93 protein-coding genes, 1 tRNA gene and 5 pseudogenes (2 of these 99 running past the window's edge) are annotated in these 115343 nt (G+C 42.2%); 55 read left to right on the top strand and 44 right to left on the bottom strand.

Annotation, left to right across the window (positions count from 1 at the left end; all coding sequences use genetic code 11):
• Positions 1–143, top strand: partial view of an LPS export ABC transporter permease LptF gene (gene lptF, locus P3L37_RS17575; RefSeq protein ID WP_110731596.1) — the final stretch only. Its footprint begins 955 nt before the window's first position; the window shows 143 of its 1098 coding nt (coding positions 956–1098); its start codon lies beyond the left edge, outside the window; it ends in the stop codon at positions 141–143.
• Entirely contained in the window at positions 143–1219 is a 1077-nt protein-coding gene (gene lptG / locus P3L37_RS17570; RefSeq protein ID WP_004907535.1) for an LPS export ABC transporter permease LptG, read from the top strand. The genes lptF and lptG overlap by 1 nt, the downstream gene beginning before the upstream one ends.
• A gap of 60 nt (positions 1220–1279) precedes the next feature.
• On the opposite strand, the gene P3L37_RS17565 is transcribed toward lptG, so the two are convergent.
• The 3 genes from P3L37_RS17565 to ampH all read right to left on the bottom strand — a co-directional run bounded on the left by P3L37_RS17565 (position 1280) and on the right by ampH (position 3771).
• Positions 1280–1777: a hypothetical protein gene (locus P3L37_RS17565; protein WP_109912102.1), complete on the bottom strand. Its 498-nt coding sequence runs from the start codon at positions 1775–1777 to the stop codon at positions 1280–1282.
• Between the two features lie 124 nt (positions 1778–1901).
• Positions 1902–2345: a hypothetical protein gene (locus tag P3L37_RS17560; protein ID WP_109912101.1), complete on the bottom strand. Its 444-nt coding sequence runs from the start codon at positions 2343–2345 to the stop codon at positions 1902–1904.
• A gap of 202 nt (positions 2346–2547) precedes the next feature.
• Positions 2548–3771: a D-alanyl-D-alanine-carboxypeptidase/endopeptidase AmpH gene (gene ampH, locus P3L37_RS17555; RefSeq protein WP_109912100.1), complete on the bottom strand. Its 1224-nt coding sequence runs from the start codon at positions 3769–3771 to the stop codon at positions 2548–2550.
• A 413-nt stretch (positions 3772–4184) separates the two neighbouring features.
• Between ampH and P3L37_RS17550 the strand changes: the two genes are divergently transcribed.
• From P3L37_RS17550 to P3L37_RS17535, 4 genes and pseudogenes are all read left to right on the top strand, one after another.
• Positions 4185–4269 (top strand) — tRNA-Leu (locus P3L37_RS17550).
• Positions 4270–4585: 316 nt separating this feature from the next.
• Positions 4586–5851 (top strand): tyrosine-type recombinase/integrase, encoded by a 1266-nt coding sequence (locus P3L37_RS17545; RefSeq protein ID WP_272667483.1) that lies wholly within the window; start codon positions 4586–4588, stop codon positions 5849–5851.
• Between the two features lie 81 nt (positions 5852–5932).
• Positions 5933–6180: pseudogene (locus tag P3L37_RS17540) on the top strand (tyrosine-type recombinase/integrase); the annotation flags it as partial.
• 119 nt (positions 6181–6299) lie between these two features.
• Positions 6300–6584, top strand: coding sequence for a hypothetical protein (locus tag P3L37_RS17535; protein ID WP_272676003.1), 285 nt, complete (start codon positions 6300–6302; stop codon positions 6582–6584).
• 102 nt (positions 6585–6686) lie between these two features.
• On the opposite strand, the gene P3L37_RS17530 is transcribed toward P3L37_RS17535, so the two are convergent.
• Both P3L37_RS17530 and P3L37_RS17525 read right to left on the bottom strand, forming a co-directional pair.
• Complete coding sequence (locus P3L37_RS17530; RefSeq protein ID WP_230084878.1) at positions 6687–7076, bottom strand: DUF2130 domain-containing protein; 390 nt, start codon at positions 7074–7076, stop codon at positions 6687–6689.
• Positions 7077–7106: 30 nt separating this feature from the next.
• Positions 7107–7803: pseudogene (locus P3L37_RS17525) on the bottom strand (IS1 family transposase).
• Between the two features lie 66 nt (positions 7804–7869).
• Between P3L37_RS17525 and P3L37_RS17520 the strand changes: the two are divergent.
• A pseudogene (locus P3L37_RS17520) lies at positions 7870–8259 on the top strand (IS630 family transposase); the annotation flags it as partial.
• A gap of 45 nt (positions 8260–8304) precedes the next feature.
• Positions 8305–8895, top strand: coding sequence for a helicase-related protein (locus P3L37_RS17515; RefSeq protein ID WP_272667485.1), 591 nt, complete (start codon positions 8305–8307; stop codon positions 8893–8895).
• A gap of 345 nt (positions 8896–9240) precedes the next feature.
• On the opposite strand, the gene P3L37_RS17505 is transcribed toward P3L37_RS17515, so the two are convergent.
• From P3L37_RS17505 to P3L37_RS17480, 6 genes are all read right to left on the bottom strand, one after another.
• A complete protein-coding gene (locus P3L37_RS17505) occupies positions 9241–11358 on the bottom strand; it encodes an ATP-dependent helicase (RefSeq protein ID WP_108478851.1) in 2118 nt (705 codons plus the stop codon).
• Positions 11355–17696 (bottom strand): DEAD/DEAH box helicase, encoded by a 6342-nt coding sequence (locus P3L37_RS17500; protein ID WP_272667486.1) that lies wholly within the window; start codon positions 17694–17696, stop codon positions 11355–11357. The genes P3L37_RS17505 and P3L37_RS17500 overlap by 4 nt, the downstream gene beginning before the upstream one ends.
• Positions 17696–22627, bottom strand: a complete 4932-nt coding sequence (locus P3L37_RS17495; RefSeq protein WP_272667487.1) for a hypothetical protein — start codon at positions 22625–22627, stop codon at positions 17696–17698. The genes P3L37_RS17500 and P3L37_RS17495 overlap by 1 nt, the downstream gene beginning before the upstream one ends.
• A gap of 2 nt (positions 22628–22629) precedes the next feature.
• The gene (locus P3L37_RS17490) at positions 22630–25488 is read right to left on the bottom strand and encodes a DEAD/DEAH box helicase (RefSeq protein ID WP_272667488.1); all 2859 of its coding nucleotides are present in this window, start codon (positions 25486–25488) and stop codon (positions 22630–22632) included.
• Positions 25489–25711: 223 nt separating this feature from the next.
• On the bottom strand, positions 25712–32038 hold the full coding sequence (locus P3L37_RS17485) for a DEAD/DEAH box helicase (RefSeq protein WP_272667489.1): 6327 nt from the start codon (positions 32036–32038) through the stop codon (positions 25712–25714).
• Positions 32038–35397, bottom strand: coding sequence for an STY4851/ECs_5259 family protein (locus P3L37_RS17480; RefSeq protein ID WP_272667490.1), 3360 nt, complete (start codon positions 35395–35397; stop codon positions 32038–32040). Before P3L37_RS17480 ends, P3L37_RS17485 begins: the two co-directional genes overlap by 1 nt.
• A 213-nt stretch (positions 35398–35610) precedes the next feature.
• Here P3L37_RS17480 and zorA2 point away from each other — a divergent pair, with 213 nt between their 5' ends.
• Genes zorA2 through zorE form a run of 3 tightly spaced genes read left to right on the top strand, consistent with a single transcriptional unit; the run spans position 35611 to position 39072 of the window.
• On the top strand, positions 35611–37263 hold the full coding sequence (gene zorA2, locus P3L37_RS17475; protein ID WP_121875047.1) for a type II Zorya anti-phage system protein ZorA2: 1653 nt from the start codon (positions 35611–35613) through the stop codon (positions 37261–37263).
• A 6-nt stretch (positions 37264–37269) separates the two neighbouring features.
• A complete protein-coding gene (gene zorB2, locus P3L37_RS17470) occupies positions 37270–37977 on the top strand; it encodes a type II Zorya anti-phage system protein ZorB2 (protein ID WP_108478858.1) in 708 nt (235 codons plus the stop codon).
• A 3-nt stretch (positions 37978–37980) separates the two neighbouring features.
• Positions 37981–39072, top strand: coding sequence for a type II Zorya anti-phage system protein ZorE (zorE, locus tag P3L37_RS17465; RefSeq protein WP_108478859.1), 1092 nt, complete (start codon positions 37981–37983; stop codon positions 39070–39072).
• Positions 39073–39160: 88 nt separating this feature from the next.
• On the opposite strand, the pseudogene P3L37_RS17460 reads toward zorE, so the two are convergent.
• Positions 39161–39319, bottom strand: a pseudogene (locus tag P3L37_RS17460) (integrase); the annotation flags it as partial.
• Positions 39320–39386: 67 nt separating this feature from the next.
• On the opposite strand from P3L37_RS17460, the gene P3L37_RS21440 reads away from it, so the two are divergent.
• Together P3L37_RS21440 and P3L37_RS21435 are read left to right on the top strand one after the other, a co-directional pair.
• Positions 39387–39617, top strand: a complete 231-nt coding sequence (locus P3L37_RS21440) for a transposase (protein WP_410479532.1) — start codon at positions 39387–39389, stop codon at positions 39615–39617.
• Between the two features lie 159 nt (positions 39618–39776).
• Positions 39777–40118 (top strand): hypothetical protein, encoded by a 342-nt coding sequence (locus P3L37_RS21435; RefSeq protein WP_410479531.1) that lies wholly within the window; start codon positions 39777–39779, stop codon positions 40116–40118.
• Between the two features lie 168 nt (positions 40119–40286).
• On the opposite strand, the gene P3L37_RS21430 is transcribed toward P3L37_RS21435, so the two are convergent.
• From P3L37_RS21430 to P3L37_RS17445, 3 genes are all read right to left on the bottom strand, one after another.
• On the bottom strand, positions 40287–40688 hold the full coding sequence (locus tag P3L37_RS21430) for a putative zinc ribbon protein (RefSeq protein ID WP_410479551.1): 402 nt from the start codon (positions 40686–40688) through the stop codon (positions 40287–40289).
• A 275-nt stretch (positions 40689–40963) separates the two neighbouring features.
• Positions 40964–41200 carry a helix-turn-helix transcriptional regulator gene (locus P3L37_RS17450; protein ID WP_272667491.1) on the bottom strand — a complete coding sequence of 79 codons (237 nt, stop codon included), beginning with the start codon at positions 41198–41200 and terminating at the stop codon, positions 40964–40966.
• 113 nt (positions 41201–41313) lie between these two features.
• Positions 41314–42354 (bottom strand): inovirus-type Gp2 protein, encoded by a 1041-nt coding sequence (locus tag P3L37_RS17445; RefSeq protein ID WP_272667492.1) that lies wholly within the window; start codon positions 42352–42354, stop codon positions 41314–41316.
• A gap of 754 nt (positions 42355–43108) precedes the next feature.
• Between P3L37_RS17445 and P3L37_RS17440 the strand changes: the two genes are divergently transcribed.
• From P3L37_RS17440 to P3L37_RS17405, 8 genes are all read left to right on the top strand, one after another.
• Complete coding sequence (locus P3L37_RS17440) at positions 43109–44077, top strand: hypothetical protein (protein WP_272667493.1); 969 nt, start codon at positions 43109–43111, stop codon at positions 44075–44077.
• Between the two features lie 267 nt (positions 44078–44344).
• Entirely contained in the window at positions 44345–45073 is a 729-nt protein-coding gene (locus P3L37_RS17435) for a DUF3944 domain-containing protein (RefSeq protein ID WP_181488648.1), read from the top strand.
• Positions 45074–45129: 56 nt separating this feature from the next.
• The gene (locus tag P3L37_RS17430) at positions 45130–45804 is read left to right on the top strand and encodes a helix-turn-helix transcriptional regulator (RefSeq protein WP_210799349.1); all 675 of its coding nucleotides are present in this window, start codon (positions 45130–45132) and stop codon (positions 45802–45804) included.
• A gap of 14 nt (positions 45805–45818) precedes the next feature.
• Positions 45819–46265, top strand: coding sequence for a hypothetical protein (locus tag P3L37_RS17425; RefSeq protein ID WP_272667494.1), 447 nt, complete (start codon positions 45819–45821; stop codon positions 46263–46265).
• A gap of 59 nt (positions 46266–46324) precedes the next feature.
• Positions 46325–46543, top strand: a complete 219-nt coding sequence (locus tag P3L37_RS17420) for a hypothetical protein (protein ID WP_004905193.1) — start codon at positions 46325–46327, stop codon at positions 46541–46543.
• A gap of 89 nt (positions 46544–46632) precedes the next feature.
• Entirely contained in the window at positions 46633–47049 is a 417-nt protein-coding gene (locus P3L37_RS17415; protein WP_272565402.1) for an antirestriction protein, read from the top strand.
• 240 nt (positions 47050–47289) lie between these two features.
• Entirely contained in the window at positions 47290–47724 is a 435-nt protein-coding gene (locus P3L37_RS17410; RefSeq protein WP_272667496.1) for an antirestriction protein, read from the top strand.
• Positions 47725–47825: 101 nt separating this feature from the next.
• Positions 47826–48650 (top strand): DUF932 domain-containing protein, encoded by an 825-nt coding sequence (locus P3L37_RS17405; RefSeq protein ID WP_272667497.1) that lies wholly within the window; start codon positions 47826–47828, stop codon positions 48648–48650.
• A gap of 131 nt (positions 48651–48781) precedes the next feature.
• Here P3L37_RS17405 and P3L37_RS17400 read toward each other — a convergent pair whose 3' ends face one another.
• Both P3L37_RS17400 and P3L37_RS21425 read right to left on the bottom strand, forming a co-directional pair.
• Positions 48782–49936 (bottom strand): hypothetical protein, encoded by a 1155-nt coding sequence (locus tag P3L37_RS17400; RefSeq protein ID WP_272667498.1) that lies wholly within the window; start codon positions 49934–49936, stop codon positions 48782–48784.
• A gap of 807 nt (positions 49937–50743) precedes the next feature.
• Positions 50744–50953, bottom strand: a pseudogene (locus tag P3L37_RS21425) (hemagglutinin repeat-containing protein); the annotation flags it as partial.
• Positions 50954–51190: 237 nt separating this feature from the next.
• Here P3L37_RS21425 and P3L37_RS17395 point away from each other — a divergent pair.
• Positions 51191–52081, top strand: a complete 891-nt coding sequence (locus P3L37_RS17395) for a LysR family transcriptional regulator (protein ID WP_004907568.1) — start codon at positions 51191–51193, stop codon at positions 52079–52081.
• Positions 52082–52095: 14 nt separating this feature from the next.
• Positions 52096–52980 carry a dihydrodipicolinate synthase family protein gene (locus P3L37_RS17390; protein WP_109912794.1) on the top strand — a complete coding sequence of 295 codons (885 nt, stop codon included), beginning with the start codon at positions 52096–52098 and terminating at the stop codon, positions 52978–52980.
• A gap of 63 nt (positions 52981–53043) precedes the next feature.
• Here the strand turns inward: P3L37_RS17390 and P3L37_RS17385 are convergent, their stop codons facing one another.
• Both P3L37_RS17385 and purB read right to left on the bottom strand, forming a co-directional pair.
• Positions 53044–54423, bottom strand: a complete 1380-nt coding sequence (locus P3L37_RS17385) for an MmgE/PrpD family protein (protein WP_004907570.1) — start codon at positions 54421–54423, stop codon at positions 53044–53046.
• A gap of 77 nt (positions 54424–54500) precedes the next feature.
• On the bottom strand, positions 54501–55868 hold the full coding sequence (gene purB / locus P3L37_RS17380) for an adenylosuccinate lyase (protein ID WP_109912793.1): 1368 nt from the start codon (positions 55866–55868) through the stop codon (positions 54501–54503).
• 392 nt (positions 55869–56260) lie between these two features.
• On the opposite strand from purB, the gene metC reads away from it, so the two are divergent.
• Both metC and dcuC read left to right on the top strand, forming a co-directional pair.
• Positions 56261–57436 (top strand): cystathionine beta-lyase, encoded by a 1176-nt coding sequence (metC, locus tag P3L37_RS17375; RefSeq protein ID WP_272667499.1) that lies wholly within the window; start codon positions 56261–56263, stop codon positions 57434–57436.
• Positions 57437–57470: 34 nt separating this feature from the next.
• Entirely contained in the window at positions 57471–58841 is a 1371-nt protein-coding gene (gene dcuC / locus P3L37_RS17370; protein ID WP_004907576.1) for a C4-dicarboxylate transporter DcuC, read from the top strand.
• Between the two features lie 316 nt (positions 58842–59157).
• Here the strand turns inward: dcuC and P3L37_RS17365 are convergent, their stop codons facing one another.
• From P3L37_RS17365 to P3L37_RS17305, 13 genes are all read right to left on the bottom strand, one after another.
• Positions 59158–60024, bottom strand: coding sequence for a hypothetical protein (locus tag P3L37_RS17365; RefSeq protein WP_004907580.1), 867 nt, complete (start codon positions 60022–60024; stop codon positions 59158–59160).
• A gap of 6 nt (positions 60025–60030) precedes the next feature.
• A complete protein-coding gene (locus P3L37_RS17360) occupies positions 60031–60561 on the bottom strand; it encodes a fimbrial protein (protein ID WP_109912792.1) in 531 nt (176 codons plus the stop codon).
• Positions 60562–60579: 18 nt separating this feature from the next.
• A complete protein-coding gene (locus P3L37_RS17355) occupies positions 60580–61092 on the bottom strand; it encodes a fimbrial protein (RefSeq protein ID WP_110731614.1) in 513 nt (170 codons plus the stop codon).
• A 2-nt stretch (positions 61093–61094) separates the two neighbouring features.
• Positions 61095–61592 (bottom strand): fimbrial protein, encoded by a 498-nt coding sequence (locus tag P3L37_RS17350; RefSeq protein WP_004907589.1) that lies wholly within the window; start codon positions 61590–61592, stop codon positions 61095–61097.
• 10 nt (positions 61593–61602) lie between these two features.
• Positions 61603–62139, bottom strand: a complete 537-nt coding sequence (locus P3L37_RS17345) for a fimbrial protein (RefSeq protein ID WP_238562563.1) — start codon at positions 62137–62139, stop codon at positions 61603–61605.
• Positions 62140–62149: 10 nt separating this feature from the next.
• A complete protein-coding gene (locus P3L37_RS17340) occupies positions 62150–62758 on the bottom strand; it encodes a fimbrial protein (protein WP_109912791.1) in 609 nt (202 codons plus the stop codon).
• A 39-nt stretch (positions 62759–62797) separates the two neighbouring features.
• The gene (locus tag P3L37_RS17335; RefSeq protein ID WP_228367295.1) at positions 62798–63574 is read right to left on the bottom strand and encodes a fimbria/pilus periplasmic chaperone; all 777 of its coding nucleotides are present in this window, start codon (positions 63572–63574) and stop codon (positions 62798–62800) included.
• A gap of 69 nt (positions 63575–63643) precedes the next feature.
• Positions 63644–66313 (bottom strand): outer membrane usher protein, encoded by a 2670-nt coding sequence (locus tag P3L37_RS17330; RefSeq protein WP_004907604.1) that lies wholly within the window; start codon positions 66311–66313, stop codon positions 63644–63646.
• Between the two features lie 92 nt (positions 66314–66405).
• Complete coding sequence (locus P3L37_RS17325; protein WP_004907606.1) at positions 66406–66942, bottom strand: fimbrial protein; 537 nt, start codon at positions 66940–66942, stop codon at positions 66406–66408.
• A gap of 67 nt (positions 66943–67009) precedes the next feature.
• Positions 67010–67546 (bottom strand): fimbrial protein, encoded by a 537-nt coding sequence (locus P3L37_RS17320; protein WP_004907609.1) that lies wholly within the window; start codon positions 67544–67546, stop codon positions 67010–67012.
• Between the two features lie 163 nt (positions 67547–67709).
• Positions 67710–67940, bottom strand: coding sequence for a helix-turn-helix domain-containing protein (locus P3L37_RS17315; protein WP_109912789.1), 231 nt, complete (start codon positions 67938–67940; stop codon positions 67710–67712).
• A 10-nt stretch (positions 67941–67950) separates the two neighbouring features.
• Positions 67951–68265, bottom strand: a complete 315-nt coding sequence (locus P3L37_RS17310) for a helix-turn-helix domain-containing protein (RefSeq protein ID WP_004907614.1) — start codon at positions 68263–68265, stop codon at positions 67951–67953.
• 400 nt (positions 68266–68665) lie between these two features.
• Positions 68666–69214 carry a tyrosine-type DNA invertase gene (locus tag P3L37_RS17305; RefSeq protein ID WP_004907617.1) on the bottom strand — a complete coding sequence of 183 codons (549 nt, stop codon included), beginning with the start codon at positions 69212–69214 and terminating at the stop codon, positions 68666–68668.
• Positions 69215–69644: 430 nt separating this feature from the next.
• Between P3L37_RS17305 and P3L37_RS17300 the strand changes: the two genes are divergently transcribed.
• The 29 genes from P3L37_RS17300 (at position 69645) to P3L37_RS17160 (ending at position 101046) form a co-directional block, all read left to right on the top strand.
• Positions 69645–70316: a heavy metal response regulator transcription factor gene (locus P3L37_RS17300; RefSeq protein ID WP_109912788.1), complete on the top strand. Its 672-nt coding sequence runs from the start codon at positions 69645–69647 to the stop codon at positions 70314–70316.
• A complete protein-coding gene (locus P3L37_RS17295) occupies positions 70313–71677 on the top strand; it encodes a heavy metal sensor histidine kinase (protein ID WP_004907623.1) in 1365 nt (454 codons plus the stop codon). The genes P3L37_RS17300 and P3L37_RS17295 overlap by 4 nt, the downstream gene beginning before the upstream one ends.
• Before the next feature lie 85 nt (positions 71678–71762).
• A complete protein-coding gene (msrP, locus tag P3L37_RS17290; RefSeq protein WP_181937062.1) occupies positions 71763–72773 on the top strand; it encodes a protein-methionine-sulfoxide reductase catalytic subunit MsrP in 1011 nt (336 codons plus the stop codon).
• Positions 72773–73384 carry a sulfite oxidase heme-binding subunit YedZ gene (locus P3L37_RS17285; RefSeq protein ID WP_109912787.1) on the top strand — a complete coding sequence of 204 codons (612 nt, stop codon included), beginning with the start codon at positions 72773–72775 and terminating at the stop codon, positions 73382–73384. Before msrP ends, P3L37_RS17285 begins: the two co-directional genes overlap by 1 nt.
• Before the next feature lie 866 nt (positions 73385–74250).
• Positions 74251–74571 (top strand): helix-turn-helix domain-containing protein, encoded by a 321-nt coding sequence (locus P3L37_RS17280; protein WP_004907630.1) that lies wholly within the window; start codon positions 74251–74253, stop codon positions 74569–74571.
• A 197-nt stretch (positions 74572–74768) separates the two neighbouring features.
• Positions 74769–75311 (top strand): fimbrial protein, encoded by a 543-nt coding sequence (locus P3L37_RS17275; protein ID WP_109912786.1) that lies wholly within the window; start codon positions 74769–74771, stop codon positions 75309–75311.
• Between the two features lie 83 nt (positions 75312–75394).
• Positions 75395–75934: a fimbrial protein gene (locus P3L37_RS17270; RefSeq protein WP_004907638.1), complete on the top strand. Its 540-nt coding sequence runs from the start codon at positions 75395–75397 to the stop codon at positions 75932–75934.
• Positions 75935–76008: 74 nt separating this feature from the next.
• Entirely contained in the window at positions 76009–78486 is a 2478-nt protein-coding gene (locus P3L37_RS17265) for a fimbria/pilus outer membrane usher protein (RefSeq protein WP_110731616.1), read from the top strand.
• A 41-nt stretch (positions 78487–78527) separates the two neighbouring features.
• Entirely contained in the window at positions 78528–79280 is a 753-nt protein-coding gene (locus P3L37_RS17260) for a molecular chaperone (protein ID WP_109912784.1), read from the top strand.
• A 10-nt stretch (positions 79281–79290) separates the two neighbouring features.
• Positions 79291–79905, top strand: a complete 615-nt coding sequence (locus P3L37_RS17255) for a fimbrial protein (protein WP_110731617.1) — start codon at positions 79291–79293, stop codon at positions 79903–79905.
• A 2-nt stretch (positions 79906–79907) separates the two neighbouring features.
• Positions 79908–81029 (top strand): fimbrial protein, encoded by a 1122-nt coding sequence (locus P3L37_RS17250; RefSeq protein ID WP_004907648.1) that lies wholly within the window; start codon positions 79908–79910, stop codon positions 81027–81029.
• Positions 81030–81037: 8 nt separating this feature from the next.
• Positions 81038–81601: a fimbrial protein gene (locus P3L37_RS17245; protein WP_004907651.1), complete on the top strand. Its 564-nt coding sequence runs from the start codon at positions 81038–81040 to the stop codon at positions 81599–81601.
• Between the two features lie 10 nt (positions 81602–81611).
• Entirely contained in the window at positions 81612–83282 is a 1671-nt protein-coding gene (locus P3L37_RS17240; protein WP_110731618.1) for an O-antigen ligase family protein, read from the top strand.
• A gap of 110 nt (positions 83283–83392) precedes the next feature.
• Positions 83393–83590 carry a DUF4762 family protein gene (locus P3L37_RS17235; RefSeq protein WP_004907658.1) on the top strand — a complete coding sequence of 66 codons (198 nt, stop codon included), beginning with the start codon at positions 83393–83395 and terminating at the stop codon, positions 83588–83590.
• Between the two features lie 79 nt (positions 83591–83669).
• Positions 83670–84356 carry a thiol:disulfide interchange protein DsbA/DsbL gene (locus tag P3L37_RS17230; RefSeq protein ID WP_227024193.1) on the top strand — a complete coding sequence of 229 codons (687 nt, stop codon included), beginning with the start codon at positions 83670–83672 and terminating at the stop codon, positions 84354–84356.
• Positions 84353–85309, top strand: a complete 957-nt coding sequence (locus P3L37_RS17225; RefSeq protein ID WP_110731620.1) for an ABC transporter — start codon at positions 84353–84355, stop codon at positions 85307–85309. Before P3L37_RS17230 ends, P3L37_RS17225 begins: the two co-directional genes overlap by 4 nt.
• 6 nt (positions 85310–85315) lie before the next feature.
• Positions 85316–87520 (top strand): peptidase domain-containing ABC transporter, encoded by a 2205-nt coding sequence (locus P3L37_RS17220; protein ID WP_109912779.1) that lies wholly within the window; start codon positions 85316–85318, stop codon positions 87518–87520.
• Positions 87517–88698, top strand: coding sequence for an efflux RND transporter periplasmic adaptor subunit (locus P3L37_RS17215; RefSeq protein WP_004907670.1), 1182 nt, complete (start codon positions 87517–87519; stop codon positions 88696–88698). Before P3L37_RS17220 ends, P3L37_RS17215 begins: the two co-directional genes overlap by 4 nt.
• Entirely contained in the window at positions 88698–90671 is a 1974-nt protein-coding gene (locus P3L37_RS17210) for an ABC transporter permease (protein WP_109912778.1), read from the top strand. Before P3L37_RS17215 ends, P3L37_RS17210 begins: the two co-directional genes overlap by 1 nt.
• A gap of 2 nt (positions 90672–90673) precedes the next feature.
• Entirely contained in the window at positions 90674–92086 is a 1413-nt protein-coding gene (locus tag P3L37_RS17205) for an efflux transporter outer membrane subunit (protein WP_110732264.1), read from the top strand.
• A complete protein-coding gene (locus tag P3L37_RS17200; protein WP_109912777.1) occupies positions 92083–93336 on the top strand; it encodes a beta-ketoacyl-[acyl-carrier-protein] synthase family protein in 1254 nt (417 codons plus the stop codon). The genes P3L37_RS17205 and P3L37_RS17200 overlap by 4 nt, the downstream gene beginning before the upstream one ends.
• Complete coding sequence (locus P3L37_RS17195) at positions 93333–94142, top strand: MaoC family dehydratase (protein WP_109912776.1); 810 nt, start codon at positions 93333–93335, stop codon at positions 94140–94142. Before P3L37_RS17200 ends, P3L37_RS17195 begins: the two co-directional genes overlap by 4 nt.
• A gap of 19 nt (positions 94143–94161) precedes the next feature.
• Positions 94162–94413 carry an acyl carrier protein gene (locus P3L37_RS17190; protein ID WP_004907686.1) on the top strand — a complete coding sequence of 84 codons (252 nt, stop codon included), beginning with the start codon at positions 94162–94164 and terminating at the stop codon, positions 94411–94413.
• Between the two features lies 1 nt (position 94414).
• Complete coding sequence (locus tag P3L37_RS17185) at positions 94415–95155, top strand: SDR family NAD(P)-dependent oxidoreductase (protein WP_004907691.1); 741 nt, start codon at positions 94415–94417, stop codon at positions 95153–95155.
• Between the two features lie 408 nt (positions 95156–95563).
• Entirely contained in the window at positions 95564–98008 is a 2445-nt protein-coding gene (locus P3L37_RS17180) for a DMSO/selenate family reductase complex A subunit (RefSeq protein ID WP_109912774.1), read from the top strand.
• Positions 98009–98019: 11 nt separating this feature from the next.
• A complete protein-coding gene (locus P3L37_RS17175) occupies positions 98020–98637 on the top strand; it encodes a DMSO/selenate family reductase complex B subunit (protein WP_004907698.1) in 618 nt (205 codons plus the stop codon).
• 1 nt (position 98638) lies between these two features.
• Positions 98639–99490: a DmsC/YnfH family molybdoenzyme membrane anchor subunit gene (locus tag P3L37_RS17170; RefSeq protein WP_110731621.1), complete on the top strand. Its 852-nt coding sequence runs from the start codon at positions 98639–98641 to the stop codon at positions 99488–99490.
• 61 nt (positions 99491–99551) lie between these two features.
• A complete protein-coding gene (dmsD, locus tag P3L37_RS17165; protein ID WP_109912771.1) occupies positions 99552–100190 on the top strand; it encodes a Tat proofreading chaperone DmsD in 639 nt (212 codons plus the stop codon).
• A 109-nt stretch (positions 100191–100299) separates the two neighbouring features.
• Positions 100300–101046, top strand: a complete 747-nt coding sequence (locus P3L37_RS17160; protein ID WP_004907708.1) for a GntR family transcriptional regulator — start codon at positions 100300–100302, stop codon at positions 101044–101046.
• Between the two features lie 32 nt (positions 101047–101078).
• On the opposite strand, the gene P3L37_RS17155 is transcribed toward P3L37_RS17160, so the two are convergent.
• The 4 genes from P3L37_RS17155 to P3L37_RS17140 all read right to left on the bottom strand — a co-directional run bounded on the left by P3L37_RS17155 (position 101079) and on the right by P3L37_RS17140 (position 106141).
• On the bottom strand, positions 101079–102062 hold the full coding sequence (locus P3L37_RS17155; protein WP_109912770.1) for a PfkB family carbohydrate kinase: 984 nt from the start codon (positions 102060–102062) through the stop codon (positions 101079–101081).
• Positions 102049–103068 (bottom strand): ADP-ribosylglycohydrolase family protein, encoded by a 1020-nt coding sequence (locus P3L37_RS17150; RefSeq protein ID WP_004907711.1) that lies wholly within the window; start codon positions 103066–103068, stop codon positions 102049–102051. The genes P3L37_RS17155 and P3L37_RS17150 overlap by 14 nt, the downstream gene beginning before the upstream one ends.
• A gap of 85 nt (positions 103069–103153) precedes the next feature.
• The gene (locus P3L37_RS17145; RefSeq protein WP_004907714.1) at positions 103154–104425 is read right to left on the bottom strand and encodes a nucleoside permease; all 1272 of its coding nucleotides are present in this window, start codon (positions 104423–104425) and stop codon (positions 103154–103156) included.
• 309 nt (positions 104426–104734) lie between these two features.
• Positions 104735–106141, bottom strand: coding sequence for a cytochrome-c peroxidase (locus tag P3L37_RS17140; protein ID WP_109912769.1), 1407 nt, complete (start codon positions 106139–106141; stop codon positions 104735–104737).
• A gap of 580 nt (positions 106142–106721) precedes the next feature.
• On the opposite strand from P3L37_RS17140, the gene P3L37_RS17135 reads away from it, so the two are divergent.
• Positions 106722–108464 (top strand): lysophospholipid acyltransferase family protein, encoded by a 1743-nt coding sequence (locus tag P3L37_RS17135; RefSeq protein WP_272667417.1) that lies wholly within the window; start codon positions 106722–106724, stop codon positions 108462–108464.
• 133 nt (positions 108465–108597) lie between these two features.
• Here the strand turns inward: P3L37_RS17135 and P3L37_RS17130 are convergent, their stop codons facing one another.
• The 8 genes from P3L37_RS17130 to P3L37_RS17095 form a co-directional block, all read right to left on the bottom strand.
• A complete protein-coding gene (locus P3L37_RS17130) occupies positions 108598–109443 on the bottom strand; it encodes a hypothetical protein (protein ID WP_109912767.1) in 846 nt (281 codons plus the stop codon).
• Positions 109444–109481: 38 nt separating this feature from the next.
• Positions 109482–109946, bottom strand: coding sequence for a fimbrial protein (locus P3L37_RS17125; RefSeq protein WP_227024194.1), 465 nt, complete (start codon positions 109944–109946; stop codon positions 109482–109484).
• Positions 109947–110023: 77 nt separating this feature from the next.
• Positions 110024–110539 (bottom strand): fimbrial protein, encoded by a 516-nt coding sequence (locus P3L37_RS17120; protein WP_110731623.1) that lies wholly within the window; start codon positions 110537–110539, stop codon positions 110024–110026.
• On the bottom strand, positions 110539–111021 hold the full coding sequence (locus tag P3L37_RS17115; RefSeq protein WP_227024195.1) for a fimbrial protein: 483 nt from the start codon (positions 111019–111021) through the stop codon (positions 110539–110541). Before P3L37_RS17115 ends, P3L37_RS17120 begins: the two co-directional genes overlap by 1 nt.
• Before the next feature lie 13 nt (positions 111022–111034).
• Complete coding sequence (locus P3L37_RS17110) at positions 111035–111550, bottom strand: fimbrial protein (RefSeq protein ID WP_227024196.1); 516 nt, start codon at positions 111548–111550, stop codon at positions 111035–111037.
• A 9-nt stretch (positions 111551–111559) separates the two neighbouring features.
• The gene (locus P3L37_RS17105) at positions 111560–112162 is read right to left on the bottom strand and encodes a fimbrial protein (protein ID WP_110731624.1); all 603 of its coding nucleotides are present in this window, start codon (positions 112160–112162) and stop codon (positions 111560–111562) included.
• Positions 112163–112192: 30 nt separating this feature from the next.
• Positions 112193–112981, bottom strand: a complete 789-nt coding sequence (locus P3L37_RS17100; RefSeq protein ID WP_110731625.1) for a fimbria/pilus periplasmic chaperone — start codon at positions 112979–112981, stop codon at positions 112193–112195.
• Between the two features lie 105 nt (positions 112982–113086).
• On the bottom strand, positions 113087–115343 hold the 3' portion of the coding sequence (locus P3L37_RS17095) for an outer membrane usher protein (protein ID WP_162598846.1). 266 nt of this gene lie beyond the right edge of the window; 2257 of the gene's 2523 nt are visible here — the last part of the coding sequence; the start codon falls outside the window, past its right edge; it ends in the stop codon at positions 113087–113089.

Below are 115343 nucleotides of genomic sequence, written 5' to 3'. Positions count from 1 at the left end.
GTGCTGATAAGGGCGACCTTGACCCAAGGTATACCATGTGGGCGGTGAATGTGGGGTATTTGGTATTAGCGATAGTCCTAAATGCGTGGAATACCGTCCCAATGCGCCGTATACGTCTTAAATTGAGTAAAGGGGTTGCCTGATGTTTGGTGTTTTAGATAGGTATATCGGTCGAACCATCTTAAATTCGATTTTAGTGACGTTATTTTTGCTCGTTTCCCTAGCTGGGATCATTAAATTTGTTGAGCAGCTTCGCAAAGTGGGCGATGGCGACTATACGGCATTGAGTGCAGGTGTATTCACCTTATTAACTGTTCCAAAAGATATTGATATTTTCTTTCCAATGGCGGCGTTGTTAGGTGCGCTCATGGGGTTAGGGGCACTGGCCTCACGTAGTGAGCTAGTCGTTATGCAAGCTTCTGGTTTTACTCGCTTGCAAATCGCATTATCGGTGATGAAAACGGCGGTTCCATTGGTCATTGTCGCCATGTTTATCGGTGAGTGGATCGCACCAGCGGGAGAGCAGTGGGCAAGAAATTATCGCGCAGAAAAAATCGTGGGTAATTCATTAGTTGTGACAGATGAAGGTATGTGGGCAAAAGATGCCAACGATTTTATCCATATTCAGCGGATTAATAATGCGACATCGATTCAAGATGTGTCGGTGTATCGTTTTGATGACCAACGTAAATTGAAGTCAGTGATGTTTGCTGCGAATGGCGAGTATGACTCGACAAATCAGCTTTGGGTATTATCTCAAGTGGACGAGTCAATTCTAAGTAGTGAGAAAAAAATTACAGGTTCACAGCGATTAACGGTTGATTGGAAAACCAATCTCACCCCAGAAAAACTAGGAATAGTTTCACTGAATGCTGACTCGCTTTCCATCCGTGGCCTATATCAATATGTCTCGTACTTAAAAGAAAGTGGCCAAGTTGCCGCGGTTTATGAGCTCAGTATGTGGAAAAAAATACTGGCGCCATTATCCGCAGCCGTCATGATGTTAATGGCAGTTTCATTTATTTTTGGGCCGCTGCGTACCGTTCCGATGGGTGTTCGTGTTATTTCAGGTATTGTGGGTGGGTTCTTGTTTTACGTACTCAACCAAGGGTTTGGTAACTGGAGCCTAGTTTATTCGGTACCACCCATTGTTGCAGCAATTTTGCCGAGCTTACTATTTTTAATTGTTAGTATCGTACTATTAGTAAAACGAAAATAACGTTTTATAGGTCATTAAAGGCTGTGTATCTTTGGGTATCACAGCCTTTTTCTTTTCTCGTCATTTACTGAGTAATAAATTCCCTAATTTGCTGATAATTCTTAATAGTTTGTTTTGAGGACGGAATAAAGCTTGTTGTTGTCTATTATCTGCAGATGTACTGATATATTCGCCTTTGATCCCAACAACATTAAATCGACTTTTATTAGCTAACTGTTGAGCATAAGAAAAAATACCGCCATTCGCCGTATATGATTGTCGAACAAGATAAGCTTTTTTCCATTCTTGCTTTGTGAATGCAGTTTGTGCTTCTTTTCGTGCTTCTCTGACAAGTTTTTTATATTCAGGTGTTTGTTCTAATTTCTTTTGATTGTTTTTTAAGGGATGAGAATTGAGTGATTCAAGACCGATTTCTACTGATGTCGGTTTTTGCGGGGCAGGGAATATGTTTTGGTGGTTATAGATTCTTCTAAGTTGGAGAGCTAACTCAGAAACTTTGCCCTGCTTAATGGTACAGGGCCGTGTTATATGATGTAAAAAAAATGGAGAAATACGCATTTTAATTCCTATTCACAAAGTAGAAGAGGGATTAAGATTAGCCTTGAATTAGCTTATAGCATTGCATAAAACGATAATAAACTTAAGAAATAGCTTGAATAATAGCGGATTAGTACTGTTATTATTAACCAGCTATTGCATAACCTAATGCACTGATAAAGGCTACTATCCTTGTTTGCGGTTGAAATAACTTTTTTCTGGCACCTGGGATATTACTTTGGTCATCAATAGCTAAAATATTTTGGCGACTCCGGTTTGCTAATTGCTGAGCAAGTGAAAAAATTCCACCTTTCATACTATTTTGTCGTTTAAATTTAAAAGCAGCTTGGCACTTTTCCCGATATATTCGTCTTTCTTCTTGTCGGCAAGCTTTGATAGCTTGTAATTCTGTGCCTTCGAAATACTTGTAGGGATATTGAATAGCAATAGACCTATTTTCTACATACTCTGGTTTTTTAGTACAATGGTCTTTAATACTATTTAAAACTTCTATCAATTCAAATTGGCTAATTTTGGGGTATTGTGTAGCCTGACAACTTGATGTTATCGCGTGGTTTTTTGTTCTCATTTTAGCTCCGCATGTGTTAATGGAAGACTAAAAGATTATCGGTAATCTGAATGAATTGATTTTAAAAATGGATAGTAAAATTATCAAAAACAGCCTGAATTTATCAGGCTGTTGTCGCAATTAATGAGATAACACGGGTAAATCCACGTTTTAGGGTCGGGGTGTAACTCGCCATTGTTTGTAACACTTCGGCGGTACTCCTTCAATGTTTCCCATACGCATGGTTAGTAGATAATGAGGCGACTAGTTCATTAACACCAATCGTTAATTTACTGAATTTACTGTTATCTTTGCGGGTCATTACCACAAATACCCCAATATTTTGCTGTGGGATCATCGCCATATAGGTGTTAAACCCGCCACCGCCACCTGTTTTTTGGTAAATACCAGGAATGCCATTTTTCGGTTTCATATACACCCACCCAAGGCCTAATCCATCAGCATGGCCTGCAACATCCATCCCTTTAATTTCTAAAAGTTTTTCACGGGGAAAATAGATGCCTTGTTCACGGGCTGCGGTGACTTTTCTTAGGTTACTGTCTGTCGATAAAAATTGCTGCATCCATTTTTGCATATCTGCAGGGGTGGAATACACACCACCACTTCCTGCTGCTGCAAGAGTGTTATGGCAAGGGCTGGGTTTCGTTCCTTCCATTAACCGCGTGCATTGTGCATTATTGGGGGTGTAAGTGGTATTCGTCATTTTGGCGGGAGAAGTAACATAGTGGTTAAATAGCTGAGGGTAAGAGACTCCTGAAGCTTTAACCATCGCATCTGCCAATAAGTCATACGCTAAGTTGGAATAAGAAGCTTCTGTTCCCGGTGTTGCATCTAACTTACCTGTTTTTAGCCAGGTCCAGCGGTTATCTTGAGTTGGCCAAATAAAAACAGGACGTCCCCATTTCCCACCGGGTTGTTCGCGAGGTAAGCCACTGGTATGGCTTGCTAAGTGATATAAGCGAATAGGTTGCCCGCTGGCATTATCAGGAACAGTAACGCCATGGTAAGCGTATTGTTGTAATGGGTCCGTAATTAGTAGTTTCTTATCTTGTTCAAGCTTAATTAATATTTCGCTTGTCATTAATTTTGTAATTGATGCAATGCGAATTAATGAGTTTGGACCAGGTTTTTTACCATTACCCGGTGCGGTTTCACCATAATAACGCGATAACGCCTGATTATTATCGATAACAATGATAGCCATGCCCCGTGCATTGCTTTCATTAAAAATGCGATTAGCGTATAAATCGACAATCTTAGCGACGCGCTCGTAAGTCCTTCTATCTCCCTCAAAAACTTGCCAGTCAGAGGATTCAATATCATTACTTTGCAAAAACTTTGGTGCTTTTTCTGTCTTACTTGAACATGCCATTAACACTAAGGATAATGCAGATACAGACAGAACTTTTAGAAATGATTTCTTCATGTTGGAAGCCAGCCGATATGATTGTTTGCAAATGGCCTTTCAGCCATATTATTTTTTCTTCGCGAAAATCTTCATTACCACACCAATTAAGATGCCAATAAAGATACCTGTTGCTATCCACCCAACAAAACCCATGATTAAACCTTAAATATTGACATTAGATTGCAGATAAACTAACAAAAATAATGACCTGCCGCCAGTCACAGAGCCTCGTGATAAGAAAAATAATTTGGGAGAAGTTAACATACTCATTAATAGATATATAAACAAAAGAAGCTTTCCTTGTGATTTTATAAGATCTAAGGAATATGCTTTTTTTTTAATCGAACAAACCGTATCTTCACGAATAAGTGTTGCCAGTAGGCACAAGGCAAGTATAATGGCAGCGTTTTCCAAGAAACACATCACTTCGTGCCGGAGTGGCGGAATTGGTAGACGCAGTTGATTCAAAATCAACCGCCTTCGGGTGTGCCGGTTCGAGTCCGGCCTTCGGCACCATAAGAACATCAAGAGACGTCAACTGACGTCTTTTTTTGTATCTAAAATCCAGTATTTGCAAGGCTTCCCCCGCGTTTTCAGTCAATGTATGTCAACTTAACTCAACCCACATCAACCTCCGAGTGAGTATATAACTGAGTATATCTTCGCTTCGATAATGTTTGTATACTCATTATATCTCGAATTACCAATGCTAAAGCAATGCAGGCGCAGTCTTTGGCGTAGATACTTAGTTGTTTATGTAACTCGAAATCATCGACTGTAATCTGAGATATCTCGTTTATATACTCACTCTGGGGTGAAGAGGATAAAGAATATGGCATTAACCGATACAAAAGTTCGTGCAGCTAAACCTGAAGATAAAGCTTATACACTGACAGACAGTGATGGCTTGTTTCTTTATATTCACCCCAATGGTTCTAAATATTGGCGTTTCCGTTTTCGCTTTGGCGGTAAACAACACTTGATGGCTTTTGGTGTATACCCTGAAATTTCTTTAGCGGATGCAAGAGAAAGAAGGGATGCTGCCAGAAAGCAAGTCGCTTTAGGTATCGATCCTCGCGAGCTCAAGAAAGAATTAAAGGAAGAACAGCAAAAGGAATTTAACACCTTTGAGAAGGTAGCTCGTGATTGGCACGCGACCAATAAAAAGTGGTCAGAAGGGCATAGCCATCGAGTCCTTAAAAGCCTTGAGGACAATATCTTTGCTGCTATTGGTAAACGCAATATTGCCGAACTAAACACTCGTGATTTCCTTGAACCGATTAAAGCCGTAGAGATGTCTGGACGTCTTGAGGTTGCAGCACGTTTACAACAACGTGTGACAGCCATAATGCGTTATGCCGTACAAAGCGGTTTAATCGACTATAACCCAGCGCAAGACATGGCGGGTGCAGTTGCGACAGGTAAACGAGTCCACAGAGCCGCTTTAGAGCTTAAACGTCTACCCGAGTTCTTACAACGTATCGATGATTATAAGGGAAGACCTTTAACTAAACTTGCTGTCAAACTTACCTTGTTAGTTTTTATTCGTTCCAGTGAATTGCGCTTTGCTCGCTGGGATGAAATCGATTTTGATAATGCCATGTGGACGATCCCTGCTGAACGCGAAGCGATAGAAGGGGTTAAGCACTCTCATCGTGGATCAAAAATGCGTACTCCTCACTTAGTCCCTTTAAGCCGACAAGCCATTGAGATCTTAAAACAGATCTATCAATTCAGTGGCAACCACGAACTGATCTTTATCGGCGATCACAATCCTAGAAAACCAATGAGTGAAAACACGGTTAACAACGCGTTACGTGTGATGGGCTATGACACTAAGACGGAAGTCTGTGGACATGGTTTCAGAACGATGGCTTGTAGCTCGTTGATTGAGTCAGGGCTATGGTCGAAGGATGCAGTAGAAAGGCAAATGAGCCACCAAGAACGCAATTCAGTAAGAGCTGCTTATATTCATAAGGCTGAGCATATTGAGGAAAGACGACTGATGGTGCAATGGTGGGCTGATTATCTGGATGCGAATAGGGAAAGGGATATTTCGCCGTTTAGTTTTGCTAAATTAGGCAATGAGATAGTGTGAGGCTTGCAGATACAGTTTTGCATACCTTGCTATATACTCATCAAAAGCTGGTTAGTCAAGAAAGCGATTTAATTGCTTAGGTATGAAGGAAGGCTAACAGGACACGGTCTCCGCCACGAGATGAGGATTATCGTGAGAAAGGTTTTAACAGCGCTTGGATTGAAACACAGCTGGCGCATAGCAATAAAAATGCGATACGTGGAACCTATAACCATGCGCAATATCTTGAAGGTAGACGAGAAATGATGCAGTGGTATGCCGACTATATCGATTCATTGAGAAATGGTGGAAATATTCTTCATGGGAATTTTCATCGTCAAAACGCATGATAACTAACCACGATTTATCGTAATACATCTCATTCAATAAAGAAGCTTTATCACTGAAAGCCTCTGTCCTCACGGACTGGGGCTTTTTTGCTTTTTAATCAAAATAAAAGGAAATCATGATGGAAAATTACATTTGTTGCCCTGTATGTGACTCAACCCGTATTCGTGAACGTCATATAGGGAAAAAGACAGGAGCTGTTGCTGGTGGCGTATCAGGCGCACTAGCTGGAGCGTCTATCGGCTCTGCTGTTCCTGTTGTAGGGACGATTGCTGGTGCGACGATTGGTGCGCTGTTTGGACGTTTAATAGCTGGAGCTACTGCTGGGGCTGTGAGTGGTTCAGCTTTAGATGGCGTCGTATTTGACCGTTATGAATGTATCGAGTGTGAATATACATTTGATTAATGGATTAAAACGGGTACCTTTGGGTACCCGATTGATGAGTCTTTTATTTTTTATTAGATTTTACATGAGACATTATCATTACCAGTGCAGAATGAATGGCAGTTATTCTGATGGCGACTGATGTTTGAGTTCAGCAAATTTTGTTGCCATTGTTGGATTGCCTCGAGTTAATTTTTTCACTGTGAGATCTTCTGCTTTATCGTTAGCCAGTCGTAAATTATTAGCTGATTTATGTAGTGCATCTTTTGTTTTTTCTAGATCTTTGATGGCTTCATCAATACGTTTTACTGCTTCTTCAAATCCATCCGAAGCCAAGCGCCAATTACGACCAAAAGCACTTTTAAAATCATCAAGTTGAGTTTCAAAATTAGTGATATCGATATTTTGTGCTCTTACCAGCGCTAACTCTGATTTGTACTGAAGGGAACTCATCGATGCGTTACGCAACAGAGTAATTATAGGGATGAAAAACTGCGGCCGTACGACATACATTTTTGGGTCATGTATTCAATATGTAGATCATCATAATAGGTAGTGTTCGCGTTCAATAAATGTGCCGATGATCTTGTCGTGCATTTCTGCTGACTTTGAGTAGCCTAATGTTTTACGATTAAGTCGCTTTAAACGGTTTCTTAAGTTTAAGTTCTCTCGTTCAATTCGTTGTGTATAAAACTTATTGGCTACGTATTTTTCCTTCGGCAATATCTCATAAGCGTTAAACTTATCGGTGCACCAAAAGGCCACATTAAATCTAGAGAGTAATGCCAGTAACTTGTGAAGCGTTTTCTTATTTCGACGACCAAATGTATGGCAATAATTCGTTTTAGGCGAGGCTCCCAAGCATACCAGAGCCAGCGTTGTTGCTTCTTGCTAGCAACAAAAGACCACTGTTCATCCACTTCATAAAGCAGTTCAATGTGCAGATTATCAAGAGGTAAAGAGGTTACCTGCCTCGGCGAGAGTTTTTTAAAGTACGAACAACAGCATTAATGCTGATATGAAGGGCTCTAGCGGTATCACGAATACCGGCATTATTCATCGTGAGATCGATAATTTTATCTTTAGTCCCAGGTAGGCAGGCGCGATATTCATAATCGAGTTGAAAGCTTCGACAGCAATCTTGGCAACGATAGCGTTGATGGCCAGTGCTTCCTAATCCATGTTTTTTTACTGAGGGAGTTTGTTGACAAAATGGGCACCTTACATCGACTTTAGCCATGAGTATTCTCCGGTAAATTACCCTATATTATAGGTTACTCACCGGATTGGATACATGACCGGCGCGACCATCGTGAGTGATGATGAATATATTAATAGTGAAAGTATTGTTCGTTTTTTCAGCAAATTAAGAGAGAGTTATCCATTATCCCATAAGCTTCATCTTATTTTAGATGGCGCGGGATATCACTGAAGTGATCTCGTCAAAAATGCAGCGCTGACCCTTAATATAAAGCTTCATTATCTCCCACCTTATAGTCCAAATCTCAATCCAATAGAGAGGCTATGGAAGGTAATGAATGAGCAGTCGAGAAACAACGTTTATTTCAACAATAAACGAGACTTTAAGGCTGCGATCGACCGATTTTTTACTGTGACGCTTCCAGAGATCGCAGGTAGTTTGGCGTCTCGAATTAATGATAATTTTCAGGTACTCAAACCTGCATCTTCAAGTTGATTCAGTATATATACACGTTGTCGCTTTGCTTTACGCTACGGTCAGTTGAGAGACGACACGGATCAAGCAGTCACACATGCTGAATCGGTAAAAGATGCGTTTAACTCTCCCTTCCACCCCTTTGTATTGGCTTCCACCTCAATCGGGCAAGAGGGGCTCGATTTTCACACCTGGTGTCATGCGGTGATGCACTGGAATCTACCGTCAAACCCGGTCGATCTAGAACAGCGTGAAGGACGAGTACACCGTTATAAGGGCCATGCGGTAAGGAAGAATATTGCCGAGTATTATGGTTTGAGTGCACTTCATTCACTGGCAGAAAGTGCAGATCCCTGGGCACAGCTCTTCGCACTTGCAGCAAGTCAACGCAAAGCTGGACAGTCAGATCTGATTCCCTACTGGATTTTTGAGGAAGGAACCTCTCGCGTCGAGCGCCGGGTTCCCATACTGCCATACAGCAAAGAGAGCATTAAGTTTAAGCGGCTCAAACGAGAACTTGCACTCTACCGTATAGTCTTCGGTCAGCCGCGCCAGGAAGATTTGCTGTTCGGCCTGAAACACAGTGGCGATGAGTCTTTAACGGATATGGCACAGTGCCTTATCTCTCTTGAGCCACCAAAGTGTGATGCACCTTAGTGTGAGAAGTTATCCCTTACCTTATTCGAATTGCTTATACCATGGAAGTTAACCTGTCAGGCACAGTAAGCTTACTATTGAAGCATATGACAGCTTCTGCGCATCGACAGCCTACCCACACAGGGATGATTCTTGCCTGAGCGCCGTATGAATCTCAGAAGTTTTAAGACCGCGATATGAACGTATGTGGGCGATGACCGCAACGCTGGGTCAGAGTTGGCGCCAGCGATATGATTCGCCCACTGAACGGACAGAAAATACATAAACCCTAAGATCCATATTTCTAGCTTCAATATCGTACTAAGAGCCAGAAAAATTCGCCCTCCAGGCCCATACAGAAAAATATTACTTAACGGTTAATAATGTACTTGGTACACCGAATGAAGAAACAAACAATCCTTTTACCGCACGAGTTGCTGCAACATGGAGCAGCGCACGTTCATTAAATAGTGCATCACGTTGTTCAACAGGATCGTCAGATGCTATGGCTTTTACTTCCGGTACAACGCCATCGTTGATACCGGCAAGGAACACATACTGGAACTCTAGCCCTTTAATGCGGTGCATTGTTGCAATGCGAACACCGGCCCGTTGATCACTGTCGCCACTATCGTTCCCTAAATTAAAAGTTTCAATTCCCGCTTCATTCAGAGCTGACACATAGCGCTCATTCGTATGCCGCGTGCGGGAAGTAATGCAGATATCCTGGGAACGGACATCATTGGCTAACAACACCTGAATTTGCTTGATAATCGTCTCAGCCTCTTCCTTAAAATCTGAAGCATGAGTAATCATGGGTTTTTCACCATGAAGCAATGATAAATAATCGTTGCAGGAATCAGTTTCACCATCCAGGTTGTCAACCTTAACGCCGGTTAACAACCCGACAGCAAACTGTCGCGTCTCTTCTGTAGTCCGGTAGTTAATTTTCAGTTTTTTACTACGGCGCCCACGAACGTTAATCCCACACTGACCTAGAACGACTTTATTGCGGTAAATACGCTGATGTCCATCACCCACGATAAAGAGATCGTTAGGAGACTCTGGAACTAGGCTACGAATAAGGGTAAAGGCCGGTGCGCCTATATCCTGAGCTTCATCGACTACGATACTGCTATAAGGCAATTGCACCTGCTTTTCTTTAAACAGAATGATAGCCTCATGCATGGCATCACCCATCTCTCGCAGTTTGGCTCGCGCCATTTGTGCCCGGAACTCTTCGAACACAGGCCAGATTTTCGCACGCTGAATACGGGATAACGCCGTGCCACGACCAATACGACTCACCTTCAGATATTCTTCACGGCTGTAAACCGCATTCGGCTGAACAACACGTTGCCACTCTTCAGAATAAAAGTTATCAGGTAATCCCAATTCAGCAGGGACTTGCTGCAAGGCATAGTTCCAGCATTTACGTCGCCCTTCATCGCTGTCATACACCACACGGAAATCATATCCATGGCGTTTAAGCTGCTCGCTCATCCAGGCATCAATGTTAACAACTTCAATACGTGCCATCTCTTCACGGCTACACAAACGCTGGAGGTTGGCGCGAATATCCGCCGCCAGGTTACGGGTGAAGGTCGTGAACAGAACTTTTTTTCCGGGTTTATCGACCAGGCGTTGGGACAACCAACGTGCACGATGCATCGCAACAACTGTTTTGCCCGTGCCTGCACCACCTAATACACGTACCGGACCATTTGCCGGAGACTCTACCAGTTTTCGCTGGCTCGGATGGAGGAAGACTCTCCATTTTTCCAGTGGCGCGTTGAGCATTTGCAGTAGCTCTTGTTCATTCTCAACGACATGGAAGCGACGTTTACTTCGTTCCATCGCCTCAATAAAGTCGTTGGTATCAACAGGCTCATCACGGTGCTCGTTAAACTCCTCCAGCACTTCCCGGTAATCCAGACCTTCTGCCAGCCAGTGTAGGGGTTCCCAGGCTTCCGCAGGCATCACACTTTCCAGCTGATTCAGCCCTGCGGCATCTACAAGTGCCATCACCTGCTCAATAAACACAGGAGGAACACCCAGCGCGAGGATCTGCTCTGCCGTATAAGCAGCAAAGAGTTTAGGTTTATCAACAACAGTCGGCTCGGGTGTAGGTTTGATATAGCTGGTGTCAATCACCTGAATCGCACCGGTTACCGGGTGAATCGCACATTCGTGTCGCCGCGCCCAGTCGTAGGCTTCGTCGTGCTTATCCACCCACATCAGCATATACAGAGTACCCTGCTCAGGTTTCAGGACGATCCCCCGGTAGGTTTGGTCAATACGCACGGAATGCACATTATTGCTGCGTGCATCGTGGATCTTTTCGTAGTTCAGCCCATTACTCGTCGGATCCTGGCGGAACTTGGAGATGAATTCCTGGACCTTTTTTTGCTGCGCTTTAGGAATCCGCGCAAAAGCCCCCAGAAAACCATCAGAAAGTGCCACCTTTGGCGTTGGAATCGTCATTTGTTACCTCCGGACAGATGCTGCAATGTATTTTCGTCAATTGGCCCGAGTGCAACGTGCCAACCCTTACTTTCGAATAAAGCAGTAAAGTCCTGATTATCTATAATCAAGGCTTGCTTTTGTAACGGCCAGGCGAGATCGGCTTCTGCAATAATTTCGCCATCGTCATCCTGCAATTCATATCCTACTGTCGGTGCAGGTAGCGATAATGACTGAAGCAAAGCGATTTCTTCTGTACTCAACAAACCGAACTCAATTATCTCCGCCCAGCTCTCATCAGACTGAATCTCTGCTACCACCGACGTCTCAATTTTGGCTGCTCCAGACTCTTGCGGTGAGTTAACCGCTTTACGACTGGTAAACGTCATATCTGGCAAGAACTGCAGTAAATTCACCATCCGCCAGAAACCATTAAATCCGGCTTCATAGCCATCATCCTGAGAATAACGATCGTCAAAGCAAATATGCAGCCTCAACCAATTTCGCATTTGTTCAATGCTTGTCGTTGATTTAATGGCTTGTTGCGGTACAACAGCTGCCAGCTCAATGAACAGTTGTGATGAGCTACAGCTATCCAGTAAACCGCCAAATACAAATGGTTCATCAGGCAAAAGTGCATTCAACCGATAAGCGGGAGCGTTCTCCTGCATTTCATAGGCGTACTTTTGTTTGACTCCGGTATCCTGCGACTTTTTAGGATCCAGCCACACCCAGGCATAAGCTGCAGCCATTTTCTGCCATAGCAGAGTTTTATTAACGGGATCAGTGAGATAATCGAGTAACAGTGCGAAACTGTTTCTCTCCCTGAATGAACCTTCAAGCCTCGCAAAGTTTGTATCATGGAACGGGTTATAAAACTTAGGCTGTTTCATATCCGGGTTATGCCCAAGCCCCATGACATCCTGAACATGTTTCAGTCCTTGTTCTTGAAGGTCTGCCCAGGTCACTGTCCATACCCAAAATTTCCCGCTGTCTTTAATCGCCTGCCGTTTTTGGACATCATCCGATACGCTATCTTTATGAAAAGCAAAACCATCCAGGAAAATTGCTACCGGTTTTATCTTTTCTGACTGCATCAGAGGATAGAGCACATAATCTGGTCGGCTAAGGATGCCAACCCCTTCTTTAACCCCTAAATCAACCTGTGCTTTGAGATGCCAGCTCATCGCCGGTTCTGTACGGGTATTAATAATCCAGCCTGCGTTCTGATGGGCATAACTCCGGCTCACGAGAAGATTTTTGTTATCCTGCAGGCAGTGAATGAACCTTTTTTCCAGTTCACTCCCCATCATGGCATCAAGCGAAATGTTTTTGATGGAATCAATAACGCGTATAGAAGCACTGGCCTTCAGGATTTTTGCCAGTAAGAGACGCGCCTGATCTCTTGATACATACTTCATACGCCCGCGGTCACGGTATGCGTAAACACAGCGATAGCAGCCGTCTTTATGCGTATCATGGTTGCAGCTGCATTCCACTAGCGCCTTGTAGGCTAGCTCAAGTAATTTCAGCAGGTTGTCAGGTGTACGCATCAATTCTTTGAGTGAGCCGGTCCCCCCTGGTACGGTGTCGTAAATCACCAGATACTGACGCCAGGATTCGCCCTCATTTTCCGGCTCGCGATATACCACGCCTTTCAGGTGATCCACGTTACCTTTGAAGTAATGTTTGAGCCCAAGCTGAATGGCTGCCCCCAGGGAGGCTTCTACCACGCGATCGTTACTGTAGCTGGTTACCGGCAGCAGGATACGCAACGCCTCAGATTCCAGTTGGCGATAAAGGTAGAGATAATCTTCAAACTTCGCTTTTTCGGGTTCAGCGCGATATTTACAGCTCAGGTCATGACGTGGTTCATGATCTCGAGGGCGCTGCACCATGCCGCAGCCGAGGCAAACTTTAAACCCGGTGCGTTTCTTTGCCTCTCCTGCGATCATCAGCTCATTGGCATCATCCGCCATTTTGCCAAAGTTGATATCTCGCAGAGTCACTTTGCTCAAAAACTCAAAGCCAAACGGGATATCTCCTTCATCAATAGCATAAGCGGCCGATACATCCTCTTTTTCGAAGCTGACCAGTAGCTGTCGCTGGAAGAATGCCGGTTCGCGACTATCGCTCTCATCACTGATCTGGCTGTCACGGGCGCTTGAGCGGGCATAAACCTGGCGAAGCTTCAGTAACGTCGTTTTTTGCCCGGCATCAGCCCAACCCGGTGTGCCGCATTTTGGGCAGTATTTATGCTGATCGCCGGTCTGATCGATATTCTCGCTGTAATTACAGTGGCTACAAATACGCCAGTTTTCAGGCTCAGACACTTTAAGGTCAATCTGTTCGATTTCAACTTTATGCCCGCCCGCATAGAAGTTATTCAACGGGGCAAGCTCAGCCAGGGCCGTTGAAGCCGGACGTTCGTATTCGTAGGTCGTGTTCTGATACTCACGCGTTTCCCCACCGTCCTTGCGCCGCCACAGCACAGAACGCAGCGTAATACCGGCCTCCGGGAAGGCATAGTTGGGAAGTAATCCTTCATCGGTGAGGAAATTAAGCGTCTGCTTGTTATTGATCTGGTTCACCAGCGTCATCAGCGCCTGACGTTCCGAAGTCAACTCGCGCATATCGCTGTCAAAGTTTTGATCGTGCGGGTCGCTATCCAGCTTGTCGATACTACGCTTGAGCTTATCAATCCGGGAACGCAACGATTTGCGATCTTCCACCAGCAGTTTTAATGCCTCTTCAATACGTTGCACCAGGGAACGTTGTCCTGGTGCCCCTTGCAAATATGACAGGAGCTGTAGACGTGTGTCTTCTGTAAGGTCAGGGAAGATGGACGAGAACTGCGCAGCAATATCCACATGATTCTGTTCGACGTAACGCAGGAAGTTATAAGGGAACCCAGATTTGTGTCCAAACTCCAGCCCGTCCAGCATCTGTTTCACGTTTTTGTTGATAGCAGATGCCGGGACGCCGGTTTTCACCCAGTTGTCCATGCAGAATGCAGCCAGCTGACGCTCCAAAATAGCCGTTGCGTTCAGGAACACACCTGGAGCCTGTACCTGCCCTTGCATCATTTCCAGAGGTTCTTCAAAGAAGAACTGATCGTGCGGGTTCCCCTCAGCCACTGTAATGTTAAGCGCATTGCCGTCTTTACGCCCGGCACGACCAATACGCTGTAAGTAATTAGCCTGCGCGGGTGGAACAGAACAGAGTAATACCGTAGAAAGGTCACCCACATCGATACCCATCTCCAGCGTCGGTGTTGCCGAGAGCAGGTTGATATTCCATGGCTGATTACCGCGGTAGAACGATTTTTCTGTAGCCTCACGATCTTCACGGCTTAGTAATCCGGTATGCTCTGCCCCCTGGACACGCGCGATGTCCATATTATCCCAGTGCCAGGTCACTGTATTTTCAGCTTCCTGATAGTGCCCCTCACAGCGCAGAGAAAGGCATGGCGCGTTTCGCCAGTGCCAGCCCTGATCGGCCGGAGCCCGAACAACCTCACGACAGCAAGTGCAGTTTAGCTGAACAACATCACGACTCACCACCAGCGCCGAAGGTACTAGCCCCCAAGCTTCTTTGCCTTTTGTGTCAAAGTCTTTTACCAACCCGGTCATTTTCAGTGTCGCAAACAGACGTCGTAAAACCGTCTCGGCCAGGCTGCTGATAAACAGATTATTGCCGTTGCTGAGCGTGCGGTTGATCCAATGCTGATACCAGCTGGGGTTGGATTTCGCACCAATCAGTCGATGGAAGCCATTTATTTTTTCAAACGAGGCATAGGCCGGTTTACGCGTTTTCGGACCAATAGACGGCATATAGCGCGAAGTTCGCTCCTTCTGCGTCATCATAAAGGTCTTACCCTCGCGCCGATAACTTTCGAACGCCGGATGCAGAACAGCTCCCGCCTGCCGCTGATGCCAAAGAACGCCAATCACCAGGTGTGCCACCTGCTCAACGCTGACCCCAACCATTTCATCACCCAGCTCCTCGACAAGCTGTTGGTGAAGCGCCGTTATCGCTGAATTGAAACGTGCAATATCAATTCCTGCGGCTGCGTAACCAGTGGCCTCCAGCGTACGTCCAATTCGTGCGCGTAGGGTAAATTCGCTGTATACCTCCCAGTCGAGACGAAGAGAAACCAGCTCCGGTAAATTGGAACTCTCTGCCAGCTGGCCTTCGTTCTTCAGCGTCTGGTAATCGTTCATCCACTGCATGTTAGGCGCGATGAAGCTCGCGGCAAAATGAGCATCATCCGGTGAACGTTCACGCGCTTGCTGGCAGACGCGCGCCGCAAAGGCATCCAACGGTAACGTTTCTTTTTCACCCAACACGCTGGCGATTTGTCCGCGTACCATCAACGGCCAAGTTCGGGCGGTAAAGAAACTGGCGCGGTGTGCGGCATCCTGTACCGAGTCAGAAAACGTAATCAGTTTTTTATGTTCGTTGAACTGGCTGCCATAAAGCTGATGGATCATCACCGCCGACAGGCTGGCTGCCTGCGACCCAAGAATCGAAATACCCTGTTTGCTGTTGCAGTACGGGCATTCGTTGGCAAATTCCAGCTCATCCTTACGCTCTTTGAGCATATCCGGGATAAGTACTTGTAGCAGACCAGTATGGCCACAATGCCCGCACTGCACGTTAGATTGCTTATTGAGCTTTAAACAGGAAGGGCACAGCTTCTGGTGAACACCGCTGACAGGTTCATCGTTGTTATCCGGGAAGGCTAGTACAATAGAACGGCCTTTTTCGAAGAACTGACGATAAATACCGTCCAGATCAGTTTCGAGTTGAACGCTCTGACCATGGCGCAGGCTCGCCCACCCGGTAGCATGGCAGTCACGACAGTGAATAACTGGAAGATAATGTTCGCGATCTTCCACCGCGACATCATCAGCAAAAACAAGCTCAGGTGTTTTTGACACGCTGGCGACCAGGCGGCGCATCTCGCGCAACCACAGCTGAGAACGTAGTTGCACAAAAGGCAGAACGGGACGTGCTTTATTCGCCTGCAGGCGCTTTTCCCGATCTTCCTGTTTTTCTGGAACCTCCAGGCGTGCCTGGGCAATTAGTGCCAGAATGCTTTGCAGCACGCGGGTTGCATGCCCAGCACTTTCCGCCAGCATCACCTGGAGATTTTCCAGGCACTGCTGTTCCGACAAAATTCCGCCCTGCAAATCCTCCAGCAGTACGTGCAGGATGCTGTGGCGACGTAACAATGAGCCCAATTCAATACGCTTTTCACGTCCGCGATCGCTGTCCAGATCGGCAGGTAATTGCAGTGAACTATCCGGGAACCACAGCGGAATTTGTCCGTTCAGATAGTCTACCGGGCTGGCGTACGCTTGCGGATCCAGCACAGCGCAGGCCTCCTGGCCCGGATACTGACTGTACTCAATGGTATAACCCTGCAGATACTCTGCCGCCGTGTAGCGATCTTCTCGAATAATCGCGTCATCACCAAATGGCTGATCAAAGATCGTTTTTGCGTAATCGAGTAGTTGTCCCAGTTCGTCACCTACGGTAGCCGACGTCCCCACGCAGGCAAAACGCTTGTCATCGACACCAATATGATGCTTTAAGCGGCGCACCAGACAGGCCAGATCCGACCCCTGCGCACCATCAAACGTATGCAGTTCATCCACCACCAGATAACGCAGTGACCCAGGCTGGTTATAGCGCCAGAGCTTCTGATCGCCGGGGCGCATCAGCAGGTAATCCAGCATCTTATAGTTGGTCAGCAGGATATCCGGCGGATTCTCGCGCAGAGTATGTTTGCAGGTGATGACTTTATCCGCAGACATCTTTTTGCTGGGCTCGATTTCACTGTCGCCAACAAACAGGCCGACGGTCACCTTGCCATGCAGTTGCGGATCGCTGGCGATGGTTTTGGCGAAACGGCTGGCCTGATCGGTTGCCAGGGCGTTCATCGGGTAGATGATGATCGCTTTAACACCGGCCTCAGATGCCCCAGCACAATGGTTAAGCAGCGGGAACATAAAACATTCCGTTTTACCAGAACCCGTCCCGGTCGCCACCAGTGTCGGCTGAGGCGTCTCGATACCCAGGCGTTGAAACGCCTGCGCCTGATGCGCGTGCGGCGGGAACGGCAGCGTCAGGTTAGGGAAGAAATTCAGCGGTAAGTCACTTTTACGAAACGGCAGCTGAGCAGAAAGATACGGCCCTTTCAGCAGCGTTTCCGGCTGGGACAGAAATTGCTCCAGCATCGAGATGTTATTGTTTTCTTCACCGTTAAACAGCGGGCTGTTAAGCGGAAAGGCAGTCCGTAAAAAGGAAGCAACGCTGTCGGCAACCTGCCGACTGACAACAGAAGGCAGCATCAGGCGCTCTCCTTATCTGGTGCAAAGAATGCCCAGGCCACTTTATAATCATCTTCGCGGTCGGGTTTGATAAACGGAGCCTGCCAGGTGACAGTTCGGCGCTCGCCTTCGTCGCTGCGGGTATAGTCATCAAAAGTGACGCTGACAGTGCCTGTTTGCAGATGCTTGACATCATCCCAGCCGATGGCTTGATCGGTGCAGTCGCCGCCAGTCCATTCAGGGCTGTCGACATCAAAGACAAAACCGTTTTTCAGGTCAGCTTTACGCGCGGTACGCGGCAGACCAACACCCACCAGGCCTTTGCTTGGGGTAAAGATGATGCGGCCGTTTTGATCATACCAGGTATCGGCTTCGTACTGGCGCATGACCGGGAACTGCACGCGATAGATGGTAAGCAGTTCTTCAAGGGTTAATCCCAACGCCTGTGCCACCAGCACGTCGATTTCCACCAGCGCCTGACGGCGACTGTAGTCGGAACGTAAGGCGCAGTTACGCTGCCACTCTGGGGTCAGGTTGGCGAAGAAATCTTGGGGGAGTTGCGGGAGATTGCGACTCCAGCGCTGGGTGTTGAAATCTTGGGTGTAGCAAGAATTCCAAAGGTCTTGATAAGGAGTTACAAGACTTACTAATGCCAAATAACGTCCACTAACAATAGATACAACACGATTAGAAAGATAAGGAAGGCTATTGAATTGAGATAATCCAAAGTTACCTACGCCTGTAGATTTTAGATAGAAATCACCGGTCAAAGATGAGCAAATGATCGCAGCCCTTAAAAGATCTTGATGATCTTTTAAGGTAAAGGAAATGCATCCATGGATATGCGCAGCATCTGGTGGAGCTAAGGTAGAGATCAAAGATCTTTCACCTGATTGACTAATCATTTTCCGCAAAAATAGACGATAGTAATCCGTAACTTTTCTCGGCTCATCTTCATCCAGTTCAGTCCATGTAACGCGTGGAGTACGTTTGGCATACTCCTGCGCATTACATGCCGGAATATAGTTAGTGCGCGGCAGATAGTCATCAGGCAGAGTTAGCAGATCGAGGCAGTCATAATCGCTGTTTAACGTACAGTTTTGGCGTGGAGTCTTGTAGAACGGCGTCCCAACAAAGAAGTGCGGGCCAGACAATACCCATTGTGATGCATCCTCAGGGAACTGCGTCTTACGTTCAATAGTGCCGTCTTTCTGCTGGTTTGTTTCATGCCACATTTCCAGGGATAAATATTGCCCCTGTAAATCACCCAATCTCTTCGGCTGATTAGCAAACTTTTCCAGTACAGCAACAAGTTGTTCTGCGTGCAAAGCTGGCAAACGTGCCTGCCAGGCTGGAGTTCCTTCGCTGTCATAAAGACGAGCAAATAATTCTAGCTCATGAGTGGCGATACTTATTAGTCGAGAACGGTGGCCAGATGTGTTCCATACAACTTTTAATTTTCCCTCGCTCTCAATCTCGTCTTTGAGACCGGGAATGTCCCCACTGCCAGAATGTTCAAAACATGCATCAATAGTTTGCGGAGCATACAAATTAGATATGTGTTCAAATCCCACAGTGCCAGGGCTAGCAGAATAAATATTGCTGCTAAACTTCGCATGGTGATCAACTTCAACAAACAAATTTAACTCATTCTGAAATTGAAAATGCGCCCTCAGCCTCGGATATACCGCCGCACGTAATTGCCCACCTTTTGGGTCATCATAAATCCCTTCCGGGTGCAGGAAACCTGCCACGCCTTTCTGCGCCCCTAAGCGCCATGCCTGCGGCAGGAAGCATTTATACAGATTAGTCTGCACGCCACGCAGCACCGGGTAGTTCTGCTGCGCATTCAGGAAGTTTTGCATCCCTCCGCAACCCTCATACTCGTTACGCCAGGCATTTTCGAGCAGCGGAATTCGATTGAAGGTTTCATGACGCAATGTCGCCAACTTCGAGGCACTTAATCGGCCTAGAACAAACTCCGGCTCGTAGTCGCCCAGCACGCCAGCTTCCTGCCATTCTACTTTCAACCACGGCGGGTTTCCGAGCATCAGGTCAAAGCCGCCGTGCTCGGCGAACAGATCGCAGAATTCCAGATCCCAATGGAAGAAACGGTGCTGCTTTTTCAGCGCATCGACTATCGCCAGACGTGGTAAATGGCGGAACAGCACTTCAGTTTTCAGGCGACCAGCGCCGGAAAATAGCGAAGACTCTTCACGCACCATGCCCTCGTCGGCAAACAGATCTCCGGTAGCCTGTTCTGCGGCTTCAGTGACCCTTTCCGTGACGACAATACCGTCAAGCAGGGTTTCCATCTCGAACAGCCAGGTGCCGCGATCCGGCAGTTCATCCGCTTTGTCGATCGGCCAGAACCACAGCGCGCACCAGTAGTCCATCACCCAGCGCAGTTTCTGATAGGTACTGTTATCTTCGAGGCGGCCGTTGAAGGTTTCATCTTTGCTGCTTAAAGAAGAGCGAACTTGAGCTGTATTTTCCACAGGCCATACCGAGTAATTGTCGGCGGTTTTCTGGCGCTCGGCTTTCAGCTGCTGACGAAACGTGTTCCAGAGCGCTTCCACTTTGCCGCTGATGCGCTGCACATCGACAATCTCATGCGGTGCAAAGCTTTTGGTAAACTCTTTGCGCCAGCTGTCCAGTGCTCTGAAATCATCCGGATAGCGCTGCTTAACGGCCTTGTCGCTGTAGTTGGCCATACCGCTATCCGGCAGCAGGAAGTGGAAAATCTGCTTCTCTTCGCGTGGAATATTCATCGCCAGCTCGGCCGGTTCGCTGTTAAGCCAGCTCGGATCTTTCGCTTTTTTGTAGGCCAGCTCGCTTTTGTTGAACACCTGACGGCGTGCGCCCACCAACGAGTTGCCACAGTGCAGCTGGTAGCCAAACCACGGTACAAATGCATCGCCGCTAATGGCATTCAGCCACAGCGACACTTCCGCCAGCTCCACCGCCACCGGGTTTAAGTCCACGCCGAATACGTTGTTGTCGGCAATGTACATCTTCACCCTTTGCAGCTCCTGGGTGTAGCGATCCTGAGGAATACGGCGACCTTCCGCCTGCTGTTTGTGGAACAGGTAAGCTTCCGCCAGCTGGTTGATGGCTTCGTTAAGGAATGCTGCGCTGCCCATCGCCGGTTCGCACACGGTGAGGTTTAATATGGCGTCGGCTTTGGCGTGCGGATCGGTAATCGGATCAATTTGCTCTTTAAACAGCTCTTTCAGGGCATATTTGACTAACGAGCGGGTCAGCACTTCCGGGGTGTAGTAAGAGGCGGATTTTTCGCGGTCGCGTCCGGCCATCCGATAGATAAAGCTGCCTTTACGGTAAATACGCAGGCTGCCGTCTTTTTCGTAGACCTTCTCGTCGTCGTGGTATTTGCCGATCTCGTCTTTGCTGACGAAGTAGCCTGTCTCCAGCTCGTTAAACTCTTCTCCGGCTTTTTTGACCTCGTAGAGGTCATCACTGGCAAAGAACCCTCGGTAAGAGAGCAGCGCTTCATACACTGCACCTAACTGGTTGATACCCAATTGGCGATAGGAGATACGCCCCCGGCGATTAAAACGTCCTTTACCCGGGCGGCTTAACGACATCGCCTGAATAATTTGTTGCAGGGTTTCGTTGCGGAACACCACACGGTTAAGAATACGGGTGTTATTCGCTTCAAAAAGATGACTTTCCAGACGCGGCACGCTGAACTGATGGCTGTGAATAGTGATCCGGTCGCCGCTCTCCAGGTCGCTCTGCATTTTCACGCCGCCGCTGTAGCCGTCACGCACCAGTTTGAACAGCATATTCAGGCTATCGTGGAAGTAGCGCCCATTGCGATCTTCTTCGCTGGTCAGCGGGATCATCTCCAGATCGCGCAGTGTTTCCAGGCTGTAGCCCTGCAAATAGGTTTTGGAGGTCATCGGCGCATAGCCCAGTTCCGGGCGCGCTTCTATGTAGAAGAGGAACAACAGACGATACATATACCGCAGGCATTCGCGGCTCAACTCATCCGGGTTAATAGCTCGTTTCCCGGTATAATAAGCCAGCTCGTTGTTGATGAGATAACGCATCGCTTCATTGCCCAACAGCTCAATGCTCTCACGCAGGGCATATTTCAGATCTTCCGACACGCCAAACGCATGTTTGTGCGAATTGTCATCCAGAGAATCGAGGTACGGCGCACCACTGCCTGGCAACAGCGAATCTTTGTGTAGCAATACCGACGTCGCTTTCAGGGTATCTATCTCGCGACGACTTAAAATCTCTTCAAAATCAAAACGCAGCAGGCGGTTTTGCGCCCACTTAGTACGATCCAGCAATAGCAGCTGGCGGTTGCCGAGCAGCAGCACAAAACGCGGCGGTTCATTTTGCGTAAAGACCACCGTGGAGAGTAGATCCTGCCAGCTGCGGTATTCGCCGTTCGCTTTCTTACGCAGGCTGTCGCGCTTATGTTTGTCGGTATCCGCCGGGAATTGCGCGGTCAGTAAGGAGAGCGCCAGCGGGTTCAGCGTTCCCTCTTCCTGATCGTGTGCTTCAACGATCCACAGCCACGGACTACCGTCAGTGCTGCTGTAACGCGCCAGTACCGGCAGTGGTGTATCGTCATCCAGCATCTGAATGTGCGGATTAAGTTCATAACCCAATGCCTTTAATAGAGGCCGCCAGCGAGTGCGCTGATCGGCGAGACGCTGCGGGATCTGGCGCTGTTTTTCATGTTCAGTGAGTTTACGGAAAAACTCTGTTGCCAGGCTGTTAAGCTGGTTCCACGGCGCGCGGTAGCCCGCCTCAATCTCTTTGCCCTGTTCACGGGCAGCGCGTTCAGCTTCACGAGCGGCATTTTCCTGGTTAATCCAGGGTTCCAGTACATCGCGGATATCGCTGGTAAAGACTTCGCCCAGATAGTGGTTGGAGTAAAATTCGTTTTCGTTATTAATACCGACCAGCGCCATGATTAGCCCTCCGCTCCGGTGATTACAGCAATAACCTGGATGTAGGGTTCTTTTTCGGTGGTCATGGTGTCCTCAATCCATTGGATATAACTGTCAAAATTGTGTTCGATTTCGCGCTGACGTTGTTCTTTGCGGCTCTGTTTCACTGAAAGCTGCTGTTTATTATCGGCAAAATCCAGCTCCAGTTGACTCAGCTGACGCCCACGCAGAACGTCCAGCTTTTGCAGATGTTCATTGAGCTGCTGATTGATATGCTCCTCAAAAGCATTTCGATCGTGAACAAACACATCTCGCGCATGGTCGATCGCCGCTTCCAGCAGATCCTGTTGACGTTGATGGTTACGATCTTTGCCGCCGCCGTTAGTCAGCTTGCTACTCAGTTGCGGATGTCGTTTCAGGAACTCAGCAAAAGGCAGGCTACCACTTAACGTTTCGCGGTTAAAGCTCACTACCAGCCACGGGTTCACCATCGGGTGCGACTTACGGTTCGGGAACAGCCCGGAAAGGATGAAGTGATCTTCATCAGGCTCAAACAGGTGCGGCAGACGCAATACCGGGGCCTGGTGGCGACCAAATGAGGACTGAATTTTGTCGTCTAACCACTGTACGACCGGGTTGATTTGCCAGAGGTACTGCACATCGGGCCAGGCGTGTTGCTCACCGCGCGCACGTGAAATAGCTTCCGTGATAACCGTTTTGTCCTGGCTTAAATAAAGCTGCCAGTTTTCCGGCGCAATTTCCGGCGGCAACTGGTTAAAGCGACGGCGCAAGTCCTCCGGTGCGACCAGCGATAACGTATTATCATGCAAGGTATTGTATTGCACGGTCTGGCCGCAGGCCTTCAGATAGCCCAGCGCTTTTTCGCAGTATGCCTGCTCATTATCAAACAGGCTAATGTCGCTTTCGGTCACGGCTGAGGCATCGCTGGACACTGCGCTGCAGATTTCGCCAAACAGGTCGTTTCCAGTATTTTCAGTGACATTGCTATTCAACAGGTCGTCGAACAGGCTGGCGCCATCGTCCTGCATCATGAATTCAGCAACCTGCTCTTCTTCCTCTTCCTGGGTAAATTTGCCAGTAAATTCGGAACTGTCGCCGATATTCTTCTGCGCCTGTTCGTCTTTATTGATCAGCACTTCCAGCACGCGCATATCACCGTTGATCTGCGGTTCACTGGCTTCAGTCAGCAAGTAACGGATCTGTGGCTGGTGTTTTTGCCCGTAGCGGTCAATACGTCCGTTACGCTGCTGGAATACCATCAGCGACCAAGGAATATCGAAGTGAATCATTTTATGGCTGAGGTGGTGCAGGTTGATACCTTCAGACGCGACATCCGAGCAGATGAGCAGGCGTAGCGGAGACTGGGATTTGCCAAACGTTTCGACGGTCTCCATCAGAACTGTATCGCCCTGATCGCCTCGCAACGTGGCAATTTGATCGTCTTTCAGCTTGAGATCGGAACGCAGTTGCTGCTCAAGGAATTCGAGCGTTTTAATACTTTCGGTAAAGATCACCAGACGATCTTCCGTGTTGTTCGCTTTCCAGCGAAGATCGTTACGGATGGTCTCCAGCAACAACTGATACTTGCTGAACTGACTGGCATCAATATTATTGAGTGCCAGCAGCAGTGACTCTAATTCGTTAATCTGGCTCTGACTGTTTATCTCTTTGCGGTTCTCAAGCCGCTTCAGGCGGTTAGCCACTACGCTGGCACATGCCATTGGGCTGGAGAACAACGCTTTTTCGAGCGTGATTTTAAACAAGCGGCCTTTGTTTGACTGGGAGTTTTCATCATCGTCGTCACGGAACTGGCTCTCAACCAGACGATGATAAGCCTCCTCTTCAGCCCCGGTTGCCGGGTGAGTAAGTTTGACGATATTACGTTCCGGAAACTCGCCAGACATCTGATCTTTTACGTCTTTTTTGAAGCGACGCACGACCAGATTTTTATCGGCAAAATCAGCATATTCATACTCTTTCGTATTGGCAATGGCCGTCGGGTCGAGCATATTCATCAGGCTGGCAAAACTTTCAGCCTTACCGTCATGCGGCGTAGCTGAAAGCATAATCAGCGTATCGCTAAGCCCGGAGAGCAATTTTGCCAGTTTGCTGCGCAAAGAGCTGCTTCCACGTTCAGCGACATTATGCGCTTCATCGATAACAATAATATCCCACCAGGCGTTTTCCAGGTGGTGGCGATATTCGATGTCTTGTTTCAGAGTATCGATGGAGATAATGGTCTTATCGAAATAGTGGAACGGATTGTGGTTGGTTGGGATGCGGTTACGCACCTTTTGTAGACCAGCGGAGTCAAGCCGCGTCAACGGAATAGCAAAACGGCTCCAGAATTCTTTCTGGAATTGCGTAAGCATGGATTTAACCGCCAGCACCAGAATGCGTTTGCCGCGCCCACGGCGAATCAGTTCTGAAACCAGAATACCGGCTTCCAGCGTTTTACCCAACCCTACCGCATCAGCAATTAATATCCGCTGTCGCGGCTGCGCCAGTGCGATGCGCGTGGGATCGAGCTGAAAGGGCATTGAATCCATCGCAGCCTGATGTCCAAAATGGACTTTGCTGTCAGTCGGTACGCGTTGGCGTAGCTGGCTCTCTATGTACAACTGAGCCGCCTGGTAATTGGCTGACTCATCTTCCACCAGATTTGTTTTTGCTGGATCGAGAATCTCAACTTTTTGTTCCAGCTTTGTCAGAAACAGCCCTTCTTTACCGCGTACCAGCTCCGAAATGCCATCACAGGTCAGCAGGTTGCCACCATCACCGCTGTCATCTGCCCGGCGAATGCGCCACTCTGCATCACGAATAACCACCCGCATTCCAGGTGCATAATTTTGCTTATTCATCGGTTTTTCTGTCTGTATGAGGCAGTGGTGATGACACTATCCCGAGCGATATGTCTCTGCACACTGCGATAAAAAAGAGGGCTTTAAAGATAACATGAAAAGTGGCGTCAGGGGAGATAAAATGGAATGTAATACGCAGAAATAACGCATAAATTTCAAACAGCGATAGTTAAAAGTGAGCTAGGTCAACTCCCCCACCATGAATAGGTGGGGGAGCGTCCGTTTAGCCTGCGATGATATAACTCTTCAATCCATTATCCGGGGCTATAACCAATGCCCGGCATGTTGCCAGGCGCTCGACCTGATTCGGTATTCGTCCTGAAAAATCGAAGAATGTGTCACCTGTACAACGCCAGTAACTCAGTCCCATATCAAGTAACACATAATGTTCACTGCCATCGCTGAAGGTCACGGTCAGTTCACGTCCGTGATCGGTGTTCTGATTATCTCCTGCTAACCATGAGATTTTCCCTGACCAGGCAGGCCCAAGGTAGCCCTCTACCAGCAACGTGGTCATAACATGCTGGCGATCCTGCTCATCAAGCCATGCGTTATAGAGTGAATCGTGTTGGCGAGAACTGTACTCTAACTTTTTAACTGAAACAGTGAGTTCGGCGCGTTCTGCCAGCCCCTGTTCAACCAATTCCGTCAAAATTTCACCTAACAAACGTACAGTAAACGGGCTATTGAGATAACGATCACTATAATGGACGTGCGTAATTTCGCGTCGATTGGCAAAAGCCTTCTTCCAGCCAGCATGCTGCTGAGCTATCAGTGCCCAGAAACGCGAACCAAAACCTTCCACCTGACCGTCAAGTTGTTGGCAGAGATTGATGCGTACCGCCCCGGCGGGTAACGCTGGCAGTAAGTCTTCTGCACTCAAGGTCTGACCCAAGAATATTTTTCTGGATGCCCCTTTAATCGTCACTACCGGCGATGCCGAGCTTTGTCCCCATAATTCACCGGGCGAAACGGTGGCATTGTCGTCAGCGGCCCACTGTTGGGTTTGCCCCTCACGAGTGACCTGTGCCAGCAAGAGCCCTTTCCCTTGCACAAGTTGCGTAGTGGCTATAGATTTCACTCGCAAGCGTTCACCCGGTATCGCCGCCAGCGCGGAAAGCTGATGTCTGGTGCTATCAGCTAAGTTTTCCAGCTGCGTGGCAATCAGCAACTCAACATTGCCCCCAGAGGAAGCAAACTGGAGTAACTCTTTAAATAATGGCCATTGCGCAAAATTCCACTGTTCCTGCGACCCAGCAAGGACCAACGAGCAGGAATCATAAACCTCGCTGTTTAGGCATTGCGCAATACGCAAACTGAGTGGGTTGGTTTCAACCCGGCTACTTTCTCCGAAGTACTGATATTCTGGCGCGAGATTAAGCCGCTGTAGCCGAAGATTAGTGAGCAGGGTCAATGCCTGGTAACGATCTAATTTGCCGACATAATGCTGGCTATCGTAGCTGAGCAAGCAGTGGTGACAGAATTTATCGCAGCTACAATCGAGCAATTTTCTGGCGTAATTAAAGACATCCGACCAATGATCGATCAATTGCACTGCATAACCCGCACCACCAGCATTATTATCGTAAATAAAGATAGAATATCCGGTGGGGCCATCAATATCGCGCGCTTGCTGCGTCGTCACGCCCAGCTCAGTATTTTCGATACCCAATTTATGCGCTAATCCTTCACGCAAAGCAACCGCAAGGGATCGAGCGGCAACATCATCAAGGATCAATTGACCATTATCACCATTGAGTTGCAGCTCAACCATATCCGTACGACTGCTATATCCCAACCACAGATCTTTATGAACATGACCGTGGCACAATTTATTGTTCCCCTGCCGATCATTACTACCGCCTCTCAACAGGTAGTGCGTATTTTCTTTCTCCGGGTTCTTTAGATTCTCCGGAGTACGCTGGGGCTGAGTTTGAGATTCTGCCCGGCCACAGGAAAGACAAATTGCGTAGCCATGACCAAATTCACCCTCACTGAAGTGGAACAATTCCCCGCTATGACTAAAACGGTAACGTCCGAGTCCAGCATCGGGTAAGGAGACCCATACCGAAGAAGGTACAAGAACACGAGGATCTTTCCAGGGAAGTTGCGCAGGCATGGATACATCATTATGTGCCTGATAACGAATGTCTGTCGCGAAACCGACAGGCTGTAAATACCGCTTCACATCAAGCTGCTGTATATCTGCCTTGCAGTGGCAACATTCGACAGGCCGGGTGGCGCTGGTCGCTCCCGCGCCGCATTTACGGCAATGCCAGAACCACGGAATATGATGATCGCCAGACAGCTCCTGCCCGCTGGCAAGTACTTTACCAAGCATAATACCCGAGGAACGATACACTTTTCCGCTCAATACCACATCAGCACCAGGAGCATATTCACGTAATGCTGTGGGCAGGTCACGGCTGGGCAGTTTTTCAATGCGGCGAGAAAAGTTTTCTCCCCCTTCATTAGGGTCAGCCTGAGTGGCTTTTATTGTGCGACGTCTTTCCAGTTCATCCGCGGTCAGATAATTGAAATTGACCACGCCAACCGGGAAACCATGACCCGGCAGGAACGCTTCACTGATGAGTTTAGAAAACAGATAAGCACCGCGATAATCACGAAGCTGATAAGTGATGGCTTTACCTGCTGGCGTTTCTTCCCACGCGCTGTTATCTGCTTTCAACGCTTCGACGTTTTCCAACAGTATGGCAAGTTGGCTTCTCCAACGAGTATCAACCAGCTGCATCATCGTTTGCGTACGAGTCAAGAGCTGTGGCGGCGTCAATGGCATCAGTACAGTTCCCTGGGTAAGGCGTTTAAGTTTATCCGCCAGCTGATCGGCCTGATGATTTAACCAATGGAGAAAACGAAGACACTGGCTATCATCACCTTCAAAGAACCATTTACAACTCAGTTTTGTCGCATCAGGAACTTCAGCTCGTAAAAACGCACCTAAAACCAATGCGTTAACATGCCGCTGAACAATACTACTGCTACCAAAACGAACCCGTGGGGCACTCGCAACGGTGTTGAACGCCCAGAGAGGGTCTTTGAATACCTCCATTCCATGCGCGGTGTTTTTACATAACGTAATGGCGGCAGATGCGCTTTCACCGCGACGGCCAGCACGGCCAGCACGCTGCAAATAATTCGCCGGAGCCGGAGGAACGTTATTCATCGCGACCAAACTCATACCACCAATATCCACGCCCATTTCCATGGTCGTGGAACAGTTCAACACATTGACTTTCCCTGCTTTAAATTGTTTTTCATTAAACTGGTTCTTCTCTGGTGTTCGCTGCGCTGAGTGTTCCTCCAGACGATACCAGCTATCTTTCAGGGCCAATCGATCACTGCGAGTAGACCATACCCCCTCCTCCCGAGCATGTTGAATGCGTTCATTACATTCCAGCCAGTGCAGGCGCTCTTCTCGCGCCATTTCTCCACCACCAGATAAACGCCAGTGACGCGCAGGAAGCTCAGGCATTTCAATCAATACAGCTTTTTCAGGTGCTATCTCTTTGCTACCTGGTAAATACGGAGAATAACCCAATAAAGTGACATCTAACGCACGGCGAGTATAGGGGCAACGCCAGACTTGCTTTGGACTATAAAATTCAGCTTGTTGTTTAATGTCCAATTGATAACCCGATTCAAACTGACGCAGGCATGGTCGAATAGCTTCCCAGACCTCATTCATTAAGTAATTAACCAGCGCTTTCCAGTGAGCCTGCTCAGGCTGTATTGCCGGAAAGACAGCAATTAATAGCTTAATGACCCGGTTATAATGACGATCGCGTATTTGTGGCCAAAGTTGATCACGTTTCTGCCCTTTGTATTTTTTATCTGGCCCCTGCAGCATTTTTACCGGGAAACGTGCTCCCATCCAGCGAGGGTACTCCTCGTTTTCGTAAAAAACGGCACTGTTTTCACGTATAAAGAAATCAAGGGTAATCTTCAATAAATTACGCCATTCCGGTAATTGCTTATCGGGGTCGGGTAATAATGTCTTCCAGTCCTGCGGGCAGGTTGTGACTTTATCAATAAATGGATAGTGAATGGCCACCAGCCCCAGACTTTCGAGGGTCCAGGCATTTTTAGGGCGGCGACCAAACTCACTGTATAAACAAAAATCAGCAAACTGTTGTTTAGTAAGCTCAAGTCCAGACAAGTCTTTAAAACTGCCTCTCATTCTGTCCGCAAGGTCCACACTGCCAACAAGTTGTTCAGACAGAGTTTGCCACGACATGGTTTTCTTCTGCTGATTGCCTGAATTGACGAGGAGTATTTGCATTGCTTCAGCATGTTCCTGACTTAAGGAACTAACCATCGGCTCGATAATTCTAAGCGCCTGAACGTCTGCTGGGCTAAGCTTCTCATTCGAAACCATCGCTTTTCTCAGTGCGTCGATGGAATTTTTTAACGGAGGGATAGAAAACTGGGTAATAAAACTCTCTAACAATGCACAATGTGCCGGACTGAGCTTTACTGATGGCTCATTAATATTTGCCAGTTCCTGATAACAAAGGGTTCGTAACGTAGCTTTATCTACGTCCTGCTGTAATCGGGCAGAGATACGGGCGGTTCCCTGACGTGAATCCGTAAAGGTGAGCAAACGTCGACCATTAAACGGTCCTAACTGCTCTTCTCTTGTTTGCGGTAAAGGCGAAAATTCAAGCAGAGTAGGAATAATTTCATTTAAAAAAAAGGGTGCACCGAGTCGAAGCGGACGGAACAAAGGATTATTTTTCCGTTGGGTGTCACCACAACAAACACAAGCAAAGAAATTATTGCGTCCCTCACCTCGAGATTCAGGTCTTAGCAGATTTATCTCATAGTGCTTTTGCGCCTCGCGGTCGATTTTACCCGCCGTCGCTTCCTCCAGTGAAATGATATATTTTTCACCATCGCTCGCTATAAGACGATCAAATTGGGAGTTATTTTCTAATTCGTTGTTATCTTCATCTTCAGAATAAACATCGAGATCAAGAGCGAACTCATCCTCTTCGGCAGCAGCAGGTTGCGCCAACAACCAGCTCGTTCCATCACCGCGCACTTCCTCCTTGGCAGACAAATAAGCTGAACCACACCCGGAGCAACGTAAGATTTCAAATACAGGCGCACCACAGTCACAATATTGGCGTTGTTCAAACCATACCTGACCAAATGGCCAGTCACTCTCACCTAATTCACTCGCTTTATGTGCGCATTGTTTATTTGAACATGCCCATAGGCCCGCGAGTGTTCGGATAAACCCATGCATACGTAATGGCGTAAAAGCTAGTGAAAATTTAGATTCACCCTCTCGCGATTTCGCCATCAGATCGAGAAGCTGCAGCAGCTCACGGTGATTAATGTCTGGCCAGGTTCTTTTGGCAACATTGAGCAATTCACTCAAACGTACCGCCAGGCGTCCGGGGCGAGTTAACGCCTGACGCAATTGCTGGGCCACACGGTAATTGCACAGCTGTTGGTAAAGTTCCTGAGAACTTAGTGAGTTAAGAGATGCTAAAGATGTGGGATATTCATGACGAATAAGAGACTCCGATATCGGCGGTATTTGTCGATAGCCGCGAACTACTTTTACATCACGTTCTGTGACCCCCGCGAGATCGGCAACAAATTTAGCAAGTTCTTTATTACCTTCAGGAGAATCTTCACCAATAGTGGCCGAGGTAGCAATGATTTGCACAGGTTTATCTGTACCAGGTCCAACATTGAAGACCTGCATGACGCGACGTAAAAGCAGCGCTAATTCAGCTGCCTGAGAGCCAATATAACTGTGAGCCTCATCAAGGACGATATACTTCAGCATTCCCTGGGACTTTTCAATGACAGGGGCATCTTTGCGACGAATCAGCATATATTCCAGCATCGTGGTATTCGTCACCATGATGGACGGTGGGGCTTCATAAATGGCTTCCCGACTCAATGCCTGTTCAGGTACTTTGAGCTGGTCTTCCTGAACTTCATATTTGGTATGCCGGGTTTCGCCATTATATAGCGCAAAGCGTATCTTCCCTTTAAACCCGCGAGTCCACTCGCGAAGCCGCTCTTGCTGACTATTTATTAGCGCATTCAACGGATACAAGAAAATAGCCTGCGTCCCTGTTAGTGACTGCCGGGTCAAATTTTGCTGACGAATAAGATCTTCCAGCACCGGCACCATAAAACATTCTGTTTTTCCTGACCCTGTACCACTGCTCACTAATAGGGACTGCTTGTCTTCAAGAATCGTTCGCCACGCAGTTAGCTGATGACGAAACGGCACTGGCGCATTGCTCAAAGCATCAACCAGCGGGCTGGAGATCAGTTTGTCACGCAAATCCTCCATTGTTTCATCCGCAGGCATCCAGCCAAACGTACTTTCGAATACCGGATCTGCAAGCAGTGACCCCCCCAGACCTGGAGGCTGGGAATATTGAGATTCCAGATATTGACTCAACGACTTGCTCCGCAATGCCAGCTGATTTACTACCGACCTCACCGCACGCTGATGAAGCTGATTTAGAAGTGGCGCATAATGCAGTTGCTGAACGTTCATCAATGACATACTCCAGCTTGTTCAAAATAATACTGATAGATAACCCCCAATTGCTGCGGGGCTTGCTGATAGTGAAATTCAAAAAGTGCAGTTAGCTGATGCATAAGTTTATTGTTTCTTTGGGAGAGCAGCGCCGCGACTAACATCAAATTAAAACGTTTTTCAAAACGAGTGTGATATGTGTTTTCGATCCAAAATTTATTAAAAACAGATTTAAGGTCTGGAGTAATAGCACTATCCCAAAGCTCTTTAGAAAAAATGCTGACACGTCCAAAACTATCTGGGTTTCTTAATAACATCTGTTTGGCATCATTAAACTGCTCGCGGCTTACAGATGGCAATACAGTGCAACCTGCAGGTAATATCTCACTATGTGTAAGCAACATATTAGCGATGGGAACTAATCGACGATCGATATGCGCTTGATGATTTATAAATGCAATAAATGGCTGTAGTATATTTAATGCAAATGCCTTATCATTAATCTGTTTTTCCAGAGAATACCAACACTGTTCAAAGACATCTTTCCATATTGAAACAGGAATCCATCCCCATGAGAAGGGTAATTCCTCCTGTATATCATAAATAGCATCACTATCCCCAGAAAGACATGATGATATTAACAACTGAACAACCACGCAATAATTACTCGAAATTTCTCTAAATAAATCCAGTTCCAGCAAAGGCAAGCTATTATTCAACTTATATTTTTTAATGTACTCAACCAACAAATAACAAGAGTTTTGCAAAGGATTATTTTTCATTTCCAAAAACAGCGCATTACAATATTCCTTGCGTTGTTCTGGCGATGCGTTGAATATAGCATTTAGAAATAAATCATCTGTCTGTAATGTAGGTAGCATCCATTTAATCACTGGTGCAATACGAATTGCACCATCAATTTTACCCACAATTAACCATGGGCCACCTTGATTATTCAACGTCGAGAAATCATAACCAGACTCATCTTTTTTCAGCAGGACTGTACATAAGTCAGGAGTATTAAGAGAAATGGCTTCAACAACCATGTCGTCTATTTTATGGTAAGGAAAAACAATAGAATCTTTTATATCAACCAGCAATCTTTCATCACACTCAATAAAACGGCCATCGTAGCGTTTAATATTGAGTGTTGTTTTGTCCTTACCAAATCTGTCAGAGTAAAAATCAACACGTAATGTACTATCATTTTTCCATGCACATGCAAGCATGGCGTTCAGCAGATTATAATTCTCATAAAGTGAAATCTGTTGCAATTTTTCATTACGGCCAGATAACAATGGAATATCCGCATGTAAATAATGAAATTTTTCAGACATCGGGTTTTCATCCAACAACTCGATATTAAGATATCCTTTCCCGGCACAAGATATTGTTAACAGCTCAGCGTCCACGCCATGCAAATGTGCTATAGATGCAACACCGTCAAAATGAACAGAACCATCATTACTTACAAACCGTCCACCGCTAACGGGCTTAGGTAATAACAATTTAAGATTAGAACCATCTTTCCAGGATACTCGTAAATTGATGGTGCTCTCTAGCATCTGTGATGAATTACAATCAATAACACACTCGTTTTGCAAATAATCTGATTTAAGTGTTACTTTTTCATTGTTTGAATATTTATCAACCCTTGCATCCGTTATACCAGAGAGTACAATAACTCCTTGCTGAGCAGTCTCGGGAATAATTTGAATATCGAAATCTGCTGGCAAAATCACAACTTTACCGCTAAATAAAACCTCACCATTGACTATTCGCCTGACTTCTATCTGCCCTTTCGGCATTACTGATGCGACAGAAAACCAAGAGTTGTTACCTGAACGAATAGATCGCCAAAAAAGTTCGTTCTCTGGTACAATGCCATGCTGCATATCCTTTTTCCAGCCGATCTTTGGCCAGGCACGATGGACAGGATAATCAGATTTTACCAGATCGATCTCTGTCGGTTTTATATAATACTCAATTGCAGAATCATAAAGTTGCTGCGTGCGAATCGTACAAACTGCGCCATCATGTAAAACAACGCTGAATACTCCGCTTATTTTAGTTAAGCTACGTTCACTATTTTTCAGCAACCTCGGGATATCAAACTCACCTTCTCCACTAATATCCAAATGACTATTTGTCGGTAGCGAAATAAACAGAGAGTTTTGCCTGGAACTAACAGAGCCCATGCCGACAAGTTTTAACTGCGATTCGCTCTCATTCATCGCTTCAAAAACCCATGGTAAATCTTCGGTAAGCTCATAACCCCCTTTGGGAATTACGTGACCTAGCAGAATCGGCCCTTCATGGAGCGACAACGATATTTCGGTCATCGCATCTGCCCCAGAGAGTTTTTGCATAGCGAAGGGTAATAACTCTACTCGCCAATCTTGCTGTTCATAACGGCTTAGCATTGCCAACCGGGCCCCACCATTTCTCCATTTTGCAGAAATGATGAGTCGTGTCTGTTCCGGCTGAATATTGCTTTCAAACAGGGATATTAACTGTTCAGTACGTATTGTGGCCGGAAATCGAAACCGGGCATCGCAATACCAACTGTCATCAACATCAACCCATATCCTTTCAACCAGCACATTGCTTGATATACGAGGCTCTGAAGATTGAGAAAGTAATCGTCTTACAATCTCTGAGGCATTCTCTTCCGGGAGTACCAACGGAAGTTGAAGATGCCAGTCAGGATATTGTTTGCGTAGTGAGGAAACGGGGTCCTGACCATGAGTGGGATGCTCATTGAGTAACGTATGAAGTGTCTCGCAAAATTCACCAGCTATTTCATAGACGAGTTCATTTTGCATTGTCACAGGAATAGTGTCGCCCAGTTCTTGTGCGATTATTTCCGCAGGACGCCTTGACGATTGCCCACGTAGTGCCTGATAAATTCGTCTGAAATAGGTTATTAAATAGCCACTTTCATTTTCAATCATCCGGATGGGCAAACCGCCTTCGCAAGCCAGAGTATGCAGATAACCCGATGCTTGACCCAGACTTCTCACCTTTCTTTTCCAGTAACGAATCCCATCATTTACCAGCTTTTGCCGATGTGCGTAAGGTACCTTCCAGCCAATCGATTTTAAAATAACGTCCCATCTTGGATGTCCTGCAGTATGGTTACGGCGGATAAACTCAGCGGCGTATATGCTGAACAAAACATCACTGTAAGAAATGAATATGGTTTTGGGGTAGTTACGTGGAACATGGGCACGAAGAAGAGCAGCCAAACTTTCATACTCTGCATCATGACAACGGTAAGCATACAGCGCCCTCCCATCAGCTCCGGGTAATGAACGACTGCTAAAAAACGCATTGAGCCATCGCAAAAGTGGGTTAACTGGAGTTTTCACAAGCAACCTTCCTTCGATTGATACAATTAGTAACAGATTACTATGATTGCAGAAAAGCTCAATGCCTGAGACCAACCAAATATGATAGAAATCATGTATATCTTGGCGAAAGTTGATACAATCAACGAAGATTCACTGGCTTAAAGGCCATATATTTTACAAGGTGTACATGCAATTTTTACACCAGCATTACTAACTGTGATTATTACAGGAATAACAATGTTAGCTCAGCTTTTTGAACATTTGTTTCAATCAATTGATTCCACACTCGTCACAAACATTTTTATTTGGGCTGTTATCTTTGTATTTTGTGCTGCTTGGTGGTGTGATCATAAAAATATTCATAACAAATTCCGAGAGTATGCTCCAACATTAATGGGAGCATTAGGCATACTGGGTACTTTTATCGGTATCATTATTGGATTGCTTAATTTTAATACTGAAAGCATTGATACCAGCATCCCTGTATTATTAGGAGGTCTTAAAACAGCATTCATTACCAGTATTGTTGGAATGTTTTTCGCAATTTTGTTTAATGGATTAGATGCTTTCTTTTTTGCCAATAAACGTCGCCTATTGGAGGCGAATACTCCAGCGTCGGTTACTCCTGAGCATATCCATCAAGAATTAAAAGAACAAAATAAACATTTAGTGAAGTTAATCTCTGGCATGAGTGGTAGCGAAGAGGGTTCCATTGTTGCCCAAATAAAACTACTGCGTAATGAAATCAATGATGCCTCCCGGGCACAAATATCTAACCATTCTAATTTCAGTAATAAGCTCTGGGAACAATTACAGCAATTTGCAGACCTGATGGCAAAAGGAGCAACCGAACAAATTATCGATGCCCTTAGGCAAGTTATTATTGATTTCAACAATAATTTAACTGAACAATTCGGTGAGAATTTCAAAGCACTTGATACTTCTGTAAAAAAACTTGTCGACTGGCAGGAAAACTATAAAAACCAAGTTGAGCAGATGGGTGAGCAATACCAACAAAGTGTTGAATCTTTAGTCGAAACCAGAAAAGCTGTCGCAGGGATCTGGGAAGAATGCAAAGAGATTCCTCTTGCGATGGCTGAGCTTCGTGACGTGCTGCAAGTGAATCAGCACCAAATTGGTGAACTCTCCCGTCATCTGGAAACCTTTGTCGCCATACGCGATAAGGCAACTGATGTTTTACCTGAAATTCAAACAAAAATGTCTGAAGTGGGTGAACTCTTAAAATTAGGTGCCGCGAATGTCAGCGCGTCTCTTGAACAAACCAGTCAGCAGATACTTATCAATGCTGATTCGATGCGAGTTGCCCTTGATGAAGGCACTGCAGGTTTCAGACAATCAGTGACTCAGACACAGCAAGCTTTTGCATCAATGGCGCATGATGTCAGCAATTCCTCTGAAACTCTTACCAGCACGCTAGGAGACACTATTACGGAGATGAAACAAAGTGGTGATGAGTTCCTGAAATCTCTGGAAACACACTCAAGAGAATTGCATCGAAATATGGAACAAAACACTACTAATGTTATTGATATGTTCAGTAAGACAGGTGAGAAATTTAATCAACAATTATCCAGCAATGCCGATAACATGTTTGGTTCAATGCAATCTTCGTTTGATAAAGCAAGCGCGGGACTGACATCTCAGGTGAAAGAGTCAATTGAGAAATTTGGTAGTTCAATTAACGAGCAGTTACATGCTTTTGAGCAAGCAACAGAGCGCGAAATGAATCGTGAGATGCAATCACTAGGGAATGCTCTGCTCTCAATCAGCAAAGGTTTTGTCGGTAACTACGAGCGACTACTCAAAGAGTATCAAGCTGTCATGGGACAACTGCAAACATTAATTTCTGCTAATCAAAAACGAGGATAATTGCTAATGGATAAAATCCTTGGCAAGCAGGCCCCTAAAAAAGATCAAGATAATGAACATTGGGTTTCAATGTCAGATTTAATGGCAGGTCTGATGATGGTATTTATGTTTATTTCTATCGCCTATATGCACTATGTGCGTATTGAAAAAGAAAAAATTAAAGAAGTGGCTGTCGCCTATGAAAATGCTCAACTTCAACTCTATAATGCACTAGAAACTGAGTTTACAAAGGATTTGCCAGCTTGGGATGCTGAAATTGACAAACAAACTCTTGAGGTCCGTTTTAAATCACCCGATGTCTTATTTGGTTTAGGTAGCACAGAGCTTAAGCCAAAATTTAAACAGATCCTTGATAATTTCTTCCCTCGCTACCTTAAAGTTCTTGATAACTACCAGGAACATATTACTGAAGTACGTATTGAGGGACATACAAGTACTGACTGGAGTGGAGCGTCCAATTCTGACATGGCCTATTTTAATAACATGGAACTCTCGCAAGGGCGAACACGAGCAGTACTGCAGTATGTCTATGGTTTAAAAGAAAGCGCAGCACACCAGAAGTGGGTAAAAAGTAAATTTGCTGCCGTTGGATATTCTTCCGCACACCCTATTCTTGATAAATCTGGTAAAGAAGATCCCAATCGCTCTCGCCGAGTAACATTTAAAGTTGTAACAAATGCCGAGTTGCAGATTAGAAAAATAATTCAGGAGTAAGAGATGAAATTATCTATCGATATTTCTGAACTTATTCAGTTAGGAAGAAAAATGTTGCCGGAAGGCGTTGATTTTTTCCTTGACGAAACGCCTGTAGTTTTTGATCCAATTGATATCGAACTTTCTACAGGTAAAGAAGTTAGAATTGAAGATCTTGATCCCGGCAGTGGTCTTATTTCCTACCAAGGGAGACAGGTTCTTTTGTATATTAGAGACCATACCGGACGTTATGATGCGGCTATTGAAGATGGAGAGAAAGGGAAGCGATTTCATATTTCCTGGTGTAGAACATTAGATGACATGCGCCAAAAAAATCGATTTGAACGGTATCATGCAACAAATCGTGTTGATGGCTTATTTGAAATTGATGATGGACTCGGTCGGAGCCAAGATGTCGCTCTTAAAGTTTGTATGAACTGCCTAGAACGCCTTAATTACAAAGGAAGTATAGATAAACAACAGAAAAGATTAATATTTAAATCATTTTCTTTGAATGAATTTTTTTCAGATTATAGTACCTGCTTTCGCCATATGCCTAAAGGAATCTATGATAAATCAAATAGCGGCTATGTAGAAAATTGGAAGGATATATCCAGAACTACTCGAGAACAAGCTAACTACAAATGTAGTGATTGTGGTGTGAATTTAATGTCCATGAAAAGTCTATGCGATGTTCACCACAAAAATGGTATTAAATATGATAACTCAGCTGAAAATCTACTCGTCTTGTGTAAAGATTGCCATCGAAAGCAACCTTTGCACGAAGGAATATTTGTCACTCAGGCTGACATGGCAATCATTCAACGCTTACGTTCCCAACAAGGGCTTTTGAAGGCTGAATCCTGGAAGGATATTTACGATCTGACAGATCCATCGATTCATGGTGATATAAACATTATGCAACATAAAGGATACCCGCCACCAGTTCCGGGATTAGACTTACAAAACGCGGAGCATGAAATTATTGCCACCGTAGAAGCTGCCTGGCCGGTTTCAAAAATTGCAGTAAATTTAACACCGTTAAAAGTCGATGGTTGGAAAGTATTCTCCGTGGGAGAACTCGTTAAAGAAATACAATCTGGGGTTATTTTCTAATTATACAACCCAAGTCTGAACAAACAGCAGTTGATTATTTATACTAATCTCTGTAAATTTTGACTTGGGTTCTCTTAATAATTCATATTTATCTATCGTCAAAAGACTGTTTGTAAATCTTAGAATAATCAAATGGTGAAGTCTGCTTCTCTCGATTTGCATCCAGATAATCAGCCCACCACTGCAACATCAACCTACGCTCCCCAAGATGTTCCGCCTTATGGATGTAAGCTGCTCGCACTGAAGTGGCATAGTTAATTTGGCCACCTGACTAGAGGTGATATTCTTGCCTCAATAACATCACAGGTGAGCACATGGTTAAGCAATATTCAGCAGAGTTTAAACTCGAAGCCGCTAAAATGGTGGTTGACCATCATTACTCCGTGGCTAAAGCCGCACAGGCAATGGGCGTAAGCCTTGCCGCACTTAATCGTTGGGTTAAAAAACTGAGATTAGAACGACAAGGTAAAACACCGACGGGACTTCCGCTTACTCCCGAACAGATTGAGCTTCGAGAGATGAAAAAAAAAGATACAACGTCTTGAAATGGAAAACGAAATTCTAAAAAAGGCTACGGCGCTCTTAATGTCGGACTCACTGAAAGATTCGCGATAATTGACAAACTAAGAGCGCATTACCCCGTTACAACGCTCTGCCAACTTTTTGAGCGTCATCGCAGTAGCTATCGCCATTGGCATCATCGAATGAAGAATGCCGTACCGAATGGAGTGCGAGCGATTAAACGGAGCGTAGTCAAAGACGCTTGGAACTTAAGTGGAGGCTCTGCGGGCGCAAGGACGATTGCGACGATAGTGACAACGCAGTACGGTGTAAAAATGAGCCGTTATCTTGCCGGTAAGCTAATGAAAGAGCTTGATATTATGAGTTGCCAACATATGAAGCATCGTTATAAACGCGGGACAAAAGAACATGTCGACATCCCTAATTTACTCGACCGCCAATTTGCCGTCACCGCCCCCTGTTCTGCGCAACTAAATCAGGACACTTTTCTTAAGGAATTTTCATACACCACTGGCGATAAATAATTATTGGCCGTGTGTGATAGCGTAACAGCCGTTCCTCGATATGAAAATTCAGCCTTAACTCCTCTTCTTCGGTGAGCTTATCAGGGTAGGCTTAATTTTGGTGGCAGTACCGTGGTCACATTTAGCGAAAGCGTGATTGATTAACCTAACACCATGAGCATTAAAAGGTCATAATGGAAACGATTTTTCTGTTTTAGGCTGATGTTCCTCTGTTACATTCTGGGCAGGAATACACCAAATCCCCTCATGGCACTTCGGGCAACATTTTTGATTGTTTGTAAAATACTCACGACACTGCACACAAAACCAATCCGTGATCTTTAAAATAGGGGACACTGTTCGAACCTGTGTGCTCAGTCGTGCCTTGTCTTCTAAGCTCTTGATCTTACTGATGACCCGCGGACAGTGCTCTGCGCTCTGAGGATCAGAATGGGTAAACCATGACTCCGTTGGCGTCTTGTGCAGTGTGACGGGCTCACCGCAGTGAGCACAGTAATAGTTTTCTCGTGAATAACTCGGTTCTTGGGTGGCTCCCGCGAAACGATTGTTCTGCGTTAAGGCTAGCGACATTTTGACTTCGTGTAATTTAAGCATGGTTGTGCTCCTTCTGTAAAATTTAAACTAAACGTTCTGAGTACCCAACATTCAGGATCCACACTCGGCAACCCACCTTGAAACTTAGAAGACCACTGAGCTGTGCCTTCATGCGTATCGAGCCAGGTTCGTATGTTTAGGGCGTAGCTTTGCCTAGAGCGCATTCAATCGCACCAGGTGTGGTTGAAATTGAGTTGGTGGGTAATGGGTGGGTATGTTATGGAAAATGCACGGCGACTCGCTCTAGCGCCTTAGGATTCAAGAGTTGTGTTGGCTCCTCTCGATTCATCAATGCGTGCTTGTAACCACTGTACGACTTCACTTTTTAACCAGCGCGACATACGACCAAACTTGATAGGTTTGGGGAACTCACCCTCTTGGATTAATTTGTAGAACCACTTATCCGTTAATCCTGTTAGTGCGGTGATAAATTTCATGTCAATAAATTGGTCATTAAGTAATGCAGTATTTTCAGTTTGCGTGCTCATGGTAAAACTCCTGTTTTTAATGTGGATAAAAAGCAGGAGCGATATCGAAAAATGGGATGTGGATATCACTCCACATCATTAACCGGATGTGTAAAAAATAATTTGGTTGCTAACTACTGGCGTTTTCTCGGTTTGATTTCGCCTCGCCAAAAGGTGCGTTTGAGTTCAGGCACAGCCAGACGGATCCATGCATCCGCTTTACATAAATACCTCACTGCATTGAGCAATCCTTTCTTACTCCCCTCATCAGCACGTTTTAGTAAGCCAATCCCTAGTTCACGATACTTTTCTTTTTGGTAATTACAGTTAAAGTACAAACCCGCCCACTCTGTAATACGTTCTTGCCAGAGTTCACCAATGAGTTTACCCAGCGTGATGTCTCCCCAAACCTTTTGACCGTTAAAGAAAAATAAGGCGTGATAATGAAATCCTTTTTCCATGCCGAATTCCAATTTCAAGATATACCCGACACAGTGTGAAAAGAGTGGGTTGCTATTAATGGCTTTGTACAGGGCTTGGCGATGCTGGCGCAGGTGATGAGCTTTGACTTTATGACTAATTCCACTTTTGTAAGACAGATCTACTCGTACAACTAACAGTTTGGAGTAACGTTGATACAACGAGTCAATGTATTGCTGAGCTCGTCTGTAATTCTTCTGAGCGCCTTGCTCGAAGATTCGGACTTGCTTTTTGTAGTCAGGGCTTTTTAACGTGCTTTGGAACTCATGGAAGGCCTCGTTAAGCCACTGAACGTGTTCAGGGGTATCTACCAACCAGTATTTATCTTTGTCTGTGAGTATGTCGCTTAAGCGGTATTTGTTAGCAAGAGAGATCAAGAGCACAAGAGTGGGATGCAAGCGCTGTATTTGCGATATTTTCATTGATTGAATGTAACGGGTGAACTTGAGCGTTTCTAAAAAGAGCTCACCTTTGGGAGATGTCGAGGTGAGTTTTAAGCGTGGGTTTTCAGGCGACAAAGGAATGCCTTGATATAAATCTAATTTATGAGTTAGACGTTTTGAAAGGTGTTTAATATTTCCCATGAGCAGTGAAACCAATTCACGTAGTGAGTGGTCTCGAGTGAGCGTTAAACGGTCATGTTCAAACGTAGTTGAGAGAACAACTTGATTTAAGTGTAGTGCACGATTTGTCATTTTATTTGCCTGCGATCGAATAAAGGTTCGTATCATCAGGCAGGGGAGTTATTTTTAATTTTTAATTTTTAATTTTTAATTTTTAATTTTTAATTTTTAATGGATATCAATCGTGATTGCTCAGTAAAAGTAATAATCATAGTTGGTGAATAGCTTAAAAGGTTTAGGGTTTTACAAGGGTAGATTAAATAGGTATTTAAAATAAAAGGATTAGCATGTAAAAATAATTAACACTGAACTGGTTTGTTGCGTTAAGCAAATGACTATTCTATTTAAAAGCCATCCTTCTCTGAAGGTAATGTTAATAATCTGAGTATTTTTATTTATCTATGAATTTAACTTTATGCTCACTAATTTTACTGGCATATGTGTAAGCAGGTTTTACATGTGGTTTAATTGTATAAATTTACCAATTGAATATATTAATAATAAACAATCCTACATTTAGAACGGTTTACCCCTAAATAAAATATGATTAAATACCATTCATAACGATAGAAAATACGAATTTAAACAACTATAATGAAAAAAAGTTAGGCCGCTTTTTTCAGGCCTAATAAAACACCAACCTCCATTAAAAGGCCTTGATTAAGTGTTGCTTTTGTAATTTCGTATCAATTTAGCTACTATTTTAGTATGATTAAAATACGATTAATTAGAATAAATAATTCATTTTCACTACGATGTTCACATAAATTCAAACGGTATTATGACAATATTAAGTCAACTTGACTACATCGTAACAGGGTGAAATATGAATGATTTAAAAATTATTTTTGATAACCTATTAAACTCAAATAACATTGATAAATGTAAATTCTTTATTTGCCATGTCATTAGAATGGATAACCTATTAATTGATAAATATAGACACTATAAATGTGAGAATCTGGCATCTACTAAAGAGTTACTGAAGAAATTAGCTAGGGAAATTCCTGCAAATAGAGAAGGTGAAGTTTTATTCATTTATGATTTCATTGATGGAAATATAATTGAAAACACTGATTTTATGTGGCTTGAAAATGACAAGGCTGCTTGCTCATTTTTTTGGTGCTATTTAATTATTGAACAAAGTTATTTATTAAGAGAACGTCGTCTGGAAAGTGAAGATTTTAGGGATGATAATTACATCGATGGTTTAATTAATACCGATTGGGTGAAAGAATTAAAGTTAGTTGATAGTAATAGTAGCCATAAAGAAAGATTTATCTCGATTAAGCATTTTTTTAATATTGCATTTTTAGATATCGATAAACATGAAATCATGTCGAAAATAAGAGGTCATTGGAAATTAGCTTATGAAGAAATAAAAGATTTAAAATGGTTACCTGATGATTATAAATCGCTTGAATGGACATGGGATTATCTGAGTAAATATACGAGTAATCAAAGAAAATCTCGTCGGCATGTTTCAATTTTTGAATTTTTACCCGTAAGAAATCTTAACCCTACAAATGAGAAAGAATATCGTTTAGCGATACTTACTGCATTGCGGATTTGGCAACCTGAATTTCATGCAGAGAAAAGATTATTGCTTCAAGATATGAGTAAAGCTTGGCGACAGCGAAAGTTCAGGGCCGAAAGAGAAAATAAAAAGTCGCTAAATTGTTATTTGGATGTCAGTGTAAAAAATCACTTAGATGAATTAGCAAAAGCCTATGATAAAACCATTGTCGATATGGTGACATACCTGATTGAAAGTGAATATCGCAATTCAAAATGATAAACATGGGACTGGCTGCTTAGTCAGTTTCTTTCTTGTTTGATTAGCTTTTTACTTAAATTGATACGAACTCAAGAGAATCTCACATACACAATACTAGTATGATATAAAAAATCGATATTATATCAAACAATTACGAATTTCATGTGACACCCCCTGTCATTTCCCTTCATTTTTCCCCCGAAAAAAAGTCAAATAGCCGGACATAACCTGTCCGGCGAGGTTGCTATCGTGGTGTTCTCTTTTTCAAGCTAGGGAATAACACTGATGGCAACTTACCGATTAGATACCGATTTAGCGTTTTTACGTGAATGCAGCAATGAAGAACTGGGCTTGCTTGTATCCGTCCTAACTCACGACAGCAAAGACGGACAAAAGCGTTGGACTGAAACCTTAACCAGCTCACCTGAATATCAACTCTACCATCCGGAGCACCAGCAATACTGGATGTCGATTGCGGCAGAGTTGCAAGCCTTTGGAGCTAACAGTTTGATGAGTCTCGTTCGAGGCAATAAGGGCGTGCTATACCGTGAAATCTTACAGGATGTCTGTGACCACCTTGATGTCAATTATCCTAAGGAGGGAAATACCGAAACCTTGGAATTAAACTTGTTATTGAAAGTGTTAGAAAAAAGCTTAAATGAGCTGACGACAGAAGAGCTACAAGCTTTCTCTCGTGATATGCAACTTAACCTCACCAACCCCACACCTCAACTGATTTTGATTGCGGTTCAAGCGGCTATCCGTACCTCTGGCATTGCAGCACTGGAAGTGGCCACACTCTCAGCCATTGGCGTGATTAATGCGCTCGGCGGGATTGCCACCATTGGTACACTCTTTGCTGCACACCGAGCACTTTCCTTGATTGCGGGTCCGATTGGTCTAGCGGTGAGCTCGGCATGGCTTGTCGCTGACCTAGCAGGCCCCGCTTATCGCGTCACTGTTCCCGCCTGCATCATTGTGGCGTACTTACGGCAAAAAGCCTTATCACAATAAGGTTTATCAATCCCATTCTATCCGCTTGCCGGAGCTATTTTAATAAGGACAACATCATGTCGACTTCTGTGTCTCGCCATGACCGGCTTGCGTCTCGGTTGGCGTTTATTATTAGTCAATTATTTCGCGGGGAAACCGTTTATTTATCCGAGCTGTCAGAAGAGCTCAATGTCTCGACTCGTACCCTACGGCGTGACTTTAATGAGCGCCTTCAATATCTGGACTTGGAATATCACCAAGGTGGCTATCGATTGGCAGCATCACAGCGTCCCTTTCGTACCGATAAGGACATATTGCGCTTTGCTGCCATTACGCATGTCACCTCACTGTTTCCGGCTTTAGACAGGAAGCTGCTAGCAGTTCTGCTCGACCCGACGATTGATTCACCGTTTATTGTTTACCATACCCCGCCCGAACAGCGTCCCTCGCTGTTCGGGGGCTTTTATATCTTGACACAAGCCATTGTAAAACGGCGTTTACTGCAATTTGCCCACCAAGGAAAAAACATCACGAACGTTGCCCCGTATAAGTTGATTTATTACCAAGGTCATTGGTATCTCGCCGCTGATATCGCGGAGCACATTCATGTCTTTGATGTGATGGCCTTGCAAGACGTGGTCATGACGGCGCGGGGCTTTCGTTATCGTGAAGACCTAAACCAGCGGCTATGTGAAGAGGCGTTTATTCAAGCTTTGCCACATTACCAATATATCCAATCTTTAATGAAATAATGGAGTTCATCTTTATGAAAAAGGTACTATTTACGACTTTAATCTCGCTAACGGTTTGTGCTCAAGTATTAGCACTTCACCTACCCGGTGAAATTCAGCCCACACGTTATACCTACTATTTAACGCCAGAATATGGTCAAAAATTGAAGGAGAAAAATGAGAGTAATGAACGACCTGTCCTAGGTGTGCCTCATGGAGAGTTGACAGGCGACACTCCAATTCGACAAGCAAAAGGTTTTCCTGCCCCTACCGCGATGACCTGTATTAGTAGCGTTTATTATAATCGTGGTGCAGCGGCTAACTGGTTAAAAGTCGCCTGCGTCGATAATAATGGTTTAGCTTATTCAGCCGATAAAAAATGGCCACCTAAATCAATAGCCAAGCGAGTTTGCACTGTAGGTCAATCAGGCTGTGACTCTTTTTTAGTTTTGGATAGTGATAACTGGTCTGGTCCTCAATAAGTTACGCTCCCCCTTACTTGAGCCTGTTCTCACACAGGCTTACTTCCTAGGAATTCATCATGTCGATTTTTAAACTTATCGCCACCTCTGTGAGTGTTGTGACACTGGTGTCTATCACCTACTACGCCCAGAAGACGGTCAATGAGCAACTTACGCTTGAAGGCGAGTATTCTGATGCAGAAATTCAAGCGGCTCGACTTGGTGCAACACTAGCCTGTACCACGTTATTAGGCGGTGCCATTGAGCGACTGCTTAACGGGCTATTTAGTGACCACTAAAACTCAACTATTTCAATGTAGATTCAACATAACGGCAGGCCAATCGGTCTGCCTTTTTTATTTCATCCTATCCACAAAAGGGCTTTCTTATGACACTTGACCTCATCATCGCAACACCCGTTCCAAGCCAGCAGCGCACGCATTTTTGGCAAACCCACTTTGGCACCGTTAAAGGCTTCGCCACGTTTGAAGTTGTTATCTTTACCACCATGGGTCAGTTTTGTGAGGATTACCACGGCGGGTATTGGGAATATTGCACTTTATCTAATGACGGCGCTTTTATTTATCCCGATTTGAATCAAGAGGAGCTTACGCTATTCAATCAGCATAACGGCAATGAGGCGAACGTTAGCTGTGAAGCGGCAGGCATTGCTGTGTGTTTGATGATGTACAGTTTATGGTCATTTCAAACGGAAAGTGACATCCTCGTCGATCGCTTTTATCAATTGCGTGATTATGCGGCGCAACACCCAGAACGTTCCGCCATTTTCCATCTAATCGATTAACCACGTCCTTATTTACGCCTTCGTATTATCTGATTCATTATAAAAGCATCATCAGACTAACCCATTAATTAACTTACATTTATTTTTATATCTATATTATTTTAGTGAATCAATCATCAGAATGCGTCACTAAAAATGATACTCAATATACCTATCATTTCGAGAAAGCTCTGCACCGCAAGGTGTAGGGCTTTTTTGCTTATTACTGTCTATCAATATCGACTGAATTGGAGTTCTATTATGTTTACTTTACAAGAGCAAGAATCAACGGTTATCAAAACCAACCTCGTCAATTCCCGTGGTCGTAGTACCTTCTGGCGTTTTTACTTTGGTACTGTGCCAGACTGGCAACGTATTGAAGGCGATATCTTTAATCTGATGGATAAGATGTGTGAGGTCTATCAAGGTGCTTTCTGGGAGTTCAGTATGCTGTCTAATGGCGGCGCATTTATCTGGCCTGATATGCTCGAAACCTCCCTGCATATGTTTAACCCGCATAACGGAAATGAAGCTGAGTTAAGCCCTGAAGCAGCCGGTATCGCAGTCTGTCTAATGGTGTATAGCATCTGGTCGTTTAAAACCGAGAGTGCTGTGCTGGTAGAGTATTTTTACCAACTTCGTGACTATGCGATGCAACATCCCGAGCAAGCACAAATCTTTCACCTAATTGACTAAGTTATTGATAACGCTTTAATACAGCGTCCACCAGCTTATCACCTCACTTATTTCCTTTATCTTATTTTAATTTATCAGTGTTATCACTGAGGAGTCCCCCTATGTCTCGTTTAGCTTCTCGCTTTGGTGCGGCAAATAGCATTCGTCGTGACCGCCCGTTAACCATTGAAGAATTGTTCCGCACAGTACCTAGCGTATTTTCAGAAGAGAAACACGAATCCAGAAGTGAACGTTATACTTACATCCCAACCATTACCTTATTGGATAGTCTTCAAAAGGAAGGCTTCTACCCGTTCTTTGCTTGTCAAACTCGTGTGCGGGATGAAAGCCGTCGCGATCATACTAAGCATATGTTGCGCCTCAGACGCCATGATCAAATTACAGGTAGCCAAGTGCCTGAAATTATCCTACTTAATAGTCATGATGGCTCAAGTAGTTATCAAATGTTGCCGGGTCTATTTAGAGCTGTATTCTCCAACGGTTTAGTTTGCGGCGATACGTTTGGCGAAGTGCGTGTACCCCATAAAGGCGATGTGGTAGGGAAGGTGATTGAGGGGGCTTATGAAGTACTTGAAACGTTTGATTCGGTAGCAGAGAAGCGAGAACAAATGCAGTCATTATTGTTACCACCACCAGCGCAACAAGCCTTGGCACATGCGGCTTTAATTTATCGTTTTGGTGCGGAATATCAACCAATTACAGAGGAGCAAGTATTACAGCCTCGTCGCCGGGAAGATAAGAAAGATGATCTTTGGACCGTCTACCAACGTTTGCAGGAGAATTTAATCAAAGGGGGATTATCAGGCAGGAACGCTAAAGGCAAGCGAGCTCGCACTCGATCGGTGAATGGGATTGATGGGGATATTAAATTAAATAAGGCGCTATGGGTGATGACTGAAAAAATGCACGAGTATTTTGGAGATTGATTTATATTCATGACATTATAAAAGGCATGACGTCGACTAAAATATCGATGGTATGCCTTTATAATTGAATGTCACTTTGTGCATAGGACTTAGATAAAATAAAACAGCATTAGAATTTAAGTTGTTGATTATTAATCAACAATAGCTGCCCGTTGTATATGTCCACTATCATCATGACTAACGACAAGTCGTAATTTACCATTTTGTGATAAGACTTTTTGATGATTATTTTTAAGCTTAATTAATGAATTTTCAAATTGTTCGTAATTATTGGTTGCATTATTATTAATAAGTTCTAGCGTGTTAAGAATAAAGCTGCGGCGAAGGCTAAGAATTTCATCACTGTTAAACTTGGCTTTAGATAACAAATTATTAGCTTTGGTGGCTATTATTTCAATAAGGTTACTTAAAGCAGCATTCCAAACGTCTTTCTTTAAATCAAATTGGCTAAAATCTTTACTTAATGGATCAATACAGGCTTGTATATATGCCAACAATGATGCCATCTTAAGAAAAACATTACGGCGAGTAATTAAAGGGGGGATCTGTTCTGATATTTCCTTCAATTTCTGGTAAGTACCACCTGTCCCAAAAATATCTAAATTCGTTAAGCTAACTACTTCATTTTTAATATTTTGTAGGTCAGCTAATAACTTAGCTTGTAATACAAAGGCATCAGCAACAATATCTTCAATCTTAACCTTTATCTGCAAAGACATTTCATAGTCAAAATCACCACGTTGCATCTTTTCAATAATTCCTTGAAGGTAATCAATGCGGCCTTCGACTTCTGCTGCATTATGACTATCAATTTTGTCTCTTAAACTATTAACCGCTAGTTTTATATCTGTTAAGTTTTTATTGATATCGGCTAGATGAGCTTGAGCTACAATTAAACTCATTAACTGAAAAGATCCTGTGGCTAGTTGTTTTAGTTTTCCAGCCTCGACTATTCGTCCTTTTCCTGCCACCCTCCCAACTTTAGCTCCACTACTGTGAACTGCATCAGCGAGTACTTCACCAGTTTTAGTTCGCATCATTCTTAGTGAGCCATCTTTTAGGCCTTTTTGAATTTCAGGTTTAAATACAAGCTCAATGGTACGTCCACTTGTATTGATAACCCCTTGCATAGATTGTGAGACTAAGTTACTAATCTTACTTAGATCTTCTTTTTTTGCGATTGGAAACGATATTTCATCAGGAAAAGATAAGCACTCTTTTGCATAGATAATGGGTACACCATTTTCATCAGTTAAGGTACTATACTGAAGCTCGTTGATATCCATAAGAATCCTCTAGTCATTATCATAGGTATTTCCTTGTGATATCATTTTACCATACAAGAGCTAGTAATTATGCCAAACAATCGTTGTATTTAAGTTATTAAAAAGCGGGTCACATAATCTTAAACTTTATACCTGCTCTTTAATGATTTTAGTCGGTGAGTATACATATAAGTATACAAAAAATTCCCTATAAATTTATAGCAAATAAAAACAATGCATTGCCTATAAAATGCGAGTCCGGCCTTCGCACCATAAGAACATCAAGAGACGTCAACCGACGTCTTTTTTTGTATCTGAAATCCAGTGCTTGCAAGGCTTTCCCCCGCATTTTCAGTCAATGCATGTCAACTTAACTCAACCCACATTAACCTCCGAGTGAGTATATACGTCGCTTCGATAATGAATGTATATTCGTCATACTTCGAATTACATGGTTGTTGGCTTCGTTCAGCTATCCGAGTCACATAGTTATCTATGCTCCTCGGCTATCTTCACTAGCTGCCTACACGTAATCCGAATTATTTAGAGTATATGCTTGCTCAGAGGTGAGAGGATAAAGAATATGGCACAATCTACCCGCAGCAGCGGATTGATTATTTAGCTCAGCAATAACAGCGCATAACGCAGCATATGCCATGGCATTCGCGGTTTTATTATCTTCATCTACTTGCTGTTTTATCAATGTCGCTTAGTACGGCGGCGAGGCATTTGCCAATGCACCTGCTAAATTATCAACTGCCAGGCCTTGTAGCTGCCCCGACGCTGACCTCTTGTTGTTTGGCATCATAGCCCAGGTCGATTTGGACGCTATCGCCCGTGAGGTTCAAGTCTTTTTGAGCAATCAGCTCCGCCCACATGCAGTTTGTTGCCAGCGGTTAAGCTGACATCGTTTTCTGCGACCACCGAGGAGCCTTTAACGTTCAGGTCGTTCCCTGCGGTAATGGTGACTTTTTTGCCACTGAGCAAGCTGCCTTTTTCACGAGTGGTCTCATCGTGTTGGATAGTGTGCTCACTGCTGGCGCTTAAAAAGCCTTTACTGCTACGCTGCTCTTCGACGGTTTTTTGTTTTCTTAATTCTGCAAGATTAACGAGTTATGGCGGATATTCAAGTGGTCAAATTTATTATTAAGTAGCTACAATTTAGAGCCAAACAATTGAGCTCTAACATAGATTCTTTAAGGCTTTTTTCTTAGTATGTAAATTAAACACTCTTGTTTAATGATATCTTATACCTTAAGAAAAGAGATAACTAAAATGCCAGCTGCTAAACGCCCTATTTTTAATTTGGAGCTTGATTTACTTCGTACTTTTATTGCGGTTGTTGATGGTGCAACTTTTGCCGCCGCTGCAGAATCTGTTTGCCGAACGCAATCAGCGGTGAGTCAACAAATGCAAAGGTTGGAGTCACTCATTGGCAAGGAGTTATTTGTGCGGCAAGGCAGAAACAAAGCATTGACAGATTCTGGTACACAGCTATTGAGCTATGCCCGTCGTATTCTGCGGCTTAATGATGAGGCATGTTTATCGCTAGTTTATGAAGAAATTGACGGGGTATTAAAAATTGGTTCGCCAGATGACACAGCGAATACCATATTACCTGATTTACTAGCCAGATTTTCAGGGGCTTATCCAAATTTGATCATGGATATTATTGTCAAACGTAGCCCATTTCTTATGTCAATGTTAGAGGATAATGAACTCGATTTGGCCATTTCAACCGAGGAACATGTTGGTTACCCTAAAATTGTCTTACGTGTTTCCCCTTCGCTATGGTATTGCGGGAAGCATTTTACCTTTAATTTAGAGCAGCCACTGCCATTAGTTGTGCTAGATGAACCGAGCACTTACCGTGAGATGATGATCAATCACCTCGATCAACAGCAAATACCTTGGCGAATTGCGTACATGGCAACAACATTATCTGGTGCACGTGCTGCGGTTAGGGCGGGATTGGGCATTATGGCGCGTTCAATTGAACTTTCAGGGGAGGATTTACGCATACTCGGTGAAGATGAAGGGTTACCAGCACTTCCGGCAATTCGATATAACTTGTACCTCAACTCAAAAAGCCCAACTAAAGCCGCCCAAATTCTTTTTAACTCATTAAAAAATGAACAAACAGACGTTATCTCCCATAACAACTAAAATTAGGAGTGATTATGACCCATTTTCACGGTATTTTTCCTTATCTTGTTTCACCAGTTGACCAAGCTAAAGGGGTTATTCTTGAATCATCCCTTCGTCATCTAATTGAACATCTTATTTCGAGCGGAGTTCACGGGTTGAGTCCGTTAGGGAGTACAGGTGAATACGCATATTTGTCACAAGAATTGCGAAATGAAGTCGTTCGCATTACGGTTGATCAAGCCGCGGGGCGGGTACCCGTATTAGCGGGGGTCGCCGGTTTCTCAACATCAGATGCGTGTTCACAAGCAGAGCAATATGCCAAGTTAGGTGTGGATGGTATGGTACTGATATCCCAAAAAATGTACCCTCTGAGTGACAAAGCTCAATTGAGTTATTTCCAGACAATAGCAGAGTCTTTTCCTGAAAAATCGATGACGGTCTATACCAATCCTGGTTTATTAGGGGATGTGCTGTCAATTTCTCTTTTGAATGAATTAAGTTATATCCCTAATATCGAATATGTTAAGGATGCATCGAGTAATACTGGAAGGTTATTAACAATGCTCAACACCTTCGGTGAGCGAGTTAAAATTTTTAGTGCTTCAGCTCATATTCCTTTATTAGTCATTAAATTAGGTGGCGTGGGCTGGATGGCGGGTCCTGCCTGTGTATTGCCAAAACAATGTGTTGAACTATATGAGTTGGCCACTAGAGGGGATTGGGATACAGCGTTAGTAAAACAGAAAGAAATGTGGCAAATCAACGAAGCTTTTACGCAATATGCATTAGCATCATGTATTAAAGCATCTTTAAACATTCAAGGATTTAATGTTGGTGACCCGATCCTTCCACAAGAACCTCTCAATGATGTTGCTATTGCTCATTTACAGCAAATTATTGCTCAGTTAAATGAATAATAATAAGGGGAAAGAAAAATAGAAGCCCATTTAGTGTGGGCTTCTATTCGTTAGTCGGTATTATTAAATACCGACACGCAATAACTGTGTGATAGCCTGTATAGTTTTCGTTTCGAAGGACAATACACTTTTAGCAAGCTGCGCAGCTTGTTCATTTTTCATTACCAACTCTGCATTGTCATAAAATTTGCTCACAATATCCTCCAACGACATTGGATTTTGTGGGTTACCGTATTGGATATCTAGTCGTTCCGTTATTGTCTCACCATTAGTTAATGTGACAAAAATTAAGCCGGGAAAATAGGTTGGAAAAGGAATTTCATTTTCAGTGGGATAACGATAACTGACTTTTTTCGCGAGGTTTTGGATATCTGTTCGCTGTAAATTTTGGGCTGAGAGCAAACTTAATGTTAATTTGTCTTCGATAAAGCCTGCGGCAAACAACCACGGGAGGCTAAATTTCGCTGCATAGGCACTCTGAGGAGCCCATTTTTGTTCTGGTGGCTCACAAATTAAGGCAGCTGCAACGGGATCGACAACGCATTCTACTTTAGCAATTTGCTCGAGGGTTATTCCTTGTTGTAATAATCGTCTCCCACAATCGACAGTGGCATGAGCAAAATGGCAAGCAGGGTAGGGTTTAATGGAAACATTCATGAACTGCCAAATATTACCTAAGTCTTGGGTGACTTGCTCGGGATGCGCATTTTCACGAAGACCATGTGTTTGGTACAGGCTATAGCGCCCTTCAAAAATAGTTTCTGGCCCTGTCATTCCGCCTTTAGCTAAACAAGCTGCAATAATGCCTGATTGCGCAGCCCAGCCCGCATGAAAACATTTTGCAGACGAGCTATTGGTTAGGTATTCAGCAACACCACTGGCTTGGCTTCCTGTTAGTCCAAGAGCATGAACCGTTTGTTCCCGAGTTAATTTAAGTAATGAAGATGCACAAGCTGTCGAGCCAAAAATACCAGCTATGGCTGTAGAATGGAAGCCGCGTTGATGGAACCCGCTGTGGCTTGCTAATCCCACTCTGGCAGCAACTTCCCAGCCAATAATCCATGCAGTAATGAGCTCTTGCGTTGTTGCTTGTAAATGTTCGCCGAGTGCAAAGGCGATAGGGGTAAGTACGGCACTACCGTGAGTGATTGAGTCGGTGTGTGTATCATCAAAATCTAATGCATGTGCAGAAATACCATTTACTAAAGCGGCGGTGGTAGTTGAAACGGTTTGGTTACTTCCCCAAATTGGGATTTTTCCTTGATGATCAGGTAAATAAGCGACTCCCTTACGGCATTGTGTTGCACTTTGTTGGAGACTTCCGGCAAGTGCAACGCCTAATGTATCGAGTAAATGATACTTGGCGCGTTCAACAACCTGCGGTGGAATATCAGAAAATGATAGGGATGTGATAAATTGGCTTAGCTGTTGGCTTAATGTCATAGATACCTCCGGTGAATGAAAAAGCCAGCACTTGACTGGCTTTAAGAAAGTAAAGATTTAAACTTTGCTAAAATGAATTAGTCATTAAGCCAACCGGATGCTTTGGTTTGTTCTATTACTCGAGTGACTTGTTCAGGAGCATTTCCCACATAGGTCGTTGGATCTAATAGGGCATCAAGTTCTTCTTGCGTTATATGGTCACGAATGCGCGTGTCACGGTTAATGGCCTCAATAAAAGTGATGCCTTCTTCTTGGCCAGACATAGAAGCTTCATAAACAATTTCATGGGCAGTTTGTTTACCCGCTTTGTCTGATAAAGCAAACATGACGCGCTCAGCGAGCATAAATCCACCTAAAATATCTAAATTTTGGCGCATCTTATCGACATGCACGTTTAATCCCCCTAATACCGTTTTCATGTTATCGAAGATCACCGAAAGCATCAGGCACATTTCTGGCATCACTTTCCATTCCATCTTCCAAATCGCACCATCTCTTTCGTGTTGGTGTTTCATCATGTCGGTAAGCACTGAAAGATTAGCTTTCAATGTATTACTGACACATGCCGCATTTTCGACAATGGCAGGATTACGCTTGTGTGGCATCGTTGAGGAGCCAACTTGACCTTTACTAAAAGGCTCTGAAAGTTCATCAATTTCATTGTGAGCTAATAATAAAATTTCATTGGCAATTTTTCCTAACGTGCCGCTAATTAAACCAATCAGCATGCCATATTCACTAAATCGGTCGCGAGCGGGTTGCCAAGAGATTTCAGGAGTGCCTAAACCGAGTCGATTTAATACACGAACTTCAAGCTCATCTGCTTTGTCGCTCAATGAGGCCTTAGTTCCAACAGCGCCAACAACGCTACCAACGAATAAGCGAGGTTCGATTTCTTTTAATCGTTGATAATGGCGTGCTAATTCCGTTAACCAAATTGCAGTTTTGTGTCCAAAGGTAATCGGTAAGGCTTGTAAGGCTAAGGTTCGTCCTGCCATTGGTGTATTACGATGCTTTTCGCTTAACGATAATAAAGAACGCCCTAATATTTTGATATCACGTAAAAAAACGTTATGAGCCTCTTTAAGTTGAAGCACTAAGCCTGTGTCCATAACATCTTGTGTCGTGGGGCCAAAGTGGACGTATTCACCAAAATGTTCAGGACAAGCATGTTCTAAACCACGGATGGTTGGAACAAGTGGGTGACGAGTTAAACGCACTTGCTCTAAGATGAAATCCATATCTAATTTTTCCAGTTTTGCTGTATCAGCAATGATCTTCGCAGCTTGCTTTGGAATCAAGCCTAATTCAGCTTGTTCAATTGCTAATGCTGCTTCGTAATCAAGCCAATTTTGCATTCTGACTTTATCAGAAAAAATAGCTCGCATTTCTTCTGTAGACCATAAGTTCTTTAATAATACCGAATCAAAAACACTAGTACCCATAATATTCCCCTGTGTAAGAATAATATTGAAAATTAAAAAGCAATTATTTGTTAGAGAGTTTCTTTATTTATGCAACAAATAATAAAAATAAACACCTTAATAAGATTAATGTTAATTAAAGGCTTTCTTATGTGTTTATAATTTCATTAAAATCAATATGTTGTATTTTTATTTATTGTTTATTATCTATCGATTTTAATTCTTAATTTTCTCTTAAGTTTTCATTAATTTAATTAATGCTCATTTGTATGATGAAGATCATCTTTTTAAATAAGACATGTTTTAAAAGAAAAGTAATTTGATATACATAATATGAATTAAAAATTATTAAAAATAAATAATCTTCCTTTTAATTATCAGGGGATCTATTCCTATATTTGGAGAAATAAATAATGACATTAAATAAATATACAAAATTGATACATAGTGGACGACAAACTATTACAACATCAGGACCAATCAATCCACCAGTAATGCGAGCGAGCACTATTGTTTTTGATTCAATTAAAAGCTGGCGTGATGTTCGCGATCGCCGCGCAACGGAACGTGTTTTAAGTTACGGTGCGCGAGGTACAGAAACAGCATTTGCACTTGAAAGCTTGGTGACTGAATTAGAAGGAGGTTATAGAGCACAGTTATTTCCTACAGGTCTAGCCGCGATTGCCGTCACTATTATGGGCTATGTACATAGTGGTGGGCATGTATTGTTTGTGGATTCGGTTTATGAGCCTGTGCGCAAAATTGCCGATGCTTTTTTAAAACCAAACAATATTGCCTATAGCTTCTTTAAAACAGATGGCTCAGATTTTGAACAAAAAATTCAGAGTAATACACAGCTTATTTTTGTTGAGTCCCCAGGTTCATTACTTTATGAAATGTTGGATTTACCCGAAATATGCCGCATCGCACATGAACGAGATATCCCTGTCGGCGTTGATAATACTTGGGGCTCAGCATGGCTTTATAACCCACTAGAATTAGGCGCGGATGTTTCTGTAATTGCAGCAACAAAATACCTCTGCGGGCATTCTGATGTGATGATGGGAATTATGGTCTCGACAGAAAAAGCTTGGAAACAAATTGGTGCCTTGCCAGAAGCTTTAGGTCAAGCCAGTAGCCCCGATGATGCAGCTTTAGTTTTACGAGGAATGCGGACTTTAGGGCAGCGATTAGCTGCGCATGGCAAAGCCGCGTTAGCGATTTCACAATGGCTGGAAACGCGTCCTGAAGTGGAAAAAGTCTGGTTCCCTGAATTACCATCTCATCCGCGACATGATCTATGGAAGCGTGACTGCAAAGGTAGTAACGGTTTATTAACCATTGAATTCAAAAAACAATATACCGCGAAGCAAACAGAAAACTTTATTGATGCTTTAGCCCTGTTTGGTATCGGTGCATCGTGGGGTGGGTTCGAAAGCCTCGCACTACCCGCTAACGTAGTCGGTGCAAGAACAGCATCAGATTGGCGTGAAGGCCACGGGCCTTTTGTTCGTTTACATATTGGCTTGGAGTCTGTGGATGATTTGATATCCGATATTACACAAGCATTTTCAACATTAAACCAATAACAATAAAGCTGCACCAATACTGGGGAATTCTTCTATGACAGGTTTAATCATTGCCGCGCTAGTTACAGCGCTGGTTGTTTACCTGCTGGCTCGAGGTTATAAGCCTCAGCCAGTCTTGTTGCTAGGGGGCTTGCTTTTGCTGCTCCTAACCGCATCTTTAGATCTTAATTCATTGTTACCAGAAAACAAAACTACGCATTTTAAGTACTTTGATATCTTCCAAATTTTTACTGATATCATGAGTTCTAGATTAGCAGGTCTAGGGTTAACATTAATGGCGATTGCTGGATTCTCCCGTTATATGGAGCATGTGGGGGCAAGTCGCGCATTATTTGCTATTTTTGAAAAACCACTAAAGACTATTAAATCACCTTATTTGTTATTAGTGATTTCATTTTTAGTAACGCAAATTCTCGTTATTTTCATTCCAAGCCATGCCGGGTTGGGGATGCTACTAATGGTGACTATGTACCCAATATTAATTCGTTCAGGTATCAGCCCGCTTTCTGCTTTAGCAGTTATCGGTTGTTGCCAATTTATTGACCATGGACCCGGTTCCGGTAATGTCATTATGGCAGCGAAAACAGCAGATATTGAACCCGCCGTTTACTTTGTTCAGTATCAATTACCCGTAACTATCCCTATTATTATCGCAGTGGCAATCACCCATTTCTTTATCCAGCGTTGGTGGGATAAGCGTGAGGGGTTTGTTTTTGATTTGAGCAAAATTGATTCTATTAAAGAAGATAGCGGTAATAAAGTTCCATTGTCTTATGCGTTGTTACCAGTTATTCCATTGATCTTAATTATCGGATTTAGCCCATTATTACATCCATACATTAAGTTGGAAGTCACCACTGCGATGATCATCAGCACTGTCATTGCACTGATTTTTGAATACGTCCGTTTACGTGATGCGAAAGCCGTCATGGACAGCTTTATGTTGTTCTTTGAAGGCATGGGGAAACAGTTTGTTTTAGTGGTTTCTTTGATTGTTTCAGGGGAGTTTTTCGCAAATGGATTACTCAAAAGTGGAGCGGTGGATACGTTAATTAGTGCTGCTCAAGATGCTGGCTTTGGTATCGGGGCGATGATTATTGTTATGAGCGCCATCCTTGCACTTGCGGCGTTCCTAATGGGCTCAGGGAATGCAGCATTCTTCTCTTTTGCTGCATTGACACCGAAAATTGCTGCTTTTCTCAAAGTGGATGTGGTGACGCTCATTTTACCAATGCAGATCATGACAAGCTTTGGACGTACAGTTTCACCTATCACTGCAGCAATTGTTGCAATTGCAGGGATTGCAGGGGTTTCACCGTTTCAAATAGTAAAACGGACGGCAATCCCAATGGCAGTTGCCGCAATAGTTAACCTTGTTGTAACTTTCTACTTCTTATACTTCTAATTAGACTCGCGCATTTATCCCTTAAACTTTTCGTTACTCTTCGGTTTAAGGGATTTTTTTATTGATTGGAGGGCTATTATTCATCCTTTTATCAAAAACTATCATCAATGATAGTATGGGTATGTGAATATTTTTGTCGCAGTAACCGTTGATTGGATTATTAGTAATAAGGTTGATAAATCAGGCACTGAAAGAAATATCAGTGCCTAGATATGAAAAGCAAAACTAATTAATATTCATAAAAGTAGCGTATTGTATTAAAAAATACGCTACTCAACTATCAAGTCAGTGAATTGGGTTAGAAGGTTTTGATTAACTAATTAAATGCAATAATGACGACTGCATTTCCAGTGTAATACCCAGGTGTTACTGTTCCTGATGCATGTAATTCAGAAGTGAATGTAAATGAATTCGCCGCATTATTCCCAGAAATGTTCATGTTCGCGCCATTCCAGCCATTTTGATTATTAATTAATGGATTTGAATAAAAGTTAGAAGTCGAATTTAAATATACATAACGCTCACCCGTGGTTGAACGAGCAAATAAATTGATATTTGTCGCCTGTGTACAAGTGATATTGCCAGAAACTGAGTTTGTTTTACCATTTAAACTCGTGTTACTGAGCGCCCCGTGATTAACAAAAGCAGGCAAAGAAATACTACATGTTTGATTTGTAGGTGGAATTTTACCACAGACGCTACCTGGCCACTGGATTGCATTCCTAACTCCCGGGGTTGGTTTATGGTTAACATAGAATAATCCAATACAAGTCGCATTTGGGCTATCAATGACAAACGATGCACGATAAGGAATTCCTTTTGCACTACGAAAAGCCGCTGCGACTTCTTCCGCTGTTCGATACTGGTTAATTCGAATGCAGTTACCATAATCTAAGCAAGATCCACTCAACGATGGCGCACCAGATGCATACAGAACATCAGGGCCTACCCAGCACTCGGTTGATCCATAACAAGGGTTAGTAACACCACTTGCTTCACTCCAAGAAAGAATGTCCATCTCAACACGAGGCCAAGCTCCAGAGGTCATACTCACAGGCATTACATACGCAATCGCATTGGCAGGGCGAGAAGGAAATAGAGACGCTAATGCGATGATTAATAATAAAATACTCAAACGGCTTGTATTTAACATTCCGTATATTTTTGCTTTTTTCGCATACATAATGATTTACTCATAATCTAATTTGAACGTGGCACTCGCAGCCCATGAACCGAGCACAATTGATTTATTTTGCAATGCAACTGGCTCAGCTCTCACATACGCTTGAAATCGTAGGTCATTATTATTTCCGGTATACAACCCTTGGGTATAACTGCCACTATTAATTTTGATTGCTGTACCGGAAATACTTTCAATACCAACCGCCACACCTGTTGCTTGGCTTCCAGCATCTAACGCTAATAAACCAGGTAAAGCCAAACTTTCTGCGCCCATAAATGTGACTTTCACTTCATGGCCTAACGCTAAATCGCAATTGATTAAGCGAATGGTAAAAGGTTGGCTATTTGTTTGAGTATTCAGATACAGGTATTTATCCACGATCGTTCCGAAATCTAATTCAATCGATTCGTCGCCAGGATAAATGTCACAAGCATCTTCAATTAGCGTGCCATCAAATTCCACATTTGCAGAAAAAGCGGCAGTGGCACCCAAAAACCATAAGCCAAAGGCAAAGCTCATATTACGTTTAATATTCATAGTTATGACTGCCGCCTCCTATTCAAAAATAATGGTTAACGTGCCTGATGCAGTAAAATTATCCCCTACGAGTTCGCTTCCTGAGCGCATGACAGGAACCGCTGAAAGGGATGGTAGTGAAGCCGCATTAATCAAAAAGGGTTCATTCAATGGTTGAGGTTGGCCATTTTTCTGAATTTGAATGCCTAATTTGCCATTATTCAACGGTGTCACCGTTCTTAATGTCGCATTATCAAATCCACTTCCCGCAGGTGTTCCTGCGAATATCAAGCTGATATCCCACGGTTGTGTCATATCGCCAACACAATCTAATTGAAAAGGAATAGATTGCTTGAAGGCGGTACCATTGATTTTTCGTACACCGACTTTACCGAATGAAACCTTTATCGGGTCGTCATGGCTTAATTGGCAAACAGGAGGAATAATTAACGTACCATCAAATGCCCAATTTGCTTGCGCTGAAGATATGGACATCACCATTATAAATCCTGCCATCCAATGCTTAATTTGATTGTTATTCCACATAATCATTCTCACTGATACTCAATTTTCAGTGTTGCCAGCGCTGTAAAAAATCCGCCATCGGTATTGGTAAAATTGGCATTGCTGTTTTTTACTGGAGCAACCTCCAAGGTTGGCAGCGCTGTATATAACACATTGAAAGGCTGGTTAATAACTTGCTTAGCATTGTTCACATAAAAGGAAAGCCCGAGTTTTGGGTTACTCGTTTTTAATGCGCCATTGCTATTAAATGATGTTCCATCGCCGACAAGCGTGAGCTTTATAGCGTTTTTCGCTAGATTTGTGCAGCTGAGTCTCATCGGTACAGTACGCTTGTATTGAACTCCATCAATACGCGGAAGCAATATATCGCCAAAATGTATAGTTTCTTGTTGGTTGTTATTCAAAATGCACTCGGGCGGTGTCACCAATAATCGACCTTTTAGCTGGATACCAAGTGTTGCTGCTTGGCTTTGGCTAAACAGGCTAAGCATCATGCAGACCGAGAGAAGATAACGGAATAATTTCATTGATATCATCCTATTGGTAATCCAATACCATCGTAAGATTGCCCGTAAAATCCCCACCTGATGTTAAGTTTACTCCTGTAGGCTTAACGGGGACGGCATACAAAGCAGGCGAACTTCCATAATTAAAATTGAATGTCGCACCATTACTAAGGCGGGTTCCATCACGGTAAATGGCAATACCTAAATTCGGGAGATTGGTTGTCACGGATGACTCACTATTAATTTGCCTATCAGTCCATTTCAGCGTCATCTTTAATGTATTCTTATATAAGCCATTACATATCAAGTTGTAATTAATAGGTGAGCGCCCATAAGCACCATCAATCTTTGCCTGATGTATATCGCCAAAATCTACCGAAGTCGTTGTTGCACCGCCAAGGGTACATTCCGGCTCACCATATACCGTCACGCGGATTTGGATATTAGTGCTTAGGTTTGCAGCGATAGCATTGTAAGAAAAACTGAGTGAAATCAGAGCACCAAAGAGAATTACCCCAGCGAGGACAAGCGCTTTAAAGCATATCGTAAGAAAATAAGTTCCTCTCATCTCCATGCTCCTATTCATAACTTACCTGAAATCTAATTAACGCCTGATAAGCTCCAGCATTTAGTTGAGCGGAGGTACGTACCGGCGTTACATAGTAAGTTAATTGGTTTTGTCCAGGTGAAACCAACTGTGGTGTACTGTACTCACCTAAGTTAATTGGTGAACGCGCTGCATCACTTAATTGCAGGCCAATCCCCTGAACACCGATAACAGCTGCCAAGCGCGGGTCTTGAGTATCTATAGGAGCCAAAAAGCGGATCTTCATTGAAGGCATTTGTTGGCTCCACAAAAGATTCCCCTGTGCAGTGCGGCTGCGGCTTTCACCACTTAGACAATCTTCTAAACGTAGCTCAATCGCAACAGGATTACCTGTTTGCCCGACATGCTGAAGCTGTCCGGTTCCCACAGTACCTAAATTAATAGTTTGATATGCTGATGACATTGCTAAACGACAAGCACTTTCCGTCAAGGCCCCATGGACATATAGCGTGCCATGTGAACCATCTACATCCCAGTTATCAACTTTATTTAGAGCTGTTCCCATCGCCATGTTACTGAATAAATTCAGCGCTAAACTTCCTAAGCCCACATAACGGAGCATCCTGCTTGTGTTTGCCATGATATTCTCCTGCTATCTCATCGCACATTTCAAATCAGTCTATTTTTTTTCAGGTACCACATGGCAGCTATTTCCCTGACATGTAAACGACAGTGTTGGACGACCACCGTAATCATTGATATAGGTCAGCACAGGTTTATTACCTAATGCGTCTGCACTGACGTTCAGTGCTTTGCTGCTTTTTGGTGCCACCATCACTGGCTCAAACCCTGCGACCGTTTGTCCATTTTTGTTGGGAACAGCATCGACAAAAGAAACGTAATAGGCAGTTGGGTTATTAATCGTATACTGGTTACCTTGGCGAGTAAGAGTCACTTTTTCCTGCCATGGGTTATCCATTTGCTCACGTGTCGGAATGATTGCTTTCGGTCGATAAAACAATTTGATACGTGTCTGTAACGCCAGTTGCAGTGTATTGGGCTTATCACTTTTTGGTGGGATCTCACGCAAATTAAAGTAATACACGGATTCTCTGTCTTGCGGCAGTGCCGCTGCACTTGGCAGTGCTTGGATTTTGATTTGGCTTTTTGCCCCTGGCTCAACACGTTGCACCGGTGGCAATACCGTAAATGGATCGCTTATTTTTTCACCTTTCTCATTTTCCACCCAACCTTGAGCGAGATAAGGTAATTGTTTGTTTTCATTGCTGATATTTAAACTGATCGATTTTTCGTCTCCCGTAATAATCGCTCGAGTTCTATCTAATGCAACTGCCGCTTGAGCAGAAGATAGCGTTGTTGAAGTCAACACAACGCCAGCCAATGCGAATACTGCTCTATGGGCATTTTTTTTGTTCATCAATTTGTTTTTCATCATGTTATTCATCATATTGTTATCTTCTATGGTTAAGGAGCACTCATCGCTCTTTGCGTACCACCATTTTTATTATTTTTGTAACCAGCGACTTGGTTCCTTTGGCGCCGTTCTTTCAACTACAGGCACAACAAGTTCTGCTGCTTTCGGCATTGCTTCTAATGCACGACTCGCTGATTGTGTCTTTATGGTCGCTGGCGATGCGGCTTTTGCTCCCGGTTTGTGGCACGGTAGTAACCAGCTTGCCTGTAAATATTCATCTTCTGGCAAGGTATTAGGGAGTGTGATTTCACACTGCACTTGGTCATCCCAACGAACTTGCAAGGTATCTTTTGCATTTAAACCAGTAAGATAGGTATTTCCATCATCACCCACCATACCGACTTGCTGACCACGACCGTTTAAGACTATTGCTCCGAAAGGTGGTGTGCTATTGTCCGATAGCCTTAACAACGCCATCGCACTGTTTCCTGCGACAACATCAAATTGACGGTAGCCAATTGCCCCTTCTGTTAAAGTGCCTTGCTTTATAGATTGAGACACTTGCGCTTCATCTGGTAATGCATTCAAATCAACGCTAATTTGGTTACGGTAATAGCTATTCACGTCACTAATAACGGCTTGTCCAAAGCGGTTGGTACGCACAATAGAGCCGTAACCACGTAGTGGAATATTAGGTACACCATCGGTATCAACAAATATGCGAGTACCGCCAATTTGACTACCACGATGCAGTACGGCACCTTTCTCTGTTGCGGTGAAACCACCTTGCAAAGAGAACCCCGCAGACCGATAACGGTCTTGTTGGTACGTTGCGTTTGCGTTGAGCTGTGCTAAGTCCCCCTGATGAGTGTAATAGCCACTCACGAGCGCACCTGAACGCGCCCATCCGGTACTTAGCTGATAGTTATTTCTCTCATCGATGGTGCTGTAGTAACTCACACGTTGTGAGTTATCATTTTTATCCCAACTACTGTTATAACTAACGGAGCTTTTTTCACCCCAAGGCACGGTGAGTGACGCATATACGCCATCATCATTACTTTCACGATAACGATTTCGATAGGCCGTCAAGTTGAGGCTAAGATTCTTCCATTTACCAATATCAAAGTAGCGCGCTAACGAAATACTATAGCGGTCGTTATCGGGTTGATCCCAATAGGTTTGATGGTAATAGTTAATGAACGCACTTAGTCCTAACTCTGAAAATTGTTGGTTATAAGAGATGGTATACATTTCTTTGCTGTTGTATTGGCGAGCACCTGTTTCCTGCGCATCCAAATACTCAGACATACTCATAAAACCTTGCTCAGAGAATCGATATCCTGCAAATGTCACTTGGCTGTTATAGGTATCAAAACGTTTAGAGTAACTTAAACGATATGAGCTCCCACGATACGTTTTGTTGCCAATATCACTTAAGTTGGTTAGATGCGCCCGAGCATGAGTGATATCGAATGACAATGCACCGAATACCATTAAGTCACGACCAATCCCTATAGCCGCGGATGCATAGTTTTCCGCACCAATTCCACCCCCATACAGTGACCAGCCGTTGTTAACTCCCCAAGAGAACTCGCCACTTGCGAAGGTATCGCCACTAACATGATGGCGCCAATTTGTTGGGCGCCCAGCGGCTAATTTGTAACGCAGTTGTCCCGGACGTGTTAAATACGGAACACTTGCAGTATTGACAGTGAAATTCTGTGTTGAGCCGTCTTGTTCTTTAACTTCAACATCGATTTGCCCAGCTAATGCATCATTCAAGTCTTGGATACGAAATGGACCCGCAGCGACTTGAGTTTGATAAATAATTCGTCCTTGCTGGCTCACAATAACTGTCGCATTACTTTTTGCGACCCCAGTAATTTCTGGTGCGTATCCACGTAGATTGGGTGGAAGCATATTGGTATCGGTAACCAGGCTAAGCCCTGTAAATCTGAAACTATCAAAAATATCAGAGGTTAAATAATCCTCACCTAAAGTGAGTTTTGCACCTAATGATTTGATTGCTCGGTAGACATAATAACGAGTCCAATCTAGTGATGTGGTCGTGCTTTGTCCTTGCTGCTTATCAATACGCATTTGCCAGTCAGCGCGAACACGCCAAGCACCCAAGTTAACACCAGCAACCCCATTACCGCTGGTACTGTAGTTGGTTTGTTGTCCAGAGCGGGTTTGCTGGCCCACTTGTGCATTTAGGTTGTAATCAAACAATGCGCCGGGTAACCCTTCTTCCCAGCGTGCGGGAGGATCCCAATTCTCAGCGGTATATTCGAGGTAGGCTTGCGGCAAACTAATATACATAGCCGAAGTCGCAAGGTCGGCTTTAACCTCAGTTCCGGGTAAACTTTCAAGTGATAGACACTGTCCTTCGTGCCACCACTTCAATGTCGACATCAATTCAGGCTTGATACCGAATTTTTCAACTAAAGCAGGGTTCAGGCAAGGGAGGCTTTCATCCGACTCACCTTCAGGCGCATAGTAAAAGACAGTTTCTTCCGGCATGCTTTGCTTGTTTAAGAAAACCGTAAAACTGTATTCACCAGGCATGAGATAGCCTGGACGCGCAAATTGGCTTAAATCAATGTTGTTACGATCATTGACGTCTAGCATATCCATATTAAATGTAATATCGGATGCGTGACCACCAAAGCTAATAGCCAACGCGACTAAAAGCCCTAATCTGCAAGGCCGAGTTATCCGTAACACAGGCGTGTGAATGAAATTCAGGGTCATCATCTCGACCTTCTTTTGCGTTCTTTTATCCGTAATGTCATTTCGCTCACGAAGCTCGTCCTACAAAGGAGATCTTCATTTCTTAGAGGAACCGACTATTCATAATCCAGTTTGAAACGTAATTGACTGTAGTATTGACCTGATGCCAATGGGCGGTTATTCGCCACCAACCGTAGCCGATAGGTGAGATCTTTTGTTCCAGCTGTTAGTGCGCTCATTGACATTCCTTGGCCTGGTATGGCAATTTCACCATCTCCCTCACGTTGAATTTGTAATCCAACACCTTGAGCTTGTCCGTTTACACCAAATAACCCCCTATCATGGGAGCCATCGAATGTTACGCGAAAATATTGCCAATTCGGTTTGTCAGGATTTTGGCGTTCAAGAACACAATTCACTAATCGGATAACAAAAGGGCGAGCAGGTCCTTGCCCATCACGGCGAATTTGAGTCAGCGCAATACTTCCCATATCAATAGTTTGATCACGGCTGCCGACATCAATTGCACATGCTGTTTCAATAATGCTTCCATTCATACTCACTGAGCCTTGAGCATGTGCAGTTGATACCGCAGCCAACGTGCCTATACTTAAGATCAATGAAAACACTCCACTGGTTATCGAATTATTCATTGCTCCCTCTCTTACACCCAATTCAGTCGGAATGAGCCAACAAATTAATTTGTTGGCTCAAGATGAATTACTCGTAAGACAGAGTGAAATCCGCTACTGAGCTAAAGTCACCGGCAGTGATAGTGTCGATATCGCCACCATTACCTTTTAAGTAAGCAGCGAAATTCAGTGTGTTGTTACCATTTTGAACTTGTTGGAATGGTGCAGCTGTTCCTAAAGTCACCACATTGCCGCTACCATTAGTGATCTGAACACCAGCGCCAGCACCAGTACCAACAATACCCAGTGTTTTATTGGTATTGTCGAAAGATGCAGCAGCACCACTAAAGGTTAATTGAACACCTTTAGTCAGTTTAGTGATATCACAGTTCTCTAAAGTGATTTCGAATGGACGTGGAGTTGATTTACCGCCATCAACTAATGCCATGTTAGAAATTTGGCCTAATTCAACTGTTTGGTCGATTGAGCTAGGAGAGATTGAGCATGGAGCATCGATAATAGCGCCTTTGAACGTTACTTTACCGTGGCCTTGATCAGCAGCATTTGCTGCAGAAGCTAAACCCAGAGCCATAAAAGTTGCCATTGCAATAGATTTCATTTTCATGAATATAAAGTCCTATGTTTTTTGTTAAATAAAGAATGAGTGTCAATTTTCATTGCTCATTGCAGACACTCTATTTGCAATGAACTGGAAAAAACAAAGCACTAGTATTTGATTTAAAAAAATCAAATACTAAAAATTAAATTTTAATAATTAAAAAATATATTTAGTCTTCTATTAAAAAAAATTGAATTGGTACTTTAAATAACTCAGATAATTGAGAAAGAAAATCAATATTAATATGATTAATTCCTGATTCATAACGGGAAATTTGCTGTTGACTTACGCCGATATATCTCCCTAACTCCTCAGCAGTTAATTTCATTTCTTTTCTATATCTTTTTATTTTCTTTCCTACAATAATATTAAATGTTGGTTTTATTATATTTTCTGACATAAGGTTAAGCCTATTTCATAAATTGACTAGATCCTGAAAACCATCCTTCAGCTTTAAAATAACATTCCATATTATGGATATAATTTACTGAGTTATTTTGAAATCCAACGCCATCTAATAAACAATTAATATCAATATCAAGTGAGTTCGCAATTTGCTTAATTTGCTCTAGGTGTAGTCGAATAACGCCGCGCTCAATACGTGAAACATGCTGCTGTGAGCATAAAAGTAAGTCAGCTAGCTCAGAACCACTTAGCCCTTTAGCTCGGCGAGCTTTATGTATATTGCTCCCAACAATTTCTTTAGGAGATAAGTTAGATTGCATAAAATCCTCCTCATGAAACTGAATGATTTATTAATTTAACTGTTGTCAAAATGCACCAAATTGACAATAGTTGTATATTGTTAGTTAAATGTTTCGTTAATTACTTATTAACTTGTATTTTATATTTTATTTTTAAAATTATCGGAAGATTATTCCAAATAAAACATTTCAGAATATTACAATGTGTAAGTTTGAGATGTTACGGAGAGTTTTAACGTGTGAAAAAATTAATAAATTCAATGATCTTTTAATAATGGAATGTGCTTATTTTTAGTAATATATACATAGCGTTATTTACACGCTACGTATTTGACGTGTATTTTCATTTAACTTAAGATGCACCTAATTCATTACGTTTGTCAATTTGGTGCATTTTGACAACTCTTTTAACGCCTTTATCTCACCATACTCCCCGAAATCTTGCTGGGTTACTTGCTGTGTATCGTACGGTATGTTGTATATTTGTGTGTCCCAAATAATCCTGAATTAGACGTGTATCGGCGCCTCTATCCGCTAATGCATAACCACATGCATGTCGTAACATATGGGGATGAATTCCTAGGGTTAGCTCAGCTAGCTCACCAAGTCGTGAAAAAAGTTGATAAAAGCGCTGACGAGTCATGGCAGTCCCTCTTTCAGATAAAAATAACCACTGACTTTCTTTCCCTTTCCATGTATTTCTAGTTTTTAGCCAAGCTTTAATGAGTGGGATCTCTTCATCAATCAGTGGGTGATTAACTGAAAAACCATTCTTTAAACGATGTACATAAAGCTCATTACTTTCTAAGTTAAGATCAGATAATTTTAGTGATAGGGCCTCGCTTGCCCTTAGACCATGTATAAAGCACATATAAATTAAGCAAGAATTACGTTCGGGATGTCGCGACAAATGACAAGCAGCTAAAAGTCGAGATATTTCCTGTTGAGTTAAATACTTACGAGTGGACATGAACGTTTCCCCATTTAGTCAAAAAAGGTCAATCATATCTAAATTAATCGGCCTAACATATTAATTTTTTTAGATAAATATAATGCTTTTATTCTATGGGTGAAATAAAAAATTATTTATTATCCGTCAGGTCAGTAATCAAAGATTAATTAACTAAAATTTTATATTTTGTTAAGCAGTTTTTATTCTGCTTTATAAATGTGAGAGAAAAGAGATTATTTACTTGTAAAACAATACTTACTCGTCGATGAAAGCAGCTAATTTCCATTTTTCGTACCGAGCTATTAATCATTCTACGAGTTATTTTTAAGGAGCTAGTGTTATGTTTTCTCTGAATATTTTATGGTTAAATTCCTACCCATATCTTTAAATTGAAAATTTCTTTAAGATGAAATGAAATTAAGTCAAATAAAGTTACTGTTAGGTTCTCATGAGAATACTATTAATTGAAGATCACCTAAAAACCCAAGGGTGGGTCAAAAATGGGTTAGAAGAAGCAGGTTTTCTTGTGGATGTGGCTGATGATGGTCGCGACGGTCTCTATTTTGCTTTAGAAAACAGTTATCAGTTGGTGATCCTCGACATCATGCTGCCCGGTATGAATGGCTGGGAGATTTTAAAAATCTTACGCACAGCAAAAAATATTCCTGTTATCTGCCTCACTGCACGGGATGCCGTTGATGACAGAATTAAAGGCTTAGAGCTGGGTGCTAATGATTATCTCGTTAAGCCGTTTTCATTTTCTGAATTATTAGCTCGGGTTAAAAACCAATTAAAAGTTAACCAGCCAGTCTCAACCACCATGGTTATTGCGGATTTAAAAATCGACTTAACTCGCCATGATGTTGAGCGGGCTGGAAAGAAAATCATCTTAACTCGGCAAGAGTTTTCCTTATTACTGTTCTTTGTTCTACATTGTGATGAAATTTTACCTAGAACCTTAATTGCTAGCGAAGTTTGGGGGATCGATTTTGAAAGTGACACGAATATTATTGATGTGGCAATCCGTCGATTGAGAAAAAAAATCGATGATGAATTTGACGTTAAACTCATTGAAACTATTCGTGGGATGGGATACCGCTTAAATAGGCCGATAGAATGAAAAAGAAGTCACTTCGTTTTAAACTTATTTCTTTGTTTATCATTCTTATGATTGCTAATGCCGGAGTGGTGACATGGGTTTTGTATCATTCACTCAAAAATGAATTATCTGAACAAGATAATAACTTACTGGTTAACCGTGCGGAGCAACTTGCTAAACTCATTGCTGGTGGCATTGATATCAAAACACTCCCCATGTATTTTCAAAGCATGATGGATATGCGACAAGACTTAATCCAGATTTCTGATGCGGCGGGGCACATATTGGTCACCACCAATCGCGAATTACTGGGTTCTCAACCTCTTCAGTTAGTCAAACTTGAACAGCTAAATATTAATGCCATCAACCATTGGCAAACCGCTCAAGGTATCCCTATTTCTGCGGTTTATTTCTCGATGAATTCCCCAAAAGGGCCGCTCCATGTGGTACTTGGTAAAGTATCTGTCGACCGTAGTGGCGTGTTGACTCAATATCTCACCCAAAGCGTAGTGATTTCTGTCCTCTCAATTTTGTTGATGGGGCTGCTCAGCTTATGGCTGTTGAAAAAAGGGTTATCCGACATTCAAGCATTGAGCCAGATAACGGTCAAAACAGACGTTCATGCGTTAAATGACCCAATCGATATTGACCAGCTACCACAGGAATTGAAAGAGCTGGGCGAATCGATGAACACGATGCGTCAGCGCTTAAAGCATGATTTTGTCAAACTTACTCAATTTGCCGATGACTTGGCGCATGAACTGAGAACCCCAATTAATGCGATTCGGGTACAAAATGAAATTACACTCCAGCGCTCGCGTAGTGTTAGCGAATATGAAGGGATGATAGTCAGTAATATTGAAGAGCTCGATAAACTGTCACAAATGATCCAAAGTACTTTGTTTATTGCCCGTGCTGAAAATAAAAATATTACCTTAAATCGAGAAAACCTTTCTTTATATACGTTAGTTAACGATGTCTATGAACTCTTTTCTGCCTATGCAGAAGAAAAACAGATTGAACTGTATAGCGAGCCCTCATCCCTGACGCTTGATGCTGACCCTGTATTACTCAGCCGAGTTTTAGTGAATATTGTCTCCAATGCGATTAAATATTCTTACCCGGGCACCCGTGTCGTTACCCAAATTAATACGCTTTCGCAACAACGGGAAATTAAAATCACTAATCAAGGAGAACTTCTACAAAACAGTGATGAAATTTTCACCCGTTTTTGGCGTGGGGATAATGCTCGAACCACAGAAGGAACTGGGCTAGGGTTGGCGATTGTGAAAGCGATAGTGGAATTACATGGCGGGTCAGTGAGTTTTGAACATCATACAGGAACCAGTACTATTACACTGAAATTTCCTACAATTAAGTAAGATGACAAATTTGTCATCTTACTGTCAGCCATTTTTACTGCGCTTTCAGTATAACTGATCTCATTTCCCTTTTGCTATGGAGCGCATGATGAAAAAGTTACCTAAAATTCCCGCATCTCAAATCACGGATGAATCCCTCTTTTTTATGAAACGCCGTCAGTTACTTAAGGCATTAGGCATTGGAGCCGCTGGTTTAACCGTTGCGGCGACGGCCAATGCGGGGCTGTTTTCTTGGTTCAGTGACGATACACCAGCACCTCCGATGACGCCAAGAAAACCGCTGACATTTATTCAACCTGAAGAGTTTCAGCCATCATTAACCCTCACACCTGAAGATAAAGTGATTGGTTATAATAATTTTTATGAATTTGGGTTGGGTAAATCCGATCCTGCCGAGAATGCCCATACTTTAGTGACGGATGAGTGGACGGTAACGATTGATGGAGAAGTAAATCGTCCCCTGACCCTTAATTTAGATGATATAAACACTAAGTTTCCCTTAGAGGAGCGTATTTATCGTATGCGCTGTGTTGAGGCTTGGTCGATGGTCATTCCATGGGTTGGCTTTCCTTTAGCGAAATTATTGGCTTTAGTTGAACCCACTAGCAAAGCCAAATATGTGGCTTTTGAAACACGCTACGCTCCAGAACAAATGCCAGGACAAAAAAGTCGTTATATTGGTGGTGGCTTATCGTACCCCTATGTTGAAGGGCTACGCTTAGATGAAGCCATGAACCCACTGACTTTGCTGGCGACTGGCGTTTATGGCAAAACATTACCCAACCAAAACGGAGCACCGATCCGGTTGGTCGTACCATGGAAATATGGCTTTAAAGGAATTAAATCTATCGTCAAAATTCGCCTTACTGAGCACATGCCTGAGACTACATGGAACCTATCAGCACCGAGCGAATATGGCTTTTTTGCCAATGTGAATCCAGATGTAAGCCATCCTCGTTGGTCACAAGCCACCGAACGTTTTATTGGTGCAGGAGGCTTAGGCCAAGTGACTCGCCAACCAACATTGTTGTTTAATGGATATGGTGAACAAGTGGCAAGCTTGTATCAAGGAATGGACTTGCGGAGAGATTATTGATGCCCCAAGACAATAAGTTTATTGTTGGATTAACCAAAGGGAGCTTTCATCTTCTTGCTTTGCTCCCTTTGGTATGGCTGATTTTTTTAGTCGATACCCAACAGCTTGGAGCTGACCCCGCCAAAGATATCCAACATTTTACAGGAATAGCGGCTTTACGTTTGCTCCTCGTTATTGTATTGATCCCTCTGGCTGCAAAACTATTGCGATTTACGGCATTGTTTCAAACGCGAAAATTACTGGGGTTATGGTGTTTTTTCTGGGCTGTGCTGCATTTAAGTAGCTATCTATTACTGGAAATTGGTGTAAATAATTTAGCGCTATTTTTCGAAGAGATTTTTTCGCGACTCTATTTAGTGATTGGCGCGGTAGCTTGGTTGTGTTTATTGTTGATGGCGGTCAGTTCATTCAACCGTATACGCCTTTATTTGGGCGTATGGTGGAAAAGAATTCATATGCTGCTTTACCCAACGATTTTACTCGCATTTTGCCACTATATGCTGTCATTAAAAACCTTAACACCTGAACCATTTATCTATTTAGCCGCCGTTGGGAGTGCATTTGCGTATCGCATGTGGAACCAGCAATCACAACGAATAAAACCTTCATAAAGGTTGGCGTGCTTAAATTGTATTCTTACTTGGTATTATAAAATGCCTAATACTGCGGTTTGCTAGGATTAGGCATTTGGTGTGCATTACAATATAGTGTAAAGCAAATCTATGTTTCGTTTTATGATAATACTTTACCACCTTACTCAACCCCTTCTTACGATAACCGTTAAATCGTCACTCTTTGAATTGATCTTAAACTTAGTGTGGCTAGCAAGGCTCTCACCTTTCTATAGATAAAAATATTTAAAAGAAGTTTTCATTAGAATTTCTTTAAAGCTTAAAGTTATACATTGATATATAATTTTTAAATACTCGTTATTTGCGTAATTAATATCCTTATTTTTGGGTAATATCGGGATTTATTATATGTGGGTGATGATTTTTGTGAGATATAATTTCGTTGATAAACTTTACAATTATTTATAATTAATTTGTTGGTGTTTGTAAATAATGAAGTTAAGATAAATCTTAAAAAAAATATTTAATAATTTACAAACTCAAAATTCGAGTAATACTACTTTTTTAAGTTGTATTTTATGGTTGAAATTTAACCATAAAATACATCTGATTAGTAAAAGATATGTTTTAATATTTTTAAATGTATCAAAATGTAATTTGAAAGGTGATTGGCTGAAGTTTTATGTCTATAACATGCTGTTATTTATATTATAAATTTCAGTGTGGTTATTTTCTGTTACATTTATCCTATGTTAATAGAGCGATAAATGATTTTAATGGTAATCAATTTGCCCTATCGATTATACAAAATAAATAATCAGACATATAATCATCAAAAATTTTAGGACGGTATCTATGGTTCAGATGGTGCCTATAATTAATTTTTAATATAAAGGTTAAATTAAATGACTTATTTTTCTAATGAGATAAATAAAGAAATAGGGCAGTATTTGAGAGGAATTAGAAAAGAGCAAAACTTAACAGGGGAAGATTTGGCAAAAAAGTTGAATATTAGCCAACAGCAGATATCCCGATATGAAACGGGAAAAACAAAGCTGACATTTGAAATGATGGATACAATTTTAGTGATATTCAATAAGTCATGGAGAGACCTTTTTAATCATGTAATAGATAGATACGATAATGAAAGATTACAGTATACCATAAAAAATGAAAATAATTATTTTGCTATCTTAGATAAAGACACTAAAAAAATGTGGCGTTAATTCGGCCAATAAAAAATCAAATCTTTTTGGTGAAGTGTAATTAGTAAATATAATAAATTTAGCCTATTCATATGATAACTTTATTAAAAGTAATCATTAATTTAATTAAAATAATGATTACTTTTATCTAAAGTTGTTATTAACAACTCTTATGGCGAAACATACATTATACAAGTATTATACAGGATTAAATAATCATGAAATTGAATAAATTTGTAATGGGTGCTGTATTTGCATCAGGCTTTGCTTCGTTCGCAGCAATGGCAGCTTATACGGGTACACCTACTAACGGTACTATCGAATTTTCAGGTGAATTAGTGAATTCTGCTTGTGGTTTAAGTGAAGAATCAAGTCCTGTAAAAGTAAACTTTTATCAGATCCCTGTTTCTAATTTAAAAAATGGTGAGCGTGCAGGTAATATTAAGAAAGATATCGTTCTGCAAGGTTGTGATACTACAGTTGCACAAACTGCAACTGTAACTTACACACCATCAACTATTAACCCTAATGATAAGACATTAGCGGCGTTCACTTCAGGTACTGCAAGTGGTGCTGGTATTGGTTTAAGAGACAATGGAAATAAAGATGTTGTTTGGGGACAAGCTTCTACTGCAGTTAATCTAACTGAAGGTAAAACTGCTATTCCATTCGTTGCTTATTTAAAATCTGATAATGCATCTAATGCAGTGACTCCAGGTAGCTTTGATTCAACTATCAATTTCAAAATTGATTACCAATAATTTGTAATTGGTTTTATATCAATATGCGGAGTATTTAATACTCCGCATTAATAAAATCTACCAATAACTAAATGGTATTGTCCATGATAATTCGGGTTGCAAAAATAGCACTAGGCTCTAGTTTGTTATGGCCTCTATTAAGTTGGGGAATGACCGGCAATAACACCCCTGGTGATATTGTAATGCAAGGTGAATTAATAGAAGCTTCATGCACGATTGATCCTGAAAGCCGAGAGCTTTGGGTTAATTTTGGGGAAATCAGTGCCCGAGAAATCACGCCTGAAGTCAATATGTTGGTGAGTAAGAATTTTGCTATAAAACTTGTTGGATGTACGTTGCCTTCTAATGACAAAGGTAGTGCATCGCGCGCGCAAATAACCATGATGGGAACCTCTGTTAATGATGATCAACTTTTACAAGTGAGTGGTGATTCAGAAGGGTTTGGAATTCAATTTAGGGACTCTCACGGTGAAATACTTAAACTTAATAGAAAAATGCCGGATTACACATTATTAGAAGGGCGTAATAGATTAGATTTTACTGCAATTTTAGTTGCTTATCAAAAGCATATTAAGGCAGGTGATTTCGCAGGAGTTCTACGATTTAGAATGGATTATTTCTAAAACTAATAATAATTACATATAAAAGAGAATTGAGCTAAATCTCTAGCCTAATGAGTGAATACTGAGTAACTAAAATGATTATTTTAAATGGAAATATAAATAATATAAAAAAACTATTTGCAATATATATTGCAGTACTTTGCTATTCACCAAATATGTCTGCAAATGATCTTGTTGAGTTTAATGTTGACGTATTAGATGTTGGTGATCGTAACAATATTGATTTAACTCGATTCTCTAAAGATAACTTCGTATTTCCAGGAACTTATTTATTGGATGTCTATATTAATGGACAATCATTGTCGCAGCAGAAGGTCACTTATATTACCGATCCTCAAGATAGTGAAAAATCATTAGTCTGTTTTACCCCTAAGCAAATTGAAATGTTAGCGCTCAAAGAAGATGCGTTAAAAAAAATCCAAGCCATATCTCCTGAATGTTCAAATATTTTACCTATTTCAGGTGTTAAAATTAATAATCATGAAGGCAAACTGGATATCACTATTCCACAAGCATGGATGAAATATTCCGATCCTAGTTGGGTGCCGCCTGAGCGTTGGGATTCAGGGGTTTCAGGCCTTATATTTGATTATAACCTGACAGGGTCAATTTCACGTTCTTTGACGACACATACGAATAAGCATTCATTGTCAGCATATGGCCAAACCGGGTTTAACTTAGGAGCGTGGCGCTTTAGAGCTGATTATCAAGCTAATTATAACGAGCGTGGCGATAGAAAATTCGATTGGAACCAGTTTTATGCATATCGCCCTCTGATCCACATGGCGGCTAAGCTGACACTGGGTGAAATTTATTTAAATTCTCAAGTTTTTGACACGATTCGTTTCACTGGCTTTAACCTTGCCAGTGATGAGCGTATGTTACCGCCAAATCTGCGAGGATACGCACCACAGATTAATGGTATTGCGAAAAGCAATTCAAAAATTGTTGTAACCCAAGCTGGGCGTGTCGTTTATGAAACGACGGTACCTGCGGGGCCATTCAGTATTCAGGATTTGCAAAGTTCAATTCGTGGAACCCTAGATGTCAAAGTTGAAGGTGATGACGGTGAGGTATCGACTTTTCAAGTTGATACGGCAAATATCCCTTATTTAACGCGTCCGGGCTATGTGCGTTATAACGCTTCGGTCGGTAAACCATCACGATTTAATCATAAGCCTGAGGGGCCAATGTTTGCCACGGGAGATTTCTCTTGGGGGCTGAGCAATAACTGGTCACTCATTGGTGGTCTACTTTTTGCGGGTAGGGATTATACCGCTATATCTGCTGGATTAGGCCGTGATTTATCTGTATTTGGGGCACTTTCTGCGGATGTCACACAATCCATTAGCCGAATGCCAGGTGATAACACGCAAACGGGTTCTTCTTATCGCCTGAGTTATTCAAAGTCATTTGATGAACTTAACAGCACGATTACTTTTGCGGGTTACCGCTTCTCGCAGGATAAGTTTAGAACACTGTCGCAATATTTAGATGAGCGTGAAAACAAATATCTGGGTATTGGCCGTCAAAAAGAGATGTATACCGTAACAGGGAATAAAACTTTTTGGGCTGATGATCCTGATTGGAGAACAACAGTATTCTTAACGTATACCCATCAGACCTTTTGGGACCAGACATCTCAAGATAGATATGGCTTATCTGTGGGTCGAACATTTCGTTTAATGGGCATCAATGGTGTTTCAACCAATATTGCGGCCTACCGTTCTGACTATCGGGGTCGACGTGACGATAGCATTTCACTTTCGGTTTCAGTGCCTGTTGGTGATAGCCGTTGGGCGGGATATGACTTGCAAAATAGTGGCAGTAAGACCAGCCACATGCTGTCTTACAGTGACAATAGGGATATGAATAACTTATGGCGAGTTAGAGCCGGTCGAAGCAGTGATGATCGCGTACGGTTTGATGGATATTATCAAAAACGGACGCAACTTGCTGAAGTTAATACTAATGTCAGCTATCAAGAAAGACAAACGGCATCGATCAACGGGACATTGCGCGGTGGTTTCACTGCTACCAAGCATGGAGCTGCATTACATAACAGTACCGGTACAACGGATACAGCAAGAATTATGGTCGATACCAACGGTGTTGGTGGCGTGCCGTTTAACCATGAAAAAACACGAACTAACTGGGCCGGTATTTCTGTTGTGCCTGATATTGTCAGCTATTACAGCTTCGACACGCGTATTGATGTCGATAAGTTAAAAAATAACGTTGATACCAATAAGGCGATAGCAACATCGACATTAACAGAAGGCGCAATAGGTTATCAGCGCTTTGATGTTGCAGAAGGTGAAAAGCTCATAGCAACTATTCGTTATAACGATACGGTACCTCCATTTGGTGCTGATGTGACAAACGCTGATGGCATTAACATTGCCATGCTGATGGAAAATGGATTGGCGTATTTGATGGCAGTAAATCCTAAAGAAACATTAACGGTATCTTGGGGCGGAAAAGCGCAATGTAAAATTCAACTGCCTGAAAAAATTAATTCGGGTATGTCAGTTTTGCTGCCTTGCCAATAATGTAATGACAGTTTGAAAAAGTATTCTATAAGGTAGAGAAAATGGCGATTCGTATAAATAAATGGGTAGGTGGTTTGCTAGTTATGATGGTTGGCGTAGGGCAATCATATGCGGGTATTTCACTGGATAGAACACGACTGATTATTACAGGCGATGAAAATTCTGCGAGTGCTAATTTATCAAACACCAGCTCAAGTATTCCTTTTCTTGCTCAGTCATGGGTTGAAGATGCCAATGGGAAAAAAATCACATCGCCATTAGTTGTATTGCCACCATTACAGCGCATTAATGGTGGGCAAAAAGGGGTTGCCCGTGTTTCAAAAACAGCCGAGATAGATAAGTTACCCCAAGACCGAGAAAGCCTGTTTTATTTAAATGTGCGCGAAGTTCCGCCAAAACCCGATAAACCGAATGTTTTACAGTTAGCGATGCAATCGCGTATTAAATTATTTTATCGGCCGACAGCCATTATTCCTGAGTCTAAAAGTGCAGTTTGGCAAGACCAAGTCATATTTTATAAACAGGGAAATAATTGGCGTGCTGAAAACCCAACCCCTTATTTTGTGACCATTATTAGCCTTAATAATAAACCGGTGGCAGAAGGTGGAAAAAAACTAACTGATTTTCCAGGGGTGATGATTGCACCTAAATCGCATCTCGATATTAAGGTCAATAGTTCAGGCGAGAGTTTCACCATGATGTATGTGAATGATTATGGTGGTCATCCAGAACTTAAATACAGTTGTAGCGGAAATACGTGTAAAGCGTTACCACCAGAGCAACAGATTCGCTAGGAGTATTGATATGAACATTAGGTGCTTAGGGATAGTGTTATTGGGGCTAGGAAGTTTCTCCGCAGTTGCAGAAATTGCGGATGAAAAGCTGTCCCGCCAAACATTGCTAGACGTACATAGTACTGTGCATTTTACAGGGAGCGTCTATGCATCGCCTTGTGTTCTTGAATTAGAAACACAAGAGCAGTATGTCGATTTAGGTGAAATCAATGCTAGAGAGTTTCATCGTATTGGCGATAGAAGTACTCCTGTTGCATTTAATATTCGCCTCAAAGATTGCCAACGCGGAGCATCCAAGTCATTTGTGAATTCTGCCGGAGAAGCAACTCAAAATGCGCAGCGTTATTACTTGACGGGAGAAAGCGCTGTTTCATTGAGCATTGCGGGAGATGCGGATTTTTTTAACCCTGATCTGGTGCGAGTGACAGGTGATATTCGAGGTGCCGGGTTGCGTATTTCTAGTAAAGAACATCAAAACCTAATGGTCAACCAGCCAACAAGTTCATGGGTGATCAAACCTGGCGATAATAACATCACACTTAATGCATCATTGGAATCTACAGCACGGTCTGTTTCGGCGGGAACCTTTAGCGGATTAGTTAGGCTAAAACTGGAGTATTTATAACCATGTTTGTATCCAACAACAAAAAACTAAAAGATATGACTATTGTGGCTGGTTTACTCACAATAGGGGTCTTGCCGTTATCTGCTTTAGGTTATCCTCACGGTTCCGCTATACCGGACGGGGGAACTTATACATTCGAAGCGAGAATGAATAATCAATTACTCGTTAATGAGAAGGATGCAGAAACGGTATTCAATTTTGATGTGGGTAACTGGCCTTACTTTGATATTTACTGCCAAAGCTACATGAATCCAGGAGGGGTTGGGAATACCGGTCCTGATTCAGGAATGACATTTGATTTAATGTCAACTATTCCTACATCAATGCAAAACCCGGGGTACCTGAACCTTAATGAATATTTTGATGTAAAAGTTGAAATTCAAATAGGGGGAAGGGTTGGTCAGAAAGTCACTGTTCCAGTGAAGGATATGTGGAATGGGGGTTCTGACCCAATAGAGTGTAGACCACCGAGTGTTAATAGCCGTGATTATGGTGTCGAGCTACGGACAGGGTCGAGTGGAACAATCACGTTTAGACTGAAAAAACCGATTATTAATGGCATTACCATCAACCAAGCGGAACTGGTGCAGGTTTTTGCTAAAAAAGGCAGTCCAGCGAATGGCAGTACAGCTTATGCGCCAATTCCATCAACTCGAGTCGTTTTAGGGGCAGGAATTATCACGGTTGCTGATGAGTGTACGATTAATGAAGGCAACCCAATAGATATTAATTTTCTTGATGTGGCAAACACGAGTGAACAGTTAAATGGCACTAATTATGCTCAGCCCTTTAAGATCCCAGTTAAATGTACCGGTGGCAGTTTTACGACAGGTGATTTAAATATTAAGCTGTCATTGTTGCCAGGAGCGTCAGGCAGCGCGGATTTTAACCCTGATTATTTCGGTACGTTAAAGAACGGTGTGAAACGCACAAATCTTGGCATTGTGGTGACTGATAATTTGACCGGAACCTTGGTAAGACCAAACCAAGCTTATCAAGTGCCTAATTTTATCAATAACCAAGGCACTTGGAACTTAACGGCTGCGCCAATAGCTGCGCCTGGTAGCAGCGTGGAAGAAGGTGAATTTACAAGTACCGGGACAATTCTTGCTGAATTCCAATGAGGCCGATCATGCGAAATAATAATCAGATAAAGCGTAATAAATATTTATTGTCGATTGGCTTATATTTACTAATCTCAGGGTCGGTGAGTGCAAGTGTGATCCCGAGTAATATGGGAAGCTATTCATTCAGAGGCATGGTTGTTGCTACGCCATGTCAGATAGCGCCGGGAAGTGAGAAGGTCCCTGTTGATTTTCAACAAATTTCGGTTAAAGACCTTTATAAAGAAGGTAAGTCGAAACCTTTAATTTTCTCAATCCATTTAACGAATTGTAATACGACCATATTTAAATCGGTGACAGTGACTTTTAATGGAATTGAAAATAAAAATCTTCCTGACCATCTTGCGATTAGTGACCAAAGTGAGGCAAGCGGAATCGGTATTGGGTTATTAAACTTAAATGAAACACCCATAGAATTGAATACGCCATCATTAGCGCAAAATTTGGCAAAAAATGATACGGAAATTCAATTCAAGGCTTATGTCGAAGCTGAGCCAGAAGCGAGAATTAACGAAACGATTACCTATGGGAATTTTTATAGCACTGCATACTATACATTAAATTATCAATAACGAATGAAACATGATGTTTGCAATCAAAATTAAAGATAATAAAAAAGAAAGTTATCCATGGGTACTTTTAGTTTTTGTCGTTATATTTTTTGGCATTATATTGCATATTTATCTGCCGAATATGGGCGGAACAGGTTTGTCATTGCCATTCAATATAATTAGTGGTTTTTTTATTGCTTTTTTTATTGTGATGATTAGTATTACACAAATTAAAAATTTAACCTTATACTATTCTAAGTCGAGTAATTATATTACGATTGGGTTAGTCTTATTATTAGGCTTGTGTTTTTTTGCGCCAGAAAATTACCAGCTTAATGCGTACTTGACTGCGTATTGGTTATTGGGGGCGTTGTTTTTTTATCAAGCTTTATTGCAAATAAATATTTCAGAAACTGTATTGAAAATAATTGTTTGCAGTGTATTATTTGCTGCTATTATTGAGAGTCTATATTCAATAGCACAGGTTTTTAATTTTTTTCCGATATCAGGGGATAGGCCATATGGTGTATTCCAACAAGTTAATGTTCTTTCTAGTTTTATTTGTGTTGGTATTGCCAGTGCAATAGGCATGTTTATTTTAATGAGAACTGTCACACGGTATGCGTTTGCCATTATCATTGTGAGTCTCATTTTAATGAGCATGGTATTGCCATTGTCCCAATCATTAACTGGATATTTAAATTTATTATTAATTGTTATTGTTTTTTATTTTTTCGCAAAGTATCATCGTCAATATATTGTTTACTCTTTAATAGCGATTGTTATCGGTCTTATTATTGGTTATGGAATAAAAGTTAGTTTTAATATTTCTGACTTTTCTGAAAGTAAATTACAAACATCACATATTAGATGGGTGCTATGGCAACATAGTTTATATTTATTTAGCGAAAATATTTTATTTGGCTCTGGGGTTGGTAGTTTTGAATCTGTATTTTTAGAGCGTTTTGGTGGTGGTTTGCTAGGAACCAGTGAAAAGGTTATTTCACATCCACACAATGAGATATTGCGTTGGATGGTTGAAGGTGGGTTAGTTGGTATTGCGGCAATATTGTTAGTTATTATTGGTGGTGTGCATCTACTTTGTTCTTCATTAAAAAATAAAAATAACAATTATGTTTTTTTAGTTATTGCGTTACCAATTGTTTTTCATATGATGACAGAGTTTCCATTGTGGCTATCCATACCTCATGGTGTGGTATTGATATTGTTAATACGTTGTGCCGATGTTCCAACTAAAAAATATTCATTGAATAAGTTTGTAGGGTATTTTTCGAAAACAATTATTGCGTTAGGTGGTTTGTTATCCATGGGGTTATTGTATTTTACTTTGCAAACACAGCAATATTTAACATATATAGAAAAAACAGGACAGCAGTATCTTCTTTCAATGAATGAGCCTGATTATAGTGAATGGAAATACTATTTAATCGATGATCGTTACAAATTAGATCTCAATATGGGGTATTTATTACGCTATAACGAGACACAAAACCCTTATTATTTGAATTTATTTTCATCTTGGGCAGAAAACTATTCGCGTTCTTGCCCAGATCTTAATGTTTATTTTTCTTGGATCCTTGTTTTAAATGAATTAGGTGAGAAAGAGAAAACAAAAAGCGTCAAAGAAAAAGCGATTTTTTTATTTGATAATAATGAGAAATTAGAAGGATTGAATTTTTAGTTATTCATGCGGTAATTCGTGTGTTAATTAAAAATCTAAAGGATTTATTGGTGTTAATTATCAATAAATAGGGCGTTTTATTAATTAAAATCTATATTAAAGGAAATAACATGAAAAAGTTAAATGCTATCGAAGCTGCTGCTGTAGTTGGTGGAACAAAACAAGTTTGTACTAATTCTTACGAGAGCATCACTGTTGGTGGTGTTAAATCTTGCCAATTAGTGACCACTTGTACTGATAAGCACGGTAATAAAACATACAAAGCAAAAGCTGTTGGTGCATCAAACTGTGATGTAACAGCTCCATAGTATTAAATTTGATTTTTATTAATTGATACATGGGGAGCTATCCCCATGTATTTTTCGTACCGGAATGGAATTAACTGTTATGAATACTCGTTTTAAACCAATAACTATTACACTTTATACTCTATTTGTTATTATCGCTTCTTCACTCATGACGGTTTTGTTCTATCATATTTTTGTTTTTAATACTTTCTCAAATGATGATGCACAAAGCTCTTCTTTTATTGAATTTAATAATGAACAAGTTCTATTGAGTCCAATAAAAGAAAATAACAGCATCATAGAAGTCCTTTCTTATGGTTGCCATTATTGTGCCGTAAATCATGATAATGTCAGTCAATTCGAAAAAACACTCCCTGAGAACGTCAACTTTAAAGTCGTGCATTTAGCCATGGATAATAATATGGGGCTTGCTGCCTATGCGCCTATTTTTGCGACATTGGAAGAGATGGGGGTGGAATCTCAATACCGTCAGGATCTTTATACCGCAGTTATCAATGATAAGCTTGATTTAGCTAATAAAGATGTCTTAAACCAATGGTTAAAACAGCACAATGTTGATTCAACCCAATACCTAAAAACCAGTGAGAGCCAAGCGGTTCAAGAACGCCTGAAAAACATGCTTGAAATTAGCAAGTTTTATCAAATTACTGGAACACCTGCATTTATTATCAATAAACGCTATGTCGTCTATCAAGACCGTGATTTTGCAGACTTTACTGCTTATATGCTTGAGTTATTAGACAAAAGCAATAAGGAGTTACGGTGATCCGGTTTTGCATTGTCTGGACGGTATTTACAGTGAAAAACTGTTTGATGCCGTTTAAAAAAGGATATCAAAAACTTAATCATAGTGGACTTGCCTTTTTACGGTTGTTATTGCGCCGAGGCTATATCACATCGGTATTATTTGTCTCCAATTTATTATGTCGCGTCGGCTTATTAGGTCGTCAATATCGTAATCGGAATAAAGTCGCCACGGAAAACTTTCGTAGTTTAATGGAAACGAAAGGGCATATTGATATGAGCTGGATAGCTGTTCGACGCTTCATTTTGGAAGAGGCAGCCACATGGGGACAAAACCAAAAAATCATGGCGCAAGTTCGAGTTTGTACCCTTGAACTTGATAGCGTCGTTGCGCCTTTGCACCAACAAAATAACCCCGTTGTACTTGCTCCATTGCATATGGTTTCTGATGTTTTAGCTACCATGGTTGGCGCGGGGGTGACTCCAGGCAATGCGACGGTGGTGGTTTCGTCGAGTGCAGAACAGCAGAAGTATAACGCCTCGGCACGTGAGTTAGGGCAGGTGAATTTATCGTATTGTTCTATTCATCAAGGGAATAAAGTATTAGCTAGCCAGTTAATGACTGCGATGACAGAAGCGGCGACAGGGCAAAAGAATATAATTGTTTTTCCTGATATCACCCCTGATTACACGGTTCAAACAGAAGAAGGGGCGTCGAGCAAATTATCGTGCCATTTATTTAACCGTGCAGCAAAGCTGCACAATGGTGTAGTGCGTTTATCCAGTGCGATTTCTGCACAGGTGGTTTTTTATCATCTGTACTACCAAAACGGTTTAAAAATCAAGGTTTATCCGCCTGTTGCAGCAAAAGATGTTGCAACTCAAATGCCCGCCATCATTGAAAATGCGGTTCGTCATTATCCCAATGATTGGCTTTTATGGCATAGCCATTCACTTTATTTTATTAGCCATTAAATAATAATGAAAAATATTATTCCAAATTTTGTTTCTCAAGAAGAAACCAATGAATGTGGCTTAGCATGTATTGCGATGTTAGCACAAACTCAAGGTCTCAATGTTTCTCTTGAAACGCTGCGAGAGGTGTATCCAGCATCGGATCATGGAACTTCTTTGATTGACCTTTCGTCCATTTTAGCTAATTACGGTGTTGCGACGACACCAGTGCTATTTGAGCACCAAGAGCTCAATAGCTTACCACTTCCCGCTATTTTACATTACGGAGCAAGCCATTTTGTACTGCTTGCTTATCGCAAAGGAAATAACGTGTGCGTGATGAACCCTGCAATTGGGCAGCAGTGGTTACCTTTCTCTGCATTAAAAGCGGAAATCAGCGGTTACGCATTAATTTTAGAACCAGATACTGCGCTGGAAAAAATTGAATCACTCGCACCAGAAGACAGAAATGATGGGACTACAGGGAAAAAAGCCCCTCATGCAATGAGTCTGAAAGAAACCTCAGAAATTCGTGGTGTTTATTGGTTGATGATATTCGCTTTTTTGGTTTCTTTAACGCTATTTTTAATGCCAGCAATGGTGAGCAATGCGATCAACCAAGCTTTTTCCGACGCTAAAAATGCCATTTTCCCTTACGGCTGGTTCATTGTTGCCTTTGTGGTTGCAACACTGTTAGCACTCGGCGTGAGAATACTAAGCGAGCGTTTCGTAAAACACTTTGTGTTGATTAAAAGCGGGGTGGGTTTTTCACGTTTATTGAGTAATCCATTGCGCTTTTTTGAAAAACGCGCCCCCGGGGATGTGTTTAGCCGTTTTGTTGCTTGGCAGGGGGCATTAACCGAAAAAATCGAGCTGGATAACGGGCTACGAACGGATTGGGTTATTTGTGCGATAGCATTAGGTACCATGTTTTGGATTGCGCCCGTATTAGCAGCTATTTCAGCTGCGGGTGTTACCGTGATGGGCTTAATTAGTGTATGGGCGATAATTCGTGATCGGTGGTATACCCAACAGTTACAGTTAAAATCAGCAGAATTAAATGACTTTTTTATGGAGACGCTGCAGGGCATTCTGACCATAAAAACAGCAGGGATAGAAAATCAGCGTAAGGCGCAATTTGCATGGTTAAGCCGTGAATTGTTTACCTGTATGCAACGCAGAAATGTGTATCAACAAATTAAAGATGGCATCTATCAATTAACCGGTAGTTTGGAGATGGTCATTTTTATGTTAGTGGTTTTACCCATGGTGGCCAATGAGTTAATTTCTTTGGGGGATTTCTTTGCTTATAGTTTCTTGCGTCAAATTTTCACCAATTATGTGACGCGTATTTTTTATGCGATTATCCATAAGTCGCAACTGCATATTATTGATACACGTGCCCATTCTTTATTCCCTAAGAAAAGTGAGCAGGACACCGCGCCATTCCACGAAAAACAAGCCGCAGTGCTAGGAAAAGCCCCTCACTTATCTTTCAATGGGATTCATTTCAGTTATGACCCTGCGAAACCGATTTTAAATAATGTGTCATTAGACTTACCTTCAGGTACGCAGGTTGCCATTGTTGGGGAGTCAGGAGCAGGAAAAAGCACATTATTACGGACAATCGCGGGTTTATTCAGTCCACAGCAAGGAGTATGCGAGTCCAACGGTGAGGTTGTCAGTGTGCAGCAGCTTACGCAATTGGTTTGCTTGCAAAGCCAAGAAGATATTTTATTTAATGCGACCGTCTTAGATAACATCACGCTATTTGACCCTAACTTCCGCGAAAAAGATAAAAAAAGAGTCGAAGTGTTGCTTGATAAACTGGCTCTCGGTGCAGTGATTAATCAATTACCTGGTGGGGTTAATGCGTTAATAAGAGAAAGCCATGCGGCGCTGTCACTTGGGCAACGTCAACGTTTGTTATTGGCTCGTTCGTTATACAGTGCCCGTCCTATTTTGTTATTGGATGAGCCCACCGCCAATTTGGATGAAGAAACGGCGAAAATAGTCATGGCGACCATTCAGTCACATTGCCAGAAAACAGGTAAGACATTGATTGTTGTCACTCACAGTGAAGAGCTGGCGGCTAATTTCGATGCACTTTACCGAATAGTTGATGGGAAATTAAGTCTTGAGAACAGCCCTAATAAAGCCCCTTGTGTGACAACAGGTACGCCTCAACCTGAACCTTCTTTGTTAGCGGCAATGGAAGGAACTCCCTCATGACCTCTCGCCACGTAGCACCAAAATTGGGTTTAACGACTCAACGATTACGCATTTTAGGTGGGTTGGTAGCACTACTTGTGCTGATCGTGGTGATCGGCCGTTTTGTTTGGCAATCACCCGCGCCAGCGTTGCATGAAAACGTAATTTTATCGGTGGAACGTGGCGATATTGAAAAAGTTGTCATGGTCACGGGGACATTAAAGCCCTCAATGCAAGTTAACGTAGGGGCTCAGGTTAACGGGCAAATCAAAAAACTGTATGTAAAACAAGGCGACAAAGTAGTTAAAGGGGAATTGTTGGCAGAAATCGACCCAACTATCCAGCAGTCTGAGCTCAAAAATGCAACCGCTCGGTTATCCAGTGCTCAGGCGCAAAAACGGGCTGCAGAAGCGACATTAATACAGTATATCAAAGCCTATCGGCGCCAAGTGGTGATGCAGAGAGATGGCTCTGGTATTCGCAGTGAATATGAACAAGCACAAGCCCAATATGAGGCGCAATTACAGCAGGTTAATGTCAATGAGGCGTTAATCACGCAATCAGAAATGGACGTGCAAACTGCACAAGCTAACCTCAATTTTACACGGATCATCGCGCCGATTAGTGGCGAAGTACTGGGTATTGTGGCGAACGAAGGGCAAACCATCGTTTCTTCACAGACAGCACCGACCATTTTAGTGCTGGCGAACCTAGATAAAATGCAGGTTCAGACACGAATTTCGGAAGCGGATATTCAAAAAATTCGCCCAGGTCAACCCCTCACATTCTATGTGATTGCGGACCCTGAAACGCACTACGAAAGTACCATGGGGTATGTTCAACCCATTCCTCCCGAAGCGCTTGATGAAAATAACAATAATTCTGGGGGGCAACAGAACAGTGCAATTTATTACAATGGAACATTTGAGGTCGATAACGCCGATCGTGCATTAAAGACATCAATGACAGCGCAAGTATTTATTCGTGTTGCACAAGCGAAAGATGCGTTACGACTCCCCGTTAGCGCACTGGGGCGAGCGGTAGGTGCAAACCAATATGAAGTGACCGTGATCAACAATGAAAAACCGGAAATTCGCACTATCAAAGTGGGGATTAATGATCGCCATTTCGTCGAAGTACTTGAGGGGATTAGCGAGGGTGAACACGTTGTTATTCAATCAGATAATGTGGCGAGTTAATGATGGCGACGACACGAAATGTATCTTTTACCCGCCCTCTGATTGAACTTCATCATGTTTACCGTGAGTTTTCAGCAGGTACGCAAACTATTCCTGTTTTGAATGATATTTCGCTATCAATTAACCAAGGAGAAATGGTCGCTATCATTGGCGCATCAGGTTCAGGTAAATCGACTCTGATGAATATCATTGGTTGTTTAGATAAGCCTTCTCAAGGAGAAGTGTTTATCAATGGGATTGCGGTTCATGAGGTGAACAGTGACCAACTGGCGGAATTACGTAGCCAATATCTTGGATTTATTTTTCAACGTTATCATCTGATGCCCTACCTGACTGCAGAGGAAAATATTGCTATCCCTGCTTTGTATACGGCAATGCCAGAAGATGAGCGGAGCGCACGAGTTGCTTTATTAGCAGAAAAGTTAGGGTTACAAACACGCTTGGATCACAAACCTTATCAGCTATCTGGTGGGCAACAGCAGCGTGTTAGTGTTTGTCGCGCCTTGGTCAATGGTGCACAAATAATTCTTGCAGATGAACCTACAGGGGCATTAGATAGCGCCAGTGGCCATGCATTGATGGATATTTTACATCAGCTTCATCTCGATGGGCACACTGTTGTGATTGTGACCCACGACCAAAATATCGCTCAGCAAACTCAGCGAATTATTGAAATTAGTGATGGAAAAATTGTTTCTGATAAGCAGAACCAAGCACAGACAGACACAAAACAACGGCACCAGCTTCCTTCTGTTGAAGATAATGGCCGTGCATCGGTGTGGCGCAATATTATTGAGTCCATTCGTATGGCATGGCGGGCCTTACTCGGTCATCGTATGCGTGCATTTTTGTCGATGTTGGGAATTATCATTGGTATTTCTTCTGTGGTGTCATCAATGGCCGTGGGGGAAGGTGCAAGACGCTCCATCATGGATGAAATCGGGAAGCTTGGTAGCACGACACTGGAAATTCGTCCCGGTACTGGGTGGGGGGCAAAGCGGCCTGATATGGAGCGTGCGTTATCGTTAAATGATGTTAAAAGCCTAAAGCAACTGCCATGGATTGAGTCTGTTTCTCCCGTCGCGAGTAGCATGACGATGGTCGTTAATAAAGGCTTGGATAACTCCATCATGCTTAATGGTGTTTCAGAAGAGTATTTTGCGGCACAAGGGTTTCAGCTTTTACATGGCAGTTTATTCAGTACGCTCGATATGGCTGACAGTGAGCCCGTTATTGTATTGGATGAAGGAAGCCGAGAAGTACTTTTTCAGCCAGAAGAAGAACCGTTAGGGCAAATTGTGCAGATTGGCCATTCACCATGGCGAATTATTGGTATTGCCCGTAAACCGGGGCCCAAAATGTCGAGTGGCTTTGTTATGGGATGGGTACCTTACTCATCGTTACAGCAACGTGTGGTCGGGGACAAACCTATTGAGTTTATTTCACTGCGCTTCCCTGAAAGCTTAACCTCTCAGCAAGCTGAATTACAGGTTGAGCGTTTGTTATTACGCGAACATGGTAAAAAGGACTTTTTTATTCAGTCGGATGACCAACTCGCCAATGCATTACAAAAAACATCCGATTCTATGTCATTACTGATCACTTCGATTGCCGCTATTTCCTTATTGGTTGGCGGCGTTGGGGTGATGAATATCATGTTGGTTTCTGTAACGGAACGAACTCATGAAATCGGGATCCGCCTTTCCGTCGGTGCGCGTCCTCAAGATATTATGAACCAATTTCTGATAGAAGCTGTGATGATTTGCTCGCTTGGCGGCTTAATTGGTATTGTCGGTTCATGGTTAACGGGGTGGATTTTCTCTTATTTCACCACTGAATTTACGATGGTGTTTACTCTGTTCCCTGTTTTATTAGCGTGCGGTTTCTCTGCTTTAATTGGTTTGGTTTTTGGTTATTTTCCTGCCCGTCGAGCTGCCAAACTCAACCCAACGGAGGCATTGGCACGCGAATGAATATCAAATCACTTTATATTATTTCTGCTTTATTTTTGCTTAATGGCTGCGGCAGTTTTACGCGTACCGAATACCAACGCCCTGAACTCACATTGCCTCAGAAGTGGGATGATAAAATACGCCAATCTGGTGCGAATGACGTGATTACGTCAGTGCAGGGGGGGAATGTTGCTGGAAATTGGTGGGATAAGTTTAAAGATCCTCAGCTATCCCAACTGATCAATCAGGTACTAGAAAATAATAATGATTTAGCTACCGCGGCAATTAAATTAAAGCTTGCGCGAAGTACTGCTGGGTTAGCAAATACCAATATAACCCCGGATTTCTCCCTTGGCGGCTCAGCAAGTAATACGAAATCCATTCGCCATGGTACTTCCCCTCAAGAAAGCTATAGCTCAAACCTAACCTTAAATTATGAAATCGATTTATGGGGAAAACTGGCACGTATTCGTGAAAAGAATGAGTGGGAAGCTATAGCAACCGAACAGGATTACCATGCAACAGCATTAGCGGTTATTAATACGACAGCACAATTATATTGGAATATTGCGCTGTTAAATCAACAGATTGATAACCTGATAGCAAGCCAAAAGATTGCAGAAAAAAGTCAGCAGCAAATTAAGTCATGGTATTTGGCAGGAAAAGTTAGCCAGCTGGATTTTTTACAATCACAGCAAACGGTGATTAGTCGAAAAAATGAATTGCGACGACTCATTAAAGAGCGTGATAGTTCCCGTAATGCATTAGCACTATTGTTAAACCGCCCTGCAGAGCAACATGTGCGTGAGCTTAGCGCACTTAATCGAAATCAACGGATTGAAATTCTTAACGCGACACCGTTGGCCGTATTAGCACAGCGGCCGGATATTCAAGCCGCCGAGTCACGTTTACGTTCCGCGCTTGCTGATTCTGACGCTGCTAAATTGAGCTTCTACCCGACACTGTCTTTGCAAGGTGCGCTTAATGCGGGTAGCCAGCTGTTTTCTCAATGGTTTAGTGACCCGACACGGGTTGTTGGGGGTTCGATTTCTTTGCCATTTATTCAGTGGAACACAGTGAAATTGACCATTGAACAATCCGACTTACAAGTGCAACAAGCTGCGGTGGCATTTCGTAGTGCGGCTTATACCGCCTTGTCAGAAGTCGATAATGCGATGGAGGCCCGTTTTGCCGCGGATGAAATTCGTCAGCAATTGCAACAGTCATTATCACTTAGCCAGCAGCGACTAAAACTAACCAACAGCCGTTACAGAGCCGGTGCTGTGGATTATCAAACGCTGCTTAATGCGCAAGATGACCTTTTAACTATTGAGAACTCATTAGCGCAAAATCAATACGATTATCTTTATGCAACGCTACAACTTTGGCTAGCACAAGGTGGCGGTAACGCTCGACAGGAGGACAACCCATTATGAACCAAAAATCTCACTTTAAACGCGTTGTTGTCACAGGCTATGGGGCTGTCACTCCTCTGGGTGATACGGCTTCGGCATGTTGGCAAGCAATTATGGATAAAAAGCTCGGTTATCGTTACGTTGATAAAACCGCGCAAAATATCCACAGTCATTTTTTAGGGCTTATTGATAATGAACCTAGCTTAAAAGGGGTTCCCGCGGCTATTCGTCGTCGTTTACCACGCCATACGCGTTTAGCCTTGGGGGCAGCGCGGGAAGCCATGGATATGGCCTTCGCAGGCACGCCATTAACTGATTTTTATGACCCACTGATGTGCGGTGTCATTATGGGAACAGGATGGGCAGGGCTTGATGAAAGTTATATGTCAGTAAGTGAATTTGAAGCGACAGGGATGACCTCGCCTTTCAACTGTTTTTATGCAATGCCAAATGTGACAACGGCGGCTTGCAGCCAGTTTTGGAATTTGCGTGGATATCAAAATACCACCATCGCGGCTTGTGCGACAGGCACTATTGCGATTGGTGATGCTTTTGAAGCGATTCGTCATGGACGAGCCGATATGATGCTCGCTGGTGCAGGGGAGTCCTTGCGGACAGATTGTGCTGTATGGAATATCGATGTTCTTGGTGCTTTAACACGTGAAGCGGAAGACCCGACTCGTGCCAGTTGCCCATTTAGCGCAGATCGCAGTGGTTTTGTCCTTTCTGAAGGTGCGGCCGTGTTGTGTTTAGAAGAGCGTGAGAGCGCTATTTCTCGTGGCGCCACCATTTTGGGCGAGATTACAGGGTATGCGAATTTTTCTGATGCCTTTGATTTTACATCACCAGCAGAAGATTGTGTTGCCCGAGTGAAAACCATTGAAATGGCTTTACAACAAGCGGGAGCTGCTCCTGAATCTCTCGATTATATCAATGCCCATGGAACCTCAACGGCTCTTAATGACTTAAATGAAACAGAATCATTGAAAAAGGCATTAGGTGCGGCAGCTTACCAAGTCCCAATATCCAGTACGAAATCCTATACGGGACATTTAATTGCCGCTGCTGGCAGCTTTGAAACCATTATTTGCTTGCAAGCGATGGCGCATGGTGTGATGCCTGCAACTGCGAACTTGCACCACTCGGACCCGCAATGTGACCTCGATTATATCCCTAATGAACACCGCATTGGTGAAGTTAAGCGTGCATTAAACCTAAGTTTTGGTTTTGGTGGGGCAAATGCGGCACTGATTTTAGAGAAAGCGTCATGAGGACTTTACGCTATACCCTTGAGGATGCAAAACAGTGGGCCTCATTTTCTGGTGATGATAACCCGATTCATTTCGACCTTGAATGGGTCAAAGCAAAGGGTGGAGATCAACTGAGTGTGCATGGCATGCGTGCATTACTCGATGTGAAACAATTCGCGAGTGAATCATTAAATCATCCATTATTGGCTTCAAAAGAGGTTACCGCCCCTGAGTTTATCAAATGTGTTGTGCGACTGCGTAATCCCCTGTGGAACGATAAAGATTATCAATTAGTTGCACGAAATAAAGCGGGGTCTGTAGCTTTACTTTCTTCTGATACACAACAAAATTGCTTAACTTGCCAATTGTCGAACAGTCCTCCACCTGTATTACATGAAATCGCCAATGAGATAACGATTTCGGCCGCAGAGATGGTGAAATTGCAGTCAATATTTTCTCAGTTTTCCAACGAAATGTATGAATGGCAGTTTATTGACGCAGTTTTGTTCTGGTACTTAATTCATGATAGCTCGTTATTTGAACAACAAGAGATCGCACAATGGCTGCCGGTCGGCTCAACATTGAAAGATATTTTTTGCCGTTATCCTATCGTACAAACCCATCAAGAGGTGGTGTTTGACCGTGAACTTCTGACTAAATGGGTTCCTATCACCTCTCCTGAGCCTATTTACCTACGTATTTTGCCGGCCTTAGTGATCGCCGATAGTGAGAGTGGTCGATTAGTGAGTATTAGTATCGCTGCTCGTTACAGAGAAAAAATAATAAATAATTCAATAACATTGAAAGTTAATTCAATAACTCAATAAGAATGCAAGGATAAAACAAATGAGCCAATATCAAGAAATTTATACCAAAATTAGTGACATGATCTGTGACGCAAAAGATTTAGAAGCAGAAGAGCTGAATGCGGAGATGACTTTAGTCCAGTTAGAGTTCGATAGCTTAGATTATGTTGAACTTATGGTGCTGGTTAAACGTGACTTTAATGTTGCTTTAGATGCGGAATTTTTCCTAGAACATCCAGAAATTTCGGTGAAAGCGTTGTGTGAACATATTGATAAGGAGTCGAAATCTTAAAATGGCAAATAATCAATGGATACTCGTGACGGGAGGAAGCCGAGGAATTGGACTTGCACTGGTTAGCGAATTGCGACGCCATTGGAATGTAGTTTTTACTGGGCGTAGCGTTGATGGTGTTAATGAAACTCAAGCGAATCTTGAAAACCCCGATTTAGATACATGGGTGAAAGGATCCCCGTGTGATGGTAAAAATGAAGCACAAGTTGATGCGCTTTCTAGCTCGTTATTGGAACAATTTGGAGCGCCTACGGCGATTATTCATAATGCAGGTATCACTAGGGATGCCTTACATATTCATCAAGATGCTGAAATCTGGCGAGATGTGCTAGAGAATAACGTCATTTCCGTGATGAATTGGCACCGTAAATTATTACCTGCCATGTTGATGGCGGGGAGTGGCTCAATCGTATTGATGTCATCAATTACAGGGTTAAAAGGCAATATTGGTCAAACAGCTTATGCGGCGAGCAAATCGGCGATGATGGGGTTGACGCGTTCATTGGCTCATGAGGTTGGGCGTTTTGGATTACGTGTGAATTGTATTGCTCCGGGGCTTATTGATAGTGATATGACCCGTGCAATGCCTGAAGCTAAATTAAAAGCTATGTGCCAAAACATCCCTTTACGTCGCTTAGGGCAACCTCAAGAAGTGGCAGAGCTAGTTGAATTTTTGATTGGTAATAATAGCCAGTACCTAACCGGGCAAACATTGGTCTTAGATGGTGGGTTAACGGCATAATCGACAGTTTAAGTGCTGTTAAAAGAAAAAAGTCACTAGATAAGGTTAGTTTCTATGTTTCCCCTTAAACGCTTTAGTCAATTTTCGTTTAAGGGGATTTTTTATGGATAGAGACTCGGAAATAAATGAAAAACAGTAAACTCAAGTTAAAGAAGAATGGAATTATATTTATTTCAATTTAATTCATAATTAAATATTAAAAATAATTATTTTAATTTTAGTCTGGCTTGAATGACTCGATATAACGTATCAAAACCACACAATTTGTATTGGATTGTTGATCGTGCACAATGCCCTACCAAGCCTCAGCGATAGAATGGTCTTTGAGAGTAGATAAATAAATTAAAGATAAAAATAAATTTCAGAAAACCATTTTAAAACGCTGAAGCAATGTAAAGTGAGGCAGATATGAGTAAAGCATTATCTGAGGGAGTACTCCAATCGGAGATCAGCCGCAGGAAGCTAATGCAAACCAGTACCGTCGGGGGACTCGCACTTGCAAGTGGAGCGCTAAGTTTACCTTTTAATAGTGTTGCTAATACCAGTGAAACCGCATCCAAAACAACCATACCTGAAGAGAAAATAGTTTGGAGCGCATGTACTGTTAACTGTGGGAGTCGCTGCCCACTGCGTATGCATGTGGTTGATGGTGAAATCAAATATGTCGAAACCGATAATACCGGAGATGATGTTTACGGCAATAATCACCAAGTTAAAGCCTGTTTACGTGGTCGCTCAATGCGCCGTCGTGTCTATAACCCTGACCGCTTGAAATACCCAATGTTGCGCGTTGGGGCGCGTGGTGAAGGTAAATTCAAACAAATCAGTTGGGATGAAGCCTACGATCTAATCAGTGGTAACCTAAAACGAATTATTGCCGATTATGGTAATGAAGCAGTGTATTTGAACTATGGTACTGGCACATTAGGTGGCACAGTCGCACGTTCATGGCCGCCAGCGAATTCACCCATCGCCCGTTTGATGAACTGTATGGGCGGCTATTTAAACCATTACGGAACCTACAGTACGGCACAAATCAGCTGTGCAATGCCGTATACCTATGGTAGCGGAGCGGGTAATAGCGTTTCCGATATCGAAAACTCAAAGCTGGTGGTTCTCTTCGGTAACAACCCTGCAGAAACCCGTATGAGCGGTGGTGGGATTACTTATCAATTAGAACAAGCTCGTGAGCGTTCTAATGCAAGAATGATAGTGATCGACCCGCGTTATACTGATACAGCAGCAGGGCGTGAAGATGAGTGGATCCCAATCCGCCCAGGAACAGACGCCGCATTAGTGGCAGGGATCGCCCATGTGTTGATCACTGAAGATATGGTTGATCAACCCTTCTTAGACCAATATTGTGTAGGTTATGATGAGAAAACCCTGCCAGCAGATGCCCCGAAAAACAGCCACTATAAAGCGTATATTTTAGGCCAAGGGGATGATGGCGTAGAAAAAACACCACAATGGGCTGCGCAGATTACCGGTATTCCGGCTGATAAAATCATTAAACTCGCGCGTGAAATCGGTTCTGCAAAACCTGCGTATATTAGCCAAGGTTGGGGGCCGCAACGTCATTCGAATGGTGAACAAACCGCACGTGCGATTGCGATGTTACCGATTTTAACCGGTAATGTTGGCATCAATGGTGGTAATACAGGGGCTCGTGAAGGGAATTATGATATTCCATTTGAGCGGATGCCAACGTTAGAAAACCCAGTCAAAGCAAGCATTTCCGTATTTTTATGGACTGATGCAATAGAGCGCGGCCCAGAAATGACCGCAACTCATGATGGCGTACGCGGCAAAGATAAACTGGATGTTCCGATTAAGTTTATTTGGAACTACGCCAGCAACAGCTTAATTAATCAACACTCTGATATTAATAAAACGCATGACATTCTTCAGGATGATAAAAAATGCGAAATGATAGTAGTGATTGATAACCATATGACCGCCTCAGCGAAATATGCGGATTTAGTCCTACCAGATTGCACCGCCTCTGAACAAATGGATTTTTGTTTGGATGGTGCCGCCAGTAATATGGGGTATGTCATTTTCGCCAGCCAAGCTATCGAACCGCGTTTTGAGAGTAAAACAGTGTATGAAATGTGTACACAAATTGCGCGTCGCATGGGCGTTGAAGAGAAATTCACCGAAGGGCGAACCCAAGAAGAGTGGCTACGCCATTTGTATGAAATCTCACGACAAAAGTTACCTGAGCTACCTGATTTTGAGACATTCCAGCAGCAAGGAATTTATAAAAAAATGGACCCGCAAGGGCATTTTGTAGCACACAAAGCCTTCCGTGAAGACCCTATTGGTAATCCATTAAATACCCCGTCAGGAAAGATTGAGATCTATTCATCTCGCTTAGCGGATATTGCGAAAACATGGACTCTAGCGGAAGGTGATTTGATATCAGCACTTCCAATGTATTCCCCAGGCTTTGAAAGCCATGATGATAAGCTCACCGAAAAATACCCACTGCAATTGAGTGGTTTTCACTATAAATCACGAGTTCACTCCACCTACGGTAACGTTGATGTGATCAAGGCGGCTTGTTTACAAGAGATGTGGATCAACCCTATTGATGCAAAACGTCGCAATATTAAAGATGGCGACATGGTGCGAATTTACAACGATAGAGGGGAAGTACAGATCACTGCCAAAGTGACTCCACGCATCATCCCAGGCGTTGTCGCAATGGGGGAAGGGGCTTGGTACGCACCTGATGAAAACAAGGTAGACCATGGTGGTAGCCTAAACGTCCTGACGACTCAACGCCCGTCACCGTTAGCGAAAGGTAATCCGCAACACAGTAATTTGGTTGAAGTGGCAAGGGTATAGGGGGATAAATCATGACAACACAATATGGTTTTTATATTGATTCCGCACGGTGTACGGGATGCAAAACATGTGAGTTAGCGTGTAAGGACTACAAAAATTTATCTCCTGCGGTGAATTTTAGGCGCATTTATGAATATGCAGGGGGAGATTGGCAAGAAGATAACGGTGTGTGGCATCAAAACGTATTTAGTTATTATTTGTCGATTTCATGCAACCACTGCGAAGACCCTGCTTGTGTCAAAGTGTGCCCAAGCGGCGCGATGCACAAACGTGAAGATGGCTTTGTCGTTGTAGATGAAAGCGTGTGTATTGGCTGCCGCTATTGTCATATGGCTTGCCCATATGGTGCACCGCAATTTGATAGCGAAAAAGGACATATGACCAAGTGCGATGGTTGCTATGAGCGTGTTGCAGTTGGTAAAAAACCGATTTGTGCCGAGTCTTGCCCATTGCGTGCATTAGACTTTGGCCCCATTGATGAATTACGTGAAAAACATGGCAATTTGGCCGAGATTGCGCCACTACCTGAAGCGCACTATACCAAGCCCAATCTTGTCATTAAACCAAATGCCAATAGTCGCCCTGTCAATGATACGACAGGCCATTTAGCCAATCCTCGGGAGGTATAACATGGGCAATGGATTACATGAATGGCCGCTAATTTTATTTACGGTATTAGGCCAAAGTATTGCAGGTGGTGTGATTGTAACGGGGCTTGCATGGTTATCGACAGACGATAAACCCCAAAAACAGCGTATTGTGAATGCGATGTTGGCATTATGGGTATTGATGGGCTTAGGTTTTCTCGCTTCTATGATGCATATGGGCTCACCGATGCGTGCATTTAACTCGATGAACCGTGTATTTGCCTCGTCACTGAGTAACGAAGTGTTATTCGGCTCTATTTTCTTTGCTTTAGGTGGCTTATGGTGGTTGTTATCCGCAATCAAAAAGATGCCAACAGGACTCGATAAGGTGTGGTTAATCATCACCATGTTGATGGGATTGCTATTTGTTTGGGCAATGACACGAGTTTATATGATAAGCACAGTACCGACATGGAACACGCCACATACCACTATCGGCTTCTTTATGACTCTGTTTGTTGTGGGGCCAATTTTAGGTACTTTACTATTACGAGTTGCTAAATTTCCATTTAATAGTGGTAAATTAGCGGCAATTAGTGTCGTTGCTTATATCGTGACTATTGCATCAGTACTACTGCAAAGTGGTGAGATTGCGCTTATCACCACCTCAGTACAGAAAGCTGTGGATTTAGTCCCTGACTTTGGTGTTTTACAAGTGGTACGTATCGTGGTGACAAGTGTTGGGCTGTTGTTATGGATTTTGCCTGTTGTGCGACAAAATCAGCCTTCGGTTTTGAGCTTACTTCTTGGTACCGTGCTGGTACTGGTTGGTGAATTTATCGGTCGTGGGCTATTCTATGGTTTACATATGACAGTCGGCATGGCTGTAGCTTAATTAGTAAACTTTCAGCGCAGGGTGTGATTTCCCTGCGCTGATAATTTCAGAGACAATCAATATGCAACAAGCGCACTTTCTTGAACACGTCGCAGTGACAGGGCGGGTTTTGGGATCTTTATTTTATTTCTCCCCAGAGAATGAAAACAATGCAGAAATTATCGCGATTTTACAGGAGCCGACTTGGCATAACGAATGGCCATTTGCTTTACCTTCCTTAGTAAAAATTAGCCAGCTTTTGCAATCCAGTGCTCAGGGGAATGAACCACTGAGTGAAGCATGGCAGCGCTTGTTTATTGGGCCTTATGCTTTACCTGCTCCCCCTTGGGGTTCGGTTTGGCTAGATAAAGAAAAGATTGTTTTTGGCGACTCAACCGTTGAATTGCGTCAGTGGATGCGTATTAAAGGTGTTGAACCCGTAACGACACAAAAAGAGCCTGAAGACCACTTTGGGTTGATTTTGATGTTAGCGGCTTGGCTGGCTGAGCAAAATCGCAGAGCGGATTTAGAAGAGTTGCTCGCTTGGCACTTATTACCTTGGTCGGCACATTTTCTCGAAGTATTGATAGATTCGGCTAACAGCGATTTTTACCGCGCATTGGCGATATTATCGAAAGAAACACTGGATGGGTATCAACAGCAATTGACTTTACCTATATCAGAGAAAAACGTGTACCTCACCAGAAATAGTACCCTGTAGCATTCTGTTTTTCATTGGTAATAAATTTATCTAATTCAATTGCCTGCAATAAATCTATGGATAGTGGTACTATTGATTATTGCTGCGATTTTTAGGTGACTAACTCAATATGAATGATGCGCATTTATCTCTGATCCAACAACTTTGTACCCGTCTTGCTGAAATAGACAATACACCTTTGTATGTAAAATTTGCTGAAACGGTGAAATTTGCTGTGCGAACAGGGGTTTTGCATCAAGGTGATATGCTACCCAGTGAAAGGGAATTAGGTCAGCAGACAGGGGTGTCACGTATTACCGTTCGAAAAGCGTTAGAGCTACTTGAACAAGAAGGCGTTATCATTCGGTCACAAGGTTATGGCACCCAAATTAGTGATAAGTTTGAGTATTCACTCAAAGAAGCTAAAGGTTTTTCACAGCAAGTTGTTTTACTTGGAAAAAAACCAAACACACTTTGGGTCAATAAAAGTATCGTGCCTTGTTCACAGGAGGTGGCAGAGTCACTAGCGCTCCCCATCAATAGTAATGTATTTATGTTAAAACGTATTCGCTATGTGGATGAACAGCCGGTCTCTATTGAGGAGTCATATGTTCCTATTGGGCTGATTGGTGATGTCGATGATATTGGCTTATCTTTGTACGATTATTTTCGCAGCCAAAATATTTATCCTACACGAACAAAGAGCAAGGTGAGTGCTCGAATGCCTGATGAAGACTTCCAAACGCACATTAAATTGGAAAAGACCGTACCTATTTTAGTGATTAAGCAGGTGGCTTTCGACCATAAAAATGTGCCCATTGAATACAGTTTTAATCAGTGTCGCAGTGATATGTATGTATTTGTCTCTGAAGAGTAAAAAAGAGGCTAGGCCTCTTTTTTCTCTGATGATTAATATTGCTGTAAATATGCGGTGAGTTGCTCAGACGAAGGCGCACAATCCCCTCCGCGATGGCTAACTACATAGGATGCGACAGCATTTCCGAGTAACACGGCGTCTTCTAGTGCCCAGCCGGACGCCAATGCCGCAATCACGCCTCCTGCATGGCTATCTCCTGCTCCAATGGTATCGACAACGGTGGTTTCAAATGGTGCCACCCAGCCTGATGAACGACCACTTTCTTGAAAGAACGCGCCTTCTTTGTCGACTCTAACAATCACGGGAACTAAAAATTGAGAATGCCAAATATTGGCTAATGCTTCTGTATCCATTCCTTGATGCGCGATATCAGGGAATAATGTGACGATATGTTCGACTTCTTGGCGGTTCAACGAAATGATTGGTTTTAAAGCCATTAATCGTAATAATTGTGTTTTCGAAAGGTCGGCGATCCGAGGGCCAAAATCGATAAATAAAGTGACGTTATCGGAGAGCGACTCCAGCCATGAAAGTAGAGTTTCGCCACATTTTGCGGCTAGTTGGTAGCCAGAAAGATAGATGATAGTGTTAGATGTAATTCGCAATTCATCTAGGGTTTGGCGTTCCCATTGGTTTTCTACACCGCTAATTGAAAGAAATGTCCTTTCTCCATCGGGTTCAACCAAGGCTAAACACCAGCCATTATCACCTTTATTCGTTTCTATAACGGAACTCACACCTTTTTTATTGAGTTGGTTGCGGATGATATCTGCCCATACACCTTGCCCAATAGGTAATGCATTGAGAGACTGGATACCAAGACGCTGCAAGGCCACCGCAATATTCAGAGCACATCCACCGATATTGACACTCTGCTGGTGCAATTCGATATCACTTCCGCGATAAGGCAGTGAATATGCATCTGCAATCACATCAATAACGGCAGCGCCAATCAGGCAGACAGGACGATGCTCCGCTTGCAATGGAAGATGGGCAATAAGTTCAGCAGTTTTCATAAGCTTTTTCTCTTGCAGTTCTCAATGCCATAAAGGCTTGGCTATACTGTGTAAAATCAAGTTGATTCACATCATCTAATTGTTTTTTGAGCTGTTTATCGATGGCATCAACGCCATGGAGGGCGCCACAAATGGCGGTGGCCATTGCCCCTATGGTATCGGTATCTCCCCCTAAATTAGCACACAGAATGGCACAGCGGTTGGGATCAGTTTCCGCTAATTCAACCATAGCAATGGCGGCAGGAACTGACTCAATAGTGCTCGTACCAGCGCCAACGAGTTGATAAAGCTGTTCCATTGCTTGCTCGGCGCCAATCGTGTTTTTCACCGTGTGTAAAGCAAGTTCAATACGTGCAGCTATTGATGGGCTAAAGGTTGTGACATGCTTTTCTTGTGCTAGCTTCGCAATAGCAGGTAATTGGTCGCGAATTTGCGGCCAATTTTCGCCATCTATCGCTTTAGAAATTGCCCAAGCAATAGCGACCGCCCCCGCAATTGCCACATCCGATTTATGCGTTGGCGATGAGGCGAGTGTAATTTCATCAATAAATTCATCAATAGAATGAGTTGGCAGCAAACAACCGAGTGGGGAAACTCGCATTGCGGCACCATTTGTCATGCCATTGTTTTCTAACTGAGAAATCGGAGTCCCTTGTTTTATTGCCTTTAATGCAATTTTAGAGGTCGGCCCTAAGACATTTTTATTAAAGGCATCAAATTGCTCTGCCCATTTTAAAATATTACGGCCAATAAGTTCAGGACTCACTTTGCCATCACATTCTATAATCGCGTCCGCAAGTGCGAGCGCCATTGAGGTATCATCTGTAAATTCTGCCGTATTGAAGTAGCAAGCTGCATTATTTTCTTTTGGCCCAGGTAAGAAGCGGTCTATCCAACCAAAATGTGCTTTAACACGAGAGCGAGGCCATAATTCAGAAGGCATTCCCATTGCATCACCTAAGGCTTGGCCATAAAACGTGCCTAAAATACGGTTCTCTTTGTTCATTATAATTCCTTCAATTTTGGCTAAAAACAGCGCCCTTATGTGTTGGCAGTCGGTCAATAAAGGCGTTTAATTAATGATTGCTTAACTAATTGGATGTGGGTTTTATGCCACTTTTATTAATATCAATTTCTTGAATATCACGGCTCGACTCTTTAAACATCAACATGAAAACAACCGTGATTACGACGATCATAGCAGCGCCGAAGCCCCACATACCGGCCCAGTTAAAGGTCTGGCCGTTGACAGGTTCACCGTAAGAAAAAAGTTTTTCCATCATTTGCCCACCTAGGCTATAACCCAGTAAGCTACCAAAGCCTTGGCAACAGAGAGTAATTAAGCCTTGAGCCGCTGTTCGCATATGCACAGGCGTCTTTTTGTCGACATAAATATATGCGGTGACATAGTAAAAATCGTAGCTAACACCGTGTAATAAAATACCGAGGAAGAGTAATCCGTAGGTGAATAGGTGGTCTGCATCGCCATAGATAAAGAAAGCATAACGGATAGCTGCAGTGATTAAACCAAGAAGTAATACCTTTTTGATACCAAAACGTTTAGTAAAGAAGGGCAAAGCAAGCATGAAGAAGATTTCAGAGAATTGCCCCAAGGTCATCCATCCGGTGGCATTTTTCATCCCAACTTCAGTAAGGTAGCCGTTAGCAAAAATATAGTAAAAAGCTAAAGGCATGGCGAAGAGGAATGAACACACGAAAAATACTAAGAAATTACGGTCTCTTAACAGCACAATGGCATCCAATCCGAGCATGACTTTAATACTCATTTTGCCAGTTCCTTTTGGTGGGGTGTCTGGCAAGAAATAGGTAAAAAAGCCCAGTAAAGCGGAGCTAGCGGCTGTCACTAAGAGCGGGATATTAGTCGCAGAAATATCACCAAAGCCCATCATGGAAGGTAAAAATCCACATGCAATGCCTGATGCAATCCAGCCGATAGTCCCCATTACACGAATACGAGGATAGTCACGTTCCACATCTTCCACATTGGAAAAAGCGATACTATTGGTGAGCGCAATGGTTGGCATATAAGTCAATGCATACGCCAAGAGTAGAGGGAAAAAGCTAGAAAATTCAGTTTGCTGAGCTGCGAAAAACATAAAGACTGCCCCTGCAAACATCAGTACCGCCAGGACTTTTTGCGCGGCAAAAAATCGGTCAGTAATTGAGCCTACAAGGATGGGAGAGATAATTGCAGCAATGGCTGTACAGGCGTAAGACCATGCTATTTGAGAAGGGGTGAAGCCACTTTTATTCAAAAATAGCCATAAGGGAACAAACCAAGCCCCCCATATAAACCATTCAATGAACATCATGAATGAGAGTTTTGCTGTTGTTTTTTTCATCTTTCATTCCTTTATACGGCTAATTATAGGTATTGTAGGGTACAGCAATGACAATACCACTTAATAATACCTTTTAAATACCATTCAATGAAAACTTTGAGCTAGTTAACATTGTTTCGTATAAATTGGGAAACTGGGATCGTTTAAGTAATAACACAGTGGGAAAGAGATACGCGATAACGTGAATTGCTTTGAATATAGATTAAGTCGGGGTTGTAGGTAGCCTATACGGCAGTTTTAAATAAAAAAATAGCACCGCTATTATTTGAGCGGTGCTATTGGTTTTTCATATCAATTAGCTATTGATATTTACTGTTGTGATTCACCTTGTTGTACATATGGTGTATACACACCCGTTAAGCTTTCAAGAAAGGCAACAATGTCGTCGACATCTTTTTGTGGCAGTTCTTTACCGACTTGATAACGCAGCATCAGTTTCACTGCTTCATCTAAGGTAGCCACATCTCCACGGTGGAAGTATGGCGCGGTTAGCTCGACATTACGTAGTGTTGGGACTTTTTGGCGTAACTTATCGCGCTCATCAGAGGTGACATTCATGCGACCAATATCTTGTGCGGTAATTTCACCGAACTCATAGTCTTTTTTCAGGCCCAGAGGTTCGAAGGAACGACCACCTAAGATCACGCCACCATGGCAGGTTGCACATTTGTTCTCTTTAAATAACTGGTAACCATGGAGCTGTTGTGCGGTTAATGCAGTTTTGTCGCCTCTTAACCAATTATCAAACGGAGAGTCTGGGGTGATTAAGGTTTTTTCGAACTCAGCAATCGCATCTGTGATGGTGTCACCCGTAAACCCTTCTGGGTAAACTGCATTAAAATCTTGTTTTAAGACAGGGTCTTTATCCAATTTTTCAATGATTTCATCCCATGATTTTGATGCCATTTCGATAGGATTTAATGGTGGGCCACCGGCTTGCGCTTGTAAATCAGGTGCTCTACCATCCCAAAATTGCTCGACATTAAATACAGAGTTAAACACCGTTGGCGCATTGATTGGGCCTACTGCGCCACCAACACCAATTGATGTTTTACGGCCATCAACACCACCTGCATTGAGTGCGTGGCAGTGCGCACAAGAAATCGTGCTATCCCCTGACAGGCGCGCATCATGATACAAGCGGAAACCTAATGCGACTTTTGCATCATCAACATCCAGTGATTTTGGAATTGGTTGAATTGGTTCGTTACGGTGCTCAGCAGCGGTATCTTGGCTGGCATAGTGCTCTTCTCGCTGTTTAGCTATCCAATTCAAAAGGCTATTACGCTCTTCATCACTGACGCTACTTGCCCAATGAAGTGCAACATAACGAGTTGGCGGCATGGTGTGGTTCTGCATAACCCACTCAATTTTATTTAATTCACTTTGTGGTACAGGTTCTCCTGCGATGAGTGCAGCGCGAGCAGCCTCAAGGTTGAATGATTTATAACCTAGCTGAATATCGTATTCCATCAGTTGCTTAGCAATGGGGAACGATGCGTAGGCAGGTAAATCAGTTGACGGCGTGTGACAGTAATCGCATCCCTTTTCAGCGAAGAATTTGAGAACTTGATTATTTTCTGCAATTTTAGATGTCTGAATGTCATTATTTTCTCTTCGTTGATTATCGTGATACCACACATATCCAGATAACCCAAAATAACCGAGTAAAAGCAAAAATATGACAGCGACCGTAATGCGAGTAAGTTTTTTCATTACACTATCCTGGAAAGATTGCGGTCAAATATATTTAAATATTTTTTAATTAATATAATTCTACAGCCGGACTATCATGTATAAATAAGGTCGAGAGGTTCTTGATTTTTATCAATGATGGCCATCGGTTTAAGCAATTGCTGAAATAAGATTTGCCTATCAATAAGAAAAAAGTTAAAAATTAAACTTATAATTAATTTTTATTTAATTGAATTTAAAGGGTATTGTTTGTTTCTGATCTTATTGTAATAAATTTTTAGTTCAATTTAATTGGTGGGTATTTATAAATAATAAATTCTGAATTATTCAAATAAATTAAGTAAAACTAATCAAAAAATTTAGTTTTATACTTTTTTAATTGTTGTGGAATAAATGCATATTATAAAATGAGTAAAATATAAATTATTCAAGAAAGCAATATTCGGAAAAATTATTGATTTTAGATAACTATAATATTAGTAAATGAAAAGTAATGATCTACATCATCATTTTTGTGCTTTCACCATTTTGTCATAAAATAAACATATTGTTGTTATGAGTCTGACTTAAGTTCGTCGTAACTCAGTTAGGAGATAGCATTATGTTTAGTGTCGATACCCTGCTGCACGATATTTTTCCTCATCAAACACCAGGCAAATGGAAACGTCGTTTATTAAAAAAGCTGCTGTTTGAACAAGAATTTCACCAATTTGCCCAAGATTATCCGCACTTAAAGGGCTTGGATCTTATTGAACAAATCATGGAGTTCTTTGATATTTCTTGCGAAATGGTTGAGGGAGACTTAGAAAATATTCCAACTCAAGGTCCTGTTGTCTTAGTTGCTAACCACCCGATAGGCTCACTCGATGGTCTTGCACTATTACGTGCAGTTGCTGCCGTTCGTCCTGATGTCAAAATCGTGGCAAATCAGTTCCTCAATTATATAGAGCCACTAAAAAGCTTATTTATTTCAGTGGACAACATGAATAACCGAACCAGTCGGCAGCAAGTTGAAGCAATACAACGGCATTTGGACAAACAAGGGGCATTAATTGTGTTTCCTGCGGGTGAAGTCTCTCGGTTTGGCCGTAAAGGGGTTCGTGATGGCCACTGGCGTACAGGTTTTTTGCGTTTAGCCGCAAAGGCCAGAGCGCCTATTGTCCCCATTCATATTCAAGGGCGAAATAGCCATTTATTCTATTTAACCTCGTTGGTTTACAAGCCGTTATCGACTTTAATGTTAGTCAGGGAAATGTTTAAGCAGCGAGGAAAAAGATTAAAAATTCGTATTGGTGGCAGCATCCCATTTATTCATTGGCATGATGTCCATACAGCGGCTCATGAGCTAGCAGGGCGCTTTCGTCGCCATGTCTATTTGTTGGGAAAAGGTAAGGAAGGGCTATTTACCAGCGAATCACCAATTGCTTTACCAGAAGACAGAATTGAATTAAAAAAAGCGTTGGTGGCATGTGAGCGGCTAGGAACATCCCCTGATGGGAAAGCGATTTACCTTTATCACCGAAACCAAGAAGTAAGGTCGCCGATTTTGCGAGAAATAGGGCGATTACGCGAAATTGCATTTCGTGCTGTAGGGGAAGGCTCAGGTAAGCGCCGTGATTTAGACAGCTATGATAACGATTATTATCATCTGGTATTATGGGATGAAAGTGAACTTGATATTGTAGGGGCTTATCGGTTTATACCCACTAAAAAGCAAATTGAGACCAAAGGTTTGCAGGGTATTTACAGCTCTAGCTTATTTCATTATGACCAAGCCATGATGCCAATATTAGCGCAAGGTATTGAGCTTGGTCGGAGCTTTATTCAGCCTAAATATTGGGGAAAACGGGGTTTAGATTATTTATGGTTAGGTATTGGCGCGTATTTGGCGAAATACCCACAATATCGCTATCTTTTTGGTCCTGTATCTATGTCTGGCTCAATGCCGATTGCGGCGCGTGACTTACTGATTACTTTTTATCGGCTCTATTTTTCGGCGCAACACAGCATTGCACAGTCACATCAGCCGTATCCAGCTTCTTTGCCACAGGTATTAGCCCAATTTTCAGGGGGCAATTACCACGAAGATTTAGTTAAATTGAAAAGCTTACTCAATAACATTGGCTGTTCAATTCCGACGCTTTATAAGCAATATACTGAATTATGCGAGCCGGGTGGCGTACAGTTTATGGATTTCGGTACAGACCCCGCATTCAATGATTGTATCGATGGCTTGGTACTGGTGGACTTAACCAAATTAAAAACCGCACGTTATCAGCGATATATAGGGGTACATTTGGTTTCACAAGAAGAGTATAAAGGGCAAGTGGAAGAGGGGGACTAACCCTCTTTCACTATTGGGCCATTAAGGTACAGGAACGGCTTTGCTTTTATAGGTAACTATCAGTTAATAAAGTTATTATTGGCAGTTCTTGCTGTGCTTTATTTATTTAACATTCATATTAGTAATGTGTTTGCTAATTGAAAGAAAACAAAATAACTGCATTAGCGTTAAACTTACCTGCAGATGTGAACTTACCTGTTGTGGTTGCCTTAAAATTAAGTGGTGCTATTTGCCCTCTAGCAACGCTCTTATTATTGATATCCAGTGAAACTTGATTGACTGAAATATCAACAGGAAGATTACTTAAATAGGGAGTAGCTAATAAGCTAGCCCTTATATCAACAATATTGGTGCAGCTAAAAGCCCCTGTAGCTTCTCCAGACCAAGAGCCATTTTGGCCACTAACTGCGGAACCCAGATCAATACTCGTAGGGAAGCTAAAATTACAAGAAGTGTTTGATGGCGGTACTACCCCACAGGCAGCACTAGGCAATAAAGTGCCATAAGAAGTTCCCCAAGTTGAGATTTGAAAAACTTGGAACCCGTAACAAACCGATGAGAAGTCTGTATTTGGATAATTACCCCACATGCCAGTAACTGTTTGTGTATTGGCGGTGCCGTATTGTAGTTTCCAAGCATTAAAAGCATCCAGTGCCGTCCCATTATTGCGGATGATGACTTTTTGTTGCATGCCATAGGGTAAATTTATACCTCCAAATGTTTTAGGATCAGCGCTAGATCCCCGGTAATCATATGGGCCAACGGTTACAACACAACCTGATGGATTAAAGCAAATGACACTATTGCTATCTTCATTAGGCCATCCCCATTGAATAGTAACATCATTACCATTTCTTTGAGTAAATGCGCCCCAACTTACAGAATAAGCATTTATATTATAAATAAAGATTGATACAGTAATAAAAATTATTTTTATTACTGTAGCTTTATAATCGCGAATTATTGCTGAGATTTTCATTTTTGAATACCTATGATTTAAATGTAGCTTTTATACTTTTAGTTGTATTCTAAAAAGAATGTTAACGTTGATATAAATGTTCCATATGAAATTGTTTTATTTGCTAATGCAGAATGCTCTCCTTGGATAAAGGCTTTAAGTTTTATTTCGTTATTACCTGCTGACAATTTTTGTGTGTGATCTTTTTTGTTTATATCGATTTTTTCTCCAGTATCTGTTTCTAAACCAATAGCAATACCATTAGCTTGGCTTGCTGGGTCTAGTGCAAGATATCCAGGTAAAAAAGAGTTTTCATTGCCATTAAATGAAGCATTAATTTCACGACCTAAAGATAAGTCACAGTTAATTAATCGAATACTAAATGATTCACTTAGCGTGCGGCTATTTAAATAAAGATATTTATCTGCGATTGTTCCGAAATCTAATGTAATTAGTTCATCTCCGGGATATAGGTCACAAGTATCTTCAACAAATATACCATCAAAATTAATTGTTTCGGCCATAGATGGTAAGGAGTAGCATATAAATACTGTTAAAAATAATAAATTATAATATTTTATTGTCGAGAACATCATAATTCCTATTGAAATGTAATGGTTAATGTCGCTGTAGCATTGAATGTGTCTCCAATAAGTTTAGTTCCTGCTTTTTTGACAATAACAGCGGATAAAGCGGGTAATGTCTTTTGATCAATTACAAATGCTTTATTTAAAGTGATAGGTTGTCCATCCTTTTGAATTTGGATACCTACATTATTTCCATTTTGATCAGATTTAACTTGCAGTGTTGCATCATCAAAACCTGCACCTGCTGCTATACCAGATAATGTTAAAGAGATATTCCAAGGTTGTGTTAGATCGCCATCGCAAATAAGTTCATAAGGAATTTTTTCCTTATAGTGTATTCCATCAACCTTATTAACACCGACTTTACCAAATGAAACTTTGATAGGATCGCTATGACTTAATCGACATTTTGGCGGTATAATTAACGAACCATCAAATCCCCAATTAGCATAGGTTATATTTGCTAAGAATATTAAAAGAAAACAACATATCTGATACTGAATTTTATTATTTATTGAGTTGTTTTTCATTATTGATAGTCCACATTAAGAGTTGCTAGTGCAGTGAAATCTCCGCCATCGGAACCATCAAAACTTGTTGCAACATTTTGTACAGGACTAACCTCTAATGATGGTAATTCTAAATAATTAAAATTTATTTTTTTATTAATATCTTGTTTTATACCATTAATATAGAAGCTTAATCCTAGCTTTGGGTTACTGGTCTTGAGAATGCCATTATTAAAATTACTAGGGTCACCTTGAATACTTAACGTTAGGTTATTCATGGCTAAATTAGTGCAAGTTAATTCAAAAGGTAATTTATGCTTATAATTTACTCCATCAATCCTGCTTAATAAGATATCTCCAAAATGAATCATTGATTTTTGACTGTTATTTAAAATGCATTCAGGAGGCGTGATAATTAGATTTCCATTAAACTCCACAGTGAGTGAAGATGAATAAGAAAAAGCACTAAAAACTATTAATATATATAAAAATTTAATTTTCATATTGGCTCTTAATTTATTGATATTCAATTGTCATAATCATTTCTGCATTAAAATCCCCAGCGTCACTTAGCATTGAACCACTTGGTTTTATGGGAACAGCATAAATAGAGGGCATAGCACCATAAATAAAATGAATATTTGAATTGTTGGATACTATATTATTATCTTGATAAATGGCGATACCAAGGTTATCTCTATTCGTTTTTATTGCATCAACACCATTAACTCTAAAGTTAGTCCAACTCAATTTCATTTTTAATAGATTAGTAGATAAATTTGTGCATTGTAAATTGTAGTTAACATTCGTTTTTTTATATGATGCCCCATCGATTAAATCTTGCTGGACATCGCCAAAGTCAACATTTAATGTATTTCCTCCTACAAAACTACAATTAGGGGGTTCTATGACTGTAATTGTTAAACCAATAGAAGCCATTGAAGCGCTGGCTGTATTAAAACATATTAATATAGAAATAATGCTAATAAAAACCTGCGATTTAAATAATAGGTATTGATATGATGGTTTCATATTTTTATCCTAGTCATAGACTAATTGGAATCTTATATTTGCTTGATAGTTACCAGCATTAAAATGACTATTAATTCTCACCGGAGTAATGTAATAGGTTAATTTATTATTGCCCATTGATAATAGTTTTGGCCTAGTAAAAACACCTGGTTTAATTTTTTTAAAATTTTCATCATTTAACTCAAGAGCAATGCCTTCAGCACCATTTACTTTTATTAATTTGCTATCTGTATTATCTGATACAGCAAGAAAACGAATTCTTACGGCTGGTATGTCAGAGCTCCAAGTTATATTACCTTGTTGATCATGATTACGACTTTCACTCCTTAAACAATCTTCTAATTGAATATTAAAAGGAACAGGTGTGCCTTTATGCCCTAGAAATTTAAATGCTGAAGAACTATTTGTGCCCAAATCTACTGTTTGAAATGCAGATTGCGTGGCTAATCTACATGCACTTTCGGTAAGCACACCTCTAACCTGTAAAACACCATTGGCACCATCAACATCCCAATTATCAACTTTACCAATATCAGTAGCTAATGTCTGAAAGGCAAGTGTACTGAAAATAATCCCTATTAAAGGAGCGCTATAACTCACTATTTTACTCATACCTTCCTCTATTACTATTTGATAGATAGATTATTTATTACTTGGAGATACCTTGCATTCATTTGCTTGGCAGTTAAAACTAAGATTAGGACGGCCACCATAGTCATTGATATATGTTAGTACTGGGGTATTACCTAATGTTGCAACATCGACACCTAACGGCTGGCTATTTTTGGGAGCGATCATAATTGGCTCGAAGCCTTTTACGGTATCACCTTTAATTTTCTTTGCTGCATCAATAATGGTTATATAATAAGGCGTCGGATTAAATGCAATATATTTGCCGCCTTGCTGTTTTAAAACCAATTTTTCTTGCCATGGGTTATCGATATCATTCTTAGTTGGAATGATAGGTGTTGGCCTATAAAAAAGTTTTATTCGTGTTTGTAATGCAAGTTGCAACGTATTTGCTTTATCACTTCTCGGTGGAATCTCACGTAAATTAAAATAATATACTGACTCAATATCTTGCGGTAATTTTTCTATGCTAGCTAAGGGTTGAATTCTTATTTGACTTTTATCTCCAGGCTCAACACGTTGTACTGGAGGTAAAACAGTAAATGGATCATTAATTTTTTCACCCTGTGCATTTTCAATCCAACCTTGAGCAAGATAAGGTAATGTTTTATTTTCATTACTAATATTCAGGCTAATCGATTTCTCATTACCATTAATAATTGCACGAGTGCGATCTAAGGAGATAGCCGCATTTGCTGTCGATATACTCATCAAAAAAATAGTTGCCAATATAACTTTATAACTATTAACTAATTTTTGGTTAGGATGGGTATCCTTTTTATTTATATTTAATTTTTTCATAAACGATATAATCTCTTTAAGTTTAATTTGATAAAATTTATTATTGCTTACTTTATTGGTTTAAATAACTAGCATTAATGGTTTTATAATGACATGTGTGAAATGTTATTTTATACATGGTAATAGTAATGTATTTGCTAAATTTATTTCTGATGAAACACTATCCGGTAATGTTATATTGCACTGTATTTCATTATCCCAAGAAATATTCAATTTTTCTTTAGGATTTAAACCTGATAAATAAACGCTACCTTCATCACTAATTATTCCAACTTGCTGTTTACGTGCATTTAATACAATAGCGCCAAATGGAGGAGCACTATTATCCGATAAACGAATAGTCGCCATTGCGCTGTTACCTGTTATAACATCAAACTGGCGATAGCCAATAGCGCCTTCTGTCAATGTCCCTTGTTTTACAGAATGGGTAATTTCTGCCTTATTAGGTAAAAGATTCAAATCCACATTAATATTGCTACGGTAATAGCTATTAACATCAGCAATGACAGCTTTGCCAAAATAATTTGACCGTGTCACAATTCCATTACCACGCAAAGGGATGTTCGGGACACCACTGGTGTCAACAAAAACACGCGAAGCACCCAATTGGTTACTTCTATGGAGTGCTACCCCATGTTGTGTTGCCGTTAATCCACCTTGTATTGATAGCCCGGCGGAACGGTAACGATTCTGTTGGTATGTCGCATTTGCATTAACCTGAGCCATATCACCTTGATATGTATAGTACCCGCCAATAATTGCTCCTGACCGTGCGACCCCAGTATTAATTTGGTAGTTACTACGCTCATTAATGCGGTCATAATAATTTATATTCTGCGTTGTATTACTTTTATCCCAGCTACTGTTAAAACTGACTGTAGAGGTTTCACCCCAAGGCACAGATAACGCAATATAAACGCCATCATCATTTGTGTTTTGGTAGCTAGTACGGAATGCTGTCAAGTTAACGCTTAAATTTTTAAATTTTCCGAGATCAAAATATTTAGCTAATGATAAACTATAGCGGTTATTATCGGGTTGATTCCAATATGTCTGGTGGTAAAAATTTAAGTATGTGCTCAATCCACTGTCGCTAAACTGTTGATTATAAGAAATGGTATACATCTCTTTGCTATTATATTGTCGAACGCCACTCATTTTTGCATTGAGGTATTCAGACATACTCATAAAGTCTTTTTCTGAAAAACGATAACCCGCAAAGGTAACTTGGCTGTTAAAATATTCAAAACGCTTTGAATAACTCAATCTATAAGAGTTTCCGTTATAACTCGTTTCGTTATTTGAAGTGATTTCTTTAATTTTTGCATGTGTTCTTGTCGCATCAAATGAAAGAGCTCCAAATTGCATGAGATCGCGACCAATTCCCAACGTTGCTGAGATATATTTTTGTGAAGCAATCGTGCCACCATATAAAGACCAACCATTATTAATTCCCCACGAATACTCGCCGCTAGCGAAATTATCACCATTAATTCGATGATTGGAATCACTAGGTCGCCCTGCAGCAATTTTATAACGAACTTGCCCTGGTCGAGTAAGGTAGGGAATACTCGAGGTATTTACTGTAAAAGTTTGCGTTTTACCATTTTGTTCCTCTACTCTTACATCTAATTCACCCGATAAAGCATCATTGAGATCTTGAATGCGAAAGGGGCCAGCAGCAACTTGAGTTTGGTAAATAGTGCGGCCTTGTTGGCTAATAATAACGGTTGCATTACTATTGGCCACTCCTGTAACTTCAGGAGCATATCCCCTTAAATTGGGGGGCAACATATTAATATCAGTAACTAAACTGAGCCCTGTGAATCTAAAACTGTCGAAAATATCGGAATTTAAATAAGATTCACCAAATGTTAGCTTTGCTCCTAATGATTTGATATCCCGAAAAATATAAAAACGATTCCAATCAAAAGAATGTGTTGACTCAGAAGATGGACGCTTCTCAAACCGCGTTTGCCAATCAGCTCTGAATCTCCATGGACCTAAATTTATTCCTGCCACTCCGTTACCATTAGTGGTATAGCTTGTACTTTGGTGACTACGTATCTGTTGATTCGCTTGCGCGTTTAGATTGTAATCAAATAAAGCTCCCGATATACCATCTTCCCAACGAGTGGGTGGATCCCAATTATCTGCTGTATATTCTAAATAGGCTTGAGGAATATTAATATATAGCGTTGATGTCGATAAATCGGCCTTTGTAGTTGCACCAGATAAGCTGTTTAAATCTAGGCAGGAGTCATTATGCCACCAGGTCAACGATGATAATATTTTGGGCTTTAGTCCAAACTTATCAACTAAGCTGGGATCTAAACATACTTTACTGTCATCAATATCTTCA

This window comes from Providencia sp. PROV114 (assembly GCF_032704305.1).
GTDB lineage: Bacteria > Pseudomonadota > Gammaproteobacteria > Enterobacterales > Enterobacteriaceae > Providencia > Providencia rettgeri.
This window is presented reverse-complemented; position numbering and strand designations above follow the sequence as displayed.

Excerpts from the sequence above, each read along its gene's own strand:
- lptG (WP_004907535.1), top strand. The coding sequence starts at position 143 with ATGTTTGGTGTTTTAGATAGGTATATCGGTCGAACCATCTTAAATTCG.
- P3L37_RS17565 (WP_109912102.1), bottom strand. The coding sequence starts at position 1,777 with ATGCGTATTTCTCCATTTTTTTTACATCATATAACACGGCCCTGTACC.
- P3L37_RS17560 (WP_109912101.1), bottom strand. The coding sequence starts at position 2,345 with ATGAGAACAAAAAACCACGCGATAACATCAAGTTGTCAGGCTACACAA.
- ampH (WP_109912100.1), bottom strand. The coding sequence starts at position 3,771 with ATGAAGAAATCATTTCTAAAAGTTCTGTCTGTATCTGCATTATCCTTA.
- P3L37_RS17545 (WP_272667483.1), top strand. The coding sequence starts at position 4,586 with ATGGCATTAACCGATACAAAAGTTCGTGCAGCTAAACCTGAAGATAAA.
- P3L37_RS17535 (WP_272676003.1), top strand. The coding sequence starts at position 6,300 with ATGGAAAATTACATTTGTTGCCCTGTATGTGACTCAACCCGTATTCGT.
- P3L37_RS17530 (WP_230084878.1), bottom strand. The coding sequence starts at position 7,076 with ATGTATGTCGTACGGCCGCAGTTTTTCATCCCTATAATTACTCTGTTG.
- P3L37_RS17505 (WP_108478851.1), bottom strand. The coding sequence starts at position 11,358 with ATGACGATTCCAACGCCAAAGGTGGCACTTTCTGATGGTTTTCTGGGG.
- P3L37_RS17500 (WP_272667486.1), bottom strand. The coding sequence starts at position 17,696 with ATGCTGCCTTCTGTTGTCAGTCGGCAGGTTGCCGACAGCGTTGCTTCC.
- P3L37_RS17495 (WP_272667487.1), bottom strand. The coding sequence starts at position 22,627 with ATGGCGCTGGTCGGTATTAATAACGAAAACGAATTTTACTCCAACCAC.
- P3L37_RS17490 (WP_272667488.1), bottom strand. The coding sequence starts at position 25,488 with ATGAATAAGCAAAATTATGCACCTGGAATGCGGGTGGTTATTCGTGAT.
- P3L37_RS17485 (WP_272667489.1), bottom strand. The coding sequence starts at position 32,038 with ATGAACGTTCAGCAACTGCATTATGCGCCACTTCTAAATCAGCTTCAT.
- zorA2 (WP_121875047.1), top strand. The coding sequence starts at position 35,611 with ATGTTAGCTCAGCTTTTTGAACATTTGTTTCAATCAATTGATTCCACA.
- zorB2 (WP_108478858.1), top strand. The coding sequence starts at position 37,270 with ATGGATAAAATCCTTGGCAAGCAGGCCCCTAAAAAAGATCAAGATAAT.
- zorE (WP_108478859.1), top strand. The coding sequence starts at position 37,981 with ATGAAATTATCTATCGATATTTCTGAACTTATTCAGTTAGGAAGAAAA.
- P3L37_RS21440 (WP_410479532.1), top strand. The coding sequence starts at position 39,387 with ATGGTTAAGCAATATTCAGCAGAGTTTAAACTCGAAGCCGCTAAAATG.
- P3L37_RS21435 (WP_410479531.1), top strand. The coding sequence starts at position 39,777 with ATGAAGAATGCCGTACCGAATGGAGTGCGAGCGATTAAACGGAGCGTA.
- P3L37_RS21430 (WP_410479551.1), bottom strand. The coding sequence starts at position 40,688 with ATGTCGCTAGCCTTAACGCAGAACAATCGTTTCGCGGGAGCCACCCAA.
- P3L37_RS17450 (WP_272667491.1), bottom strand. The coding sequence starts at position 41,200 with ATGAGCACGCAAACTGAAAATACTGCATTACTTAATGACCAATTTATT.
- P3L37_RS17445 (WP_272667492.1), bottom strand. The coding sequence starts at position 42,354 with ATGACAAATCGTGCACTACACTTAAATCAAGTTGTTCTCTCAACTACG.
- P3L37_RS17440 (WP_272667493.1), top strand. The coding sequence starts at position 43,109 with ATGAATGATTTAAAAATTATTTTTGATAACCTATTAAACTCAAATAAC.
- P3L37_RS17435 (WP_181488648.1), top strand. The coding sequence starts at position 44,345 with ATGGCAACTTACCGATTAGATACCGATTTAGCGTTTTTACGTGAATGC.
- P3L37_RS17430 (WP_210799349.1), top strand. The coding sequence starts at position 45,130 with ATGTCGACTTCTGTGTCTCGCCATGACCGGCTTGCGTCTCGGTTGGCG.
- P3L37_RS17425 (WP_272667494.1), top strand. The coding sequence starts at position 45,819 with ATGAAAAAGGTACTATTTACGACTTTAATCTCGCTAACGGTTTGTGCT.
- P3L37_RS17420 (WP_004905193.1), top strand. The coding sequence starts at position 46,325 with ATGTCGATTTTTAAACTTATCGCCACCTCTGTGAGTGTTGTGACACTG.
- P3L37_RS17415 (WP_272565402.1), top strand. The coding sequence starts at position 46,633 with ATGACACTTGACCTCATCATCGCAACACCCGTTCCAAGCCAGCAGCGC.
- P3L37_RS17410 (WP_272667496.1), top strand. The coding sequence starts at position 47,290 with ATGTTTACTTTACAAGAGCAAGAATCAACGGTTATCAAAACCAACCTC.
- P3L37_RS17405 (WP_272667497.1), top strand. The coding sequence starts at position 47,826 with ATGTCTCGTTTAGCTTCTCGCTTTGGTGCGGCAAATAGCATTCGTCGT.
- P3L37_RS17400 (WP_272667498.1), bottom strand. The coding sequence starts at position 49,936 with ATGGATATCAACGAGCTTCAGTATAGTACCTTAACTGATGAAAATGGT.
- P3L37_RS17395 (WP_004907568.1), top strand. The coding sequence starts at position 51,191 with ATGCCAGCTGCTAAACGCCCTATTTTTAATTTGGAGCTTGATTTACTT.
- P3L37_RS17390 (WP_109912794.1), top strand. The coding sequence starts at position 52,096 with ATGACCCATTTTCACGGTATTTTTCCTTATCTTGTTTCACCAGTTGAC.
- P3L37_RS17385 (WP_004907570.1), bottom strand. The coding sequence starts at position 54,423 with ATGACATTAAGCCAACAGCTAAGCCAATTTATCACATCCCTATCATTT.
- purB (WP_109912793.1), bottom strand. The coding sequence starts at position 55,868 with ATGGGTACTAGTGTTTTTGATTCGGTATTATTAAAGAACTTATGGTCT.
- metC (WP_272667499.1), top strand. The coding sequence starts at position 56,261 with ATGACATTAAATAAATATACAAAATTGATACATAGTGGACGACAAACT.
- dcuC (WP_004907576.1), top strand. The coding sequence starts at position 57,471 with ATGACAGGTTTAATCATTGCCGCGCTAGTTACAGCGCTGGTTGTTTAC.
- P3L37_RS17365 (WP_004907580.1), bottom strand. The coding sequence starts at position 60,024 with ATGTATGCGAAAAAAGCAAAAATATACGGAATGTTAAATACAAGCCGT.
- P3L37_RS17360 (WP_109912792.1), bottom strand. The coding sequence starts at position 60,561 with ATGAATATTAAACGTAATATGAGCTTTGCCTTTGGCTTATGGTTTTTG.
- P3L37_RS17355 (WP_110731614.1), bottom strand. The coding sequence starts at position 61,092 with ATGATTATGTGGAATAACAATCAAATTAAGCATTGGATGGCAGGATTT.
- P3L37_RS17350 (WP_004907589.1), bottom strand. The coding sequence starts at position 61,592 with ATGAAATTATTCCGTTATCTTCTCTCGGTCTGCATGATGCTTAGCCTG.
- P3L37_RS17345 (WP_238562563.1), bottom strand. The coding sequence starts at position 62,139 with ATGAGAGGAACTTATTTTCTTACGATATGCTTTAAAGCGCTTGTCCTC.
- P3L37_RS17340 (WP_109912791.1), bottom strand. The coding sequence starts at position 62,758 with ATGGCAAACACAAGCAGGATGCTCCGTTATGTGGGCTTAGGAAGTTTA.
- P3L37_RS17335 (WP_228367295.1), bottom strand. The coding sequence starts at position 63,574 with ATGATGAAAAACAAATTGATGAACAAAAAAAATGCCCATAGAGCAGTA.
- P3L37_RS17330 (WP_004907604.1), bottom strand. The coding sequence starts at position 66,313 with ATGATGACCCTGAATTTCATTCACACGCCTGTGTTACGGATAACTCGG.
- P3L37_RS17325 (WP_004907606.1), bottom strand. The coding sequence starts at position 66,942 with ATGAATAATTCGATAACCAGTGGAGTGTTTTCATTGATCTTAAGTATA.
- P3L37_RS17320 (WP_004907609.1), bottom strand. The coding sequence starts at position 67,546 with ATGAAAATGAAATCTATTGCAATGGCAACTTTTATGGCTCTGGGTTTA.
- P3L37_RS17315 (WP_109912789.1), bottom strand. The coding sequence starts at position 67,940 with ATGTCAGAAAATATAATAAAACCAACATTTAATATTATTGTAGGAAAG.
- P3L37_RS17310 (WP_004907614.1), bottom strand. The coding sequence starts at position 68,265 with ATGCAATCTAACTTATCTCCTAAAGAAATTGTTGGGAGCAATATACAT.
- P3L37_RS17305 (WP_004907617.1), bottom strand. The coding sequence starts at position 69,214 with ATGTCCACTCGTAAGTATTTAACTCAACAGGAAATATCTCGACTTTTA.
- P3L37_RS17300 (WP_109912788.1), top strand. The coding sequence starts at position 69,645 with ATGAGAATACTATTAATTGAAGATCACCTAAAAACCCAAGGGTGGGTC.
- P3L37_RS17295 (WP_004907623.1), top strand. The coding sequence starts at position 70,313 with ATGAAAAAGAAGTCACTTCGTTTTAAACTTATTTCTTTGTTTATCATT.
- msrP (WP_181937062.1), top strand. The coding sequence starts at position 71,763 with ATGATGAAAAAGTTACCTAAAATTCCCGCATCTCAAATCACGGATGAA.
- P3L37_RS17285 (WP_109912787.1), top strand. The coding sequence starts at position 72,773 with ATGCCCCAAGACAATAAGTTTATTGTTGGATTAACCAAAGGGAGCTTT.
- P3L37_RS17280 (WP_004907630.1), top strand. The coding sequence starts at position 74,251 with ATGACTTATTTTTCTAATGAGATAAATAAAGAAATAGGGCAGTATTTG.
- P3L37_RS17275 (WP_109912786.1), top strand. The coding sequence starts at position 74,769 with ATGAAATTGAATAAATTTGTAATGGGTGCTGTATTTGCATCAGGCTTT.
- P3L37_RS17270 (WP_004907638.1), top strand. The coding sequence starts at position 75,395 with ATGATAATTCGGGTTGCAAAAATAGCACTAGGCTCTAGTTTGTTATGG.
- P3L37_RS17265 (WP_110731616.1), top strand. The coding sequence starts at position 76,009 with ATGATTATTTTAAATGGAAATATAAATAATATAAAAAAACTATTTGCA.
- P3L37_RS17260 (WP_109912784.1), top strand. The coding sequence starts at position 78,528 with ATGGCGATTCGTATAAATAAATGGGTAGGTGGTTTGCTAGTTATGATG.
- P3L37_RS17255 (WP_110731617.1), top strand. The coding sequence starts at position 79,291 with ATGAACATTAGGTGCTTAGGGATAGTGTTATTGGGGCTAGGAAGTTTC.
- P3L37_RS17250 (WP_004907648.1), top strand. The coding sequence starts at position 79,908 with ATGTTTGTATCCAACAACAAAAAACTAAAAGATATGACTATTGTGGCT.
- P3L37_RS17245 (WP_004907651.1), top strand. The coding sequence starts at position 81,038 with ATGCGAAATAATAATCAGATAAAGCGTAATAAATATTTATTGTCGATT.
- P3L37_RS17240 (WP_110731618.1), top strand. The coding sequence starts at position 81,612 with ATGATGTTTGCAATCAAAATTAAAGATAATAAAAAAGAAAGTTATCCA.
- P3L37_RS17235 (WP_004907658.1), top strand. The coding sequence starts at position 83,393 with ATGAAAAAGTTAAATGCTATCGAAGCTGCTGCTGTAGTTGGTGGAACA.
- P3L37_RS17230 (WP_227024193.1), top strand. The coding sequence starts at position 83,670 with ATGAATACTCGTTTTAAACCAATAACTATTACACTTTATACTCTATTT.
- P3L37_RS17220 (WP_109912779.1), top strand. The coding sequence starts at position 85,316 with ATGAAAAATATTATTCCAAATTTTGTTTCTCAAGAAGAAACCAATGAA.
- P3L37_RS17215 (WP_004907670.1), top strand. The coding sequence starts at position 87,517 with ATGACCTCTCGCCACGTAGCACCAAAATTGGGTTTAACGACTCAACGA.
- P3L37_RS17210 (WP_109912778.1), top strand. The coding sequence starts at position 88,698 with ATGATGGCGACGACACGAAATGTATCTTTTACCCGCCCTCTGATTGAA.
- P3L37_RS17200 (WP_109912777.1), top strand. The coding sequence starts at position 92,083 with ATGAACCAAAAATCTCACTTTAAACGCGTTGTTGTCACAGGCTATGGG.
- P3L37_RS17195 (WP_109912776.1), top strand. The coding sequence starts at position 93,333 with ATGAGGACTTTACGCTATACCCTTGAGGATGCAAAACAGTGGGCCTCA.
- P3L37_RS17190 (WP_004907686.1), top strand. The coding sequence starts at position 94,162 with ATGAGCCAATATCAAGAAATTTATACCAAAATTAGTGACATGATCTGT.
- P3L37_RS17185 (WP_004907691.1), top strand. The coding sequence starts at position 94,415 with ATGGCAAATAATCAATGGATACTCGTGACGGGAGGAAGCCGAGGAATT.
- P3L37_RS17180 (WP_109912774.1), top strand. The coding sequence starts at position 95,564 with ATGAGTAAAGCATTATCTGAGGGAGTACTCCAATCGGAGATCAGCCGC.
- P3L37_RS17175 (WP_004907698.1), top strand. The coding sequence starts at position 98,020 with ATGACAACACAATATGGTTTTTATATTGATTCCGCACGGTGTACGGGA.
- P3L37_RS17170 (WP_110731621.1), top strand. The coding sequence starts at position 98,639 with ATGGGCAATGGATTACATGAATGGCCGCTAATTTTATTTACGGTATTA.
- dmsD (WP_109912771.1), top strand. The coding sequence starts at position 99,552 with ATGCAACAAGCGCACTTTCTTGAACACGTCGCAGTGACAGGGCGGGTT.
- P3L37_RS17160 (WP_004907708.1), top strand. The coding sequence starts at position 100,300 with ATGAATGATGCGCATTTATCTCTGATCCAACAACTTTGTACCCGTCTT.
- P3L37_RS17155 (WP_109912770.1), bottom strand. The coding sequence starts at position 102,062 with ATGAAAACTGCTGAACTTATTGCCCATCTTCCATTGCAAGCGGAGCAT.
- P3L37_RS17150 (WP_004907711.1), bottom strand. The coding sequence starts at position 103,068 with ATGAACAAAGAGAACCGTATTTTAGGCACGTTTTATGGCCAAGCCTTA.
- P3L37_RS17145 (WP_004907714.1), bottom strand. The coding sequence starts at position 104,425 with ATGAAAAAAACAACAGCAAAACTCTCATTCATGATGTTCATTGAATGG.
- P3L37_RS17140 (WP_109912769.1), bottom strand. The coding sequence starts at position 106,141 with ATGAAAAAACTTACTCGCATTACGGTCGCTGTCATATTTTTGCTTTTA.
- P3L37_RS17135 (WP_272667417.1), top strand. The coding sequence starts at position 106,722 with ATGTTTAGTGTCGATACCCTGCTGCACGATATTTTTCCTCATCAAACA.
- P3L37_RS17130 (WP_109912767.1), bottom strand. The coding sequence starts at position 109,443 with ATGAAAATCTCAGCAATAATTCGCGATTATAAAGCTACAGTAATAAAA.
- P3L37_RS17125 (WP_227024194.1), bottom strand. The coding sequence starts at position 109,946 with ATGGCCGAAACAATTAATTTTGATGGTATATTTGTTGAAGATACTTGT.
- P3L37_RS17120 (WP_110731623.1), bottom strand. The coding sequence starts at position 110,539 with ATGAAAAACAACTCAATAAATAATAAAATTCAGTATCAGATATGTTGT.
- P3L37_RS17115 (WP_227024195.1), bottom strand. The coding sequence starts at position 111,021 with ATGAAAATTAAATTTTTATATATATTAATAGTTTTTAGTGCTTTTTCT.
- P3L37_RS17110 (WP_227024196.1), bottom strand. The coding sequence starts at position 111,550 with ATGAAACCATCATATCAATACCTATTATTTAAATCGCAGGTTTTTATT.
- P3L37_RS17105 (WP_110731624.1), bottom strand. The coding sequence starts at position 112,162 with ATGAGTAAAATAGTGAGTTATAGCGCTCCTTTAATAGGGATTATTTTC.
- P3L37_RS17100 (WP_110731625.1), bottom strand. The coding sequence starts at position 112,981 with ATGAAAAAATTAAATATAAATAAAAAGGATACCCATCCTAACCAAAAA.